Consider the following 87,213-nt stretch of genomic DNA (forward strand, 5'->3'; position numbering starts at 1 on the left):
GTTAGCTGCATCTCGGCGCGTCGCGGAGGTGCTTCTAGGCCTTGTGCCATGAGCGTGAAGTTGAACAGATCACCACTTGAACCATCAGTTGCGTGAAAGAAGAAGGGAGGACACTTTTCATTTTAAATTCCGTTTAGCACTTGGCTCTGTCGTCGAATTTGCTAATCAGAGTCCAATTGATGAAGTCGGACGCGAAATTTGTTCGAGATCGTGAGCTGGTAAAGCGCCAGACCGCTAAGGCCGAAAATCAGCACTAGCCATGCGAGTGGTCCAGCGACCGGCACTGCAACGGCCGCAGGCAAAACAACTTTGAGCACTTCAATGCGCACAGTCGCTTCGTCACATACACGGGGAGAGCCTGCGTCGCAAACCTGGTAGATAAAGCTGTCGGTGCCACTGAAGCCGCTGTCACGCGAGTAGCTGCAGCCGTTTGAGTCACAGCTGGCCGTCCCATTTGAAGCGGGCACACTGACAATAAGGCTGGCAGGATCAAGGCCGGGGCCGCCAGGACTATCCGCGTCGTTTGCAAGCACATTGATATCGATTGATGAATCGTTCAGCGTCACATCATCATCAACCAGTAACAGTTCATTACTGACTCGGACGACGGACGCCATGGAGCTGTTATTCGTCGGCAATCGATCACTCTGCGGCTGTAACAGGCTCCACTCTGCTTTAAGGGTCGTATTGGGGGCAGCCGCAGGGTCAACACGGGTTGTGACATCAAGGGTGTAACTGGCAGGGTCCACCAGCCCACTGGCGGTACAATACACGTTGCCTGATGTACCCACCGTCGGTGTTGTACAGCTGAATATCGGATCGGCTGTCAGTGACATGAACTGCAGACTGGCAGGCAAAGGCAAGCTTATTTCTACACTGGGTAGTGGAGTGCCGGACACCAGGGTGCTTCCGTTCACCGTGGCAGACCAAATGAGTAGATCGGCTGGCGCCACGACAGAGTGCGAAACCGATGAACTCAGGGCAAAATCGAAATCGGCACAATTGGGCTGACCCTCAACCCAGTTTGAGCGGGTGCCAACGAGGTTGAATCCTGACAGGGAACCGGGGTTGCTGCCGACCAGGTCCGGCAATGTATTCAGGCCGGTATTGTCTGCCCCTGGGGTACCGACTTCAAAGTCGTAGGCATGGAGTGGGTTGCCGGTACTCAGACAGTAATTATTGGCAATTTGACTGATGCTGCCGGCATCCAGCGCGGAACCCCAAACGCGGACATTATCCAGTACCCCATTAAATAACTGCTGGCCGTCCGTGCGCCCGCCCAGCGTGAAGGTATTGTCAGTACCTACGCTTGATGAACCTGCACCGCCTGCCGATGTAGTGTTTTGGCCATTGGTCCAGATGGAAACCTCGCTGCCGCCGGGCTCCCAGCGGAAGGCCAGACTCTTCCAGACGCCGATGCTCAGGTTGGATAGGCTTCTTCTTGAATAGAAAGAACCGTTATGTCGCATGAAAAAATAAACCTCGCCGGAACCGTTAAACAGTGCAGTGGCGAAATTGTTGCCGTCCTGTTGAATAAAAAATAAACGTTGGAAGGAGCCTAAACCCTTGGGTTGAACCTGAAGGGTTAAACTGAACCCGTTATCCAGCAAGTTGGACCATTGCTGCGGCACACTGGATAGGGTGACGTAGTCATTCTGGCCGTCAAAATCCAATGCGACACTCTGGGCCCAAGTCCCTGAAACAGGCATGACGCATACCAACAGGATGAATAATCTTGTCTTATATTTTAGCCATCCGAACGGCTTGGATATTACGGTGCGCATCTATTTTTCCATTTTGGTCAATGGCGGTAAGGTAACAAAAGCCGTAAAAACAAGCGTCCACTGAGCGCTACACATGTTCAAAAGTGCAGTGCTCGCGGAGTGACTGGGGAAGCGGCAATGCTTCTCAGGTACTGCGCACCCGCTGTACTTTGCTCAGGGCCAGCATGCCCATGATTCCCGCCAGCAACATCATGGCCCACTGTGGCAGCGTGGGGATGGCCGTGACATTGCCGGGCGCTGCGCTTATCCATGCCGGGCCGCCCGGGTCATCAATAATGCCGTTGACGCTCAGGTCACTGTCGCCTGCGCCGCCATCGGTCAGGGTCAGGGTGATGGTGTTGCCACTGATCACCGCGCCGGGGTAGGCATACCAATGGTCAGCGGGGTTGTCTGCTGTTGGGCCGTATTTGTAGTAGCGTGCTCCTGCGGGCAGATCAAACGGGTAGGTCAGTACTATCGTGGAGCTGTTGCCAGCAGTGCCGTCGGTCAGCCGCAGGCTTACGGCCCCGTGCGGCAGGATGACACCCTGCGGCAAGGCGGTTCCCACGCTGGCTGCTGTCAGGCTCTGCGCTGCATCCAGGTTCCATTCGCTGTCTGTAACAGACAGGTTCAGAATTTTGCCGCTGTGTGGGCCTTCGGACAGTGGCAGCTGCATCTCGGTGCGTCGCGGAGGAGCTTCTACGCCCTTCGCCTTGAGTGTGAAGGTGAACAGGTCACCACTTGAGCCTGAGCATGTCAGTATATCCGTGTAATCCCCTGGTTCTTTTGCGCTGACGGTTATTGTCAGCGTTGCGTTGCTGTTGGCAGGTATTGTTAGAGGGGACTGGTCAATCGCAAATGCACTACCATCATTTATACTGCAGCTAAGTGTTTCATCAGCCGAGGCATGATTTTGAAAGCTAATAGTGGAGTTAGAGGCTTTAACCAAGAGGTCTGTCGTTTTTTCTTCGGCCGGAGTCGGGTCGACAGTGAACTGCGGAAGCTCGATTGTACTGCCACTAGGCGGGGATGAGGTCAGCGTGTAAAACGCTGAGCCTTTGAGCGTGAACGCTAGCTCTTCCACTAACCCATCGCCGATATTGTTTTCCATCACCCAGCAGATCATTTCGGAGCTGAATTCACCAGCAGATGTGCTGTCGAAGAATACGTCAAAGCTTAAGCTAGCATCTTCTCCCGCAACAAATTTTTCATGCGGTTGTGGCCCGGCGGCATCCGAGAAGGGTTCGCTCAATAAATGCGGTGCGCAATACACGTCCAGGTCAACCCTGTTTCCGGTACTGTTTATGATAAACGGGGCGGAGGTTGCAGGCGTCCCTACCTGCTGTCGAGGAAAGACAACCTCGGCGCCCGTGGCGGGAACAGAAGCGACAGGCATAACAGCCCCTGCCCTGAATTTGTAGATGAAAGCGTGACCCGTACTATCTTCACACTCCAAGGAGGCATCAACAGGGGGGGAATGCCTGTCAGTGTGGTAAGTTACAGTTAGATCGAATGTTCCATTGGGGGCAATACTGCCCGGGATCTCGCTCAGGTAGAAGTCGCTTGCAGTAGACCTCACCTCGCAGCTAAGACCTGTTGGACTGGCGTTGGTGTTACTGAACTGGATACGTCGTTTCAGGTGTGAATCAGGGTTTTCCGGGAATAAATAACCCATATCGACGATACCGCGGATCGGCCATGCGTCAACAAGCTTAGCCTCTAAAGGGCCAAAGCTCTCGCCTGACAGGTTATAGGTAAATGATCCTCCCAAATTCTCTCCACAGCTCAGAGTGCCGGTAAATATTCCGCTGGTCTCAGGGTTGAGGAAAACGGTCAGATCTGCACTGCCTTTGCCAGGTATGACAATGTTACCGCTGGAAAGTGAAAATGGACCTGCTCCACTGGTTACGCTACAGGCAAGAACGGCCTCGATGGAGTTACTGTTCTGAAAGTTGATTGTACGGCTGGTTGCGCCATCGGCAATAATCTGGGTTGGCAAAATAATGGAAGAACCACTGTCTGGCGTGGCCGTAGTGGGAACAACATAGTTTCCTGAAACTGAATAAGAAAATATACTTCCGGTACTATCTGTGCAGGTTAGTGTATCCGTGTAATTGCCAACCTCTGCTGTTGAAAAGCTGAGAGTAACGTCGCCCCAGCCGCCCGGTTCAACGGTCTGACTGCTGGTATCCAGTGAAAATTCAGCGCCTTTATCCAGCTTGCATTCAAGACCTACAGGCAATTCGTTATTCCCGTTGTGGAATTGAAACAAATACTCGCTTACTGCGTTAATGGGAAGATTGGGCGAAGTCACTGAACCTGGCGCAGTTCTAGCGTTCAACGGTAGCGGGCCACCGATAAAGTGCCCCTCCGCAATGCCGCCGCCGCTAATATGGATTTTTTCTTGTGTTGAAGGAAAGCCTTCCGCCCCCCAAACATAGGATACTTTGTAGAGATCCGCGCGACCAGTATAGACATACAGTTGGTTTTTAAGCGGGTGTGCTTCTATATTCAACGGAATAGAGTCGTTTGTATCGAATTTTATTGATCCAATGTAACGAGGCCCGTTAGCTTGGACTACGCGGATGTTTGCAGATTTGCGATAGCCATCCGGAAAAAAGTCTCCTGTAACTCCGTTGACGAACGCAAGCTGACCATCGTATGAAAAAGTGATCTGTCCTCGGGAAGTGTTACCACCGGGCAGTAAAGTGTACATTCTTTCGGCGCCAACGTATCCGTACTCGCCGTCCTTTACGCCAACAGAGCTGACAACGCATTCGTCAGTATCCGTCCTGCGATCAAAGCCACAACTATGATAAAGATGCCGGTAAGGTCCACCAAAGGCGTTCCTCGGATTTGGATTGGCACGTATGGAGCGTTGTCCGGAGGGCGAGAAAAAGCCAAAGCCGCCTACGCCTTTATAGGTAAAATTTTCTGTATCATAAAAGCGGTATGTCCCCCTCATGCTTAAGGCCACCATTACAACACTGTTGTCGGGTAAAACATCGATGGCCTTAACTCCACCGCCCACGTGAACGGACGCCAACACTTGACGAGATTGAGCATCAATAAAGTAAAGGTGGCCCGCGCTATCCACGGCATAGATTCTTTGCCCATCGGGGCTGGATGTCACCACAGTTAAATAATCGTTTGCCGAAAAGCCCTCTTCTGGGGGAATGGCAATATGGGCCGCGACTGTATGACTGGTGGTGTCAATGACTGTTATCTCGCGGTCCACCAGGCTTGATCCGACAGCTCCAGCTATGACGCCATACACATATTTCCCGCCAGGACGCGCGTCTAGATGACCTAGCGTTCTGCCAACGTCAAGCCGTTTAACCTCGCTCATTGTATTTAAATCGACTACCGCAACAGATTCGCCTGCATTCAAGTAAGCGAAGGGGGCAGCTGTTGTAGTATTGGCTGCAAAAAGAAATAGTAAACAGGCGCATCTCGTGAGGCAGCGTTTCAGAAAATACATCCATACCCCGGTCAGTAGTATGAAGCAGGACTGTTCTTTCATTTGTAACTCCATTTGGGATATCTCTACCTTGCCTCAGGCTCTATTGTTTCGCTCGCTACCGGAGCAGGAGTTGGAGCTCACGGTGTCAGGCACGATTCCCTGTGGATACTCTGAGCCGTGCGAGGCTGTTGGCGGCTCGGTTTTCCGTTGGGTACATCGTTTTATTCCCAAGTTCATACGTGATGGGGAAAAGTAGCAAATGCAGAAAAAATCGGCGTCCACTGAGCGTTACACATATGAGAAAGTGCAGCGCTAGTGGAGTGATTGTGGGGGGCGGCAATGCTTCTCAGGTATTGCGCACCCGCACTCTGTTCAGGGCCAGCATGCCCATGATTCCCGCCAGCAACATCATGGCCCACTGTGGCAGTGTGGGGATTGGAGCGACGTCCTGTGTTATCCATGCCGGGCCGCCCGGATCATCAATGATGCCGTTGACACTCAGGTCACTGTCGCCTGCGCTGCCATCGGTCAGGGTCAGGGTGATGGTGTTGCCACTGATCACCGCGTCGGGGTAGGCATACCAGTGGTCAGCAGGGTTGCCTGCTGTTGCGCCGTATTTGTAGTAGCGGGTCCCGGCGGGCAGCTCTTCCGGGTAGGTCAGCACAACCGTCGCATTGCTGCCCGGCGTGCCATTGGTCAGACGCAGGCTTACGGCCCCGTGCGGCAGGCTGACCCTTGGCGGCAAGGCAGTAGCAAAGCTGGTCGCTGTCAGGCTCTGCGCTTTTTCCAGGCTCCATTCGCTGCCTGTGACCGTCAGATTCAGCGTTTCGCCGTTGTGTGGGCCTTCGAGCAGTTGCAGTGGCATATCGGTGCGCCGAGTTGCAGTGGTGGAAAAACTGGCGCTGGTTTCCTGCAGGGCCGTAGTTTCGCCGTAAAGGCTCATGATGCCGGTAGTCTGGCCGCTGCGCAGGGTAAAGGTGGCTGTATGGCTGTTGCCCACCGTGACTGGGGCCGTGAGGCGCACAGTGATTTGATCACCGCTTTTGACAATGGCTTCCTGTACCCAGTCGCCGGTGCCGTTTATCTGGAATTCGGGGTTGCCATCGCCACTGATGCGTGCACCGCCCCAGGCCTGGCCAGCAGGTACGCTGGACCCAAGGGTGAAAGCGGAGAAGGTGGCGAAATCTCCGGCGCTGACTGTCAGCGCACTGGGGGGCGTCAAAGTTGCAAAAGGCTGTCCGCCGCGCACAAGGCGAACGTTGTAGCCTTCATTACGGTACGTCAGGGCGTAGCTCGAAGAGTTAAAGTCTACGCGTATAGGGTCGTAGCTCCCGAAGATGTAAGAGGCAGACCCAGACCAGACATGCGAAGAAGGTGTATCGGGAAATACGCTTTGGTTGATCTTGGGGGGGGCGCCGCAGTTCTCGGTAATTTTCAGCAACTCGTTCTTGTACGCCATGCGCCAGCCGCCGCTCACCAGCAGGTTCTGGCTGAAGCCGGCCCCGATGCCCAAGTAGGTTTGATCCGCGAAGGATGCGGGCAGCAGGCGGTCCGTTTCGGCCCAGGTGTTCCAGTTTTTCGCCTGCGGGGTCCCGGCGCATTGTCCGCTCTCGAACGTCATGCCTTCGATGCAGCGCTTCCACACCAGACCGGTGGGCCAGTGCATGGCGCTGGCGACGCCATTGGCCTCGCCCAGAATGTATTGATCGTCCGTGTTATCGCCTGTGGGGCAGTTCTGCGCCTGTGCCAGCAGTGGTGAGGCGCAGGCGCCCAGCAGGGTCAGCCAACGCGTCAGTGAGAGAGTCCTGTGGCGAAAAAAACGGCTCTTGGTCGTCTGGATTCGGTGCTCGGGTGCTGACATGTTGTTGTCTCCGCTTTGATTTGTGCGAAAACTAACAAAGGTGGGAGCAATTAGCGTCCACTGAGCGCTACACCTGTTCAAAAGTGCAGCGCTAGTGGAGTGATTGTGGGGCGGTAATGCTTCTCAGGTATTGCGCACCCGCACTCTGTTCAGGGCCAGCATGCCCATGATTCCCGCCAGCAACATCATGGCCCACTGTGGCAGTGTGGGGATTGGAGCGACGTCCTGTGTTATCCATGCCGGGCCGCCCGGATCGGCGATGATGCCGTTGACACTCAGGTCGCTGTCGCCCGCGCCGCCATCGGTCAGGGTCAGGGTGATGGTGTTGCCACTGATCACCGCGCCGGGGTAGGCATACCAGTGGTCAGCGGGGTTGTCTGCCGTTGGGCCGTATTTGTAGTAGCGCGTGCCTGCGGGCAGGTTTTCCGGGTAGGTCAGCACAACCGTCGCATTGCTGCCCGGTGTGCCATTGGTCAGACGCAGGCTTACGGCACCGTGCGGCAGGGTGACTCTTGGTGGCAAGGCGGTAGCCAGGCTGGCCGTTGTCAGGCTTCGTGCTGAATCCAGGTGCCACTCGCTGCCTGTTACCGTCAGATCGAGTGCTTCGCCGCTGTGTGGGCCTGCGGGCAGTTGCAGTGATAGACCGGTGCGCCGGGCCGCAGTGGTGGAAAAACTAGCGCTGGTTTCCTGCAGGGCTGTGGCTTCACTGCCGCCATTGCTTGCATTGTCGCTGGTGCCGGTGGTCTGGCCGCTGCGCAGGGTGAAGGTAACGGTACGGCTACCGGAGTCCGGGGCGTTGAAACGCACGGCGATCTGATCGCCGCTTTTGACAATGGCCTCCTGCACCCAGCCGCCGGTGCCGTTTAGCTGGAATTCGGGGTTGCCATCGCCACTGATGCGTGCACCGCCCCAGGCCTGGCCGGAGGGCATGCTGGGCGCAAGGGTGAAAGTTGGGAAGGTGACGGAGTCTCCAGCGCTGACGGTCTGCGCGCTGGGGGACGTCAGAGCGGCAAAAGACTGTCCGCCGCGCACAAAGCGAACGCGGCCGCTATAGGGAAGGAAGTCCCTGCCGGTGAGGAAACTTTTGAAGTACACGCCCCACGCCATCTCAGGAATGTCGGCGTAGGGCGAACCCGACCAGAAATACTCAGACGGAGTATTGGGAAACACTGTGCGGTTGACCTTGGGGTTGTTACCACACCCCTCGGCGATCTTCATCAATTCATTTTTGTACGCCATGCGCCAGCCGCCGCTCACCAGCAGGTTCTGGCTAAAGCTGGCCCCGATTTTCCAGTCGGTTTGATTTGCGAAGGATGTGGGCAACAAGCGGTTCGTTTCGGCCCAGGTGCTCCAGTCTTGCGCCTGCGGGGTGCCGGTGCATTCTCCGCTCTCGAACGTCTGGCCCTCGCTGCAGCGTTTCCACACCAGACCGGTGGGCCAGTGCATGGCGCTGGCGACGCCATTGGCCTCGCCCAGTATGTATTGATCATCTATGTTATCGCCTGTGGGGCAGTTCTGCGCCTGTGCCAGCAGTGGTGCGGTGCAGGTGCTCAGCAGGGTAAGACAACGCGCCAGCGAGAGAGCCCTGTCGCTAAAAAGTTGGCTTTTGGTCGTCAGAGTTCGGTGCTCGGGGGCTGGCATGTTGTTGTCTCCGCTTTGATTTGTGCGAAAACTAACAAAGGTGGGAGCAATTAGCGTCCACTGAGCGTTACACATATGAGAAAGTGCAGCGCTAGTGGAGTGATTGTGGGGGGCGGTAATGCTTCTCAGGTATTGCGCACCCGCACTCTGTTCAGGGCCAGCATGCCCATGATTCCCGCCAGCAACATCATGGCCCACTGTGGCAGTGTGGGGATTGGAGCGACGTCCTGTGTTATCCATGCCGGGCCGCCCGGATCGGCGATGATGCCGTTGACGCTCAAGTCACTGTCGCCCGCGCCGCCATCGGTCAGGGTCAGGGTGATGGTGTTGCCACTGATCACCGCGTCGGGGTAGGCATACCAGTGGTCAGCGGGGTTGTCTGCCGTAGGGCCGTATTTGTAATAGCGGGTCCCGGCGGGCAGATCTTCCGGGTAGGTCAGCACAACCGTCGCATTGCTGCCCGGCGTGCCATTGGTCAGACGCAGGCTTACGGCCCCGTGCGGCAGGCTGACCCTTGGCGGCAAGGCAGTAGCAAAGCTGGTCGCTGTCAGGCTCTGCGCTGCATCAATGTGCCATTCGCTGCCTGTTACCGTCAGATCAAGCGTTTCGCCGCTGTGCGGGCCTGCGGGTAGTTGCAGTGATAGACCGGTGCGCCGGGCCGCAGTGGTGGAAAAACTAGCGCTGGTTTCCTGCAGAGCGGTGGCTTCATTGCCGCCATTGCTTGCATTGTCGCTGGTGCCGTTGGTCTGGCCGCTGCGCAGGGTGAAGGTAACGGTACGGCTACCGGAGTCCGGGGCGTTGAGACGCACAGCAATCTGGTCGCCGCTTTTGACGATGGCTTGCTGCACCCAGCCGCCGGTGCCGTTTATTTGGAATTCGGGGTTGCCGTCGCCACTGATGCGTGCACCGCCCCAAGCCTCACCAGCGGGCACACTGGGTGCAAGGGTGAAAGTTGGGAAGGTGGCGGAGTCTCCGGCGCTGACGGTCTGCGCGCTGGGGGACGTCAGAGCGGCAAAAGACTGTCCGCCGCGCACGAGACGAACGCGCTGGTTGTTGCTTCGGTTGGAGGTGCCGGTGCCAAAACCGCCGAAGGACACATCCCACGCGCTGTTCGAATTGATGGCACTGGGAGACCCAGACCAGACATACGAAGAAGGGGTATCGGGAAATACCCTGCGGTTGACTCTGGGGTTGGTGCCGCAGTTTTCGGTAATCTTCTGCAACTCGTTCTTGTACGCCATGCGCCAGCCGCCGCTCTCCAGCAGGTTCTGGCTGAAGCCGGCCCCTATGCCCCAGTTGGTCTGATTCGCGAAGGATGTGGGCAGCAGACGGTCCGCTTCGGCCCAGCTGTTCCAGTCTTTCGTCTGTGCAGTGCCAGTACATTGGCCGTTCTCGAACGTCTGACCTTCGCTGCAGCGCTTCCACACCAGGCCGGTGGGCCAGTGCATGGCGCTGGCTGTGCCATCGACCTCGCCCAGAATGTATTGATCGTCCGTGTTATCGCCGGTGCAGTTCTGCGCCTGTGCCAGCAGGGGGGCGGCGCAGGCGCCCAACACTGTGAGCCAACGCGCCAATGAGAGAGTTCTGTGGCTAAAAAGTCGGCTTTTGGTCGTCAGGGTTCTGTACTCGGGGGCTGGCATGTTGTTGTCTCCGCTTTGATCTGGGCAAAACCCTAGCAAAGGGGGAGAACATTGTCCTCCACTGAGCGCTACACATGTTCAAAAGTACAGCGCCAGTGGAGTGACTGGGGATAAAGCGGCAATGACCCTCAGGTACTGCGCACCCGTACTCTGCTCAATGCCAGCATGCCCATGATCGCCGCCAGCAACATCATGGCCCACTGTGGCAGTGTGGGGATTTGAGCGATCTCCTGTGTTATCAACGCCGGGCCGCCCGGATCATCAATGATGCCGTTGACGCTCAGGTCACTGTCGCCCGCGCCGCCATCGGTCAGGGTCAGGGTGATGGTGTTGCCACTGATCACCGCGCCGGGGTAGGCATACCAGTGGTCAGCGGGGTTGTCTGCTGTTGGGCCGTATTTGTAGTAGCGCGTGCCGGCGGACAGGTCTTCCGGGTACGTCAGCACAACCGTCGCATTGCTGCCCGGCGTGCCATTGGTCAGACGCAGGCTTACGGCCCCGTGCGGCAGGGTGACTCTTGGTGGCAAGGCGGTAGCCAGGCTGGCAGCTGTCAGGCTCTGCGCTGCATCAATGTGCCATTCGCTGCCTGTTACCGTCAGATCAAGCGTTTCGCCGCTGTGCGGGCCTGCGGGCAGGGGCAAGGCGATTGCCGTACGTGCGGCAAAGTTTGCTGTGACCGTGCAGGACGCCATTATGCTGCCTGTGTTGTAACTGCCGCCACTCCAGCTTCCTGCCGGGCAGGTACCACTAATGGTGGAGCTGTAGTTGGCTGCTGGTGTGACCGTAAAACTTGCCGTCTGCCCTGCAGTAACCAACTGCACGCTGGACGGTGCGATGCTGCCATTGGCCCCGACTGACGGCGTCACCTCATACTGGCGAGGGGCACTGCATTGCCCGGAATCGGCACCGCCATACTGCCCCAGGCAGGTCCAAGTGAAGGAGGTTGCGCTGCCATCCACGGCGCTGGCTGTACCTGCACTGCACAGGTTGGAGCTGGGTACGTCGACAGTAGCCATCCCGCCCGCCAAGCCGCAAGCCCCCACTGTGGGTACGTTCAATGTAAAGCTTGCGCTGGTTTCCTGCAGGGCGGTGGCTTCAATGCCGCCATTGCTGGCATTGGCGCTGGTTCCGGTGGTCTGGCCGCTGCGCAGGGTGAAGGTAACGGTACGGCTACCGGAGTCCGGGGCGTTGAAACGCACGGCGATCTGGTCGCCGCTTTTGACGATGGCTTCCTGTACCCAGTTGCCGGCACCGTTGAGCTGGAATTCGGGGTTGCCATCGCCGCTGATGCGCGCACCGCCCCAGGCCTGGCTGGCTGGCAGGCTGGCCGGCAGGGGGAACGATGGGAAAGTAACGGTGTTGCCTTGCGTAACAATCTGTGCGGCAGGATTGGTCAAAGAAGCGAAAGGTTGCCCGCCGCGCACGAGACGAATGTTGCGGCTTTCATTGAGAGCTCTAATGGCGCTGCCGCCAGAGTTGAAGTTTACGCTTAGCGCACTGAGCCCCATTAAAGAGGAAGTGGGACTCCCAGTCCAGACAAGCGATGGCGGCGTATCGGGAAATACGCTACGGTTGATCTTGGGAGTGTTGCCACAGTTCTCGGTAATCTTCAGCAACTCGTTATTGTACGCCATGCGCCAGCCGCCGCTCTCCAGCAGGTTCTGGCTGAAACCAGTCCCAATGCCCCAGTGGCCTTGACTGTTGAAGGATTTGGGCAGCCGCCGGTCCGTTTCTGCCCAAGTGTTCCAGGTTTTCCCCTGCGCGGTGCCGGTACATTGACCGCTCTCGAACGTCTGGCCCTCGCTGCAGCGCTTCCACACCAGACCGGTGGGCCAGTGCATGGCGCTGGCTGCGCCATCGGCCTCACCCAGAATGTATTGATCATCCATGTTAACGCCTGTGGGGCAGTTTTGCGCCTGTGCCAGCAGTGGTGCGGTGCAGGTGCCCAGCAGGGTAAGCCAACGCGCAAGTGAGAGAGCTTTATGGCTGAAAAGTCGGCTTTGGGTCGTCAGGGTTCCGTACTCGAGGGCTGGCATGTTGTTGTCTCCGCTTTGCTCTGGGCGAAAACTAACAAAAAGTGGGGGCAATCAGCGTCCACTGAGCGCTACACATGTTCAAATAGTGCAGCGCTCGTGGACTGATTTGGGGTAAACGGCCATGATACCTCAGGTATTGCGCACCCGCATTCTGTTCAAGGCCAGCATGCCCATGATCCCGGCCAGCAACATCATGGCCCACTGTGGCAGTGTGGGGATGGCCGTGACATTGCCGGGCGCTGCGCTTATCCATGCCGGGCCGCCCGGGTCATCAATAATGCCGTTGACACTAAGGTCACTGTCGCCCGCGCCGCCATCGGTCAGGGTCAGGGTGATGGTGTTGCCACTGATCACCGCGCCGGGGTAGGCATACCAGTGGTCATCAGGGTTGTCTGCCGTAGGGCCATATTTGTAGTAGCGTGCTCCGGCGGGTAGCTCGAACGGGTAGCTCAGTACTATCGTGGAGCTGTTGCCAGCAGTGCCTTCGGTCAGTCGCAGGCTTACGGCGCCGTGGGGCAGGATTACACCCTGCGGCAAGGCGGCTCCCACGCTGGCTGCTGTCAGGCTCTGCGCTGCATCCAGGCTCCATTCGCTGTCTGTAACAGACAGATTCAGCATCTTGCCGCTGTGTGGCCCTTCGGACAGTGGCAGCTGCATCTCGGTGCGTCGCGGAGGAGATTCTACGCCCTTCGCCTTGAGTGTGAAGGTGAACAGGTCGCCACTTGCACCGGAACAGCTGAGCGTATCGGTATATTCGCCTGGCGTGACCGGGTTGAAGGTTACTGTCAAAGAGGCACTGCTGTTGGCAGGGATCGTCATTGGCGTGGCACTGATCGAAAAGACACTGCCATCATTCAAACTGCAGCTCAGTGATTCATCAGCCGGTGCGTGGTTCTGGAAGCTGATGGCGGCGTTTGTTGCCCGTGACAATTCTTCACCCGCCGAGGCTGAGGTGGCCTCTGGGTCGATACTGACATCCGGCAGGTTGATTGTGCTGCCGCTGCGGGGCGATGACGTTAGCGCGTAGAACGTGGAAGCGTTGAGGGTGTATTCGATTTGCTCAACCAGTCCTTCGCCAATGTCATTTTGCAGTACATAACAGGTCAGTGCGGTGCTGAAGTTACCCGCAGTGCTGCTGTTAAACTCGACACTGAAGCTTTTCTCTTCCCCGGTGGGAAGTGTGTGAAATCCGTCCAGGTTTTTAATGACAAAAGAGGGTGTTGATGGGCTCATTTGGCAGTAAAAGAACAATCCCTCGATCAGATTCTCAGGATTCCTGAATGTAAAAGAGGCTGCCGTTGGTGCAGTCCCCACGCGCTGTGGTGGCAGTATGACGTCGCTGTTTTTAGCCGGTGTGGCGTTGATCGGCATCAGCGCATTGGCGCGAAAGTTATGGCTCCACTGCTGTCCTGTTTCGTCTTCACAGTCCAGCCTGGCAAGGGTTTCGAGGGCCGGCGCATTGGAGCGGTAGGTGACCGTGACATCGACCATGCCACCGGCTGCAACCTGGCCTGGAACAGGCTCAAGGGTAAAGCCACTGTCGTCCGATATCAGTTGGCAACTGAATCCTAGTGGGCTGGCGTTTTCATTCTCGAATGACAGGGTTCTCTGTAACTCGGATTGCAGCGGATAGATGTACCCCATTTCCAGCGCTCCCCTGGAAGGGAGGGGCCAAATGGGCTGAGCCACCAGTGGCGTAATGGTCTCGCCCGAGAGGTCATATACAAACGAGCCGCCAACATCGCTGGAGCAGCTCAGGGTGCCATTAAAGGTGCCGGTATTGGCTGAATCCAGGTTCACCCTCAGGTTGGCATTTCCGCTGGCGGGCACGGTCAGATTACTGGTGACGGAAAGCTCTCCGGTACTGCCGCTGATGCTGCAAGACACATTGGCTGGTGTCAGATTCGGGTTTTGGAAGTTGATGGTCTGATAAGTGGCACCGGTGGCAGGCCACTGGGTTGGCAGCACAACGAGTGATCCGCTGGCGGGTGTCGCGGTGACGGGGGCGACATAATTACCCTCCAGGGAATAAATGAACTCACCGTTATTGCTGTCGCTGCAGCGTAATGTATCGGTGTATTGCCCAGCTAAAGCGGTGGAAAAACTCACCGTGAATTCTATTGCTTCATCCGGTTGCAGGCTGACATTGACATCACCACCGCTGAGAGTAAACGCCTGCCCGTTATCCAGGCTGCACTGAAGTGCGACCGGCTTTTGATTCAAGCGGTTATGGAAGCTAAATACCTTTTGACTGGATGGCGTGAGCGGCAAGTGAGGAAATCTCACTGTACCGGTTTGGATGGATGCGGTCAGTTGCATGGGGCCGCCGACAAAATGGCCTGTGGCAATGCCACCACCGCTGATATGAATAAAATCCCCTGTAGGCGTCAGTGGGTCAGAGCGCTCATAACTCAATCTGTACAGATCCGCTTTACCCGTGTAGAGAAACAGCTCATCCCTGCCAGGATGGGCATCAAGATTGATGGGTTGCGTATCGTTGATAGGAACAACATAACTTCCAATTGCTCCAGGGGCGTTCGCCGTCGCGACATGGATGCGAGCAAGCGTCGTAAAGTTATCCCCACCGGCACGCTCACTGATAAAGGCAAGCTCGCCATCGTACGAAAATGTGAGGCTGTTATAAAAACTGTTGCCCGGTGTTGGAAAAAAAGCATATGCCCTACTACTCTCGTAATTGTAACTCTCGGAATAGTATTCGTTCGTTTCTTCAGAGTAAGGGAGCGAACTCAGGATGCAACTAGGCTCTAGTTCAGAGCCCGGAAAGAGAAAAAATCTACCACAGGCCTGAAAGAGGTGGCCGTGCAGCCCATCGGCGGCAGTACGACGGGGATAAGGGTTTGCGCGAATATTTCTGAAAACTTCTCTGCCTTCAAGGGTTGTTATAAGCGGTTGGACTTGACCTATAGAAGCGTAAGTTTGTGCATCATAAAACCGGTAGCCAGCCCGGGAGCCAGTGCGGCCCACGGAAATCATGATGTGCTTGCTGTCATGCGAAACATCAATATCCTCAACTTCGCTCTTGGGAAAACCGATTTGAGGATCAGGCGGTATTATTTCAAGGGAATGTAAAAGTTCGTGCGTTTCGGCATCGATGAAGTACAGATAGTTATGGCGATCAACAGCATAAATCCGTTTGCCGTCGGGGCTTGAGGTGACGAACATCAAACCTGCTCGCGCAGCCACCTCGAAATGCGACACCAGCGTATGGCTGGAGGTATCGATAACGGTAATCTCGTGGTTAGTGTTACCGTCGGCCCCGCTGACGCCATATAGATAATTCCCGCCGGGGCGTACATGAAGATAGCCCAGGTTTCTGCCTACATCGATTCGTTGAACCTCGGTCATGGTTTCCACATCCACCACAGCCACAGAGTTTCCAGCATTCAGATAGGCGAAGGGCGCTGCATTGGCCGTATTGATTACCAGCAACAGTAGCAGGCTGCAGTATCCAATACTGAGCCCCATAATATGCAACAGCCGCTCGCTTATCCGCTCTATAGAAAAAGAAGGTAAGATATTTTTCATGTTAAATTCCATCTCACGTCATGGCAGCAAGGTAACAAAAGCTGTCAATCCAGGCGTCCACTGAGCGCTACACTTGTTCAAATAGTGCAGCGCCAGTGGAGTGACTGGGGAAGCGGCAATGCTTCTCAGGTACTGCGCACCCGCTGTACTTTGCTCAGAGCCAGCATGCCCATGATTCCCGCCAGCAACATCATGGCCCACTGTGGCAGTGTGGGGATTGGAGCGACGTCCTGTGTTATCCATGCCGGGCCGCCCGGATCGGCGATGATGCCGTTGACACTCAGGTCGCTGTCGCCTGCGCCGCCATCGGTCAGGGTAAGTGTGATGGTGTTGCCACTGATCACGGCCCCGGCGTAGCGGTACCAGTGGTCAGTTGGGTTGTCTGCCGTCGGGCCGTATTTGTAATAGCGGGTCCCGGCGGGCAGGTCTTCCGGGTAGGTCAGCACAACCGTGGCATTGCTGCCCGGTGTGCCATTGGTCAGACGCAGGCTTACGGCGCCGTGCGGCAAGGTGACTTTTGGTGGCAAGGTCGCCCCCAGGGTGGCAGCTGTCAGGCTTTGCGCTGCATCAATGTGCCATTCGCTGCCTGTTACCGTCAGATCAAGCGTTTCGCCGCTGTGCGGGCCTGCGGGCAGGGGCAAGGCGATTGCCGTACGTGCGGCAAAGTTTGCTGTGACCGTGCAGGACGCCATGATGCTGCCTGTGGTGTAACTGCTGCCACTCCAGCTTCCGGCCGGGCAGGTACCGCTGATGGCGGGGCTGTAGTTGGCTTCTGGCGTGACCGCGAAGCTTGCCGTTTGCCCTGCAGTAACCAACTGCACGCTGGCCGGTGCGATGGTGCCATTGGCTCCGGCTGACGGCGTCACCTCATACTGGCGAGGGGCGCTGCACTGCCCTGAATCGGCGCCTCCATACTGCCCCAGGCAAGTCCAGGTGAAGGCGGTTGCGCTGCCATCCACCGCGCTGGCTGTACCTGCACTGCACAGGTTGGCACTGGGTGCAGCCAGTGTGGCCACCCCACCCGCCGTGCCGCAAACACCCGCTATGGGGACGACGTTCACGGTAAAACTGGCGCTGGTTTCCTGCATGGCGGTGGCTTCAGAGCCGGGATAGGCCTCATTGCTGGTGTCGGTGGTGCCGGTTGTCCGGCCACTGCGCAGGGTGAAGGTAGCCGTATGGTTGGCGCCCACCGTGACTGGGGCCGTGAGGCGCACAGTGATTTGATCACCGCTTTTTACGATGGCTTGCTGCACCCAGTCGCCGGTACCATTAAGCTGGAATTCGGGGTTGCCATCGCCACTGATGCGCGCACCGCCCCAGGATTGACCATCAGGCAGGCTAGTCGAGATGGGAGATGTCGGAGTCGATAGGGTAAATGCCGGAAAGGATGCGGTGCTGCCTGGCGCGGCATCCTGCGCAGGGGGAGTGGTCAAAGGGTCAAAAGGTTCTCCGCCGCGAACGAGCCGAACGTGGTAGTTGTAGCTGCGGTCGTAGTAGCTGAAGTAGCCATGGTAGGGGTTCACGAAGAACGCGAAGTCATATTCGTTATAACGCGGCGAGCCCGACCAGATAGCCGAAGACGGTGTGTCGGGAAAAACGATGCGATTGACCTTGGGGGCGATGGTGTCGCAGGGTTCGGTGATCTTCCGCAATTCGTTCTTGTACGCCATACGCCAGCCACCGCTCTCCAGCAGGTTCTGGCGGAAATCGGCCCCGATGCCCCATTTGGTTTGATTGTTGAAGGATTTGGGCAGCAGGCGGTCCGTTTCGGCCCAGGTGTTCCAGTCTTTCGTCTGTGCAGTGCCAGTGCATTGGCCGTTCTCGAACGTTTGGCCTTCACTGCAGCGTTTCCACACCAGGCCGGTGGGCCAGTGCATGGCGCTGGCAACGCCATCGGCTTCGCCCAGAATGTATTGATCGTCCGTGTTATCGCCCGAGGGGCAGCTCTCCGCCTGTGCCAGCAGTGGTGCGGTGCAGGTACCCAGCAGGGTAAGCCAACGTGCCAGTGAGAGAATTCTGTGGCTGAAGAGTGGGCTTTGGGTCGTCAGGGTTCTGTACTCGGGTGCTGGCATGTTGTTGTCTCCGCTTTGTTCTGGGCGAAAACTAACAAAAAGTGGGGGCGATCAGCGTCCACTGAGCGCTACACATGTTCAAAAGTACAGCGCTCGCGGACTGATTTGGGGTAAACGGCAATGATCCTCAGGTACTGCGCACCTGCATTCTGTTCAAGGCCAGCATTCCCATGATCGCCGCCAGCAACATCATGGCCCACTGCGGCAGTGTGGGGATTGGAGCGACGTCCTGTGTTATCCATGCCGGGCCGCCCGGATCGGCGATGATGCCGTTGACGCTCAAGTCACTGTCGCCTGCGTCGCCATCGGTCAGGGTCAGGGTGATGGTGTTGCCACTGATCACCGCGCCGGGGTAGGCATACCAGTGGTCATCAGGGTTGTCTGCCGTAGGGCCGTATTTGTAATAGCGCGTCCCGGCGGGCAGGTCTTCCGGGTAGGTCAGCACAACCGTCGCATTGCTGCCCGGCGTGCCATTGGTCAGACGCAGGCTTACGGCGCCGTGCGGCAGGGTGACTCTTGGTGGCAAGGCGGTAGCCAGGCTGGCAGCTTTCAGGCTCTGCGCTGAGTCCAGGTGCCACTCGCTGCCTGCAACGGTCAGATCCAGCGCTTCGCCGCTGTGCGGGCCTGCGGGCAGTTGCAGTGATAGATCGGTGCGCCGGACAAGCGCGGTAAAGCTGGCGCTGGTTTCCTGCAGGGCGGTGGCTTCACTGCCGCCATTGCTTGCATCGTCGCTGGTGCCGTTGGTCTGGCCGCTGCGCAGGGTGAAGGTAACGCTACGGCTACCGGAGTCCGGGGCGTTGAGACGCACAGCAATCTGGTCGCCGCTTTTGACGATGGCTTGCTGCACCCAGCCGCCGGTGCCGTTTATTTGGAATTCGGGGTTGCCATCACCACTGATGCGCGCACCGCCCCAGGCCTGGCCAGCGGGCACGCTGGGCGCAAGGGTGAAAGCGGGGAAGGAGACGGAGTTTCCGGCGCTGACGGTCTGCACGCTGGGGGACGTCAGCACGGCAAAAGATTGTCCGCCGCGCACAAGGCGAGCGTGGTAGCCGTTGTAACGGTCGGTGTTGTAGCCGTAGCCATAGCGGAAGTGTACGCCCGACGCGTTGTCCGAAGCGCCGGCGTCGGGTGAACCCGACCAGACACTCGAAGACTGGGTATTGGGAAACACCGTTCGGTTGACCTTTGGATCGTCGCCGCAGTTCTCGGTAATCTTCCGCAACTCGCCCTTGTACGCCATGCGCCAGCCGCCGCTCTCCAGCAGATTCTGGCTGAAGCCGGCCCCGATCTCCCAGTTGGTTTGATTGGTAAAGGATTTGGGCAGCAGGCGGTTCGTTTCGGCCCAGGTGTTCCAGTCTTTCGCCTGTGCAGTGCCAGTACATTGGCCGTTCTCGAACGTCTGACCTTCGATGCAGCGCTTCCACACCAGACCGGTGGGCCAGTGCATGGCGCTGGCGGTGCCATCGACCTCGCCCAGAATGTATTGATCGTCCGTGTTATCGCCTGTGGGGCAGTTCTGCGCCTGTGCCAGCAGGGGGGCGGTGCAGGCGCCCAGCAGGGTCAGCCAACGCACCAGTGAGAGATCTCTGTGGCTGAAAAATCGGCTTTTGGTGGATGGGGTTCTGTACTCGGGTGTTGGCATGGTGTTGTCTCCGCTTTGTTCTGGGCGAAAACTAACAAAAAGTGGGGGTAATCAGCGTCCACTGAGCGCTACAACACTCGGATATGGCTGCCACAGCGGCAGCATTTACGAAGTCTTGGCTGCTGTATCAGATCTCACTGGCTCTGATATCAGACGGATTGTGTTCATAAAATCGTTTGAATGCGCGATAAAACCAGGACAGGTTGTTAAAGCCCGCATCGTAGGCAATGTTGGCGATGCTACAGCCGTAGTAGGCGGGGTTGTTCAATCGGGAAAATACGCGTTGCAGCCGTTGTTCAAGCAGATAGTCCGAAAAGCTTTGTCCGTTGCGTTCAAACATGGCGCGCACATAACTGGGCGATACGCCATGGCGCTTGGCTATCCAGCCAAGGTTGATGTCGCCACGCCATGCGTGCGCTCGTATATCGGCTTTGATCGCTCTCAGGCGTGCAAATGCAAGGCCTCTTTGGCTTGCTTGTATGGCGCAATCACCCCGTGCACCGGTTGCGAGGGTAGCGAGATCGAGCAGGTGATTGGTTTCAAAAACGGGATTATCCGCCAGGGCAACATCGCTTCGCGTCAGTTCGAGTGCGCGTCTGACCAAGTGCATTAAGGGTTCTTGGATAAGATGGGAAGGGTTTTTGGCGCTTTCCAGATCGAATACCAGCTGGCCCAGCAATGATCGGGAAAAGCTGAGGTTGAGCATATGTGTCGTTGTGGAAGGGAAAATGATTTTCCCCGGTCGGTCATTGAATGCAAAGCAACCTGTACCGGGGCCACCCTTTAACTCGCCCACGCGGGGCAGGTCTGATATCCAGTGAGAATGGTTCGCCGGGTTGATCAACAGAGAAAAGTCGTCGTTTCCATCCTGTAGCTCTTGATTGCGCCGATGCACAATCAGGGAGGATGTTTTCACCAGTGCGATGGTCACACCCGGTAGTAAGCGGATACGGGTTTCAATTGAAGGTATTTGGTCCTTAGCAACATCAACATCGATGTTGGCCATCGCGGCATAGACATCTTTTGAGACTTCAAGGCGCTCATGTTCGGCGTAATCGTTTGAAGAAAATGTGATTAATGCCATTGACTTATCCGTGTGCTCAAGCGTTTTACGCCATACTTTAGCGTGTTTACACAGGAGATGGTACGGACATATCAATGTAATTCAGCTTGTATTCAGTTCTTTCTACCACTCAGTTTATGCACAATTCCCTTGGATATTTGTTGCAACAGCCCTTTGGGTTGATCCTGCTCGGGCAGAGGGCGGCACAGTTTGATGGCCGTCAGCCCCGTGCGGGCCGTGAAAAGGCCCGCGCCGATGCCCTGACCGGCCCTTGCTGACAGGCTTGATGTCAATGAGCTGCCCAACAGCGCAGAGCCTGCATCCATTGCCACTTCACTGGCGCCGGCAAATGCCAGGTTTTGCAGAACCTGCTTCAGTAATTTGCCTTGGGTCAGTAGCCCCGGCGCGATGCCATACACCGTGGCGATTTCACGAATCATGCGCAGGTTGCGCCAGGCGACCAGCAGCATATCGAAACTGGCCCAGGGGCTCAGTGCGACCATGACACCCGATTCCACACTGTAGCGTTGAACGCAGCGCTGGGCGGTGCGGTCGGCTTGATTCAGGGCGTGTCGGCTCAGGTACTGAATAATCTCCCGGTCGTTGTAGCTGCTGTCGAGCTGTGTGATGGCACCTTGTAACTCGTTCTTCAGCGCCGTGTGGTGGTAGCGCTGCTCCAGTTGATGCAGCAGTGCTGTGCTGTCGCCATGACTGGTCTGTTGCAACAGAGCTTCAGCCTGTTGCTGCAGACCTTGTACCTGTCGCAATTGGCGGCTGCCACTGAGGCCTCGCCTGATTTCGATACCGACCACAAGCATCAGTAGCAGCGTCAGCAGGCTGAAGGCACCGCCCAGCAGGGGGTGAATGGATATGCTCCAGCTGATCAGTCGGTACAACTCGGCACCGATGGCCAAAACGACCAACGTTCCCAACAGGGGCACTAACCAACCTCTACTGCGTACATTGCTCTGAGGCGGCGAGGGAGGTAGCTCCAAAGAGGTGTCATCTTCAACAGTCTGGGTTTTGTCCAGCGGGATATCTCGGGCTGGCTGGTGCGGGGGATGTTCGGCTGGATCGGCTGCCATCGCCTCGGGCGGTAGCTCGATTGGACGTTGCCATTTAGGTGTGTCACGCATCAGAACAGGTCTCCCAACAGGTATTCGATCGCCTGGTCAAGGCGGATATGGTGCTCGGGCCTCAAAGGGCCTGCAGGCAATGGACGTGGTGCAAAGTCGACAAAGCGGAAGCGGTCACTGTTCCAGTCTTCGGCGCGAGGCAGCTCAGTGGGCACTTCGCCGGGGAAAAGGGCAATTTCTTCGCCCGTGTCTTTTCGGTGACCGCGCAGACATGAGAGGTGTTGGCCATCCAATCGTGCCTGCGCAGCTTCAGTGGCACGCAGGGATGACAGGGCAAGGCATCGGGTTTCGACCTGTTCAAACCGGATCTCGCGCTGAGCGGCTTCAATCATCAGGCGCAGGAACTGGTCCAGGTTGTGGTGCTGATTGGCCGTAACATGGTCGGCCTTGGTGGCTGCGAACAGGACGCGGTTGATGCGCGGGCGAAACAGGCGTCGAAACAGGCTGTTGCGGCCATACTGAAAACTGTGCAGCAGGGTGGTCAGGGCCAGCTGCATGTCATTGAAACAGGATTCGCCGCTGTTGAGTGTTTTCAGGCAGTCCACCAGTACGATCTGACGATCAAAGTGTCGAAAGTGGTTCCGGTAGAAAGGACGGACGACCTGTTCACAGTAATCGTTGTAGGCCTGTTGCAGTTGTGTAAACAGGCTGTTTGTATCCGCGTTTTCGGGTGCTTCGGGCCAGTTCTGGATAATCGGAAACAGGTCAAGCAATGGACTGCCTGCCAGTTCAGCCGGCATGAGCAGACGCCCGGGCTGAAGCAGGCTCAGGTTGTATGGGGGCTCACGCAGTTGCTGCAACAGGGATCGGTAGCGTTCAGTCAGTTGCTGCCGCAGGCCCTCCGGAGCGGGAGCCAGCCAGTCGATCCCGCTCTGCTGAGCGATCCAGTCAGCAGCCACTTCTGTGCGTGGAGTCGAGGCAAACAGGGCCTGCTGCTGTTTGCACCACTGCTCGAAACTGAGTGTCAGCATAGGCAGATCGAGCAGCCATTCGCCGGGGTAATCGATCAAGTCCAGATACAGTGTGGAGTGCTCGCCCAATGCGCGCCCCAGCCCTGGTTTGCGGCGATAACGCAGTGCCAGCCGGATCTCCGACAGTGCTTCGGTCGAATTCGGCCAATGCGGTGGAGAGGCCTGAAGCCCCGCCAGGCACTGTTGCAGCGGAAATGGGCTGGGGGATTCCGTGCTCAAGTCACGGGTAGCGACAATTCTGCCTTCGGAAGCCGCAGCAAAAAACGGCAGTGAGCGCCCCTGCTCACTTTGCAGCAGGTGGCGAGCCAAGGCGCTTATGAAGACGGTTTTGCCGCTGCGGCTCAATCCCGTGACGGCCAGGCGGACACGTTGTTCCATGCCGCGCTCGACGCTCATCTTCAGCTGTTCGGGCCAGTCAGTCAGACCGCTCTGTCGGATCAGGCCACCCAGTTTGTTCGGTATGCTCATGCATGGCTCCGTTTGAGGTATCGGATTATTCTGTCATCCCTCAGCTGAAGTGTGGATGAAAAACTCCATTTCCGGTTAGATCCTGACATCATTTCTGCGAGTTGACAGAAATCCTGTTGCTGCGGGCTGAAACTGAACAAAAAAAAGGGAGCCGCAATGGCTCCCGTTTTCGTTCAGAGCTGGATCAGTTGCGGTTGAAGTACTCTCGTGTCAACTTGAACACCACCGGGCTCAGAAGAGCCAGTGCAACCAGGTTGGGGATCGCCATCATGGCGTTAAGGGTATCGGCAACCAGCCAGACGAAGTCCAGGCTCAGTGTTGCGCCCAGTGGAATCGCTAGAATCCAGAGGATGCGGTAGGGGGTGATCGCCTTGATGCCGAACAGAAACTCTACGCAGCGCTCACCGTAGAATGACCAGCCGATAATGGTGGTAAAGGCGAAGATGGCCAACGCAATGGCGACCAGGTAGTTACCCATGCCGGGCAGGGCTGTTGCAAATGCTTGGCTGGTCAGGGCTGCACCGGATTCGCCGCCGGTCCAGGCGCCGGAGCTGACGATCACCAGACCGGTGATGGTGCAGATCACCAGCGTGTCGAGGAAGGTGCCCAACATGGCGATCATGCCCTGGCGCACCGGGTCGTTGGTCTGGGCAGCTGCGTGTGCAATGGGGGCTGAGCCCAGGCCTGCTTCATTGGAGAACACGCCTCGGGCGACACCAAAGCGGATGGCGGCCCATACGGCTGCCCCGGCAAAACCGCCCTGCGCGGCAACAGGGGAAAAGGCGTGGGTGAAGATCAGATCCAGTGCCTGTGGCAGAAGGTGGGCATTGATTGCCAGTACGATCAATCCGGCGATCAGATAGGAGAGTGCCATGAAAGGTACCAGTGCTCCGGCTACATGGCCGATACGCTTGATACCACCCAATATAACGGCACCCACCAGAATCATCATCACCAGTCCGCTGATCCAGGTGGGAATGCTGAAGTTGGCATGCAGTACATCGGCGACCGAGTTGGACTGCACGGTATTGCCGATACCGAAACCTGCAGCGGCGCCAAAAATGGCAAAGGCTACGCCCATCCATGCCCATTTTTTGCCCAGGCCATTCTTGATGTAATACATGGGGCCGCCGACATGCTGGCCCTTTTCATCGGTTTCACGGTACTTGACCGCCAGAACTGCCTCGGAATACTTGGTTGCCATGCCGATCAGGGCTGTTATCCACATCCAAAACAGGGCGCCTGGTCCGCCCAGAAAGATTGCCGTGGCAACCCCGGCGATGTTACCAGTGCCCACTGTGGCGGACATGGCGGTCATCAGTGCCTGAAAGGGTGGAATTTCGCCTTCCTTTTCGTCACCGGCGTTGGCAGTCCGCCCGCCCCAGAGCAGCCGGAAACCGGTGCCGATCCTGAGGATAGGCATCAGTTTCAAGCCGATTGAAAGAAACAGGCCTACCCCGAGGATAAGCACCAGCATCATGGGGCCCCAGACGACCCCGTTAATTGCCGAAATAAACGATTCGATTGCAGCCATCGTAAGATGTCTCCGTGTTGTAAACCTGAGGTGGTCGGGACCGACTTCAAGGTTTGAGTCCTGAATTCACTGCCGAGCCATATTGCATTGTTTCGGGCCATGAAAGTACCCAAAGCTATAGCAGATCCCATGCCACTTAAGGTGAAGGCTGGGTCAAGTCAGGCATTTTTCGTATTGTTTTGTGAGAAAAAACTGTTTTCTGTTACTAAAACAGAAATACTTTCTGATTCAAAAGGAGGTTGTCCATTCACATCTCGGCTGCAGCAACAATGTGTGCGCTACAGTTGTGCCCAGTGCACTGTAAAGGTTCAGGCGATGACGATATGAACGGTCATTCAGGCATGGAGGGTGAGGGCCGGCATCAAGCCGATAGAGTCGGGTCATGTTGCGCTCCGATGGTATTGTTATTGTTGGATGCGTTTCATGGAATATATTAGAGCCTTTTTGAAGCTCAACAAGGTTTTTTATTCTGTATTACCCGCTGATGACAGAGTAATTAACTGCCTATATCAACCGGAAGCTGTGTCTGCTCTTTCACTTCCTCCATCACGATATAGGATTTGGAGTTTTTTACGCCGGGCAGGGTCAACAGCATGTCACCCAGCAACTCGCGGTACTGTGACATGTCATGCAGACGTGCCTTGAGCAGGTAGTCGGCATCGCCGGATACCAGGTGACACTCCAGGATATAGGGCAACGTACTGACCGCCCGGTTGAAGCGCTCAAATGCATCAGGTGACTGGTAGGAAAGGGCAATCTCGACAAATACCAGCAGATTGTAGTTAAGCATTTGTGGATTGACGCTGGCGTGGTAACCCGTAATGAAACCGTCCCGCTCGAGCCGTTTGACACGTTCCATGCAGGGCGTTGTGGACAGTCCAACCCGGTCCGCAAGCTCGGTGTATGAAATGCGCCCCTCTTGCTGCAATATCGTCAGGATATTGCGGTCGATTCGGTCAATCTTCTTGACCTTCTGTTGTTGTGCCATTGCCTGGTGATTCCATCTGTAAATTGATTAATGAGTATAGTTTTAACCTGATTCAGGCATGGTGCAACGTATAAATGGCTGTCATCTACCCCAGCCAAGCCTCATTGGCAGTGGGGCGTTGAACAGTAAAGCGTGGTAATATCGGCAGCCATACATGAATGAACCGACCGGATGAATGAGGCAGCATGAGCTATCAGGTTCTGGCACGAAAATGGCGCCCCAGACGTTTCAAGGAAATGGTTGGCCAGGAACATGTTCTGAAAGCGCTGGTCAATGCGCTGGATGATGACCGGCTACACCATGCCTACCTGTTTACCGGTACTCGTGGGGTGGGTAAAACCTCCATCGCGCGCCTGTTTGCCAAATCGCTCAACTGCGAACAGGGCATCTCCTCCGAACCTTGCGGCCAATGCAGTGCTTGTGTCGAGATTGCCGAGGGGCGGTTCGTTGATCTGATTGAGGTGGATGCGGCCTCCCGCACCAAAGTTGAAGATACGCGCGAACTGCTAGAAAACGTGCAGTACTCACCAACACATGGTCGGTTCAAGGTGTACTTGATCGACGAGGTGCACATGCTGTCCAACAGCTCGTTCAATGCGCTGTTGAAAACGCTGGAAGAGCCGCCGCCGCATGTGAAGTTTCTGCTGGCGACTACTGATCCACAAAAGCTGCCGATGACGGTGCTGTCGCGTTGCCTCCAGTTCAATCTTAAAAACCTCACTGCCGAGCGTATTCAAAACCACCTTGATTTTGTGCTGGGAGAAGAGGGCATTGAGTCTGAAAGTGCAGCGCTCTGGCTGCTGGCGCGTTCGGCTGATGGTTCCATGCGTGATGCACTCAGCCTGACTGATCAGGCGATTGCCTTTGGTGCCGGCAGCGTGCGCGAAGCAGATGTGCGCACCATGCTGGGTACCATTGACCAGCGTCTGGTGTACCGGATGCTTGAGCAGATTGCGCGGCAGCAGCCGGCACAGGTGCTGGAGGCAGTACGTGAACTGTCGGAATTTTCGCCTGATTACCTGACGGTGCTGGGAGATATGGTCAGTCTGCTGCATCGCATTGCACTGGCGCAGGTAATGCCGGCCGCGGTGGATAATAGCCTGGGTGATCGTGAGCAGGTACTGGAACTGGCACGCCTGCTGCGCCCGGAAGAGGTTCAGCTGTATTATCAGGTTGCTCTGATGGGGCGCAAGGATATGCCTTTGGTACCTGAGCCACGAGAAGGGCTCGAAATGACGCTGCTGCGTATGCTGGCGTTCCGACCGGCCGGCAGCGAGCCGCTGCAGGGGCTCAGCCCGGCTGAGGCGAAGGAGGCTGATCCTGTGTCGGAATCTGCCGCTGCAGCTGCAGCTGCAGCTGCGCCTGTAGCCACCGAACCTGTTGCGCCGATGGCCGCTGCTGAGCCCAGCCAACAGTCGAACGCGCAGGCACCCGCTGAGCCGCCGTCTGCACCGATGCCAGAGGACATTCCTCCTTGGGATGACCTGCCACCGGATCTGGCCGAGAACTCGCCAAAAAAGTCTGACCCGGCTGAGGTGGATGCCCGGCCGGAGTCTGCCTCGATAAGTACCGCACAAGCGGAACCGATGGCTCCGGTGCGGACTCCAACTCCAGAGCCACCGACTCCGATGCCTGAGGCCTTGCCCGTGCTGGCTGCCTCTGGTCCCGTAGCAGGCAATGGTGACTGGTGTGATCTGCTGCCGCAGCTGGGACTTAGTGGCATGGTGGAAAGCCTGGCGCGTAATCTGTCGCTGGAGTTGGGCGACGCCAGTCGCATGTTGTTCCACTACACGCCCGAGCAGGATGCACTGCTTAACGAGGATCGCCGAGAGCGTATCCGAACCGCGATCAGAGCGGTTCGGGGTGAACAGGTTCAGATTGAGTTTACGCAGGCGGTGCAAACAGTCGAAACCCCGGCTCAGCGTATCGAGCGCCTGCGTGCCGAACGTCAGGCAGAAGCGGTGCAGGCAATTGAAGCCGACCCGTTGGTACAAACATTGATCGAACAATTTGGCGCGCGGATCGAAACCGAGTCGGTCCGCCCGTTGGACCCGGAACACTGATATTAAAAGAGGAGTCTGAACATGATGAAAGGTGGCATGGGAAACCTGATGAAACAGGCCCAGAAAATGCAAGAAGACATGCAGAAGGCGCAGGAAGAAATTGCACGCGCTGAGGTTCAGGGTGAGTCCGGTGCCGGTCTGGTCCGCATCACCATGAACGGTCGCCATGATGTGAAGGCGGTCCAGATTGATGAGAGTCTGATGGAAGAAGAGAAAGAGATTCTTGAAGACCTGATCGCCGCGGCCGTTAATGACGCCGTACGTAAGGTTGAACAGAATACTCAGGACAAGATGTCTAAAATCACCAGTGGCATGGGTATGCCACCGGGCTTCAAAATGCCATTTTGATCATGAGCTTCAGTCCCTTACTGCAAAATCTGATAACGTCACTGCGCGCACTGCCCGGTGTTGGGCCAAAATCGGCACAGCGCATGGCACTGCATCTGCTTGAGCGTGATCGGGAGGGTGCGCGAACCTTATCTGAATCCCTTCTGCAGGCGGCTGAAAAGGTTGGTGAATGTCAACGTTGTCGCAACCTGTCCGAAGAGACGCTATGCCCTGTCTGCGAGGATGACAGCCGTGACCATCAGCTGATTTGCGTACTGGAGTCACCGGTGGACCTGATCGCTGTAGAGCAAACGGGTGGGTTCAACGGAGTGTATTTTGTCCTTAAGGGGCATCTGTCCCCCATTGACGGGGTTGGCCCGGAAGATCTGGGACTTGATCAGCTGTTTGAACGGGTAGAAAGCGGAGAGGTGCGTGAGCTGATACTGGCAACCAACCCCACGGTAGAAGGGGAGGCAACGGCTCACTACATTGCTGAACAGCTGCAGGACTTGAATGTGAATATCACCCGCATCGCCCATGGCGTCCCGGTCGGGGGCGAGCTTGAGTTCGTCGACGGCGGTACGCTGGCCCATGCTTTCGCCGGGCGGCGCTCCCTGAAACGGAGTCAGGATGACTGAATTGATGCAGCGTTATGACTGGCATCGGCTGCAACAGGCTGCGGCCAGCCCGATCTGGATTAACGATACCGCAACACTGATGCATTACTGCCAGCAGTGGCTGCAGTTGCCGTTGATCGCGCTTGATACCGAATTCATGCGTACCGAAACCTTCTATCCCATACCGGGCCTGATCCAGATAGCGGATGACCAGGGCTGTTATCTGATTGACCCGCTTCAGGTTGAGGACATGTCACCGCTGGCAGAAGTGCTGTGTGCGCCAGATGTGCTCAAGGTTCTGCATGCCGGTAATGAGGATATGGAGCTGTTCCGCCACAGCTACGGCGTACTGCCGCAGCCGCTCTATGATACTCAGGTAGGTGCCGCCTTTGCGGGCTGGGGGTTCAGTATGGGCCTGCAGCGCTTGGTAGCGTATGCGCTTGAGGTTGAACTGGGCAAGGGCGAGACCACCTCCGATTGGCTGCAGCGTCCACTTACGGCTGAACAGGAACATTATGCGGCACTGGATGTGGCCTATTTGCCAGTTCTGGCTCTGATGCAGCACGAGCAGCTTGAGGCGCGAGGGCGTCTGAGCTGGGTAATGGAAGAGTGCGAAAGCATTGGTGCAAGTGTAATGGCGGCTGATGAAGCAGACCCGCAAGCATACTTTCAGCGCTTCAGTCAGGTATGGCATCTGGATGATGTGCGACGTGCCTTGCTGCGTGATCTCAGTGCATGGCGGGAACAAACCTGCCGTGAGCGCGATATGTCTCGCAATCGTCTGCTGCGTAACGAAATGCTGCTGGAAATCGCTGAACGGATGCCTCAGAACGAGCAGCATCTGGATGCCATTATCAAGCGTGGTCGTATCATGCGTGAGTACGGACAGGCGATTATGGCAATAATCGCGGCCGCTCCTGAATCGGCCCGCCAAAACCCGCCGGCCGAGATCGATCGCCCGTTGCACTATGTCTGGAACAAACGGCTCAAGCAATTACGGTCAATTGGCCGTCAGGCGGCAGGCGCGAATGATCTCTTGCCTGAAATACTGTTGCGCAAGCGAGACCTTGATGCGCTCATACGCTCACGTGATGCAGAGGGGCATTATCACCTGCCACCCAGTCTTTCCGGCTGGCGCAAGCCACTGGTGGGCGATGCCCTGTTGAATCGAATCGAACAGTTTGAAACGAGTTGATGATGATAATTTTGAGTATCTTCAAGAGTCCGCGCAAGGATGAGATGTATCTTTACGTAGACAAGCGCGAGCAGTTGGAGCGTGTCCCCGAGGCTTTGCTGGAGATGTTTGGTCAGCCCGTGCACGTTATGGATATGCCGATGACGCCAAACCGCAAGCTGGCACGGGTTGAAAGCACGGCAAAGCTTCTGGATGATCTGGACAGTCGAGGGTACTACCTGCAGATGCCGCCTCAGAAGGAGGAGTATATGCTGGATCTGTTCAAGAACCGGCCCGAGACCGGGGTGCGCTGAGTATGGCGCAGGAAGTGTTCTGGCGCCGCAAGGGCCTGAAGGAGATGACCCCTCAAGAGTGGGAGTCCCTTTGTGATGGGTGTGCGTTGTGCTGTCTGCATAAGGTGGAGGATGAGGATACTCGGGAGGTCTTTTACACCACCGTCGTATGTCATCTGTTGGATCTGAACGACTGCCATTGCACAGAGTATGAAAAGCGCTGTCAGTTAGTGCCCAGCTGCATCAAGCTCAAGCCCGAGGATGTGGAGAGTTTTGACTGGCTGCCACCCAGTTGCAGTTATCGGCTGATTCATGAAGGCCAGGAGTTGCCGGACTGGCACCCGTTGCTGACGGGTGAGCGCAAGTCAGTGATTCATGCCAACTCATCGGTATTGAGCGTGTATGAAGTGCGTGATAATGAGATCAGTGATGATCAGCTGATCGACTTTGTACTGGATGAGGATTACTGAGACGCGGGGCTTGTGGCTCAGGGCAGTGATCCGAGCTGTTTGATCTGAAAAGATACAGACAAAAAAAAGGGCGCCATGGGCGCCCCTTAGTGTTGCAACTGAAGAGGAAAATCAGTTGTTCTGGTTGGCCATCTGCTGCTTGATCAGATCACCGATAGTGGTCGGCCCCGGAACTTCAACTTCCTGGTTGCGAACTGCACTGATGGCTGCTTTCTCTTCAGCCTGATCTTTGGCGCGGATCGACAGGTTGATGACGCGGTTGCGACGGTCAACAGCTGTGATCTTGGCTTCAACAGTTTCGCCTACCTTGAGTGCCGTGGTGGCATCGTCGATGCGCTCAGCAGCGATCTCGGATACTTTCAGAGTGCCTTCGATGCCTTCAGCCAGCTCGATAACAGCAGCTTTCGGCTCAACGCTCTTCACGGTACCGGTTACGATGGTGCCCTTGTCGTTAGCGGCCAGGTATTCAGCGAACGGGTCGCTTTCCAGCTGCTTGACGCCCAGAGAGATGCGCTCTTTCTCGGCGTCGATAGACAGGATGACGGCTTCAACTTCGTCACCTTTCTTGAACTGACGCAGTGCAGTTTCAGGATCGGCTTCCCAAGAGATGTCGGACATGTGAACCAGACCGTCAAGATCGTTATCCAGACCTACGAAGATACCGAAGTCAGTGATGGTCTTGATGGTGCCGCTGACCTTGTCGCCGGCAGCGTGCTGCTCGGAGAAGGAGATCCACGGGTTGATGGTGCACTGCTTGATACCCAGGGAGATACGACGACGCTCTTCGTCAACGTCCAGGATCATCACTTCCACTTCGTCGCCGATGTTAACGATCTTGGACGGGTGGATGTTTTTGTTGGTCCAGGACATTTCAGATACGTGTACCAGGCCTTCAACACCATCTTCGATGGAGGCGAAGCAGCCGTAGTCGGTCAGGTTGGTGACGCGTGCAGCAACCTTGGTACCGGCCGGGTAACGATCCTTGATGTCATCCCACGGATCTTCGCTCAGCTGTTTCAGGCCGAGGGAGATACGGTTGGTTTCCTTGTCGAACTTGATGATCTTGACAGAGATCTCATCGCCCGGGTTCAGCATTTCGCTCGGGTGAGAGATGCGCTTCCACGCCATGTCAGTGATGTGCAGCAGGCCGTCAACACCACCCAGATCGATGAATGCACCGTAGTTGGTGAGGTTCTTGACGTAACCCTTGGCGATCTGACCCTCTTCCAGGGTGGCCAGAAGCTCTTCGCGCTGAGCGCTGTTGGCTTCCTGCAGAACGGCACGACGAGAAACAACGATGTTGTTGCGCTTCGGATCCAGCTTGATCAGTTTGAAGTCAAGCTCTTTGCCTTCCAGGTGGTCAACATCACGCACCGGACGAACATCAACCAGGGAGCCCGGCAGGAAGCCCTGAATGTTGTTGATGCTGACAGTGAAGCCGCCCTTGACCTTGCCTGAGATGTAGCCTTTAACAGTCTCTTCTGCGTCGAATTTCTTCTGCAGAACTTCCCAGGCTTCAGCACGCTTGGCTTTTTCACGGGACAGACGGGTTTCACCGAAGCCGTCTTCAACCGCTTCCAGTGCAACCTTGACGGAATCACCAACCTGAATTTCCAGCTCGTTGTTGTCGTTCAGGAACTGTGAACGGGGGATAACGGCTTCGGATTTCAGACCAGCGTTGACTGTAACCCAGTCGCTGTCGATGTCGACAACTTCACCCATAACGAGGGTGCCGGGGGTCATGGCAATGTCTTGCAGGGATTCTTCAAACAGATCAGCAAAGCTTTCGCTCATGAAAGTATCCTATATTGTCGCTGCCGGTTAAGTGTGTGGCAGCTTTCCAGCCTGTATGCCAGCTATACAGGGTCGGTTAGCGATAACCATCTCGGCGGACACTGGGCTGGCGATGTGTCCGCGAAATGGGAAAATATAAAGTTGCAAAATTATACAGAGGGTGGCTGGCTTTTGCCAGTGGCTGCCCAGTATTTATCCGGCAATGATGTTGGGAAGTGAAGCTTCCAGCTGTTCGCGTAGAGGCTTCTGGCAGGCGGGAAGCAGTTTGGCCAGGTCTTCGGCCAAGGCTGCTGGCAGTGTGGTGCCGTCTGGCTGGTTGAACCAGTCGATCAGCAGTCGTTCTTCAGCGCGGCTGTTGGCCGCAAGTTCTGTAGCGTTGCCGACGCAGAAAGCGAAAGCGGGCAGGTGGTCACTGACAATCCTGCCCCGCTGTGGCTGTTCCAGCATCAGGCGGTTGGCGCTGACAAAGCGTCGGTACTCCTGCATGCCGGCTGCGGCCATGATCTCAAGACGAATATTGCTGAACTGATCGGCCTCGGGCATCCGCGCCAGAATGGCCTTGAGCTGAGTCTTGGTTCGGGCCAGTTCATCCTCGAAGGTTTCGGGAGCAAAGTGCTGGTTCAGGCGCTTGTATTCCTGCAGTTCAGTAATTTGCTGCTTCAGTGCATCGATTTCGCTCTTCAGGGCATCCTGCTCCGCCAGCAGGTTCTCCTTGTCCTGCATGAGACCACGAATGACGCGCTCGGTTGGGGTGAGCTTCTTCTCGGCGAAAGTGGCTGGCAGTTGCTGAGCGCCCAACATACCTGTGCTTTCAGTGTATGTGCTGCTGGGGACCATTTCGTAGCCGAACTTTTCCAGATCCGCCAGGTTCACTTCATGCTGAGACTGCATTTTTTGGTAGGCGAAGTAGCTGGCGACCGCAGCAATTGCCAGCAACATCGGTACCAGTACCAACAGCAGAACACTCACCTTGCCCAGCTTCATGGGTTTACTCCATCGCCTTTCGGTTCGATATGTGGTCCGGCAGGGCAGCTGTGTGGCTCAGTGTCAGGTCAATCAAGTCGAGCAGGACCTCTCCGCTCTCGGCCAGAATTGCTTCTGACTCGGGATTGATTGGGCGTCCCTGCTCATCCTTGGGCAGCGTGTCGTCAACTTCGGCCAGGGTCTTCACCGGCGGCATCCCAAGGCCGGCGCGACGCTCATTCTCAACGCTCAGCAGCCAGTTCTCGTTGGTCTCTCGCTCCTGTTGCAGCGTGTCCTGGTTGAGTGAGATATGGGTGATTTTCTTTTGTTTTTCCAGGTGTTCTACCTGTTTGCGCATGAAGATGAAATCCGGATCGGTTTCGGTACGGGCCTGATGTCTTTCCAGCAGTTGCTGCATAAAAGGCGACAGGCTGGGGAAGCGGCCATGTCGCACCGGGCGTACCTGATCCCAGGGCAGTGCCTTGTCCAGTGCGCTTTCTCCAATGTCTTCAACTGTGTACAGAGAAGGGAGGCGAATATCAGGCTCCACTCCGCGGTGCTGGGTGCTGTCGCCGGAGATGCGGTAAAACTTGGCGTGAGTCAGTTTTACCTGGCCGTGTTCGATCGGCTGCAGGGTCTGGACGGTACCCTTGCCAAAGGTGCGGTTGCCAATGAGGATGCCTCGGTTGTAATCTTGTATAGCGCCGGCGAAAATTTCGGAGGCAGAAGCACTCAGGCGGTTGACGATAACGGCCATGGGACCATCCCATGCGACCTTCGGATCAAAGTCACCCAAAATGTCAACGCGACCAGAGGCATCGCGAATCTGCACGGTGGGGCCGCGCTGGATGAAAAGACCTACCAATTCGTTGGCCTCACGCAGCGAGCCGCCACCGTTGTTGCGAAGATCGACAATCAGGCCGTCAATATCTTCTTCACGCAGTTCATTGATAAGCTTTTCCACGTCTCGGGTGGTGCTTTTGTAGTCAGGATCACCCTTCTGCAGAGCTTCAAAGTCGATGTAGAATGTCGGTATTTCGATGACGCCGAGCTTGAACTCCTTGCCGTCACGGTTAAGCTCCAGTACTCGCTTGCGGGCAGCCTGCTCTTCGAGTTTTACCTTGTTGCGTTCGATCCTTATGACTTTGCGGGCTTGGCGATCGACTGCATCGGCGGGGATCACCTCCAGGCGCACCAATGTGCCCTTGGGACCGCGAATCTTGCTGACAACATCATCCAGGCGCATACCCACCACATCTTCAATGGCACCGTCTTCACCCTGTCCGACACCCACGATGATGTCAGCGGGCTTCAGCTGGCCGGTTTTGTCAGCGGGACCGGCCGGTACCAGTCGTACGACCTTGGTCTGGTCGTTTTCCGACTGCAATACAGCACCGATACCTTCCAGAGAAAGACTCATGTTGATCTGGAAATTCTCGGACCCCTGTGGGGAAAAGTACTGGGTGTGGGGGTCAAATTCATGCGTCAGGGCATTGACGAAACTTTCAAATACATCGTCACTTTTGGCCTGGTCGGTGCGCTGTTTCTGGTTCTGGTAGCGTCGCAGCAGAACTTCCTGTGCTTCTTCGGTGGTTTTATCGGCCAGCTTCAGGCTCAGCAATGAGCTTTTCAACTGCTTGCGCCAGAGTTGCTGCAGTTCTGCATCGGTTTTGATCCACTCTGCCTCTGAGCGATCACCTTCCAGAACGTCATTACGGTTGAAATCCCAGGTGTTGCTTTCGTCTTCCAGGGTACTGATCATGTAATTCAACCGTTGCAAACGTCGCTCTTGATAACGGTTGAAAATCTCGAATGCCGCTTCAGTCTCGCCCTGCAGAATTTGATCATCGAGCAGGTGGCGCCACTGCTCAAACTGTTGAATGTCACTGGCCAGGAAGTGACTGCGTTCAGGGTCAAGAGTCGCTAAATACTGATCCAGTACGGCTTCAGACAGCTGGTCGTCAATATCGATCCGGTTGTAGTGCCCCTGCTGCAGTGATGTCACGACATCCAGCATCGTTTGAGTATGGATGGGCTCGGGGGCAAGATTGGCTTGTGCAGGGGCGATGCCCAGCGTGAGTGTCAGTGCCGTGACGAGTGTCAGAAAATGAGGCTTGAGCATGAGAGGCGGATCTCCGGATCATGTGGCTGGAGCTGAGCTCCACCGCTGAAAAACACCTGAATCAGGCGGTGGCTTCTTTTGTGACAGGCACTCTGGGCTCCGAGTTCCGTCAGCTACAGCTTTGTGAGTGTAGTCATGGTGCTGGGTAATGTAAAATCATTGCTTTACACCTGTATGTACGGAGAGTGTGAGGATGCAGATCTGGAAATCTCTGGTCGTGACGTTGGCGTTTGCCGGCCTGCTGGCCGGGTGCGGTGAAGACCCGGAAAAGGAACGCTTTCGTCAGGAACTGATCGACAAGGCGCTGAACGATGAAACCCGCAAGGCCGGTAATGAATTTCTGGCCAGCAATCGCGAGCGCGAAACGGTCAGCGTCACCGATTCTGGGCTGCAGATCGAACATCTGCGCAAGGGTGACGGGGCCAGCCCTACCGCACGTGATACGGTGGTGGTTCACTATGAGGGTACGCGAGTGGATGGGGGGATATTCGACAGCTCCTACGCGCGGAAAAAACCGGCTACCTTCCCACTGAATCAGGTGATCCGAGGCTGGCGTGAAGGCCTTATGCTGATGCAGGAAGGCGGTGAAGCGATGATCTATCTGCCCCCCGAGCTGGCGTACGGTGCTACCAGTCCATCCCCGGATATTCCGGCCAACTCTACGCTGATTTTTCGGGTGGAGCTGATAGAGGTGATCAAGGCTGAGGACGCGCAATGAAACAGCAAACTGAATTCAATCAGGACCTGATCCGCTTTCTGGATCAGGCAACCACACCCTTTCATGCTGTGGAACAGATGGCGCAGCGCCTGCTCAAGGCCGGTTTTCGTGAAATGAGCGAAGCTGAGCACTGGCGTCCGGAGCCGGGAGAGGGTTACTTTATCCGTCGCAATGGATCCTCAATCATCGCCTGGCGTCATCCTGAGCAGGAGGCCGCCGTTAATCAGGGGTGGCGTCTTGTTGGGGCGCATACCGATTCCCCCTGTCTGAAGGTCAAGCCGAATCCGGAGCTGCACCGCAAGGGCTACTTCCAGCTTGGCGTTGAAGTCTATGGCGGGGTTTTGCTCAACCCCTGGTTTGACCGCGACCTGTCACTGGCGGGGCGTGTGACCTATCGCAGTAAAGATGGTGCTGTCTGCAGCACGCTTCTGGATCTGCGCCGCCCGATCGCGGTGGTGCCGAGCCTTGCCATTCATCTTGATCGAGAAGCCAATTCCAGCCGCACCATCAATGCGCAGACCTTCCTGCCGGTGCTGATGGGGCAAACAGATGAGAAGCCGGATTTTCGTCAGCTGCTGGCTGATTGGTTGATGCGCGAAGGTACGGGGAATCTGGCTCAGGTGCTGGACTATGAGTTGTGCCTCTATGATACCCAGGGCGCTGCGCTGATTGGGCTTGAGCAGGAATTTCTGACCTCTGCGCGATTGGACAATCTGCTCAGTTGTTACATTGGTCTGCAGGCCCTGCTGGATGCCCCGGCTGCAGGTGCGGGGCAGGTGTTGGTCTGCAATGATCATGAAGAGGTTGGCAGTCTTAGTGCATGTGGTGCGCAGGGGCCGATGCTGACGCAATGGTTGGAGCGCCTTATGCCGGATGTGGACAACCGCAATCGCGCACTGGCCCGGTCCATGTTGATATCAGCCGATAATGCTCATGGTGTGCATCCCAACTTTGCCGATCGGCACGATGATAACCACGGCCCGCTGCTCAATCGTGGGCCGGTTATCAAGATCAATGCCAACCAGCGCTACGCGACCAACAGCGAAACCAGTTCAATCTTCCGGCACCTGGCGGCTCAGGCAGGGGTGCCGGTTCAGAGTTTTGTGGTGCGCTCCGATATGGCTTGCGGCAGTACCATCGGGCCAATCACGGCCGGAGAGCTGGGCGTGCGTACGCTGGATGTCGGTGTGCCTCAGTTTGCCATGCACTCGATCCGTGAACTGGCGGGAAGTGCCGATGCACACGGGCTATACCGTGTGCTGCAGCGTTTCATGGCAGAGCCGCGGTTGTAATCAAAGCAGAGTGTTGGCTTCACTGAAGCTGTTCAGCTGCTCCAGCAGGTCGGGGAGCTGTTTCATGACGTCGGTCATGGCTTTACTGGCACCTGGCTTGCTCTCGCTGCGGCAGGCAGTTTCGATCTGCTGCAGCTGCGCGGCCAGGAGATTACAGCCGATGGTGCGAGCACTACCCTTAATTCGGTGTGAGGCTGAGCGTGCCGCTTCCAGGTCGTCCGCATCCAGCGCCTGCTGCAGAATCTGCAGCTCGGCACGCAACGTGTTGGCAAACTCACGTACCAGTAAGGCGGCTGACTCTGCATCACCAACCTGCTCAACCAGGTTGTCACTGTCGAACGTCTCAGGCGCCTCAGGTTCTGGTCTATTGGCTGTTGCGGTGTCTGTATGGGCCGCCATAGTGCGTGCGATCACCTGTTGCAAGTCTGCAAGGCGAACCGGCTTGGCCAGATAGTCATTCATGCCGGCCGCCAGGCATTTCTCTCGATCACCAGCCAGTGCATCGGCGGTGACCGCAATAATCGGAATGTTCCGTTCCGGGCCGGGCAGGTCTCGGATGCTGCGAGTGGCTTCATAACCATCCATGTTAGGCATGTGCAGATCCATCAGAATCAGGTCGAAATGGGCATCTGACTGCATTGCTTGAATCACCTCAAGCCCATCACTGCACAGCTGCCAAGTCGCACCGGCACGCTGCATCAGAATCTCCATCATTTTCTGGTTGATCGGGTGATCTTCCGCGATCAGGATCGACAGCCCGTCTGTTATTGGCTCTGCAGCGTGCTCCGGTTCCTCGAAGGCGGTATCGCTTGTGGCTGTTGCTGTTTCCGGTTGAACAATTCGACTCAGAGTATCCACCAGTTGCAGCGGTGACAGCGGTGGTTGTAACTGGGCTGTTACGGGGATAAAGGCCTGAGCCAGGTCGCGTTGTGACAGGCCGATTAATTCACCGTTGCCGCCTCGCTGCTGAATCCAGCCACGCAAGCTCTCGGGAGCCAGTTTGAAGCGGCGGTCATCCACCAGCAACATGGAGTACTGGCCTGCTTGGGGTTCCTCTTCAAGAGGGCGAAAATGGCAGTCGAACTGCTCAAAGTGTGGGCTCAGCAGGCTGTACAGGTATTCAAACAGCTGATGAGAGTTGGTAACACACAGCAGCTGTTGCTGAGACAATGCATTGAGTTCTGCCAGCCGCGTGTGCAAGGTGGCAGTGTTGGCTGGCTGCAGCGGCAGCTCCACAATGAAGCGTGAGCCTGTGCCCGGCGAGCTTTTTACATCGATACGTCCCTGCATCGCGTTGACGAGATTGCGGGTGATCGCAAGTCCCAGCCCGGTGCCTTGATAATGGCGGGTGATGGAGTGGTCAATCTGACGGAAGGCTTCAAAGATGATTGTCAGGTCGCGGTTGTCGATACCAATGCCGGTATCCTCAATACTGATTAACAGGTGTACTTCGCCGGTTGCTTCGACAGTACGTTGACTGACGGTGAGTATGACATGACCCGCCTCGGTAAATTTGACTGCGTTGCTGACCAGATTGTTGAGAATCTGGCGCATACGTATTGGATCACCGATGATGCTCAAGGGAACGTCGGGGGCATAGTTCAGGTACAGATCAAGATCTTTTGCCGCAGCGTTGACGGATGTGGCGGTCAGCACTGAGTGAATCGATTCGCACAGGTTGAATGGCTCCTGCACAAGGGTAAGCATGCCTGCCTCGATTTTGGAAAAGTCGAGTACATCATTGATCAGTCGCAGCAAGGTGTCGGCGGCAATGGATGCCGATTGCACATAGCCGGTTTGGCGGTCATCCAGCTCGGTTGCTTCCAGCGAGTCCAGCATGCCGACGACAGCATTGAGCGGAGTGCGAATTTCATGGCTCATAGTAGCCAGAAAATCGCTTTTGAGACGGTTGGCATGCTCCGCTTCATCACGGGCCTGCAGCATGCGTCGCTCTGATTCTCGCTGGGCGCGTTCAATGCGGAAGGCGTACATGATGCCGGTAATGGCATCTGTCAGAGGGCGGAGCCATTCCACCAGCTCCTGATCGTAGGCGTCTGCCCGGTTTGCCAGGCCATACATGCCCAGCACTTCACCGCGAAACTTGAGCGGAATGCCCACAAAGGAGTCCAGGTCCGGGTGTCCGGCCGGGCAGGAGCCTGCGCGATGAACCGGGTCGTGGTGGTTGGAGATGACCACTTCTCCGGTTAACAAGGTGCGCCCGAACAGGTTGTCGAGGTTGTGAAAATCGATGCCCTTCTCGATATTATCTACATACAGGTTATGGGAGGACTGGTCCCAGGCCAGGTTGGTGATGGCATAACAGCGCATGAACGGCTTTCCATCCTGTTCCATGCGCTCGCTGATAAAGCCCATGGGGGAGCCGGTCAGCTCCTTGAGTGTCTCCAGTAGCTCGCCAAAGCGTCGTTTAGGGTCTTTGTATAGCAGGAAGTTGTTGTTAACCCGCGAGACTGCTGCCAGAACCAGATGGTTGCGTGCTTCCTGTGCCTGTTGTAGCAAACGGTCGGATACGTCACGAAAAATGAGTACCCCTGTCGGCGAGTGTTGCTTGTGGCGGCGCTTGGTCCGAACGGGCGACAGGGTGCCTTCAAGCAAAATCAGGCGACCATTACCGTGACGGCACCTGAGTTCGTTGAATTGATGGTTCTGATGGCCTTGCAGTGCCTCAATGGAGACCGAATCAGCTGCCTCAAGCAGCTCGGTCAGGGGTTTGCCGGCCAATGTCTCGCTGTCCTGGCCCAGCAGTATTGCTCCGCTTTGATTGATGCGCAGTATTTGGCCATGACGCAGGAGAACAATGCCCTCTGCAGTATTATCAAAAACCAGCCCCATGTGTTCGCTGTGGATGTCACGCTCGCGCCGCAATACTTGATAAAGCCGAAACAGCAGCGCCGAGGACAGCATGAACATCAGTGCTGCCAGGCTGGCGATCAGCAACATCAGTTGCCCGTCTTGCCCGTGGTCTGTCATCCGTGTGTTCCTTGTGTTGTCAGATAGCGAGCATACTGCTGGTCCTTGCCAGCAATGTGGCGGTACCAGGCTTGCAGCAATTGCTGGTGCGCCAACAGGGCCTTGGGTTTCTTGTTCTGGCGAATCTTGTTGGCCAGCATCTGCGTGCGCTGCAGGATCATGCCATGTTCGGCCTGATGTGCTGAAAGATGGCTGAAGTGATGCTCGCGCTGATGTTGATACTCTTGTCCGAACATCTCGGCACTGATCTGTTCCAGGCTACTGGTCATCTGTGCAGCTGTATTGTCGCTGCCGAAACTGATTTCGCGGCGTATGGCATCCAACTGGTGCAGAATGTCAGTCAACTGCTGCTGTTTCTGTTGCAGGAAGGGGTCTTTGCTGTTGCTCGGTACCAGTTCCGTGAGGGCCTGTCTGAACCTGTCGGCATCATTTTCTTCTGGTGGCGTCTGTGTCTGTGAAGGGCCTGGGTTTGGAGTGGTCGATACTGTTGGTTCGGGTGTAGAAGGTTCGTGTGCAGGCGTATGAGTGGAGCCAGCGGATTGCCGCGGATACAGGCTACCATCGGCAGGCTTGTTGACGCCGACTGCCGTATTCACGCCTGTCGGGATTGAGCGGTATACGGCGGTATCAGCAAGGGTGATTTTCCGGCGTCGAGCGGCATCAATCTTGTCACTGAGCAGCGCTACGCTGAGTGGTTTGCTGACGAATCCGTTACAGTCCAGCCCTACCGCGTTCATCACGTTGTTGCGATAGTTGTAATCGGTAAACATCAAAACGCAGAGGTCGCGCGGTACCTTGGGAATATCACCGCAACGAATTGTCTGCAAAAGCTCAAGGCCATTCCGGGGTTGCATGTCGATATCCGTGAGAACCATATCAATGCAGGGCTCACGGGTCAGAATCTCGATCGCTTCGCGACCGCTCAGGGCTGAGTAAACCTGCTCACAACCCAGATGCTCAAGCACCTTACGGCAGAATTCGTCGATGATGGGCTGGTCGTCAACGACCAGCACCTTGAGCGCAGAGAGAGCCTTCATGTCTGTCTCTTGAGCAGATTACCTTCATGTTCAGAGCATTACACAGATCTTTCGGGTTGTATATCACAGCAGTGCCAGGCTCATCTGGTGGTATAGCGGGATACCGATAATCACGTTGAAGGGGAAGGTGAAGCCCAGTGATGCCAGCATGGCCAGGCCAATATTGGCTTCCGGGATAGCGGCTCGGATAGCAGCCGGCGCCGCGATGTAGGAGGCGCTTGCCGTCAAGCTGGCCAGAATCAGGGCGCTGCCGCTCGGCAGCTCAAGCGCCATGGCTGCGCCCAGACCAAACAGTGACAGCAGTAAAGGTGCACAGCAGGCAAAGGCCAGCAGGCGCCAGTGCTTAAGCGGGATTGGGCGCAGTGTTTCGGCAGCCGTCAACCCCATCTCCAGCAGGAACAGGGCCAGTACCGCCTTGAAGGCATTGGTAAACAGGCCAGTTACTGAGGCGCCTTCCATCGGGCCATAGAGGTAACCGATGATCACGCCGCCGGCCAGCAGAATGACACCTCGGTTGGTTAGAGTCTCATGCAGCAGGCTGATGCGTGAGCCGGTGTTGCTGTCGACGGCAAATTTGCGATACAGCGCCAGGCCCACCATGATCGCGGGCAGCTCCAGCAGCACCAGGTAAAGCGTGACTTCCGGGCCGATAGTGAGCTGATGGGTTTCAGCAAATGCCAGCGCGACGGCAAAGGTACCGGCGCTTACCGAGCCGTAATGTGCACTGATGCTGGCACTGTCCGCCAGCGACAGGCCGATCAGCTTGCGCAGCAGCGGAAACAGCAATAGTGGAATCAGTGCACCGATTACCATGACCAGCAGCATCTCAGGCACCAGTTGCCAACTGAGGTTGCCGTGCAGTCCCATGCCGCCCTTGAGGCCGATTGTCAGCATCAACAGCAGGCTGAGAGTGTCGTAGGCGGCTTTGGGAATGGTCAGGTCGGATTTGACCAGCCCGGCAACAACGCCGAGCAGAAAAAACATCACAACAATATCAGGCATGATTGGCTCCGTCTCTGAATCTTGCGCGAATTGTGCCGTTGAAAGAGTATTGAATCTAATTAATTCTTGGTGAACTATAGATAGATAATTATCTATATATAGGGGTGCCCGTGCGACTCAGGCATTTGACGTTTCGACTGCTGGAAGTATACGTTGCTGTTGTGCGCACCGGCTCGGTGACGGCGGCAGCCCATCAGCTTCACCTTAGTCAGCCGACAGTATCCCAGCAACTTAAAAGGCTGACCGAAACGGTGGGCGAACCCTTGTTGAGGACAGGTAACAAGGGGTTGGAGCTGACCGATGTGGGACGAGAGCTGTATCGCTCGGCATTGGATGTCACCGGCCGATTTGAAGATTTTGCCGACTATCTGTCAGAGCTTAGAGGTGGTCACCGCGGACGCTTCAGTATTGCACTGGTGAACACGGCGCAGTATGTGCTGCCACGATTGCTCGGCCCTTACAGTCAGGCGTTTCCAGAGGTGGATCTGACTCTTGAGATCGGTAACCGTCAGCAGTTGCTACAGCGTTTTGAGCAACAGTTGGATGACGTTTATGTGTTCAGTCATCCGCCAGCATTGGAGCAGGCCGTTGCAGCACGGTTTTTGCGCAATCCACTGGTTATGATTGCCCCTCAGCACCACCCTTTGGTGCAGAAGGCACAGCTATCCATTCACGATCTCAAACATGAGCGGTTCCTGTTGCGTGAACCTGGCTCGGCCACTCGCATGTTGTTCGAGAGCTGGCTGCATGCGCAGGGTGTGCAGTTATCCGATACGCTGCAGATGGCCAGTAATGAAGCAATTCGCGTGGGTGTTTCTTCAGGCATGGGGTTGGCAGTGGTGTCGCGTCATGTGCTGCCGCTGCAGCACCCGGGCATTGAAGTGCTGCCGTTGCAGCAGTTTCCGCTCGATAGTCACTGGCACTTCATTATTCGACGTGACCGACGTCTGCCACACGCTGCGCGGGGGTTTCTCGATTATGCTGCCGGCTCACTGGAGCAGTGGTTGCCGGCAGAGTACGTCTGTAACGAGATCGAGCGGCTGTTCAGTCAAACTCGGGAAGAGTGGGCGTAACAACGGGTTTGTCATCGGCCTGCCAAGCCTCAATACCACCGGTGATGGAGGTAACGTGCAGGTATCCCATCTCAGCCAGACTTTTGGCGCTGAGGGCTGCGCGACCGCTGTTCTTGCAATAGATGACGATATTGAGATCGCGAGCGTTGAGCGACTCGTCGTTGCTGAACTTGAATTCCAGCAGGCCGCGTGGAATGTTGATGGCACCTGAAAGATGGCCGCTCTGGTATTCATCCGGCTCGCGCACATCAACCAGAAGATCGGCGGCTCTAATGGCTTCGTCAGCATGTTCGACGCTGACTTCGGTGATATTTTCCTTGGCGGCCATTACCAAATCATGGGCTGTTTTCATTTGTAGCTCCTGTAAGGTTGTGCATCAGTTTTGCATTTATATTAGATTTTATTAATACATAATGCCATCAACAATGCCAGAGCCGGTACCAGCCATTTTGTTCGCTGATTTCCAACGGTGTTTGGTACAGCGCTGAAAGGTTGGCGCCAGTCAGTACTTCTTCTTTGGGGCCGTCCGCAACCACTGTACCTTGTGACAGCAATACCACGCGCTCAATTTCAGGAATAATCTCGTCCACATGGTGGGTTGCGATCAGCATGGAGCCATTCTGCTGACAAAATTGTCGCATCTGCTTCAACATCAGCGCTGCGGCGCCCATGTCGAGGCCGTTCGCGGGCTCGTCCAGAATCAGAGCTTCGGGCTGGTGAATCAGTGCTCTGGCCAGCAGCAACCGACGTTTCTGGCCAGTGGAGAGGCGTTGAAACATCTGCTGCTCCTGGTCAATCAGTCCGATCTGCTGTAACAGGCCGATGGCTCTTTGACGCTGCTCATCAGAGGCCTGCAGGTGATCGTGCTGCCCGATCGCGCCGAACAACCCGGACAGGATGACATCCAGAGAGCGGGTATAGGGTGTGTAATCCTCTTGCAATTCATGCGAGACGAAACCAATACGGCTGCGCAACTCCCACAGGTTGACGCTTTCGCTGCCGTAGAGCCGCACATGGCTGCCGTCGCGCACCACGGGGTATAGTTCGCGGCTGATCAGTTTGAGCAATGTGCTCTTGCCGGCTCCGTTCGGGCCGAGAATGGCAACGCGCTCACCGCGCTCCACCCGTAGGGAGAAGTGTTGCAATACCGGTGTCTGTTGCTGGTAAACGGTTACATCCTGGATATCAATCATGTGGGCTCACTTGCGCTGTTTGGCTTCGATCCACTGTGCCATATATTGAGTGCTTTTCAGAGTATGGTGACGCAGCATGGCACCGGTAAAATTGTCCAGTCGGTGCTGTTCAAGGTCGGCTCTGAGTAGGTTAAGGCGTGATATCAGCGCATCGGCATGGCGCTGGAACTGAAAGTGGCGGTCGTGTAGCTCAAAGCCTTGCTGCTGGCATGCTCTCCATTGTGGCGAATCCCGGTATAATGCAATGGCGGTAGTCGAAAACGCTTCGGCATCATCTGCTACAGGTGCCGGCCAGGTATCAGTATCAGCCATTCCTTCGGCACCTACAGATGTAGTCACAGAGGGTGTGCCACAGGCCAGAGCGTCTACCAGTTTGCCTTTCAGGCCTGCGCCAAAGCGCAGTGGAGCCAGGTTAATCCGCGCCTTGCGCATCACTTCATGGGCGTCTTCTGCCCAGCCCTTTACCAGAAAGCCCTGTTTCGGATTGTGCAGTGCCGTTGCCTTTGGGGGAGGGTAGGCGCCATATATATGCAGCTCGGCCTGCGGCAACTGTTGACGAACAAGTGGCCAGATGGATTGTTTGAGCCACAGGACGGCGTCCCAGTTAGGGGCGTGACGGAAGTTGCCGATGGCCAGAAAGTGTTCTCGCTGCTCGAAGGTTGGCAGCTGCTCCGTTTCTTTTCTGTTTAGAGGTGGCAGCATGAAAGGGCTGTAGTGAAGCAGGGCAGGGTCGACCTTGAATGTTGACGTCAGCAGCTCGATTTCGGCCCGGGAAATCATAAGCGTCAGATCACTGCGCAAAATGGCGGCAACCTCGCGTTTGGCATGATCCGAGAACAGCAGGTCAGGGCCGACCGTCAGGCTGACTTCACCGCTGTGTTTACAGGCCTGGTGACGTGCATGGCGCAGGCAGGAAAGGTCTTCGGTATCCAGCAGACGAATGGCCTCGGGGCAGTGTTTTTCCACCCGCCAGCCGAACTGCTCCTCCATCATGAAACGATCAAACATCACCAGGTCGGGCTGCAGGACACGGATGAAATCATCAAAGCTGGAGCAGTTCAGTGCGATGTTGACTTCGTTGATACCGCGAGCTGGCAGGTTGGCGCGGTGGATGCTTTTTTCAGCAGGACTGGCAAAAGTCACTGTCCAGCCTTGATCCCGGAAGGCATCGAGCAGGGCCAGCATGCGGTAGCCTGCGGCACTGGAAGCAGGCTCGGGCCAAACATAACCAACAACAAGAACATTCATGAACAATAAAAACCTGTGCAGCAATCGGGCTGGATGTGAGTGTTCATATTACCACTGCATAAAACCATTACCCCATCAGCGCCAGAATGAGGGTCAGGGTAATAAAGGAAAGTGCGGTGGTGACCAGCAACATACCGGCGCACTGGCGACCATACCCGTAGTTGCCGCCTATGATCGGGAATACGCTCAGCATCGGCATCGCTGCGGCGAGTATGACAGCCTTTTCAAGCTGCGGATCAAAGTCGCGCCAGAGCATAACCAGCAACAGCATCAGCAATGGGTGTAGCAGAAGCTTGCCTGCAGCGACCAGGCTGATACTGCCAAGGCTGTCATTGACGCGCGTGCCGACCAGAGAGCCGCCGATTACAAACAGCGCTGTGCCCACTGAAGCCATGGCCAGCATCTCCAGGCTGCGGTCCAGCGCGGACGGTATCGGCAGCTGCAGGCTGGCACAGATCAGGCCGGCCAGAATGGCAATGATCAAGGGGCTGCGCAAAATGCGCATGAAAATGCGGCGCCAAACCTGTAACAAAGGCTCGCCAGTACCGGTATCGCGCTTGCCATACTCGATCAGAATAAGGGCCAGCGGCAAAATCAGTATGTTTTCCACCAGCAGTGCCATGGTGAAAGGCTGGGTGGGGGCTGAACCAAATACCTGCAGTAAAACGGGGTAGCCAATAAAGGCGCTGTTGGATGCTGACATTCCCATGCCGCGAACACTGGCCTCGGCCAGATCGGTATTGAAAATAAGCCGGTTAAGGGCTATACCGCCCAGCAGTGCGCCAAGGGAGCCAATGGCATAAATGGTCAGGAAGTCAAACTGGATAACTTCGCTTACCTGCATCTGCGACAGAGTGCCGAAAATCAGGGCGGGCAAAGTGAAATAGAGTACAAATCGCCCCAACAAGGGCATTGCTTCCCGTGGCATCAGGCCGGATTTGACCGCCAGATAACCAAAGCCAATGATGATGAAAATCGGTGCGGTAATGGATAAAACGTCCGTCATGGTATCGGCTCCTCCTTAAGAGGCGGCCAGTATACAGATTTATGACGAGGGTAATATGCGGGAAAACCGGGATAATATAAGGATGGTCGGAGTGGAGGGATTCGAACCCCCGACCCTCTGGTCCCAAACCAGATGCGCTACCAAACTGCGCTAAAAGCCGACTTCGGTGGCTCCTCGAGCTGGACTCGAACCAGCGACCAATAGATTAACAGTCTACTGCTCTACCAACTGAGCTATCGAGGAACACCTGAACTAAGAAAAAATATATTAGTGATGAGACCCTGTACCGTCAAGCCCTTTGGCTAAATTATTATTCCTTTTTGTATCAAGGGGATAATTCATGGTGCTTGGCAGAAGACGTGTGTAAGTAGAGGGCGGGTTTTGTAGTACGGACAGAGCGCTGTAATTCCCCTTATCTCCCTGCCAGTTTTTCGCTAACATAGCCTGCTATCGGAATCGGCGTATAACTGGACGGATCAGTGCTTTTCAACAAGCTTCCTGAAGACATATTTCTCCCGCTCTCGGGGCAGAACCGGCAGGTGTATCAGTCGGTGCTGCTGGAGCTGGCAGATCTCTTTTTTGACGAGGATCTGATCGATCCCTTTATTCCGCGGGATCTGGTGCGTTCCAGCATCGAGAATGCCGTGGTGCGGCTGGGTGTGCGTCGTTGGGAGGCAGAGCCCGGCGAAGATGCAGGCGCTGAGCCGCCTCGTTCCAGTGCCGAGTACACCAACCGCATCTATCGGCGTTTGGTCCAGACCGGCTGGCTGGAAGAGGAACAGAAGGTTTACCGCACCTATGTACTGCTTTCACCTTCAGTCAGCTACCTGCTGCGCTCGCTGGTCAGCATCGCCCGGCTGGAAAAACGCAGCTACGGCGGTGCCGTACTGAACGTGCTCAGTTCGCTGGAGTCGGCCATCAGTGACCCTCTGGGACGAGGTATCACGCTGTCTGAAGCGGCCCAGACGGCGGCGGATTTCAGTGCCCATTTGACTGACATGATGTTGGGCCTGCGTGAGCTGAAGATGAACCTGTCGGCCAGCAATAACCCGCAGGAGATTGTGCGCGGTTTCTTCGACCGTTTTGTTGAGCAGATACTGGTTTCCGACTACAAGACGCTGAAAACCCGTAACAACCCGTTCCGCTTTCGCCGTCAGATTCTCTCCATGCTGCGTGACCTGCAGTTCGATCCGCTCAAACTGCAGCAGCTTGCAGAGCATTATCAGATGCAGCTGGATATGTCATACGACGTTGCCGAAGCGCAGGTGCACCAGCATATCAACCGCATTATCCGGATCTTTGACTCAGTGGATCAGCGTCTGGCCGCCATTGACGATTTCCGCTACCAGCTGGAGAAGCGGGTAGCGGATACAGTTCGCTACATGGACAAGACCACACCGGGCATGGCAGCACGCTTGTCGCGCCTGATTGCGGCGGTGGGCAACTTGCCGGAAAAGGTCATTCCGCCGCTCACTACACTGGATGAGGTGGGCTTTATTTCACCTGCCAGTGTGCGTGCACCGGTACGCCGCAGGGTAGAGGCTCAGCCGCGCATCATCACCCAGAAAGAGATCGACCCCTCCGTGCTGGAGTTGCGGCGTCTGTTCAAGGAGTGGAAAGAGCGGCGCGAAGTCAATGTGGATCGTATCGAAACCTACCTGGAGAGCCAGCTTGCCGGCCGCGACCAGTTGAGGGCCACCGATTTTCGGATCGGCACGGTGGAAGACTACATCTGCTTCAGTTACGTTCGCCACTTCAACTCGCTGGGCAAGAAGGCACAGCGGATGCGGCAGCGCTATCGAATTCAATTTGAAGACAACTACGTTAACGTCTCCGGAATGGTGGAGTGTCGTGGTTTTGTTATCCACAGGAACAGCTAATGCTTGGTGATCTGCAGAAAATCGTCTCCCGCAATGAACAGCATGACGCCGATGACTTCATCCGTGCCGCCAACCAGCTGCTGAGCAATCAGTTTCTCTATGCGGACCGGCCGGTACACCGTGACAGCTATTTTCTCATTGCCGGCAATACGGAGTATTTTCGTAACCTGTTTGCGGCCATTGGCTGGAGTCTGGTGTATCAGCCAGATGAAGCCTATCTGGGCATTCTGCCGCAGGGTGAAGAGCGTGTGCTGCGTCTGAAGCTGGACGAGTCGCTGCTGATGCTCTGCCTGCGTCAGCAGTACGAGCAGAAACTGGAAAGCTTTGAGGTGGAAGGCGGCAAGGCCTACACCAGTACAGACGAGCTGCTGCGCCTGTTCAGCAACCTGACCGGCAAGGAGATTCCCAACGAGACGCGTCTCAAGGAGATCATCTCCCTGTTTACCCGCCATGGCCTGATTGAGCGTGGCAAGCAGGATGAAACTGATCCTAAAAACATTCCACTGAAGATCAATCCGACCATCCGTCAGGTGGTGGTGGAAGACTATATTGGCCAGCTGGAAGCACTGTGCGACACCGACATTCGTGATCAGCAGGAGCCTGAAGATATCGAACCGGTCGACCTTCCTGACACGCCAACCCCCGAGACTGAGGAGAAGCCCGCATGAAGCAGCTAAACCGGATTGTGCTGGTCAACTGGTATGTGCTGGGCGCAGTCGAGATTCCGATCAAGGGTAATGTGGCGATTGTCGGCCCCAACGGTTCGGGCAAGTCATCCTTGCTGGACGCGATCCAGACGATACTCATGGGCGGCCACAAGCGCCACCTGAGCTTCAACGCCTCGGCCGGTGAGAAGAGCGAGCGCTCTCTGCGTACCTACTGTCTGGGCTTCATGGATGATAACGGCAAGAAGGCCACCGCCCGCGAAGACTCGCTGACCTACATGGCGCTCAGCTTCTTCGATACCGAAACCGCGAAAGAAAGCTGTATTGGTATTGCCATCAGTGCATCGACCGCCAGTGCGGAAGAGGATGTACTGGGCCGGTTTATTCTGCCTGAATTTTCCGTGTCGCTTGATGACTTCTCGGTCAGGGAAGGCAATGGCCGCATGCCGCGGCCCTGGAACGAAGTGCGTGACAGCCTGCTCAAGCAGTGCCCGGAGATGATTCTGGAAAAGCGAGCCAACCGCTTTATCCGCGATATGGTGACGCACCTGAGCCATGACGCACAGATGCCGAATGATGACGACAAATTCGTCAAAAACTTCAAGAACGCGCTGAAATTTGTGCCGATCGACAGCCCGACACGCTTTATTCGCGAATTCGTGCTGGACGAAAACATCGTGCATGTTGGCGCTTTCCGCAAGTCGCTGGATGAATACCGGGCGATGGAGCAGAAGACACTGGAGGTCTCCAACCGCATTGCCGAGTTGGAGAAAGCGCAGGAGCTGTGCAACGGCATTAGCCGCAACGTGAAAAATGCGGTTGAATATGAGTGGGTTGTTCACGAAGGCCGTTTTGAGCAGGCGGATCTGCGCAAGGAAGATGCCGCCGAGCGGCTGGAAGCCTACAGTGAGCAGGAAGAAAAGCTGCAGCAGGAGCTGGAAGAAAACAGTGCGCGCCTGAATCAGGCGATGCAGGATCTGGCCGATGCGCGTGCCGAGCTGAACAGCAGCGACTCGGCCCACAAGATCAATGCCCTGGAATCCACCGTCAAGGCACGTCAGCACGAGCAGAACGTGGTCAAGGACAAGATCCAGCAGGCCTACAATCTGCTGCGTACCACCGTGAGTTTTGCCAACTACAACGATCTGCTGCCGGATGATTTCAAGCCGCTGGTGGAGCGTTCGGTTGAGCTTTGGCGTTCCGGTGAAAACATGCTGGCTGATGCCTGGCCGCCTGAGCCGGTCAGTGTGGATAAGGTGATCAGCGAGCTCAAGGGGCAGGTCGACAGCGTGCGCAAGGCGATCTCGCGCCGCTATGAAGAGTCGGTAATCCGTATTAACGACCTGCGCAGCCTGATCCAGAACCAGAAAAGTGCGGTGGAACAGCTGCAGCAGGGGCGTGCGCCCATCCGTCACAATACCCGTGAGCTGATGGAGCTGCTTAGCGAGTATGGTATCGATTCCACGCCGATATGCGAGCTGGCCGACATCAATGATGACAAGTGGCGTATCGCCATTGAGTCCTTCCTGGGTGCACGCCGCGAAGCACTGGTAGTGGCACCAGATAGGGTCAAGGAAGCGATCACCCTTTACCGACGCAAGGGGCGTCATCTCAAGGGATGTCGAATCATCAATACTACCAAGTCAGGTGACTGGCTGCACCGCAGCAAACCGGGCTCACTGGCACAGTTTATCGATACCGACAACGAACACGCCCAGGCCTACCTTAACCGTGCTCTGGGTGGCGTGATGGCGGTGGAAACCGAGCAGGAACTGCTGCGTCAGGAGCGGGCTTTGACCTACGACTGCATGCTGCAGACCGAAGGTTCAACCACTTCCATCAACGAGCTGAGCCCGATTATGGGTATCCGTCGCCGTCAGGATCAGCTCGAAGTGCAAGGGCGTCAGGTGGATGAACTGATCGCGGAATTCACCACCCTGGGCAAGCGTCACGAGTCTCTGGAAAAGCTGCGTGATGCCTTGATCAGCATGACGTCGGGCCTGACTCAGGTCACCGAAAGCGTGTTCGATCTGGTCAATCAGCGCGAACAGCTCAGCAGCGAAATCCAGGGCTACGAGCAGGCGGTTGTTGATCTGCGTAACCACGATGACAGCGGTATCCAGCAGCGCATTGCCGAGCTGGCTGACGGCCAGAAGCAGGTGGAAGCCCGTCAGAAAACCCTGATGGACAAGCTGCAGAAGGTACGTACCGGCATGATCAAGGACAATGCGGCCCTTGAAGTGCTGGAGCAGGAGCTGGTGGAACACGCTCAGGCCCGTACGCTGTGCGAGGAAAAACCCCACTTTGATGCCCAGTCGGCGCAGGAAAAGCGCGACTATCTGGATGAAAGCTGCGGCGGTGAGCTGGAGCGCATCATTTTCGAGGCTGCCAAGAAGGCTCAGTCAGAGCTGCAGCTGCACGAGAAAAAGAAAAACGCCGTGCGTGATGCCGTGGCCCAGTACAAGGCGCGCTATCACGGTGGTGGCATGAGCCATCAGGAGCTGGATAATATCAGTGCCGACTCCACTCATGAAGATCTGGAGTTCTACGTCAACAAGACCGTGCAGGCGCTGCGTGACTCCGAGCTGGCCGAGTATACCAAGAAGGCCGAACGTGCCCGTTTGGAAGCCGAGACCGCCTTCCGCTCAGACTTTGTGGCGCACCTGAATGACCAGATCAACAAGATCAAGGACCTGATCCGTGAGCTTAACAGTCACCTGAAGAACCGTCCGTTCCATCAAGAGATGTACAGCTTCGAGATGATGCCCAACCCGGAGCTGAAGGACATTCTGGAGCTGGTCGAAGCCTATACCCGTCTGGATCAGGCCAACGTGGGCACCCTGTTCGATATCCAGCATCAGGGTGATAACACCCACCGCGAGGCGTTGAACAAGATCCACGATGTGCTGCGCGATGAAGGCGAAAGCAGTCTGCTGCAGGACTACCGCAACTTCTACAACTTCGAGCTGGTGGTAAAAGACCTGCAAGGCAATCGCAAGACGACCCTGACGCAGCGTATCAAGACCGGCTCCGGTGGTGAGCATCAGGTACCGTTCTATGTGGCCATGGCGGCTGCATTGGGTGCAACTTACCGCCTCAAGGAAGGTGGTGATGGCCGTCCGGTGGGCGGCATGAGTCTGTCCGTCTTCGATGAGGCGTTCAACAAACTTGACTCCGAGAACACGGTGACGTCATTGGGCTTCATGTCGGATCTGGGCCTGCAGACTATCATCGCCGCGCCGGATGAGAAGTACTCGTTGTTGTCGTCCTGCATGGATACGATCATCAACGTTTGCCGCGATGGCCGTATTGTTGATCTGGATGTGGAGTTCCCGACAGAGCAGGGCAAGGAGCTGCTGGCGTCCGATCACCCCTACAAGATCATGGCGGCTGAAGCCACTGAAATGGAAGAGGCGTCTTTGACGCCTTGAGTCGATCAGCGGGGCGGGGCTGCCAGCAGTCCTCGCCGCGTTGGTTCTGAAGGCTGCCTGTCCAGTGCAGGAATCAGGCTGGTCAGTACCTGATTGCGATAGAACAACTGCAGGCGTGGGCCGAATGGGCGACCGCTCCACTGTTCGGGTTGGTCCAGCATATCCAGCAAAATACCTGCCGCACTCAGGCTCGCTTCCTCCTGCTCGTCGCGCCAGTCTCGAAACTGCTCGTTGGCCAGCAGGCAGCTCAGCGTGTGGCTGTTCCACTGTTGTGGCAGTTGCTTCAAGGGAGGGAGCAGTCGGCTGCTGGCGGGGCTGTGCAGGTGCCGATCCCGGGGGAATGAGCGACGTGCGCTAAGGTCGCCACCAAGGCCCAGCAGTCCGTTGTCTCGTACGTTGCTGCCAAAATCCAGTGAGGCCAGCCCTTCGATAAGCCGGGTCAGGCTCCAGTTACAGCCCTTGATCAGTTGCCAGGCGGGTTCCATAGTGCGGCGTGAGCCCAGTGTGTAGCGTACTTCAGGCACGGTTTCGAACAGGGTCAGCTGCAGAAAGTGGGTCTGAAAGTCGACCAGGCAGCTTGGCTGGTCGATCAGGCAATAGGGTGTCTCGCGGCGACAAAACGCCAGCCATTCCTCTCGACTTTCCAGCTGGGGCAATACGCGAATAATCATGGTCACCTGCACTCACATCAGGTCACAAGTATAAAGCAAACCGACCACAATTGACGATGCGAGCCACTGGCCTGCGGCGGCAGAATTCTTTAATGTTAGATTTTTGGCATACAAAGACAGGCCCATGAATATCCACCCACTGCGTTCGCTGTTGTACGACGAGCTGCATTCACGGCCGTTTCAGGTCATTCCCAGTCCGGCGCGCGTCACTCATATGGCACTGCTGTGCAATGAAGCTGACCGTCAGGCGCAGCATGAGTACCTGCAACAGCTGTATGCCCTGTTTGGTTGCCCGGTCGAGCAGGGGGATCGCAACTGCTATGAATATGATTGCGGTACCTTTCGCATGCGCCTGGAGCAGCACACCGAATTTACTACCTTCACTTTCGTTAATCTGGATATTCCCGAGGGCAGTGGTCCCTTTGACGTAACCGGTTTGACCCCATTGCCCGAGGGCTGGATTGAGGCTCTGCCGGGGCAGGTTGTGGCGGCGTTTCATGTCAGCATTGAAGATGCCCGGCAGGGGCCGGAGCCGAGTCTGCCGCAGGTGAAGCAGGCATTCGAGGAAATGCGCCTGGTCGGAAGCAGCCCGCAGGATGGTGATGCGCGGGTCTGGGCCAGTTTTCAGCTGCATTCGGATGGCTTTGGTCGCCTGATGGTGGTCAACAAACAGATGAGTGACAGTCAGCTTGGCCGTCTGACTCAGCGTCTGATGGAGATTGAGACCTACCGCTTGATGGCATTGCTGGCTCTGCCGCTGGCACGTACGGTATCACCCGAGCTGGTCAAAATGGATGCTCGGCTCGCCGAACTGACTCAGCAACTGGCCGGGGAAGGTGAAGTCAATGAGCGAGAGTTACTGGCCGACCTGATCGAAATGGCTGCCAGTATCGAGTCATGGCGTGCACGTTCAACCTTTCGCTTCGGCGCTACCAAGGCATACCATGAACTGGTGTTGACGCGCCTGGATGCGTTGCGTGAGGATGAGGTGTCAGGTCATCTCACGATTACTGAGTTTCTTACCCGTCGTCTGACGCCGGCTGTGCGGACGTGTCAGGCGAGCAGTGAACGATTGGAGGATCTGTCGCGGCGGGTGGATCGTGTGTCTGATATGATGCGCACGCGAGTGGAACTGGGTATTCAGCAGCAGAACCAGCAGCTGCTCAGCTCCATGGACCGTCGCTCTCGCATTCAGTTGATGATGCAGCATACGGTAGAGGGGCTGTCCGTGGTGGCGATCAGCTACTACCTGATCGGGCTGCTGAAGTATCTGTTTGAAGCGCTGTACGATGCAGGTGTACCGCTGGACAAGTCACTGGCAATCGGCATTTCGGTGCCGGTGGTTGCCTTCAGTGTCTGGCTGGCCACGCGCCGTATCCACCATCATTTTATCAAGCTGGCACGCAAGGATCGTCTGCGTGATCAGTGAGTCCTGGAGTTGTAGATGAGCGTTGCGGAACGTATTGAAGAGCTGGTCAATGCCGGCATGCAGGTTGAACGGTTTGCGCTGGAAAACGAGAGCCATATGCATTCCGGCCCGGCAACCGAAAGTCATTTCAAGCTGGTACTGGTCAGCCCTGACTTTGCCGGCAAGCGGTTGGTGCAGCGCCATCAGCTGGTATATGGGCTGGTGGCCGAGTTGATGCAGAACCCGATCCATGCACTGGCGTTGCACCTGCATACACCCGAAGAGTGGCAGCAGCGCAATGGTGAGGTACCGGAGTCACCCAACTGCATGGGTGGTTCCAAGGCGGATAAGGGCTAAACCGCTTGGGCACGCTGAAGCCGTGCCCAAGCTGTATGCCTCAGGCCGTGATGCGGCGGAACAGCTCGAAGTATTCCGGGAAGGTTTTGCGGGTGCAGCCTGGGTCATTGATGGTGATCGGCGCATCGCCAAAGGCAGCCAGCGAGAAACACATCGCCATGCGGTGGTCATCATAGGTATCGATGGCGGCGCTCTGAATCTGTGCCGGTGGCGTGATTTCGATAAAGTCTTCACCTTCGACCACTTCCGCCCCGACCTTACGCAGCTCAGTTGCCATGGCGCTGAGACGGTCGGTTTCCTTGACGCGCCAGTTGTAGACATTGCGAATGGCTGTTGGGCCCTTGGCAAACAACGCTGTGGTGGCAATGGTCATGGCGGCATCGGGAATGGCGTTCAGGTCCAGATCAACGCCGCTGAGCTCGCCCCGCGTCACTTCAATCCAGGTCGGGCCATAGCTGACCTGCGCCCCCATCTTGCCCAGTACTTCGGCAAAGGCCTTGTCACCCTGAACGCTGTCGGCGCCAACGCCGTAAACTCGCACGGTGCCACCGGCGATTGCGGCAGCGGCCAGAAAGTAGGAGGCTGAAGAGGCATCACCTTCCACCATCACTTCACCCGGTGAGCGATACTGTTGACCGGCGCGTACCACGAAACGCTGGTAGTCGTGGTTTTCCACCTCTACGCCAAACAGCGCCATGGTGTGCAGGGTAATGTCGATATAGGGCTTGGAGACAAGCTCGCCCTCTACCCGAATGCTTAGATCTCCCTCGGCAAGGGGCGCCGCCATCAACAGAGCGGTCAGGAACTGACTGGAGATGTTGCCGCGAATACTGACTTCGCCACCCTTCAAGCCTTTGGCGTTGATCCGCAGGGGGGGGTAACCCGGCTCGCCCAGATATTCGATATCAGCACCCAGCGGCAGCAGGGCATCCACCAAGTCGGCAATTGGCCGCTCATACATGCGTGGCTCACCGCTCAGGGTAAAGCTGCCTTCGCTGGCGCAAAGTGCTGCACAGAGAGGACGCATGGCGGTACCGGCGTTACCCAGAAACAGCTCCAATGCCTGTTCTGCCTTGAATGCCTGCCCCAAGCCGTCCAGCTCACAGCTGCGGCGGTCATCCGCCAATTGATAGCTTACGCCCAGTGCCTTGAGTGCGTTCAACATATGGCGCACGTCATCACTGTCGAGCAGGTTAGTGATACGAGTACTGCCCTCGGCCAGTGCGGCCAGCAGCAGAATGCGGTTGGAGAGGCTCTTCGAGCCCGGAATCTGAACGTCACCGTTGGCTTGGGCCAGCGGCTGCAGGGTCAGGGTATCCATCTGAGGCAGCTTCACTTTAAACACTGGGAGTGGGGTGCATAAACTACCCTGTATCCCGGTCAAGGTCGAGTCCTCGGAGGGCCGATTACGCTGGTTTACGGATGACGCGAGCGCGCTCAAGCAATTCGGCGGGTTGTATTACGAGCTGCTCCAGCTCAAGCAGGCGGATCTTGTGTGTGAGGCCACCGCCATACCCGGTCAACTCGCCGCCGCTGCCAATCACTCGATGGCAGGGAATGATGATGGATAGCGGGTTGCGGTTGTTGGCCAGCCCCACGGCACGTGATGCACCGGGCTTGCCCAATGCCGCAGCGATCTCGCCATAGCTGCGGGTTTGTCCCCAGGGAATATTGAGAAGCTGGTTCCATACCTGTTCCTGAAAGGCGGTGCCTACGGGGGCCAGCGGCAAATCAAACTGCTTTAGCCGGCCGGCAAAGTAGGCTTCAAGCTGGCTGGCGGCTGCCTGCAGGACAGGGTGCTCAGGGCTTTGAGAGGTGCTGCGCTGACCAAAATCGATTCTGCACAGGCCTTTGGCATCGGCCTGCAGCGTCAGGGGCCCGACCGGGGTGTCAGCAAGGACAAGTGTGTGGATCATGTGGGCCCCCGCGAATAGCTATTGACGCCTGTCATGGAAAACCTATTATGCCTGAAGGATAGTGAAACTGTACCGTGACAACAACCTCAGGAAATATGTTGATGACTATTGAACACCATGATCTCGTCCATGAACTGCCCGAATACCGTGATCAGATTCACACTCTGAAGATGGAAAATGCGCATTTTGCCAAGCTGTTCGACGAATATCATGTGATCACCAAAGAAGTGGAACAGATGGAAGCAGAAACCCTTCCGGCTTCGACTCGCACGGAAGAAGAGTACAAGCTGAAGCGTCTGCAGCTGAAAGATCAGCTGTACGCAATGTTGAAAGACGCCGGCAACTGATAACGCCGGACCAGTCGCTGAAAACACCCGCTGATCGCGGGTGTTTTTCTTTGCGCGGGCGGCGTACATTTGTAGTGCAACTACAGGTCTGTCGATAGGGAGTTTCGGGTGTCTGCCACTTCACCATCCAGTTATGACTGGCGCTATATCTTCAATATTGCATTGCGCCACCGCCGTGAGTTGATACTGGCCAATCTGATTGCCATCCTGGCGGCCACCTTGAGTGTGCCCTTGCCTCTGTTAATGCCACTTCTGGTTGATGAGGTGCTGCTGCAGCAGCCCGGGGTTGTGGTTGCCACCGTCAACAACCTGTTTTCTGAATCCTGGCAGGGACCACCCCTGTACATTGGGTCGGTTCTGGTCTTGACGGTTCTGCTGCGATTGTTCTCTCTGGGGCTGAACGTGCTGCAGGCGCGCCAGTTTACGATCATCTCCAAGGATGTGATCTATCACATACGCGCCGGTTTGCTCGAACGGTTGCAGCGGATCTCCATGGCCGAGTACGAAACGCTGGGCAGCGGCAGCGTGGCATCCCACTTTGTCACGGACCTGGATACGGTTGATCGCTTTGTCGGCAGTTCGGTTAGCCGCTTTCTGGTAGCTGTGCTATCGATTATCGGTACCGCCGTGATTCTGCTCTGGATGCATTGGCAGCTGGCACTGTTTATTCTGTTTCTTAACCCCTTTGTCATCTGGCTGACGATGGCCGTAGGCAAACGGGTAAAGCATCTCAAGGCGCGGGAAAATTCAGCCTATGAGCTGTTTCAGGGGGCTCTGACTGAGACTCTGGATGCGATCCAGCAGATCCGTGCAGCCAATCGTGAGCAGCATTATCTGCAGCAGCTGATTGAGCGCGCCAGACAGGTGCGCAATCACTCCTCAAGTTTTGAATGGCGTTCTGATGCGGCTAACCGCTTCAGTTTCATGTTGTTCATGGTCGGGGTGGATCTGTTCCGTGCCGTTTCCATGCTGATGGTAGTGTTTTCTGACCTGTCTGTCGGGCAGATGATGGCCGTGTTCGGTTATCTCTGGTTCATGATGGGGCCGGTGCAGGAAATTCTGGGCATGCAGTACGCCTGGTTTGGTGCGCGGGCAGCGCTGGAACGGGTCAATCGATTGCTGGCTCTGAATCTGGAGCCGCGATATCCACAGCTAGAGAACCCCTTTGAGTCCCGCAAAACGGTTTCCATCAGTCTGCGTGATGTTCATTTCAGTTATTATCCGGGGCAGGAGGTGCTGCGCGGCATCAGCCTGGATATTCCGGCAGGGCAGAAAGTGGCACTGGTCGGTGCCAGTGGTGGCGGCAAGTCCACGCTGGTACAGGTGCTGCTTGGGTTGTATCCACCACAACAGGGTGATGTCTGTTTTGATGGGGTTTCGGTGCAACGGATCGGGTTGGAGCGGGTGCGTGAGCATGTCTCCACGGTACTGCAGCAGCCGGCTCTGTTTAACGGTTCTGTACGTGATAACCTGACGCTGGGGCGTGACATTTCAGATGATGCTCTATGGCAGGCGCTGGATGTTGCCCAGTTGAAAGACTTTGTCATCGGGCTGGAACAGGGGCTGCATACCATGGTGGGGCGTCAGGGAGTTCGGCTTTCCGGCGGCCAGCGCCAGCGTCTGGCGATTGCGCGTATGCTGCTGACCGATCCGGCGGTGGTCATTCTCGATGAGGCGACCTCGGCTCTGGATACCCAGACAGAGTTTGCCCTGCATCGGGCCATGTCCGAGTTTCTCAGTGGCCGTACCACAGTGATTGTGGCGCATCGCCTCAGTGCGGTACGTCAGGCGGATAAGGTCTATGTCTTTGAAGATGGAAAGGTTATCGAACAGGGCAGTCATGATGAACTGCTTGACCAACAAGGGCTGTATGCGAAGCTTTATGGTCAGCGCCAGCTCTGAAATGAGGAAGGTCGATGCGGCAGCGCTTTGAGTGGCGTGGTGGCAATCGGGTCTCGCTGATGGTGGATGGGGAGTGCTTTTTCCCACAGATGCTGGAGGCTATTGAACAGGCCCACTCCAGCCTGAGGCTGGAGTTCTATATGGTCAGCTCAGGCAAAATTCTGGATCGATTCATTCAGGCGCTCACTGATGCGGTGTTGCGGGGTGTTGATGTTCGCTTGTTGATCGATGGTTTTGGTGGTCGACATCTGGCCCGGGCTGACCGTGAGCGGCTCCGGGCAGGGGGCGTTCAACTGGTCCTGTACAATCCGTTGCAACTGTCTAAATGGACTCGCAACTTTGCTCGTGATCACCGCAAGCTGTTATTGGTGGATGAGCATAAGGCATTCATCGGTGGGGCCGGTCTGGCCGATGAATACTGGCTGTCTCAACGTACGGGCTGCCCCTGGCATGAGATCATGTGCGAGGTTCAGGGGCCAGTGGTCGAGGATCTGGCGTGCCTTTACAACCGTCTTTGGTTGCGCTGCAGTGGCCAGGCGCTGTCTCCACCTTCTGCTCAGCCTGAAGTGGGTGATGCTCGAATGCGTGTAACCACCGTGCAGGGGCTGTACCAGCAGGATATTAAAGTTGCCTTTCTCAATCAGGTAAATGGTGCTCGACACCGTGTCTGGCTTGAAACCGCCTACTTTCTGCCCTCTCTGTCGATTCGCACGGCACTGCGTCGTGCGGCGCGACGAGGGGTGGATGTACGCATGATTGTGGCAGGCCCCTACACAGATCAATTCTGGGTCTATCATGCCTCAAAACGTTACTATCGGCGCCTGCTCAACGCGGGTGTGCGAATTTACGAATATCAACCGCGCTTCCTGCATGCGAAGGTGGGTTTGGTCGATGACTGGGTGTCATTGGGGTCCTGTAATCTCGATCATTGGAACCTGCGCTGGAATTTAGAAGCTAATATAGAGGTAGAGAACCCTGAGCTGACGGCTCAGGTGGAACAGCTGATCAATGTCGACATGGAGCAATGTCACGAAGTGACAGCTGAAGAGTGGTCACGTCGCCCATGGTATCGCAAGGCGAAAGAACTTGTCTGGGCACTGTTGAGTCAACTGGTATTGAAGATCAGATAACGGAGAGTGTCATGAATAAAGCCATTATTCTAACGACCGTGCTCACTGCCAGTCTTTTGAGCGGGTGCGCCCAGCAGGGGCTGTATGGCACAAGCTACAGTCGTGATCAGGTGCGTCAGGCTCAAACAGTTCAATATGGCACTATCGAGTCAGTGACGCCGGTGGTGATCGAAGGACGTGACGATGGCGTTGTGGGTGCCGGTACCGGTGCTGTTGTCGGCGGTATTGCCGGCAATCAGATTGGTGGCGGCAGTGGGCGGACTTTGGCCACGGTGGTCGGGGCTGTTGCCGGTGGTCTGGTGGGGCAAAGAATCGAAAAGTCTGCCACGACCCGGCAAGGACAGGAGTTGACCATCCGCCTGGACTCAGGCCGTGTGGTCTCTGTCGTACAGGAAGTGGATAACGGACAGTTTTTCCGTCCGGGTGATCGTATCAGAGTGCTGGGGCAGGGCAGTTCACTGCGTGTGACCTACTGAAGCACAGGTAAATATGGCCGGGCGCTGCGCCCGGCCTGCCCGCGGATCAGTGAACCGAAATCATTTTTCCGGGGCGTGGAAATGCAGGTAGAGGTCGATCAGGACTTCAGGGATCTGCACGCACATCTCTTCACGCAGCGCACGGTCCTGGCTGATGTCACGGATCTCTTCGTCTTCAAACAGGTCTGAGGCCACCATAATCGGCAACAGCAGGCCTGCTACGGTTTCTTCATCCGCACCGAACCACTGTTCTTCCTTCAGGAATACGCCCTCCATAAAGGATTGGGCCCAGATGGTCAGCTCAGTCAGCTCTTCGTCATCTTCAGGTTCAAGACTCAGTTCGCAGGGGAGCAGAATTTCCTGATCGTTGTACAGGTCGTTGCCGATGGTCTGGTACAGCTTGCGCAGCAGTGCCAGGATTTCGGTTTTTTCTTCAGCATTGGCCCACTCGGGTTCACCGTCGAACAGCTGTTCCAGCCACTCGGATTCGGCAACGGGTTCGGGGCTGATGTTCAGGGCGCAGAGAAAGCCGTGGGCGCCGATCAGGTCCAGGGCTTCGTCGGACACGGCATCAGAGAACAGAAATTCCTCCAGACGGTCCAGTTCCTCTTCGGTAATCAGGGCAGGCATGTTCGCATTCATGGTTCACAGCATCCGCAAGTTCAGGTCAACGGATGATTCTACCCTGAAGCGTGCCCCGGGGGTATGGCTGTGGATGACTTCATGCCAGTGATCGCGGATAATGCCGGCCATGATAGAGCGCGCCCGACAAATACTGGCCGATGTATTCGGCTTCGAGTCCTTTCGCCACCCGCAGGAAGCTGTGGTTGAAACCCTGATAAATGGCCGCGATGCACTGGTGGTAATGCCCACGGGGGGCGGCAAGTCACTCTGCTATCAACTGCCGGCACTGGTACGCGAAGGCTGTGGGGTCGTGATTTCGCCCCTGATAGCCCTGATGCATGATCAGGTCAGCGCCCTGTCACAACTGGGCATACGTGCCGGCTGTCTCAACTCCGCCATGACCCTTGATGAGCTGCAGCAGACTGAAGCGGCTTTGCGCAACGGTCAACTCGATCTGCTCTATGTTGCCCCCGAGCGCTTGCAGCAGCCGCGCACTCGTCAGCTGCTGAGTCAGTGTCGTGTGGCACTTTTTGCCATCGATGAAGCCCACTGCGTATCTCAGTGGGGGCATGACTTCCGTCCCGAGTACATGCAACTGAACGAATTGCGTGAACTGTTTCCCGGGGTGCCGCGCATTGCGCTGACGGCAACCGCTGATGCACGTACTCGCCAGGAAATCATCGACCGGCTGGCATTGACCGACGCCGCTGCCTTTGTCTGTGGCTTTGACCGCCCTAACATTCGTTACCGTATCGGCCAGAAGGACCGGGCACGGGAGCAGTTACTGCGTTTTATCCGCGATGAACATCCGCAGGATGTGGGTGTGGTGTACTGCCTGTCACGCAAGCGGGTAGAGGAAACCGCCGCCTGGCTGTGCGAACGTGGCTTCAATGCGTTGCCTTATCACGCCGGGCTGGACGCAAAACTGCGCCAGCATCACCAGCACCGCTTTCTGACTGAAGAATCGATCATTATGGTGGCCACCATCGCCTTCGGCATGGGGATCGACAAGCCCAATGTGCGGTTTGTGGCGCATCTGGATCTGCCGCGTTCAATCGAAGCCTACTACCAGGAAACCGGACGCGCCGGCCGGGATGGTCTGCCGGCGAATGCCTGGATGGTGTATGGGCTGCAGGATGTGATTTTTCTGCGCCAGATGCTGGAAGGTTCGCAGGCGGAAGCGGCCCAGAAGCAGGTCGAGCGGCAGAAGCTGGAAGCGATGCTGGGGCTGTGTGAAATCACCACCTGCCGGCGTCAGGCCCTGTTGAGTTACTTTGGTGAAAATGCACACCAGCCTTGCGGCAACTGCGATACCTGTCTGGAGCCGGTACCGGTCTGGGATGGTACTGAAGCGGCACGCAAGGCCCTGTCGGCGGTGTACCGCAGCAGTCAGCAATATGGGGTCAACTACGTCATCGATATCCTGCGTGGCCAATCCAGTGACAAAACTCGCCAGCGTGGGCATGAGCAGTTGTCAGTATGGGGCATCGGCAAGGACCTGGATCAACAGCAGTGGCGTTCGGTATTTCGGCAGCTGGTGGCGCGGGGTTACCTGAATGTGGACCCGCAAGGGTTTGGTGTACTGCATTTGAGTGATCGTTGCCGACCGTTACTGAAAGGTGAGGAAACGCTGGAACTGCGCCGCGATTTGAAAGTGTCCAGTGCTGCCGGCAAGCGCACGGGTGGGAGCCGTTCCTCGGCCACGCAGCAGAAACTTGATCCGGCCGAGCATCGTCTCTGGGAAGCGTTGCGCGCTCTACGGCGTCAATTGGCTCAGGAGCAGGATGTACCGCCCTATGTCATCTTTCATGATGCAACCCTGATGGAGATGGTGCTGTATCGACCGCTTACCGGCGAGCAGATGCGTCGTCTGAGCGGAGTGGGAGAACGCAAGCTGGACCTGTATGGTCAGCCCTTCCTGGAGTTGATTGCCGAATTTCAGGATGAGCCCTCCAATAGTCAACAGGCACAGGCGGAAGAGTCACTGCTGCTGTATCGCTCCGGCATGACTGTTGAGCAGGTGGCGCGGCAGCAGAAGCTTTCGATCAATGTCATCTATGGTCACTTGGCCCATGCGATCCGCGAGCGCAAGATCAGCGTAGACGAAGTGGTTGAGCTGCCAGCCGGTGAGCGCGCTGAAATCGAGAAAACCATGCGTTTTTGTCAGCAACAGTTTGGCGATTCACTCAAGGCGGTACATGAGGCGCTGGAGGGGCAGTACGAGTACGGCCTTTTGCGCTGTATTCGGCAAGGGCTGAGTATGTGAGCGAGCTGCTGCTAAATCCTCTGGGGCTGTTTCTCAGTGCGCTGATCTCATCCACTCTACTGCCCGGTGGTTCTGAAGCCCTGTTGGCCTGGCTGGTTGCTTCCGGCGAGCATCCATTGTGGTTACTGCTACTTATGGCAACCGTTGGCAATGTGCTGGGTAGCCTGATTACCTGGGGCATGGGGTACTGGGTAGCGCATCGTTTTCCTCTGCGTGCGTTGGACAAGCCCGAGCATCAGCGTGCCAGACACTGGATCGAGCGCTATGGAGCGCTGGTGTTGCTGCTGGCCTGGCTGCCAGTGGTGGGTGACCCGCTTTGCTTCGTGGCTGGCTGGCTTAGGGTCAATCTGTTTGCCAGTCTTGTCGCCATTACACTGGGCAAGCTGCTGCGCTATGCTGTCATCATCGGAATTTTCAGTTGAGATTCGGATGAGCAAAACGTCACTGCTATATGGTATCCAGCTGTTTCTGCTGTTGATTCTCCTGCTGCTGTTGGCCAACGTCTGGTTCAGCCGCAGCAACGAAGTCTGGTGGCATCAACCGGTGCGCCTTGCCATCTATCCGGTCAATGCGGATGGCGAAGCCTTGACCCAGGCCTGGATCGATCAGCTGCGCGTTGAGCAGTTTCAGGATATCGAGCTGTTTTTCAATCGTGAAGCTTCTCGATACCGTTTGCCGCTGGAGCAACCGGTACGGGTGCAACTGGCGCCACAGGTTGAATCCATCCCCCCTCAGGTTCCTGAGCACCCCAGCATTCTGGATGCGATCTGGTGGTCGCTCAAAATGCAGGTTTGGGTCGTATTCAATGACACTCTGTCGGATGATGAGGTCGATGCCCGCGTCTTCATGAACTTTCACCTGCCGCATAACGAGGTTGGCATGCGCCATTCGTTGGGGCTTCAGCGTGGGCTGATAGGACTGGTAAACGGTTATGCGGGGGTTGACTACCAGGGACGCAACAACCTGATTGCAACGCACGAATTCCTGCATACGCTGGGCGCCAGTGACAAGTACAATGCCGAAACGACCGAACCACTCTGGCCGGATGGCTATGCCGACCCGACCAAGGTGCCGTTGTTTCCACAAACCCGAGCCGAAATCATGGGCGGCAGGGTGCAGGTATCGCCGGGCTGGGCGTTGCTGCCACCCAGTCTGGAGCATGTGGTGGTGGGAGCGGCGACCGCGATTGAGATTAATTGGCTTGCGGCTCCGGCCGAGCCACGTTCTTGACCCCTGCAGTCCCCTGTAGGACAATCCGTCTTCTGCATTCAGGATTTGGAGGATAATTAGCGGGTTTATCGCGGTTTTTGGCGTTTTTTTACGCCCTTTTTGCTGCTTTTCGTGTGTGCAATCTTTCTTGTGCAAATGCCCGTTACAACGGACCTTTGTCCTCTTGGTGGCTGGTGTCATGGCCACTGCTTCTGGATGCTCCCATTCATCTGTTTTACACACAGTTGCTTCAGGCTTTGAAGCTGACTGTTGAATCCTATCAAGCTTGCAAGGGAGCCCATGAATTCACAAACGCCTATCAACCTAATCCAGGCCACCGAGGCCGATATAGCCCCCGCTTTTAAAGTCTACACGGCCCGTCATCTGGCGCAGATTCCGCAGTTGCAACGACTTCCATCCCAACTCAGGCATGAGATGGAAGTGGTTGCATCCGTTCTGCCGTTTCGAGTCAATAACTATGTGATCGATCAACTTATCAACTGGGATGATGCGATCAACGACCCCATGTTTCAGCTAACCTTCCCTCAGCGCGGCATGCTCAAGCCCGAGCATTATGCGGCGGTGGCGGCGGCGCTGGAAGCAGGTGACAAGACCGAGATCAAGCGCGTGGTCGATGAGGTACGTCAGGCGTTGAATCCGCATCCGGCGGGTCAGCTGGAACGGAACATTCCACGAGTGAACGGAGAGCCGGTCAACGGCATCCAGCATAAGTATGGCCAGACCGTATTGTTCTTCCCCAGCTCCGGTCAGGTCTGTCACAGCTACTGCACTTTCTGTTTCCGCTGGGCGCAGTTTGTCGGTGACCAGTCACTGAAAATCGCGGCCAAGGAATCAGGGCAGCTGTGTGATTACCTGCGAGAACACCCTGAAGTGACCGATGTACTGATCACCGGGGGCGATCCCATGGTGATGAAAACCAAAAACCTGCGTGCCTATCTGGAGCCACTGCTGGAACCGGAATTTGACCATATCCGCACTATTCGTATCGGCTCCAAGGCACTGACCTTCTGGCCTTACCGCTTTGTCACGGATGAGGACAGCGATGACTTGATGGCACTGTTCCGTGACATCATCGCCGCAGGAAAGCATTTGGCCTTTATGGCGCATTACAACCACTGGCGCGAGATGGAAACCGATATTCACCGTCAGGCGGTGGCACGCATCCGTGAAACCGGTGCACATATCCGCAGCCAGGGCCCACTGCTCAACCACATCAACACCGAAGCAGATGACTGGGCAAGAATGTGGCAGACACAGGTAGAGATGGGTATTCAGCCGTACTACATGTTTGTCGAGCGTGACACCGGTGCTCAGCACTACTTCGAAGTACCGTTGGCACAGGCCTGGAACACCTACCGTGATGCCATGAAACAGGTTAGTGGTATCGCCCGTACCGCACGCGGCCCGTCCATGTCAGCGACACCGGGCAAAGTCGAGATTCAGGGCGTGACCGAAATCAACGGTGAGAAGGTGTTTGTGCTGCGCTTCATTCAGGGTCGCAATCCGGATTGGGTGCAGCGACCGTTTTTCGCCGCCTACGATGAAAACGCCACCTGGTTGAACCATCTCAAACCGGCGTTCGGTGAAGAGAAATTCTTCTTCGAAGAGTAATCGATTTGTTGTGAACATCAATAAAAGGCTGCCTACAGGCAGCCTTTTACGTTCAAGGCCACAAAAACTACACGGTTTCTGGCATAATGCGCCGCTTCATTAACAGGAGGGTCGATCATGTCAATCGAACAGGCGCTGCAGGCTCGCAGCGAATCCAAGTGTGAACTTTGTGGCGCAACCGAAAATCTGGCGGTGTTTGCGGTTCCTCCATCCTCGGATAACAGTGTCGATCAGTCTGTCCTCCTGTGCGACACCTGCCGCAACCAGATCGACAATCCGGAGCAGGTGGATGCCAACCACTGGCGCTGCCTCAACGACAGCATGTGGAGCCAGGTGCCGGCGGTACAGGTTCTGGCCTGGCGCATGCTCAACCGTCTGCGTGGCGAGGGTTGGCCGCAGGACCTGCTGGACATGATGTATCTGGATGACGAAACGCTGAGCTGGGCTCAGGCGACAGGTGATCACTTGTCAGACGACGAAGTTGTACGTCATCTGGACAGCAATGGAGTGGTACTTGAGGCGGGTGATACCGTTACCCTGATCAAGGATCTGAACGTGAAGGGCTCAAGCCTGACGGCAAAACGTGGAACCGCGGTGCGCAACATCTCACTGGTCCCGGATAACCCCGAACACATCGAGGGGCGGGTTGAAGGTCAGCAAATCGTGATTTTGACCAAGTTCGTCAAGAAACAGAAGTAACTCGCCTGCACTGGACTCATCCGGACCACTCTGTCCGAATGAGTCCAGGGTTTCAGATCGAGAAGCGCTTCAGCAACTCTTGCTGTTCATGGGCGTAACTGAGTAGCTCACGACTGCTGCCGGACGCCTGCCGCGCGCCTTCGGTTGTTTCGCTGGCGGTGGTATTCAGCCCGTTCAGGGTACGGCTCACTTCTTCGACAGCATCGGTTTGCTGGCGTGCTGCCTCCGTAATCTGTGTACTCAGGCTGCCAATGTGGGCGATGGCGGCATTGAGCGAATCCAGAGAGGTTTGAGAGGCATGGGCGTGTTCTACACAGCTTTGTGTCTGGTGGTAGCTTGATTGCATCACGCTCACGACCTGCGTAATGTTTTTCTGCATATTTTCCACCATCTCCTGAATCCGCCCTGTGGAATTCTGGGTTCGACTGGCCAGCTCGCGCACTTCATCGGCGACTACCGCAAAGCCGCGACCATGCTCACCGGCCCTGGCAGCTTCGATGGCGGCGTTCAGTGCCAGCAGGTTGGTCTGTTCGGCGATATCCCGGATGGTAGACAGAATGCTGTCAATCTCCGAGCCGTAGCTGGCAAGCTGATCACTGACGCTGACTGCCTGTTGGATACCACTGGCCTGCAGTTCGATGCTTTGCAGGGTTTCACGGACATTATTCGTCAGGCTGACACTAAGGGACTCGCATTCATTGACGGCATCCAGTGTGGTATGACTGTGATTGGCCACTTCGGCCACACTGCTGGAAATTTCGGTGGCGGCGGATGCCGTTTGATGTAACTGGTCACTTTGATGAGCCATCGCCTGAGTGGTCTGCTCACTGATGGCTGAGTTCTGACTGGCAACGGATGCAAGATGCTCAGAACCACGGGTGATGGTGGTGACGATCTCACACAGGCCCTTGACCACATCGTTTAGGGCTTCGCCCAGCTCACCGAATTCATCCTTGCGCTGATCATCAAAGCTGATACGAAGATCACCCTGACGCAGCAGCCCCAATTGCTGGCGGATCTCGGCCAAGGGTTTACGCAGTGCGCTAATCGTCAACAGCGCTATCACGATCGCCAGTACGATGGCGGCGGAGGCGATTATCAGGATAACCATATTGCTCAAAGTAATCGCCTGTTGTCCTTTCTGACGGGTATCGGCTGCCAGGGTACGTGCTGCCTCGACCATGCTGGCAGACTCTTTGCTGGACGCTTCCATCAAGGCTGACAACTGTTCCAGCGTTTGGGTCAGCTCAAGATCAGCGGCTGTCAGCTGGTTATACAGCGACAGTACGCCATCATCACCGTAAAAAGCGGTTTCAAGATTTTGCACCAGCGGCTCGACCTGATTGGCGCGGGGCTCGGCTGCAGCGAAAAACTCATGTGCCTGTACCAGGCCGGCTCGGTTATCTTGGGCATCACTGCGCAAGCGTTCGATATCCTGATTGCGCTGGTAATTGAACAGCATGAATCGGTAGCTGTTGGCTGCGCGGGTGACGGAGCGGATGCGCAATATGCCTTCATCGCTGGTTGCTGTGGAAAGGTAGTTGCGTGCCCAGCTGGCAAGGGCGTCATTCTGAGTCATGAACTTGACTGAGATATCACTGACTGCTGCCTGTAGCCGCCGCTGTTCCTGGTGCAGTGTGAACAGCCTTTCCGACAGGCCTTTAAGCTCTACTGCATTACTGCGAATCCGCTTTACAATGGGAGCCAGTTCGGTGTGGTTATCAAGCCGAAGCTGGAGTTGATCCAGTTGCTTACTGAAACGGTCGAAGCTGGTGTTGAACATTTCTCGATAGCTTTCAAATCGCTCCGGCTGGCGCTGAGCCAGGGCACCGTAAAGATCCGTGGTTGCGTTACCCAGAGCAAGTGTTTGGGCGTAGCTGTCATCAACCAGTGGCAACACTTCTTCCGTGACGGCACTCAAGCCGGCACTGACCGTTCGGCTACCGTAAAGTCCGCCAGCACCGACCAGCATGATGAAGACGACCAGGAGGCCGAAACCGATGGCAATACGCTGCGTTATATAGATTTTCATGCCGTGACCCAGATTCTTGTTATTGGTGGGTTTTTACTTAGGGTATTTGCTTATTTGGAAGCTGTAAACCTGTAAATTGTCTGTCACCAAATACAGTCATTGTGCAGCAGGTCAATAACCCTGTCTGAATACGTTTACACTGACTGTCAGGCACGATTTAATGACTGCTGGAGACAAAAACCGTTAAAGTCCGCGGTTTGTCAGGGTTAGCCCAACGATTCACCGATGCTGCCAGCCCCAGAGGAAGGTAAAGATGTTCAAGTATTCCCCCGATACAAAATCGATGCGCTACCGCGCCGGCAAACTGCTGGAGCGGTTACTCGAGCTGGTTGGCATGCGTTCGCTCGATGCCCAGTTCATGTTTTCCTATGTGATCATCTTCGTGCTGACTGCAGTGATTGGCGCTGCCGTTTACCTTTCTGACAATACAGATGCATCCGCAATCAATGTGGCGGGTGCCCAACGCATGCTGAGCCAGAAAATGGCCAAGGAAGTGCTGCTGCTGTCTCAGGATGTCGGGGACCGCAGCGGAGTGACCAAAACCATGAATGCGTTTGAGAGCGCACACCAAGCATTGCTGAATGGCTCTGCCGAGCAAGGCATCAAGGCTGCGGAGGATGCAGAGATACGCTCTCGGCTCGAGCAGGTGGGTACACTCTGGAACAGTTATCGTGCAACGCTGAACCAGTACCTGCAGCAACCGGATACTGCCTTGTTGCCAAAGCTGGAGCAGCAGTCACTGACATTGCTCAAGGAAATGAACAACACCGTTGGGTTGATGGAATCCAAAGCACTGGGACAACAGAAACTGCTGCAGCAAATCGCACTTTGGGTAACCGCTCTGGTGCTGCTGCTGATCGTGATGGGCCGCTCTTTTGGTCTGACAGTCATGTTCCGTCAGATCAAGAACCTGCGTGACCATCTGCGGGTACTGGCGCTGGGTAATTTCTCGGTTCCGATTGAAATCGATAACCCGAGAAACGAGGTAGGTCAAAACTATACTGCCTACAACGAAATCATCCTCGAAATCGGCGAACTGTTGCATCAGGTAACCCAAACTGCAGGGCGTATCAGTACAGGGGTGGGCCAGGTGAACTCGGCGTTGTCGGACACCGACCGTGGTGTGACCAGTCAGCAATCGCAAATTGATCAGGTAGCGGCAGCCGTGACTGAAATGGCATCCACGGTGCAGGAGGTGGCTCAAAGTGCATCCAGCGCCGCGTCCTCGGCTGAGGCGGCCAACGACTCTGCCAAGGGTGGCCAGCAGCTGGTGGCACAGGTTAGCGATCAGATCGGTGGTGTGGCGGATCAGGTGCGTCACTCCGGTGAGGTCATTCGTGAGCTGGCGAAAGACTCAGAAGAGGTCAGCCAGATTCTGGATGTGATTACCGGTATTGCCGAGCAGACCAACCTGCTGGCACTGAACGCCGCCATTGAGGCTGCTCGCGCCGGTGAGCAGGGGCGTGGTTTTGCCGTAGTGGCAGATGAGGTTCGTACGCTGGCTCAGCGTACCCAGGAATCAACTGAAAATATTGCACGTATTGTTGAGCGGTTGCAGAAACAGTCGACCTCAGCGGTACACTCAATTGAAACCAGTCAGCGTATGGCTGAAGAGAGTGTGGCGCAGGCTGAAGAGGCGCGCAGTGTCATTTTGAGAATTGTGGATGCGGTGGGCGTCATTACCGACATGAACACCCAGATCGCTACCGCTGCCGAAGAGCAGAGCCAAGTGGCACACGATATGGATCGCCATATTACCGGTATTGCGGATCAGGCGCGCAGAACCTCCGCGTATTCAAAGCAGTCGGTTGAAGTGACCAGCCAGATCAGTGGTTATGTGGAAAGTTTATTGAAGGGAGTCAGTCGATTTGAAACCAATGTACAGGGTATCGATCTGGGCGCTGCCAAGGCGGCCCACCTGTCCTGGAAAACACGGCTGCGCAGCTTTCTGGATGGCAAGTCAAGCCTGACAGAGAAAGAGGCCGTGTCGCATATGGATTGTGCCTTCGGTAAGTGGTACTACTCGGAAGGCAAAGAGAAATATGGCAGCCTGCGCGAATTCACCAGCATTGAATCACCGCACGAGAAGCTGCATGCGCAGGTGAAGGAAGCGATTCGGTATCGTCAGGCCAAAGAGTTTGATCGTGCTGAAAACTGCTACGATCAGGTTGCGGCCATCTCTGCCGAAATCGTACAAAAGCTGACGGCGCTGGAAGACAAGGTGCAGCAGCGTAAGTAATCGATAAACTTGGCTGAGATGAAACGCCCCGCATTGCGGGGTGTTTACGTTCTGGAGAAAGGGTTGCTCGCTCAGGTTTTCACAACCCAGAAGTTACCTGTCTGCACCGTATCACACAGAGACTGGATGCCAAATAATTCATGTATAAAAAAAGCGGCTTCTGTAAGCCGCTTCTGTACGTGCTGTTTGTTGTACGTCGATCAGTCTTTGACCACATCCACGAAGTACGCATCTCTGCCGTTTACCTGCTCACGTACGAGGCCGTGAACATCGGTCTCGAAGCCAGGGAAGCGAGAGTTGAAATCGCGTGCAAACTGCAGATAGCGCACGATGGTCTTGTTGAAGCGTTCGCCCGGTACCAGCAGCGGGATGCCCGGTGGGTAGGGGGTCACCAGCATCGCAGTGACGCGGCCTTCGAGGGCGTCGATGGAAACCCGCTCTACCTCACGGTGCGCCATTTTGGCCCAGGCATCGGCCGGTGTCATGGCCGGTTCGATGTTGGACAGGTACATTTCGGTGGTGATGCGAGCCACATCATACTGCTTGTAGACGTTATGAATCTCGGTACAGAGATCGCGCAGACCAACGCGCTCATAGGTGGGATGACGCTGGGCAAATTCGGGCATCACACGCCACATGGGCAGGTTCTGGTCGTAGTCATCCTTGAACTGCTGAAGTTCGGTCACCATTGAGTTCCAGCGGCCCTTGGTGATGCCGATGGTGAACATGATGAAGAAGGAGTAAAGGCCGCTTTTCTCAATGATGATGCCGTGCTCGGCCAGATATTTGCTGACGATGGCGGCTGGAATGCCGACTTCGTCGAACTCGCCTTCAAGATTTAGCCCCGGTGTAATGATGGTAGACTTGATCGGGTCCAGCATGTTGAAGCCAGAGTCGATCTTGCCAAAGCCGTGCCAATCATCGTTGTCATGGATGATCCAGTTATCACGGTCTCCCAAGCCTTCCTCAGCCTGCACATCCGGCCCCCAGACCTTGAACCACCAGTCGTCTTCGCCAAACTCCTCGTCCACCTTGTGCATGGCACGGCGGAAATCGATCGCTTCCAGCAGTGATTCTTCCACCAGAGCCTTGCCGCCCGGGGGTTCCATCATGGCGGCGGCCACGTCACAGGACGCAATGATCGCGTACTGCGGGCTGGTAGAGGAGTGCATCAGGTAGGATTCGTTGAAACGGTGTGTATCCAGCTTTCGGCTGGTGCCGTCCTGCACCAGAATCTGGGAGGCCTGCGACAATCCTGCCAGCAGTTTGTGGGTGGATTGGGTCGCAAACACCAGCGTTTCATCCGAGCGTGGACGATCCGGCCCGATGGCATGCATGTTGTGGTAGAACTCATGGAACGATGCGTGCGGCAGCCAGGCCTCATCGAAGTGCAGGGTGTCGATGGTATTGCCCAGCATCTCCTTGATCGTTTCCACGTTGTAAACGATGCCGTCGTAGGTGCTCTGGGTAATGGTCAAGATACGTGGCTTTTTGTTCTTCGCCTCGCGGGCAAAGGGGTTGGCCTCGATTTTCTTGCGGATGGTTTCAGGGTCGAATTCACTTTTGGGAATCGGACCAATGATGCCGTAGTTGTTGCGGGTCGGCATCAAGAACACTGGGATCGCACCGGTCATGATGATCGAGTGCAGAATCGACTTGTGGCAATTCCGGTCGACTACGACGATGTCACCCGGCGCTACGGTAGAGTGCCACACGACCTTGTTGGAAGTGGACGTGCCGTTGGTGACAAAGAACAGATGATCGGCATTGAAGATGCGTGCGGCATTGGACTCACTGGCTGATACCGGGCCGGTGTGGTCCAGTAGTTGGCCCAGCTCTTCTACTGCGTTGCACACGTCTGCGCGCAGCATGTTTTCACCGAAAAACTGGTGAAACATCTGGCCTACAGGGCTTTTCAGAAAGGCAACACCGCCTGAATGGCCGGGGCAGTGCCAGGAGTAGGAGCTGTCACTGGCGTAGTCCATCAGCGCCTTGAAGAAAGGCGGGGCCAGGCTTTCCAGGTACTTGGTCGCTTCGCGAATGATGTGGCGGGCCACGAACTCGGGTGTGTCCTCGAACATATGGATGAAACCATGCAGCTCGCGCAGGATATCGTTGGAGATATGGCGTGAGGTGCGGGTTTCACCGTAGAGGAACACCGGAATATCAGCGTTGCGCTTGCGCACCTCACCGATGAAGTCACGAATTGATTTCAACGCCTTATCCACATCTTCATCGGAGCCGGAACCGAACTCTTCGTCATCGATGGACAGGATAAAGCAGGAGGCCCGACTGGCCTGCTGTGCGAATGATGTCAGGTCACCGTAGCTGGTAAATCCGACCACTTCCATGCCTTCGCGACTGATCGCTTCGGCCAGATCCCGGATACCGGAACCCGAGATGTTTTCGGAGCGGAAATCTTCGTCGATGATGACGACGGGGAAACGAAACTTCATGCACACATCCTGCAGGTTGAGGGCGGTTCCTAAGAGTTCAGGTCAGCAATTGTAGCAGTGGCAGGGTCAGAGTAAAGCTACATCAACGGTCCTGCTGACCGGCAACTGATGGACGCCTGGCCATCTGGTTAAGCCACTTTTGCAGGTTTGGCAAACTATCATCGACCTGTAGTTCCAACCGAGGCAGAAAGCGGCACAGGACCCACAACGTGATATCGGCGATACTGAAATGCTCTCCTGCAACCCATGAGTGGGTACTCAACTGCTGATCCACAACAGGCAGAAATGCGTTTACCCTTTTTTGTGATTCCTCTCCCCAGCTTTTGACACAGTTTTCCCGGTCACTGAAGAACCCTGTCAGGTTGCGAAATGCTTGAAAAGCGGGCACTAAACCCTGTAACTCTACTATCCGCTGCCACATTTCAACGCGGGCCTGCTCCAGTGGCGTATCGCCAAACAGAGCCTTGTCGTTGGGTGTAATGGCGTCAAAGTAGCGACAGATTGCAAGGCTTTCGCAGATACAGGTGCCATCATCGAGCTCCAGCACCGGAATCAGCCCATTGGGCGCTTTCTGTAAAAACGTCTTGGTACGGTTTTCGGCGCCTTTGGTATCAACCTGTTGGCGTTCCACTTCGACTCCCAGTTCTTTGAGAAAAATGGCAACACGCAGAGCGCTCGGGGTGGCAGAGTTTTCAAGCAGTTTCATGTTGGGCCTCTGTATTGTTGTTATTCGGCAATAATTAAAACTGTTCACGACACGGGTTCTGGTCAACACTATCGCCGACATACAGTTTATGCCAGATGCATTTTATTCAGGCGAGTCAAAATACAACTCGCTGTCGGGAGTTAATCTGAAATGATCGTTCGCAAGCGCCCGGGCGCCATCGGCCTGATGCTGGCCTGGAAAGGCTCGGTTGTACCTCATGTGTTGCCTCATATCATTCTGGTCGGGCTGTTCGCTCTTGCCGTTACCTGGGGCATGAGGCGGCATTATCTTGATGGGGTTGTCGAGTACAGCCTGTTGCCGTTTACTCTGATCGGTATAGCCCTGTCGATACTGCTGAGCGTGCGCAATACCGCAACCTATGACCGTTGGTGGGAAGCCAGAAAGCAGTGGGGGCACATGGTGTATGAAGTGCGCAGCCTGGCGCGTGCCAGTGGTATCTATTTGGCAGACGGGGAGCGTCGACACCTGCTGTCATGTGTACTGGCGCACAGTCACCTGTTGCGGGGTCAACTGCGTGGCGAAGATGTACGTGATGATCTGCCACCGGATCTGCCGGCTGAAATGATCAATATGGCGCTTTCGAAACGCAATCCGGCGGAGTTCATGCTTCAGCAGGCGGGGTTACAGGTTGCTCAGTCGCTGCAGTCGGGACAGATCGATACCATCGCGGCGGCGGCCCTGGATCGTCACCTGCATGAGCTGGCCGGGATTCAGGCTGCATCTGAACGGATTGCGCATACACCCTTGCCTTTTGCCTACACACTGTTGGCACATCGGACGGCCTATATTTACTGTTACCTTCTTCCGTTTGGGTTGGTCGGTGCCGCTGGCTGGTTTACCCCGGTGTTTTGCGCCATCGTGGCCTACACGTTTTTTGGGCTGGACCGACTATCCGAGCAACTGGAATTTCCTTTCGGGCGTGAAAGTAATGACCTGCCATTGGATGCAATATGCCGCATTCATGAAATCAGTATCGCAGAAGCGTTGGGAGAAACCGCACCTGAACTTCTGCAGCCTGTTGAGTTTCTGCTGCAGTAACCCCGGAACCAGGTCAACCAACGAAAAAGCCGGCTCAAGAGAGCCGGCAGTGAGCCGTGACCGTTCAGGCCCGAAGGGGGTAAGGCGTGAACGGCTACGCTAGTCCATTAGAATTTGACGCGCATACCTGCCAGGTAGCCCATGTCGGCACCGTCTTCGTCAGAGTCAGCGATTTCTGCAAACAGGCTGACGTTTTTCTGAGTCGGGAACTTGTAGGTTACGTTGGCGTACCATTCAGTGATGTCGTCTCCGGCATCAAAGTCTTCGTTAACCATACCGATAGCCATGCTGGTAGTGCTGGCGACCGGGAACGACACGGCAATGTTGTAAAGGTCAGCGATGTCATCAGTGCTGCTGTAGTCAGCTGCGAAAGTAGCAAAGCCGGCGTCATAAGAGGCACTGATACCCCAGGTGTCATAAGAATCGGCACCGATCGCTTCCTTTGCGTTCTGATAGGCCGCTGCCAGTGTCAGATCACCAAGGTTGGTGGATGCGAAAAGATCGAAATACTCACCGTTTTCGCTGTCTTCACCTTCGGCATCCATCTCGTAGGACGCAACCAGATAAACATTCTCCAGCTCGATGTCCATACGGATAGTGTCATCACCGTCGGTAGACATGCCATCGAAGCGGTCTTCGTTTACGGTCTTCAGTTCGTAGGCTTCCTCGATACCGAACTCGTCAGATGCAAAGTTCTGTTTACCGAAGGAAACAGACGTGTTTCCGAAGGCCAGGCCCAGGTAAGCTTCTTCAAGCTTGCTGCCATCCTGTTTGTCTTCAGCGGCATCCTTGAAGCCGAAATCGACGCGACCAAAGGCTTTCATATCGTTGCCCAGGTCGTAGCTGACGTAGTTTTTCAGCTCCAGATCATCGAACTCGATATCAGCGTGTTCGTCTTCGCCAATTTCCTTGCGCAGCTGAACCTGCAGGTCACCGTTCAGCTTATAGGTAAAGCCATTGCCTTCATAAACAGTAACAGCGCTGGCGGAGCTGGCAGCAGCGGAAACTGCAACAGCCAGAAGAAGCTTTTTCATGTGCGAGACTCCAAATAAAAGAATAGTAAGGGTGAGGTTTACTGGCTGGATTTAATCCAGCTCTTGAATTTATTCCGTGTTTCCGTACTGGCCTGCTCATACCAGAACTGCAGCATTTGCCCGACCATTTTCTGGTCAGCATGAATGCCACTTGAAACCGACTGAGCAGGTGTTCCTTTATTAAAATTGTGTGTTTCGGTATTTAAAGAGGCCATGGCTGCTCCAGCGGAAGAACTATTAAAGGCCTTGAGCTCTTTTTCATAGTCACGTGCCAGCTGGAAACCTTCTTTCTCCAACTTGCCAAAATCAAAAGGAATGGATTTCCCATCAGTATTTTGCAAACGCCAGTTGCCCGATTCATTGAATGCTTTAAGACCATATCGATTGGATATTTCAGGCGCGTGAACACTGACAGTGGTGTCGTTGGCAGTAAAGGTGATAACAAAAGTATCACTCTTTTCAAGGATGTAGTCGTCAGCTGACTGCGTTATTTCGGCAGTGTACTCGGCAACGATCTGAGATCTGCCATTCTCTGCGGTAATATCAGGGGAATCAGAAAAAAGTGTGCCTTGATCAATAACCTTACCATTGACCGCCAGAATATTTACACCTGATCCGGCAGCGATTTTGATATCTGCATACACCATGGAAGGCATGATTGAACAGGATATCAGCAGCGGCAAGAGTATTTTTCTCATGTATGTACCTGTAACTCGGTATATGAAAGTTGAGGTGCATATTATTTTTCAAATGTTACGCTGCTGTTTCAGTTGTATTAAGGTTTTTTATTGGCTTTGTAATCTTTTTTAAATGTTATCTTGGTATACGGTTAAAAAGATTTTGAGTGTATGGAATCCAACCCCTTCAAAGGAAACCGTTCAAATGCTGTCGTTAACCTCTCGTCTTTCTTTGCTTGCATTGGCTGTCGCCGCCTCTTCCGGCGCGCATGCAGAACAGTTCAATCGGGTAGCCAGTTTCCCGGTCAGTCAGAACTTGCCGGCCGCCAACTGGACTCAGGAAACTTCGCCTGAAATCATCACCGCAACGGCCGACGGACAGACGTTGGTCTACTCGGACAGCCCCCATGGCGGACTTGGATTTGTCGATATTCGTGAAGCGGAGCAGCCAAAGCCCGCAGGCTTTCTGGCACTGGAGGGTGAGCCTACCTCTGTCAGTGCATTGGGTAATCTGGTTGTGACCGCTGTGAACACGTCAGAAAGCTATGTAAAACCTTCCGGTTTTGTGGCGCTGGTATCACCGGATCAGATGAAGGTGATCAATCAGTGCGAACTGGGTGGACAGCCTGATTCAGTGGCGGTTTCAGCTGATAAGTCGCTGGTTGCCATCGCAATCGAGAACGAGCGCGATGAGGACCTGAATGATGGACAGATACCGCAGTTGCCGGCAGGCGACCTGGTCATCCTGTCGGTCAAGGACGGACAGCTGGACTGCAACAGCATGAAGCGTGTTGACATGACAGGGCTGGCCGACATCGCGCCTTCAGATCCTGAGCCGGAATTTGTCGACTTCAATGCTCAGGGTGAGATTGTGGTGACACTGCAGGAAAACAATCACTTGGTGATCGTTGACGGCGCCAGCGGCAAGGTGATCAATCACTTTTCAGCGGGCAGCGTTGATCTTGAGGGCATCGACACCGAAAAGGATGGTGCGCTGACCTTTACAGACAGTTTGAAAAGCGTGCTGCGAGAGCCTGATGCGGTCAAATGGCTGGACAATGAGCGTTTCGTGATTGCCAATGAAGGCGACTATCAGGGTGGCGCGCGCGGGTTCAGTATTTTCCACAAGAGTGGAGAATTGCTGTTCGAGTCGGGAGCGGCCTTTGAGCATGAGGTGGTACGTGCCGGCCACTACCCGGACAAGCGTTCAGGCAAAAAGGGCAGTGAACCTGAAGGGCTTGAAGTTGCCCGTTTTGGTGATGATACCTATATCTTCGTATTGTCTGAGCGCGGATCGGTGATGGGAGTCTACCGAGATACAGGTGCAGAACCTGAGTTTGTGCAGTTGTTGCCATCCGGTATGGCACCGGAGTCAGCCATCGCGATCCCTTCACGAGGCTTGCTGGCCAGTGCCAACGAAAAGGACCTGGTTGAAGAGGGTGGTGCGCGTGCACATGTCATGCTGTTCAAGTGGTCAGATGCACCTGCCGCTTATCCTCAGCTGATTTCAGAAAACGACACAGCGGGAAATCCGATTGGCTGGGGAGCCCTTTCAGGGTTGGCTGCAGATGACAAAGAGCCTGGTATTGTCTATGCCGTTAATGACAGCTTTTACAAAAAGCAGCCTCGTATTTTCCGTATAGATGCAACTGAGCACCCCGCCCGTATTACCGCTGCGATCGATATCACCCGCGAAGGTAAGACTGCCGGCAAGCTGGATCTCGAAGGGATTGCGTCAGACGGCAAAGGAGGCTTCTGGCTGGCCTCTGAAGGCAATGTCGACAAGGAAGTTCCGCATGCGATCCATCATGTGAATGCGGCGGGCGAAATCACCCGTACCATTGAACTGCCTTCACAGTTGCTCAAACATCAAAGCCGTTTCGGTGCGGAAGGGATCGCCCTGGCAGGCGATACGCTCTGGATTGCAATGCAGCGGCCGTGGGGTGATGACCCTGATCATCATGCGAAACTGCTGGCCTATGACCTGAAAACCGGTCAATGGGGTGCCGTACATTACCCACTGGAGCAGGTGAGCGAAGGCTGGGTAGGGCTGTCAGAGCTGGAACTTCATAAAGACAGTCTTTATGTGATTGAGCGTGACAACCAGATCGGTGAAAAAGCATCCATCAAGCGGCTCTATCGCATCGAACTGTCAGCTCTCAAGCCGCGTCCACTGGGTGAGGCGCTGCCGGTTGTATCCAAAACGCTCGTACGTGACCTGATACCCGATCTGAAGAGCCTTAACGGTTATATCACCGATAAGGTTGAAGGCTTTGCAATCGATGTCAGTGGCAAAGCTTATGTGGTGACGGACAACGACGGTGTGGATGACAGTTCAGGTGAAACGCTCTGGTTGAAGCTTGGTACTCTCTGAGCCGGGTGAAGCCATGTGTTCAAGGGCTGCCTTCGGGTGGCCCTTTTTGTTGTTACCGCGCAACATACAAGCGTTTTGCTGCAAATGTCGGCACTTTTGAGACACTAGAGCACTGTTTGGGTTAGCGCTACAATCGTTCCCGCAATGGATTCTGATCAATTAGTGATCAACTTATCGGGAGGGTTCACCATGAGCACCGACAGCAAGAGTTCAGTTAAAGACATTAACCGTCACATCCGCAAATATAACCTGATTACATTGCCTGCCACGCTGGTCATCGGGTTTGGCATCTACCTTCTGTTTACCGGCAATGGTGGCCAGTTTCACCCCTTGCTGGCGGAGCAATCGTTTGTGATCAAGATGATGCTGGCGGCAGGGGTCATTGAATTGCTGGCCATGAATCGGCTGGCAAAACTGAACAAGCTTAAGCATGTTATTCTCAGCAACCACAAGCTGGATCGTCGCCACAAAGCCTTTCACTGACAGTCCTGTCAGCAAACAGGGGGCTCGAATATGGTGCGCACGTCAGTCATATGACATTATCCGCCTGTTTTAACTTGAGCGGAGCTGGCGCGTGCTGCAGACAGAAAACCCCACTGGGTGTTGCCCTTTGTGCGGCAGTGATGACCTTTACCCGCTGTCGTGTAAAGAACGACTTTATTACCGTTGTCGAACCTGTGAGCTGGTGCATTTGGAACCTGCGCAGAGGTTGTCTGAGCAGGCTGAAAAGGCTGTTTATGACGATCATGAAAATACGGTTGATGATCCCGGGTATCGCCGCTTTCTGTCACGCGCATTTGATCAGGTCAGGCAGCAACAGCCACCACCCGCCAAGGGGCTCGATTTTGGCTGTGGCCCGGGGCCTGCTCTGGTCGAGATGGCACGTGAAGCCGGCTACGAGATGTCACTGTATGACAAGTATTACCATCCTGACTTGGCGTCTCTGCAGCAATCGTACGATTTTATTACCTGTACCGAAGTGGTCGAGCACCTGGCCGACCCCCTGACCGTTCTGGATCAGCTCTGGTCATTGCTGACTCCGAACGGGCTGCTGGTGCTGCAGACCAAGCGGGTGCTGGATGACGAGCGCTTTCGCAGCTGGCACTACCGCAATGACCCCACCCACATCACCTTCTTTGCTGAAACCAGCTTTCGCTGGCTGGCGCAGCACTGGCAGGCGAGCGTTAGTTTTCCCCATGCTGATGTGGCCTGTTTCAGCCCGCTGATTCGTGGATCAACACCTCGCTGAGCTGATCGTTTCCATCGGTGCCCATCTGCTGTTGAAAAATGCGGTTGCGCCCCTGGTGCTTGGCTTCATACAGCGCCTGATCAGCACGACCGATCAGATCGTCGAGGCTGCGATCCTGCTCTGACTGCTCTGCAATCCCGATACTGGCCGTAACCTCAATCAACCGGCCGTTCAGCGTCAGTTGTGTAAGGCTGATCTGCTCAAGCAGTCGGGCAGCAAATCGACCAGCATCCTCCAAGTTAGTATCAGGCAACAAAACCAGAAATTCTTCACCGCCCCAGCGCGCCGTCAGGTCACCCTCGCGTACCGTATTCAGAACGCACTGGCCCAATAGACATAACACCCGGTCACCGGCTGCGTGACCATGCGTGTCATTGCACTGCTTGAAATGATCGATATCCAGCACTGCGGCACTGAGTGGCCGGCGCCGACGATTCCCGGTCTGCCAGTATCTTTCAGCCAGACGATAGAGTGCACGACGGTTATTGAGCAGCGTTAAAGGGTCTGTATTGGCAGCGTGCTCGGCCTGAATCTGTTCACGATGTACATGACGTATGCGCGCCGCAAGCGCCAGTGCCAGCAGGGTGGCCTCGGCCAGCATGCCGATTTCGGCGGCGCGAAAGCTCCATTCCCTGAAGGGCAGATGTCCTAATACGGCCAGTGTGGTAATGACGGTGCCACAGGTGCCAGAGATAACGGCCAACAGGTAAAAACGAGCACTGACACTACCTTGTGTGACCCGGCACAGCCCCATTAGCAGCATGAGGCTGGTGAAGACCAGCATGAACATAAAAGCGGCGCTCAGTGCGACCAGTTGTGAGTCCATCAGCCAGCCTCCAGTGAGGCTGAGAAGGGCCAGAGCGGCCGCAAGCTGTACCACCCGATAGCCACGGGAGCAGTACTGACGTATATGCAGAAAACTGCTGGCAAACAGGAGTCCGCAACAGCCGAACAGGATCATCAGTGTTGGCGGTGCCCAGCGTTGCCATTCGGTGGCTTCACTCCAAAACCAGGCCAGGCCATGGCCCGAGTAGGCCAGGTTAACCAGCAGGAATGAGCCCAAATAGAGCGCATATAACAGGTGGTGACGGTCTCGAATACCAAAGAACAGCGCCGTATTGTAGAAGATCAATGCCAGCAGAAAGCCATAACTCAAGCCGTAGCTGGTCAAGCGTTGCAGCGGGAGATGTTCCAGCTGTTCGTCATCCAGCAGGCGCAATGGTAACAGCATCGGGTCGGGTGTACTGATTCGCAGCAGCACAAGGTGCTCACCCGGGCTCAGCTCCAGTGGAAACAGAAACCCGGTCAGTAATGGGTTGCGATTGGCAAATGGCTGCAGATCTCCCGCCACAACCTGGTGGTGTAACCGTGGGCCGCGGTAGTGGTACAGCCGGATCTCATCCAGCCAGGCCGTATCCAGCAGAAGGCTGCGCTCCAATTGCCTGCCGGTGTCATTGTGCAACTTTAGGGCAATCCAGACCGGTTTGCTGCCCAACCCGAGCGCCAGTGTGTCGGCATAGGGTGTGAATTGCCCCTTGTGCCAAAGTTCTGCAGCCGTAGAAGGGTTCAAGCGGGGTCCTGTTTCGATCAGAAAAGCCGTGGTCAATTCAACTGTGGCGGTATCCGCTGAATGGGCAGCAATGGCAGGTGTGCTCAGTGAAATGGGCAGGCAGAAGCAGAGCAGCAGTACAGCCTTGGACCACATATTGCACCCGGAGAATTGGAACGGGAGTTTGATTATAGGCGAAAAATCGGAAATTGCAGTTGAAGAGAGACATTATTTTGCCTGTATGGGGTGGTATTCAGTTGTCTTTTTTTAACAAATTTGCTGCCGGAAATTGTCATGGCGGAGCATCGCCTGCTGATCCAAACTAAGGTTATTCCCTTATTGGTCAGCCACGACAGGTGGCACTAACCCTACAAGCGACAGGTGAGAGCAATGGATTTCAAAAACGTACCCGCAGTTGTTACCGGTGGTGCATCCGGTCTGGGTGAAGGTTCGGCCCGTGCACTGGCGGCCGCTGGCGCCAAGGTTGCGATTTTCGACCTGAATGAAGAGCGCGGTCGCCAGATCGCTGAAGAACTGGGTGGCATCTTTGTACGTTGTGACGTGTCTTCGGCTGAAAGCGCGGAAGCTGCGTTTGCTGCGGCGCGTGAAGCACATGGCCCCTGTGGTATTGCCGTCAACTGTGCCGGTATCGCCCCGGCCGGCAAGATCGTCGGCAAGGAAGGCCCGATGCCGCTTGATGACTTCAACAAAGTCATTCAGGTCAACCTGGTGGGCAGCTTCAACATCATACGCCTGGCCGCCGCCGAAATGGCTACCCGTGAAGCGAACGATGATGGCGAGCGTGGCGTGATCATCTCCACCGCGTCCATCGCTGCCTATGAAGGCCAGATCGGGCAGGTCGCCTACAGTGCATCCAAGGGCGGCGTGGTGGCCATGACGCTGCAGGCGGCCCGTGAGCTGGCGCGCAGTGGCATTCGCGTTAATACCATCGCCCCCGGCATCTTCATGACACCGATGATGGCTGGTTTCCCGCAGGAAGTGCAGGACAGCCTGGCCGCAACCCTGCCGTTCCCGCAGCGTTTGGGTCGTCCTGAAGAGTACGGCATGCTGGTGGAACAGATCGTGAAAAACCCGCTGCTGAACGGCGAAACCATTCGTCTCGACTGCGCGCTGCGCATGGCACCGAAGTAAGCGAGGATCGAGTGATGAATGCAGCCGTAATCGATACCGAAGAGCTGGACCTGTTCCGCGAGATGGTGCTGCGCGCATTGGAACGTGAAGTCGCGCCGCATTATGAACAGTGGGAACGCGACGGTATTACGCCGCGTGCGCTCTGGAATACGCTGGGCGAAGCGGGTCTGCTGTGCGTGGATGCGCCCGAAGACCACGGCGGTTGTGGTGTGCCCTTTGAGTATTCGGTCATGCTGGTCACCGAAATGGCCCGACTGGGCTACGGTGCCCTGGCCACCAATGTAATGGTGCACTCCGATATCGTGGCCCCCTACATCGCCCATATCGGTAATGACGAGCAGAAAAACCGCTGGCTGCCGGGCATGGTCTCCGGTGATGTGGTCGGCGCCATCGCCATGACCGAGCCGGGGGCCGGCAGTGACCTGGCAGCGCTGCGCACCACGGCGGTACTCGACGGTGACGAGTATGTGATCAACGGCTCAAAAACCTTCATCACCAACGGTCAGCATGCCGACATGGTGATCGTCGCTGCCAAGACCGATCCAGCGGCCGGCGCCAAGGGTGTCAGCCTGTTCCTGGTCGACACCACGCTGCCGGGCTACGGCAAGGGCCGCAATCTGGAGAAGATCGGTCAGCACAGCGGCGATACCTCGGAGCTGTTCTTCGAGAACATGCGTGTACCCAAATCGGCCCTGCTGGGCGAAGAGGGCAAGGGCTTCATGTACCTGATGAAGGAACTGCCCCGTGAACGTCTGGTGATCGGCGCCATCGGTGTCGGTGCAGCCCGCGGCTCGCTGGATATGACCATCCAGTATGCCGACGAACGCACCCTGTTCGGCCAGAAGCTGAAAGAACTGCAGAACACCCGTTTCCGCATCGCCGAGATGGAGACCGACTACCGCGTCAACAAGGCGTTCATTGATCAGTGCATCAGTGATTACTCCCGCGGCGAGCTGGATGCGGCCACAGCGTCCATGGCCAAGTACACCGCCACCGAAATGCAGTGCCGCGTGGCCGATGGCTGCCTGCAGCTGTTTGGCGGCTACGGCTACACCACTGAATACCCGATTTCACGCGCCTTTATCGACGCCCGTGTGCAGCGCATCTACGGCGGCACATCCGAGGTAATGAAGGAAGTCATTGCGCGTTCGGTGCTTGGACGGTAACGCAACGGCCAGCCGAATAACGGATCAGAATATTAGCGACTTAACAGGAGCAACAAGATGTCAGACAACAGCATTGTGATTCTGGGCGCGGCCCGTACCCCCATGGGCGGCATGATGGGCGCATTGAGCGACGTGCGTTCACCGGACCTGGGTGCGGTGGCTATCGAAGCGGCCATCGAGCGTGCCGGCCTGCAGCCGAGCGATATTGATGAAGTGATTATGGGCTGTGTACTACCCGGTTCGCTGGGGCAGGCCCCGGCTCGTCAGGCGTCTCGCAAGGCCGGCATCCCGGATGCGGCCGGTGCTACCACCATCAACAAGATGTGCGGCTCCGGCATGAAAGCGGTGATGCAGGCCCACGACCAGATCAAGGCGGGTAGCGCCAGTATCATGATCGCTGGCGGCATGGAAAACATGAGCCAGGCCCCTTACATGCTGCCGAAAGCACGTTCCGGCATGCGCATGGGCCACGGTCAGGTGCTGGACTCCATGTTCTTCGACGGTCTGGAAGACGCCTATGAAGGCGGCCTGATGGGCGTATTCGCACAGCGCTCTGCTGATGACTTCAATATTACCCGTGAAGCGATGGATGAGTTCGCCATCGGGTCACTGACCAAGGCTCTGGCCGCCATCGAGAACGGCTGGTTTAAGGACGAGATCGCCCCGGTTACCATCAAGGGCCGTGCGGGTGACACTGTTGTCGATACCGACGAGCAGCCGGGCAACGCCCGTCCGGACAAAATTCCGCAGCTGAAGCCGGCGTTCAAGAAAGACGGCACTGTTACCGCTGCCAACTCCAGCTCCATCAGCGACGGTGGTTCTGCACTGGTACTGGCCACTCAGGCCGAAGCCGACAAGCGCGGCGTCAAGCCGCTGGCGCGTATCGTGGCGCACTCCACCCACGCCCAGCTGCCGGCCGAATTCACCCTCGCCCCGATCGGCGCCATCCAGAAGGTGCTCGACAAGGCGGGCTGGACTAAGGATGAGGTGGATCTGTACGAGATCAACGAAGCCTTCGCCGTGGTCTCCCTGCTGGCGATCAACGAGCTGGGTCTGGATGCCGACAAGGTTAACGTCTACGGCGGCGCCTGCGCCCTGGGACACCCGATCGGCTCCTCCGGCTCACGCATTCTCGTCACGCTGCTCAACGCCCTTAAGCAGCGCGGCCTGAAGAAAGGGGTTGCATCCCTCTGTATCGGTGGTGGCGAAGCGACAGCCGTCGCGGTCGAGCTGCTCTGATCAGTACTGCCTGGATTACATCTCTGCCCTTGGCTCTTGAATGAGAGTAGGCCACCTTTGGGTGGCCTTTTTTGTGTGGTGTTCAGGTGTGATCGTATTAGCCTTTTTGGGTGTTGCTTTGAAGCTACATATTGGTAAAGTCTAAAAAACCACCAGCAGGAAGTCGGTGGCCGCAATGACAGGGAAAAGGGGACGGGTCGATGGCAGGGATGGTTACAGCAGTTCTCTCATTATCGATCGCTTTCTTGAGCCGTGTTTGCTCCCTTGCCTGTTGTGCGTGCAACCCGATCCGCGTGATGGTATGCATGGGAATACCTTTTTGTCTTTGGGCCTGTTATGAAAATCAATGGGTTAGCTGCTTGGCTGAGGATTAAAAGGTATACCCGCTAATAATTATTATGAGGTTTACCTCATAAATAGGCTGTTGAACATAACCGCTTCGCGGTGGAGTGCGAGATTTTAAA

General features: G+C 56.0%; 65 protein-coding genes and 1 tRNA gene. 31 read left to right on the plus strand and 35 right to left on the minus strand.

The window, feature by feature from the left end:
- Positions 1 to 161: 161 nt before the first annotated feature.
- From BLV48_RS06730 to BLV48_RS06795, 14 genes are all read right to left on the minus strand, one after another.
- On the minus strand, positions 162 to 1,784 hold the full coding sequence (locus tag BLV48_RS06730; protein WP_091824954.1) for a LamG-like jellyroll fold domain-containing protein: 1,623 nt from the start codon (positions 1,782 to 1,784) through the stop codon (positions 162 to 164).
- A gap of 124 nt (positions 1,785 to 1,908) precedes the next feature.
- Entirely contained in the window at positions 1,909 to 5,286 is a 3,378-nt protein-coding gene (locus BLV48_RS18735; protein WP_175527608.1) for an IPTL-CTERM sorting domain-containing protein, read from the minus strand.
- Between the two features lie 286 nt (positions 5,287 to 5,572).
- A complete protein-coding gene (locus BLV48_RS06740) occupies positions 5,573 to 7,087 on the minus strand; it encodes an IPTL-CTERM sorting domain-containing protein (RefSeq protein ID WP_091825148.1) in 1,515 nt (504 codons plus the stop codon).
- A gap of 123 nt (positions 7,088 to 7,210) precedes the next feature.
- On the minus strand, positions 7,211 to 8,728 hold the full coding sequence (locus BLV48_RS06745; protein ID WP_175527609.1) for an IPTL-CTERM sorting domain-containing protein: 1,518 nt from the start codon (positions 8,726 to 8,728) through the stop codon (positions 7,211 to 7,213).
- A gap of 125 nt (positions 8,729 to 8,853) precedes the next feature.
- A complete protein-coding gene (locus tag BLV48_RS06750) occupies positions 8,854 to 10,368 on the minus strand; it encodes an IPTL-CTERM sorting domain-containing protein (protein ID WP_091825154.1) in 1,515 nt (504 codons plus the stop codon).
- A gap of 128 nt (positions 10,369 to 10,496) precedes the next feature.
- Entirely contained in the window at positions 10,497 to 12,404 is a 1,908-nt protein-coding gene (locus BLV48_RS06755; RefSeq protein ID WP_091825157.1) for an IPTL-CTERM sorting domain-containing protein, read from the minus strand.
- 129 nt (positions 12,405 to 12,533) lie between these two features.
- Positions 12,534 to 15,950, minus strand: a complete 3,417-nt coding sequence (locus BLV48_RS06760; RefSeq protein ID WP_175527610.1) for an IPTL-CTERM sorting domain-containing protein — start codon at positions 15,948 to 15,950, stop codon at positions 12,534 to 12,536.
- 125 nt (positions 15,951 to 16,075) lie between these two features.
- Positions 16,076 to 18,022: an IPTL-CTERM sorting domain-containing protein gene (locus BLV48_RS06765; RefSeq protein WP_091825159.1), complete on the minus strand. Its 1,947-nt coding sequence runs from the start codon at positions 18,020 to 18,022 to the stop codon at positions 16,076 to 16,078.
- A gap of 127 nt (positions 18,023 to 18,149) precedes the next feature.
- Positions 18,150 to 19,664, minus strand: a complete 1,515-nt coding sequence (locus BLV48_RS06770; RefSeq protein ID WP_091825162.1) for an IPTL-CTERM sorting domain-containing protein — start codon at positions 19,662 to 19,664, stop codon at positions 18,150 to 18,152.
- 127 nt (positions 19,665 to 19,791) lie between these two features.
- Positions 19,792 to 20,748: a helix-turn-helix transcriptional regulator gene (locus tag BLV48_RS06775; RefSeq protein ID WP_091824962.1), complete on the minus strand. Its 957-nt coding sequence runs from the start codon at positions 20,746 to 20,748 to the stop codon at positions 19,792 to 19,794.
- A gap of 92 nt (positions 20,749 to 20,840) precedes the next feature.
- Positions 20,841 to 21,863 carry a TIGR01620 family protein gene (locus BLV48_RS06780; RefSeq protein WP_091824965.1) on the minus strand — a complete coding sequence of 341 codons (1,023 nt, stop codon included), beginning with the start codon at positions 21,861 to 21,863 and terminating at the stop codon, positions 20,841 to 20,843.
- Positions 21,863 to 23,302, minus strand: a complete 1,440-nt coding sequence (locus tag BLV48_RS06785) for a YcjX family GTP-binding protein (RefSeq protein WP_091824968.1) — start codon at positions 23,300 to 23,302, stop codon at positions 21,863 to 21,865. Before BLV48_RS06785 ends, BLV48_RS06780 begins: the two co-directional genes overlap by 1 nt.
- 184 nt (positions 23,303 to 23,486) lie before the next feature.
- Entirely contained in the window at positions 23,487 to 24,836 is a 1,350-nt protein-coding gene (locus BLV48_RS06790) for an alanine/glycine:cation symporter family protein (protein ID WP_091824970.1), read from the minus strand.
- Positions 24,837 to 25,332: 496 nt separating this feature from the next.
- On the minus strand, positions 25,333 to 25,824 hold the full coding sequence (locus tag BLV48_RS06795; protein ID WP_091824973.1) for an Lrp/AsnC ligand binding domain-containing protein: 492 nt from the start codon (positions 25,822 to 25,824) through the stop codon (positions 25,333 to 25,335).
- A 185-nt stretch (positions 25,825 to 26,009) separates the two neighbouring features.
- Here BLV48_RS06795 and dnaX point away from each other — a divergent pair, with 185 nt between their 5' ends.
- From dnaX to BLV48_RS06825, 6 genes are read left to right on the plus strand one after another with little or no spacing between them, the layout of a single operon-like run.
- Complete coding sequence (gene dnaX, locus BLV48_RS06800) at positions 26,010 to 27,887, plus strand: DNA polymerase III subunit gamma/tau (protein ID WP_091824976.1); 1,878 nt, start codon at positions 26,010 to 26,012, stop codon at positions 27,885 to 27,887.
- A gap of 21 nt (positions 27,888 to 27,908) precedes the next feature.
- Positions 27,909 to 28,235 (plus strand): YbaB/EbfC family nucleoid-associated protein, encoded by a 327-nt coding sequence (locus tag BLV48_RS06805; RefSeq protein WP_091824979.1) that lies wholly within the window; start codon positions 27,909 to 27,911, stop codon positions 28,233 to 28,235.
- Positions 28,236 to 28,237: 2 nt separating this feature from the next.
- A complete protein-coding gene (gene recR / locus BLV48_RS06810; protein WP_091824982.1) occupies positions 28,238 to 28,852 on the plus strand; it encodes a recombination mediator RecR in 615 nt (204 codons plus the stop codon).
- Complete coding sequence (rnd, locus tag BLV48_RS06815; protein WP_091824985.1) at positions 28,845 to 30,026, plus strand: ribonuclease D; 1,182 nt, start codon at positions 28,845 to 28,847, stop codon at positions 30,024 to 30,026. The genes recR and rnd overlap by 8 nt, the downstream gene beginning before the upstream one ends.
- 2 nt (positions 30,027 to 30,028) lie before the next feature.
- The gene (locus BLV48_RS06820; RefSeq protein ID WP_091824987.1) at positions 30,029 to 30,319 is read left to right on the plus strand and encodes a YcgL domain-containing protein; all 291 of its coding nucleotides are present in this window, start codon (positions 30,029 to 30,031) and stop codon (positions 30,317 to 30,319) included.
- Positions 30,320 to 30,321: 2 nt separating this feature from the next.
- Positions 30,322 to 30,768 (plus strand): YcgN family cysteine cluster protein, encoded by a 447-nt coding sequence (locus BLV48_RS06825; RefSeq protein WP_091824990.1) that lies wholly within the window; start codon positions 30,322 to 30,324, stop codon positions 30,766 to 30,768.
- A 111-nt stretch (positions 30,769 to 30,879) separates the two neighbouring features.
- Here the strand turns inward: BLV48_RS06825 and rpsA are convergent, their stop codons facing one another.
- From rpsA to BLV48_RS06840, 3 genes are all read right to left on the minus strand, one after another.
- Entirely contained in the window at positions 30,880 to 32,562 is a 1,683-nt protein-coding gene (gene rpsA, locus BLV48_RS06830; RefSeq protein WP_091824993.1) for a 30S ribosomal protein S1, read from the minus strand.
- A gap of 192 nt (positions 32,563 to 32,754) precedes the next feature.
- Positions 32,755 to 33,546 (minus strand): hypothetical protein, encoded by a 792-nt coding sequence (locus BLV48_RS06835; RefSeq protein ID WP_091824996.1) that lies wholly within the window; start codon positions 33,544 to 33,546, stop codon positions 32,755 to 32,757.
- 4 nt (positions 33,547 to 33,550) lie between these two features.
- Positions 33,551 to 35,647, minus strand: a complete 2,097-nt coding sequence (locus BLV48_RS06840; RefSeq protein ID WP_091824999.1) for a carboxy terminal-processing peptidase — start codon at positions 35,645 to 35,647, stop codon at positions 33,551 to 33,553.
- A gap of 193 nt (positions 35,648 to 35,840) precedes the next feature.
- Between BLV48_RS06840 and BLV48_RS06845 the strand changes: the two genes are divergently transcribed.
- Both BLV48_RS06845 and BLV48_RS06850 read left to right on the plus strand, forming a co-directional pair.
- A complete protein-coding gene (locus BLV48_RS06845) occupies positions 35,841 to 36,365 on the plus strand; it encodes an FKBP-type peptidyl-prolyl cis-trans isomerase (RefSeq protein WP_091825002.1) in 525 nt (174 codons plus the stop codon).
- Entirely contained in the window at positions 36,362 to 37,657 is a 1,296-nt protein-coding gene (locus BLV48_RS06850; protein ID WP_091825005.1) for a M18 family aminopeptidase, read from the plus strand. Before BLV48_RS06845 ends, BLV48_RS06850 begins: the two co-directional genes overlap by 4 nt.
- Here BLV48_RS06850 and BLV48_RS06855 read toward each other — a convergent pair whose 3' ends face one another.
- From BLV48_RS06855 to BLV48_RS06865, 3 genes are all read right to left on the minus strand, one after another.
- Positions 37,658 to 40,645 (minus strand): ATP-binding protein, encoded by a 2,988-nt coding sequence (locus BLV48_RS06855; RefSeq protein ID WP_091825008.1) that lies wholly within the window; start codon positions 40,643 to 40,645, stop codon positions 37,658 to 37,660.
- Entirely contained in the window at positions 40,642 to 41,682 is a 1,041-nt protein-coding gene (locus BLV48_RS06860) for a response regulator (RefSeq protein ID WP_091825010.1), read from the minus strand. The genes BLV48_RS06855 and BLV48_RS06860 overlap by 4 nt, the downstream gene beginning before the upstream one ends.
- 63 nt (positions 41,683 to 41,745) lie before the next feature.
- On the minus strand, positions 41,746 to 42,684 hold the full coding sequence (locus tag BLV48_RS06865) for a sodium-dependent bicarbonate transport family permease (protein ID WP_091825013.1): 939 nt from the start codon (positions 42,682 to 42,684) through the stop codon (positions 41,746 to 41,748).
- A gap of 110 nt (positions 42,685 to 42,794) precedes the next feature.
- Here BLV48_RS06865 and BLV48_RS06870 point away from each other — a divergent pair, with 110 nt between their 5' ends.
- Positions 42,795 to 43,757, plus strand: a complete 963-nt coding sequence (locus BLV48_RS06870) for a LysR family transcriptional regulator (protein ID WP_091825016.1) — start codon at positions 42,795 to 42,797, stop codon at positions 43,755 to 43,757.
- Here BLV48_RS06870 and BLV48_RS06875 read toward each other — a convergent pair.
- From BLV48_RS06875 to BLV48_RS06900, 5 genes are all read right to left on the minus strand, one after another.
- The gene (locus tag BLV48_RS06875) at positions 43,729 to 44,109 is read right to left on the minus strand and encodes a rhodanese-like domain-containing protein (RefSeq protein WP_091825019.1); all 381 of its coding nucleotides are present in this window, start codon (positions 44,107 to 44,109) and stop codon (positions 43,729 to 43,731) included. The two genes, BLV48_RS06870 and BLV48_RS06875, sit on opposite strands and share 29 nt — an antisense overlap.
- 67 nt (positions 44,110 to 44,176) lie before the next feature.
- Entirely contained in the window at positions 44,177 to 44,950 is a 774-nt protein-coding gene (locus BLV48_RS06880; protein ID WP_091825021.1) for an ABC transporter ATP-binding protein, read from the minus strand.
- Positions 44,951 to 44,956: 6 nt separating this feature from the next.
- Positions 44,957 to 46,198, minus strand: coding sequence for a glycosyltransferase (locus tag BLV48_RS06885; protein WP_091825024.1), 1,242 nt, complete (start codon positions 46,196 to 46,198; stop codon positions 44,957 to 44,959).
- 67 nt (positions 46,199 to 46,265) lie between these two features.
- On the minus strand, positions 46,266 to 47,204 hold the full coding sequence (locus BLV48_RS06890) for an AEC family transporter (protein ID WP_091825026.1): 939 nt from the start codon (positions 47,202 to 47,204) through the stop codon (positions 46,266 to 46,268).
- 167 nt (positions 47,205 to 47,371) lie between these two features.
- Positions 47,372 to 47,447: transfer RNA gene (locus tag BLV48_RS06900), tRNA-Asn, on the minus strand.
- 236 nt (positions 47,448 to 47,683) lie between these two features.
- On the opposite strand from BLV48_RS06900, the gene BLV48_RS06905 reads away from it, so the two are divergent.
- The 3 genes from BLV48_RS06905 to BLV48_RS06915 are packed head-to-tail and all read left to right on the plus strand — an operon-like array spanning position 47,684 to position 53,180.
- Complete coding sequence (locus BLV48_RS06905) at positions 47,684 to 49,084, plus strand: Wadjet anti-phage system protein JetA family protein (RefSeq protein WP_091825029.1); 1,401 nt, start codon at positions 47,684 to 47,686, stop codon at positions 49,082 to 49,084.
- Positions 49,084 to 49,752: a DUF4194 domain-containing protein gene (locus BLV48_RS06910; RefSeq protein ID WP_091825031.1), complete on the plus strand. Its 669-nt coding sequence runs from the start codon at positions 49,084 to 49,086 to the stop codon at positions 49,750 to 49,752. The genes BLV48_RS06905 and BLV48_RS06910 overlap by 1 nt, the downstream gene beginning before the upstream one ends.
- Positions 49,749 to 53,180 carry an SbcC/MukB-like Walker B domain-containing protein gene (locus tag BLV48_RS06915; protein ID WP_091825034.1) on the plus strand — a complete coding sequence of 1,144 codons (3,432 nt, stop codon included), beginning with the start codon at positions 49,749 to 49,751 and terminating at the stop codon, positions 53,178 to 53,180. The genes BLV48_RS06910 and BLV48_RS06915 overlap by 4 nt, the downstream gene beginning before the upstream one ends.
- A 5-nt stretch (positions 53,181 to 53,185) precedes the next feature.
- Here BLV48_RS06915 and BLV48_RS06920 read toward each other — a convergent pair whose 3' ends face one another.
- Positions 53,186 to 53,851 carry a hypothetical protein gene (locus BLV48_RS06920; RefSeq protein ID WP_091825036.1) on the minus strand — a complete coding sequence of 222 codons (666 nt, stop codon included), beginning with the start codon at positions 53,849 to 53,851 and terminating at the stop codon, positions 53,186 to 53,188.
- A gap of 124 nt (positions 53,852 to 53,975) precedes the next feature.
- Between BLV48_RS06920 and BLV48_RS06925 the strand changes: the two genes are divergently transcribed.
- Both BLV48_RS06925 and BLV48_RS06930 read left to right on the plus strand, forming a co-directional pair.
- Positions 53,976 to 55,280, plus strand: coding sequence for a DUF3422 family protein (locus BLV48_RS06925; RefSeq protein ID WP_091825038.1), 1,305 nt, complete (start codon positions 53,976 to 53,978; stop codon positions 55,278 to 55,280).
- Positions 55,281 to 55,295: 15 nt separating this feature from the next.
- The gene (locus BLV48_RS06930; RefSeq protein ID WP_091825041.1) at positions 55,296 to 55,616 is read left to right on the plus strand and encodes a BolA family protein; all 321 of its coding nucleotides are present in this window, start codon (positions 55,296 to 55,298) and stop codon (positions 55,614 to 55,616) included.
- Between the two features lie 40 nt (positions 55,617 to 55,656).
- Here BLV48_RS06930 and aroA read toward each other — a convergent pair whose 3' ends face one another.
- Entirely contained in the window at positions 55,657 to 56,937 is a 1,281-nt protein-coding gene (aroA, locus tag BLV48_RS06935) for a 3-phosphoshikimate 1-carboxyvinyltransferase (protein ID WP_091825043.1), read from the minus strand.
- 85 nt (positions 56,938 to 57,022) lie between these two features.
- On the minus strand, positions 57,023 to 57,532 hold the full coding sequence (locus tag BLV48_RS06940; RefSeq protein ID WP_091825046.1) for a methylated-DNA--[protein]-cysteine S-methyltransferase: 510 nt from the start codon (positions 57,530 to 57,532) through the stop codon (positions 57,023 to 57,025).
- 101 nt (positions 57,533 to 57,633) lie between these two features.
- Between BLV48_RS06940 and BLV48_RS06945 the strand changes: the two genes are divergently transcribed.
- The 4 genes from BLV48_RS06945 to BLV48_RS06960 all read left to right on the plus strand — a co-directional run bounded on the left by BLV48_RS06945 (position 57,634) and on the right by BLV48_RS06960 (position 61,387).
- Entirely contained in the window at positions 57,634 to 57,879 is a 246-nt protein-coding gene (locus tag BLV48_RS06945) for an HP1242/YdcH family protein (protein WP_091825049.1), read from the plus strand.
- A gap of 108 nt (positions 57,880 to 57,987) precedes the next feature.
- Positions 57,988 to 59,781 (plus strand): ABC transporter ATP-binding protein, encoded by a 1,794-nt coding sequence (locus tag BLV48_RS06950; protein ID WP_091825052.1) that lies wholly within the window; start codon positions 57,988 to 57,990, stop codon positions 59,779 to 59,781.
- A gap of 14 nt (positions 59,782 to 59,795) precedes the next feature.
- Positions 59,796 to 60,911 carry a phospholipase D-like domain-containing protein gene (locus tag BLV48_RS06955; protein ID WP_091825054.1) on the plus strand — a complete coding sequence of 372 codons (1,116 nt, stop codon included), beginning with the start codon at positions 59,796 to 59,798 and terminating at the stop codon, positions 60,909 to 60,911.
- A gap of 11 nt (positions 60,912 to 60,922) precedes the next feature.
- Positions 60,923 to 61,387 (plus strand): outer membrane lipoprotein, encoded by a 465-nt coding sequence (locus tag BLV48_RS06960; RefSeq protein WP_091825056.1) that lies wholly within the window; start codon positions 60,923 to 60,925, stop codon positions 61,385 to 61,387.
- A gap of 60 nt (positions 61,388 to 61,447) precedes the next feature.
- Here the strand turns inward: BLV48_RS06960 and BLV48_RS06965 are convergent, their stop codons facing one another.
- Positions 61,448 to 62,029 (minus strand): YecA/YgfB family protein, encoded by a 582-nt coding sequence (locus tag BLV48_RS06965; protein ID WP_091825058.1) that lies wholly within the window; start codon positions 62,027 to 62,029, stop codon positions 61,448 to 61,450.
- Between the two features lie 109 nt (positions 62,030 to 62,138).
- Here BLV48_RS06965 and recQ point away from each other — a divergent pair, with 109 nt between their 5' ends.
- The 5 genes from recQ to BLV48_RS06990 all read left to right on the plus strand — a co-directional run bounded on the left by recQ (position 62,139) and on the right by BLV48_RS06990 (position 67,817).
- Positions 62,139 to 64,277 carry a DNA helicase RecQ gene (gene recQ, locus BLV48_RS06970; protein WP_091825164.1) on the plus strand — a complete coding sequence of 713 codons (2,139 nt, stop codon included), beginning with the start codon at positions 62,139 to 62,141 and terminating at the stop codon, positions 64,275 to 64,277.
- On the plus strand, positions 64,274 to 64,699 hold the full coding sequence (locus BLV48_RS06975) for a YqaA family protein (RefSeq protein ID WP_091825059.1): 426 nt from the start codon (positions 64,274 to 64,276) through the stop codon (positions 64,697 to 64,699). The genes recQ and BLV48_RS06975 overlap by 4 nt, the downstream gene beginning before the upstream one ends.
- A 7-nt stretch (positions 64,700 to 64,706) precedes the next feature.
- Positions 64,707 to 65,507, plus strand: coding sequence for a hypothetical protein (locus BLV48_RS06980; RefSeq protein WP_091825061.1), 801 nt, complete (start codon positions 64,707 to 64,709; stop codon positions 65,505 to 65,507).
- 279 nt (positions 65,508 to 65,786) lie between these two features.
- Complete coding sequence (locus BLV48_RS06985; protein ID WP_091825064.1) at positions 65,787 to 67,118, plus strand: KamA family radical SAM protein; 1,332 nt, start codon at positions 65,787 to 65,789, stop codon at positions 67,116 to 67,118.
- Positions 67,119 to 67,235: 117 nt separating this feature from the next.
- Positions 67,236 to 67,817, plus strand: coding sequence for a PhnA domain-containing protein (locus BLV48_RS06990; RefSeq protein ID WP_091825067.1), 582 nt, complete (start codon positions 67,236 to 67,238; stop codon positions 67,815 to 67,817).
- Between the two features lie 52 nt (positions 67,818 to 67,869).
- Here BLV48_RS06990 and BLV48_RS06995 read toward each other — a convergent pair whose 3' ends face one another.
- Positions 67,870 to 69,849: a methyl-accepting chemotaxis protein gene (locus tag BLV48_RS06995; RefSeq protein WP_091825069.1), complete on the minus strand. Its 1,980-nt coding sequence runs from the start codon at positions 69,847 to 69,849 to the stop codon at positions 67,870 to 67,872.
- Between the two features lie 253 nt (positions 69,850 to 70,102).
- On the opposite strand from BLV48_RS06995, the gene BLV48_RS07000 reads away from it, so the two are divergent.
- Positions 70,103 to 72,088: a methyl-accepting chemotaxis protein gene (locus BLV48_RS07000; protein ID WP_091825072.1), complete on the plus strand. Its 1,986-nt coding sequence runs from the start codon at positions 70,103 to 70,105 to the stop codon at positions 72,086 to 72,088.
- A gap of 200 nt (positions 72,089 to 72,288) precedes the next feature.
- Here the strand turns inward: BLV48_RS07000 and BLV48_RS07005 are convergent, their stop codons facing one another.
- Both BLV48_RS07005 and BLV48_RS07010 read right to left on the minus strand, forming a co-directional pair.
- Entirely contained in the window at positions 72,289 to 74,544 is a 2,256-nt protein-coding gene (locus BLV48_RS07005; RefSeq protein WP_091825075.1) for an arginine/lysine/ornithine decarboxylase, read from the minus strand.
- 82 nt (positions 74,545 to 74,626) lie between these two features.
- Positions 74,627 to 75,250: a glutathione S-transferase family protein gene (locus BLV48_RS07010; protein ID WP_091825077.1), complete on the minus strand. Its 624-nt coding sequence runs from the start codon at positions 75,248 to 75,250 to the stop codon at positions 74,627 to 74,629.
- 150 nt (positions 75,251 to 75,400) lie between these two features.
- On the opposite strand from BLV48_RS07010, the gene BLV48_RS07015 reads away from it, so the two are divergent.
- Entirely contained in the window at positions 75,401 to 76,309 is a 909-nt protein-coding gene (locus BLV48_RS07015) for a bestrophin family protein (protein WP_091825080.1), read from the plus strand.
- A 107-nt stretch (positions 76,310 to 76,416) separates the two neighbouring features.
- Here BLV48_RS07015 and BLV48_RS07020 read toward each other — a convergent pair whose 3' ends face one another.
- Both BLV48_RS07020 and BLV48_RS07025 read right to left on the minus strand, forming a co-directional pair.
- Positions 76,417 to 77,343 carry a porin gene (locus BLV48_RS07020; RefSeq protein WP_091825083.1) on the minus strand — a complete coding sequence of 309 codons (927 nt, stop codon included), beginning with the start codon at positions 77,341 to 77,343 and terminating at the stop codon, positions 76,417 to 76,419.
- Positions 77,344 to 77,381: 38 nt separating this feature from the next.
- The gene (locus BLV48_RS07025) at positions 77,382 to 78,041 is read right to left on the minus strand and encodes a DUF2057 domain-containing protein (protein WP_091825086.1); all 660 of its coding nucleotides are present in this window, start codon (positions 78,039 to 78,041) and stop codon (positions 77,382 to 77,384) included.
- A gap of 184 nt (positions 78,042 to 78,225) precedes the next feature.
- Between BLV48_RS07025 and BLV48_RS07030 the strand changes: the two genes are divergently transcribed.
- The 3 genes from BLV48_RS07030 (at position 78,226) to BLV48_RS07040 (ending at position 81,643) form a co-directional block, all read left to right on the plus strand.
- On the plus strand, positions 78,226 to 80,394 hold the full coding sequence (locus BLV48_RS07030) for an esterase-like activity of phytase family protein (RefSeq protein ID WP_091825088.1): 2,169 nt from the start codon (positions 78,226 to 78,228) through the stop codon (positions 80,392 to 80,394).
- A 189-nt stretch (positions 80,395 to 80,583) separates the two neighbouring features.
- Positions 80,584 to 80,877, plus strand: a complete 294-nt coding sequence (locus BLV48_RS07035) for a hypothetical protein (RefSeq protein WP_091825092.1) — start codon at positions 80,584 to 80,586, stop codon at positions 80,875 to 80,877.
- 91 nt (positions 80,878 to 80,968) lie between these two features.
- On the plus strand, positions 80,969 to 81,643 hold the full coding sequence (locus BLV48_RS07040) for a class I SAM-dependent methyltransferase (RefSeq protein ID WP_254774984.1): 675 nt from the start codon (positions 80,969 to 80,971) through the stop codon (positions 81,641 to 81,643).
- On the opposite strand, the gene BLV48_RS07045 is transcribed toward BLV48_RS07040, so the two are convergent.
- A complete protein-coding gene (locus BLV48_RS07045) occupies positions 81,609 to 83,348 on the minus strand; it encodes a sensor domain-containing diguanylate cyclase (protein ID WP_091825094.1) in 1,740 nt (579 codons plus the stop codon). The genes BLV48_RS07040 and BLV48_RS07045 overlap by 35 nt on opposite strands.
- A gap of 234 nt (positions 83,349 to 83,582) precedes the next feature.
- Between BLV48_RS07045 and BLV48_RS07050 the strand changes: the two genes are divergently transcribed.
- Genes BLV48_RS07050 through BLV48_RS07060 form a run of 3 tightly spaced genes read left to right on the plus strand, consistent with a single transcriptional unit; the run spans position 83,583 to position 86,749 of the window.
- Positions 83,583 to 84,344, plus strand: coding sequence for an SDR family NAD(P)-dependent oxidoreductase (locus BLV48_RS07050; RefSeq protein WP_091825097.1), 762 nt, complete (start codon positions 83,583 to 83,585; stop codon positions 84,342 to 84,344).
- Between the two features lie 14 nt (positions 84,345 to 84,358).
- Complete coding sequence (locus BLV48_RS07055; RefSeq protein ID WP_091825101.1) at positions 84,359 to 85,510, plus strand: acyl-CoA dehydrogenase family protein; 1,152 nt, start codon at positions 84,359 to 84,361, stop codon at positions 85,508 to 85,510.
- A 57-nt stretch (positions 85,511 to 85,567) separates the two neighbouring features.
- On the plus strand, positions 85,568 to 86,749 hold the full coding sequence (locus BLV48_RS07060; RefSeq protein WP_091825103.1) for a thiolase family protein: 1,182 nt from the start codon (positions 85,568 to 85,570) through the stop codon (positions 86,747 to 86,749).
- Positions 86,750 to 87,213: the final 464 nt, after the last annotated feature.

It is taken from the genome of Marinobacterium iners DSM 11526 (assembly GCF_900107855.1).
Taxonomy (GTDB): Bacteria; Pseudomonadota; Gammaproteobacteria; order Pseudomonadales; family Balneatricaceae; genus Marinobacterium; species Marinobacterium iners.

What these genes read in the sequence shown, in the direction of transcription:
- BLV48_RS06945 (WP_091825049.1), top strand. Translation starts at nt 57,634, where the DNA reads ATGACTATTGAACACCATGATCTCGTCCATGAACTGCCCGAATACCGT.
- BLV48_RS06775 (WP_091824962.1), bottom strand. Translation starts at nt 20,748, where the DNA reads ATGGCATTAATCACATTTTCTTCAAACGATTACGCCGAACATGAGCGC.
- BLV48_RS07025 (WP_091825086.1), bottom strand. Translation starts at nt 78,041, where the DNA reads ATGAGAAAAATACTCTTGCCGCTGCTGATATCCTGTTCAATCATGCCT.
- rnd (WP_091824985.1), top strand. Translation starts at nt 28,845, where the DNA reads ATGACTGAATTGATGCAGCGTTATGACTGGCATCGGCTGCAACAGGCT.
- BLV48_RS06840 (WP_091824999.1), bottom strand. Translation starts at nt 35,647, where the DNA reads ATGCTCAAGCCTCATTTTCTGACACTCGTCACGGCACTGACACTCACG.
- BLV48_RS06920 (WP_091825036.1), bottom strand. Translation starts at nt 53,851, where the DNA reads ATGATTATTCGCGTATTGCCCCAGCTGGAAAGTCGAGAGGAATGGCTG.
- aroA (WP_091825043.1), bottom strand. Translation starts at nt 56,937, where the DNA reads ATGGATACCCTGACCCTGCAGCCGCTGGCCCAAGCCAACGGTGACGTT.
- BLV48_RS07045 (WP_091825094.1), bottom strand. Translation starts at nt 83,348, where the DNA reads ATGTGGTCCAAGGCTGTACTGCTGCTCTGCTTCTGCCTGCCCATTTCA.
- BLV48_RS06955 (WP_091825054.1), top strand. Translation starts at nt 59,796, where the DNA reads ATGCGGCAGCGCTTTGAGTGGCGTGGTGGCAATCGGGTCTCGCTGATG.
- BLV48_RS07055 (WP_091825101.1), top strand. Translation starts at nt 84,359, where the DNA reads ATGAATGCAGCCGTAATCGATACCGAAGAGCTGGACCTGTTCCGCGAG.
- BLV48_RS07005 (WP_091825075.1), bottom strand. Translation starts at nt 74,544, where the DNA reads ATGAAGTTTCGTTTCCCCGTCGTCATCATCGACGAAGATTTCCGCTCC.
- BLV48_RS06760 (WP_175527610.1), bottom strand. Translation starts at nt 15,950, where the DNA reads ATGAAAAATATCTTACCTTCTTTTTCTATAGAGCGGATAAGCGAGCGG.
- BLV48_RS06865 (WP_091825013.1), bottom strand. Translation starts at nt 42,684, where the DNA reads ATGCCTGATATTGTTGTGATGTTTTTTCTGCTCGGCGTTGTTGCCGGG.
- BLV48_RS06785 (WP_091824968.1), bottom strand. Translation starts at nt 23,302, where the DNA reads ATGAGCATACCGAACAAACTGGGTGGCCTGATCCGACAGAGCGGTCTG.
- BLV48_RS07010 (WP_091825077.1), bottom strand. Translation starts at nt 75,250, where the DNA reads ATGAAACTGCTTGAAAACTCTGCCACCCCGAGCGCTCTGCGTGTTGCC.
- BLV48_RS07030 (WP_091825088.1), top strand. Translation starts at nt 78,226, where the DNA reads ATGCTGTCGTTAACCTCTCGTCTTTCTTTGCTTGCATTGGCTGTCGCC.
- BLV48_RS06885 (WP_091825024.1), bottom strand. Translation starts at nt 46,198, where the DNA reads ATGAATGTTCTTGTTGTTGGTTATGTTTGGCCCGAGCCTGCTTCCAGT.
- BLV48_RS06990 (WP_091825067.1), top strand. Translation starts at nt 67,236, where the DNA reads ATGTCAATCGAACAGGCGCTGCAGGCTCGCAGCGAATCCAAGTGTGAA.
- BLV48_RS06985 (WP_091825064.1), top strand. Translation starts at nt 65,787, where the DNA reads ATGAATTCACAAACGCCTATCAACCTAATCCAGGCCACCGAGGCCGAT.
- BLV48_RS06770 (WP_091825162.1), bottom strand. Translation starts at nt 19,664, where the DNA reads ATGCCAACACCCGAGTACAGAACCCCATCCACCAAAAGCCGATTTTTC.
- BLV48_RS07020 (WP_091825083.1), bottom strand. Translation starts at nt 77,343, where the DNA reads ATGAAAAAGCTTCTTCTGGCTGTTGCAGTTTCCGCTGCTGCCAGCTCC.
- BLV48_RS06750 (WP_091825154.1), bottom strand. Translation starts at nt 10,368, where the DNA reads ATGCCAGCCCCCGAGTACAGAACCCTGACGACCAAAAGCCGACTTTTT.
- BLV48_RS06745 (WP_175527609.1), bottom strand. Translation starts at nt 8,728, where the DNA reads ATGCCAGCCCCCGAGCACCGAACTCTGACGACCAAAAGCCAACTTTTT.
- BLV48_RS06850 (WP_091825005.1), top strand. Translation starts at nt 36,362, where the DNA reads ATGAAACAGCAAACTGAATTCAATCAGGACCTGATCCGCTTTCTGGAT.
- BLV48_RS06980 (WP_091825061.1), top strand. Translation starts at nt 64,707, where the DNA reads ATGAGCAAAACGTCACTGCTATATGGTATCCAGCTGTTTCTGCTGTTG.
- BLV48_RS06845 (WP_091825002.1), top strand. Translation starts at nt 35,841, where the DNA reads ATGCAGATCTGGAAATCTCTGGTCGTGACGTTGGCGTTTGCCGGCCTG.
- BLV48_RS06820 (WP_091824987.1), top strand. Translation starts at nt 30,029, where the DNA reads ATGATAATTTTGAGTATCTTCAAGAGTCCGCGCAAGGATGAGATGTAT.
- BLV48_RS07000 (WP_091825072.1), top strand. Translation starts at nt 70,103, where the DNA reads ATGTTCAAGTATTCCCCCGATACAAAATCGATGCGCTACCGCGCCGGC.
- BLV48_RS06930 (WP_091825041.1), top strand. Translation starts at nt 55,296, where the DNA reads ATGAGCGTTGCGGAACGTATTGAAGAGCTGGTCAATGCCGGCATGCAG.
- BLV48_RS06875 (WP_091825019.1), bottom strand. Translation starts at nt 44,109, where the DNA reads ATGAAAACAGCCCATGATTTGGTAATGGCCGCCAAGGAAAATATCACC.
- BLV48_RS06825 (WP_091824990.1), top strand. Translation starts at nt 30,322, where the DNA reads ATGGCGCAGGAAGTGTTCTGGCGCCGCAAGGGCCTGAAGGAGATGACC.
- BLV48_RS07050 (WP_091825097.1), top strand. Translation starts at nt 83,583, where the DNA reads ATGGATTTCAAAAACGTACCCGCAGTTGTTACCGGTGGTGCATCCGGT.
- BLV48_RS06755 (WP_091825157.1), bottom strand. Translation starts at nt 12,404, where the DNA reads ATGCCAGCCCTCGAGTACGGAACCCTGACGACCCAAAGCCGACTTTTC.
- BLV48_RS06765 (WP_091825159.1), bottom strand. Translation starts at nt 18,022, where the DNA reads ATGCCAGCACCCGAGTACAGAACCCTGACGACCCAAAGCCCACTCTTC.
- BLV48_RS06965 (WP_091825058.1), bottom strand. Translation starts at nt 62,029, where the DNA reads ATGAATGCGAACATGCCTGCCCTGATTACCGAAGAGGAACTGGACCGT.
- BLV48_RS06925 (WP_091825038.1), top strand. Translation starts at nt 53,976, where the DNA reads ATGAATATCCACCCACTGCGTTCGCTGTTGTACGACGAGCTGCATTCA.
- BLV48_RS07060 (WP_091825103.1), top strand. Translation starts at nt 85,568, where the DNA reads ATGTCAGACAACAGCATTGTGATTCTGGGCGCGGCCCGTACCCCCATG.
- rpsA (WP_091824993.1), bottom strand. Translation starts at nt 32,562, where the DNA reads ATGAGCGAAAGCTTTGCTGATCTGTTTGAAGAATCCCTGCAAGACATT.
- BLV48_RS06835 (WP_091824996.1), bottom strand. Translation starts at nt 33,546, where the DNA reads ATGAAGCTGGGCAAGGTGAGTGTTCTGCTGTTGGTACTGGTACCGATG.
- BLV48_RS06780 (WP_091824965.1), bottom strand. Translation starts at nt 21,863, where the DNA reads ATGCGTGACACACCTAAATGGCAACGTCCAATCGAGCTACCGCCCGAG.
- BLV48_RS06790 (WP_091824970.1), bottom strand. Translation starts at nt 24,836, where the DNA reads ATGGCTGCAATCGAATCGTTTATTTCGGCAATTAACGGGGTCGTCTGG.
- recQ (WP_091825164.1), top strand. Translation starts at nt 62,139, where the DNA reads ATGATAGAGCGCGCCCGACAAATACTGGCCGATGTATTCGGCTTCGAG.
- BLV48_RS06880 (WP_091825021.1), bottom strand. Translation starts at nt 44,950, where the DNA reads ATGATTGATATCCAGGATGTAACCGTTTACCAGCAACAGACACCGGTA.
- BLV48_RS06805 (WP_091824979.1), top strand. Translation starts at nt 27,909, where the DNA reads ATGATGAAAGGTGGCATGGGAAACCTGATGAAACAGGCCCAGAAAATG.
- BLV48_RS18735 (WP_175527608.1), bottom strand. Translation starts at nt 5,286, where the DNA reads ATGAAAGAACAGTCCTGCTTCATACTACTGACCGGGGTATGGATGTAT.
- BLV48_RS07035 (WP_091825092.1), top strand. Translation starts at nt 80,584, where the DNA reads ATGAGCACCGACAGCAAGAGTTCAGTTAAAGACATTAACCGTCACATC.
- recR (WP_091824982.1), top strand. Translation starts at nt 28,238, where the DNA reads ATGAGCTTCAGTCCCTTACTGCAAAATCTGATAACGTCACTGCGCGCA.
- BLV48_RS06960 (WP_091825056.1), top strand. Translation starts at nt 60,923, where the DNA reads ATGAATAAAGCCATTATTCTAACGACCGTGCTCACTGCCAGTCTTTTG.
- BLV48_RS06730 (WP_091824954.1), bottom strand. Translation starts at nt 1,784, where the DNA reads ATGCGCACCGTAATATCCAAGCCGTTCGGATGGCTAAAATATAAGACA.
- BLV48_RS06910 (WP_091825031.1), top strand. Translation starts at nt 49,084, where the DNA reads ATGCTTGGTGATCTGCAGAAAATCGTCTCCCGCAATGAACAGCATGAC.
- BLV48_RS07015 (WP_091825080.1), top strand. Translation starts at nt 75,401, where the DNA reads ATGATCGTTCGCAAGCGCCCGGGCGCCATCGGCCTGATGCTGGCCTGG.
- BLV48_RS06740 (WP_091825148.1), bottom strand. Translation starts at nt 7,087, where the DNA reads ATGTCAGCACCCGAGCACCGAATCCAGACGACCAAGAGCCGTTTTTTT.
- dnaX (WP_091824976.1), top strand. Translation starts at nt 26,010, where the DNA reads ATGAGCTATCAGGTTCTGGCACGAAAATGGCGCCCCAGACGTTTCAAG.
- BLV48_RS06890 (WP_091825026.1), bottom strand. Translation starts at nt 47,204, where the DNA reads ATGACGGACGTTTTATCCATTACCGCACCGATTTTCATCATCATTGGC.
- BLV48_RS06795 (WP_091824973.1), bottom strand. Translation starts at nt 25,824, where the DNA reads ATGGCACAACAACAGAAGGTCAAGAAGATTGACCGAATCGACCGCAAT.
- BLV48_RS06855 (WP_091825008.1), bottom strand. Translation starts at nt 40,645, where the DNA reads ATGACAGACCACGGGCAAGACGGGCAACTGATGTTGCTGATCGCCAGC.
- BLV48_RS06915 (WP_091825034.1), top strand. Translation starts at nt 49,749, where the DNA reads ATGAAGCAGCTAAACCGGATTGTGCTGGTCAACTGGTATGTGCTGGGC.
- BLV48_RS06940 (WP_091825046.1), bottom strand. Translation starts at nt 57,532, where the DNA reads ATGATCCACACACTTGTCCTTGCTGACACCCCGGTCGGGCCCCTGACG.
- BLV48_RS06995 (WP_091825069.1), bottom strand. Translation starts at nt 69,849, where the DNA reads ATGAAAATCTATATAACGCAGCGTATTGCCATCGGTTTCGGCCTCCTG.
- BLV48_RS06860 (WP_091825010.1), bottom strand. Translation starts at nt 41,682, where the DNA reads ATGAAGGCTCTCTCTGCGCTCAAGGTGCTGGTCGTTGACGACCAGCCC.